This window comes from Pseudomonas sp. DCA-1, from assembly GCF_046523955.1.
GTDB classification, from domain to species: domain Bacteria; phylum Pseudomonadota; class Gammaproteobacteria; order Pseudomonadales; family Pseudomonadaceae; genus Aquipseudomonas; species Aquipseudomonas putida_Y.
This window is the reverse complement of the sequence record NZ_CP169881.1, coordinates 2042106-2157448: the sequence shown is the minus strand read 5'-3', so window position 1 is coordinate 2157448 and position 115343 is coordinate 2042106. Positions and strand designations below refer to the sequence as shown.

The following is a 115343-nucleotide window of genomic DNA, read 5'->3' as shown; positions in this document are numbered from 1 at the left end:
TGAGCCACGTCATCGATCTGTTCAGCGCTGATGATCAACGGCGGCAGGAAGCGCACCACCGCGCCATGCCGCCCGCCCAGCTCCAGAATCAACCCGCGCTTGAGGCATTCGCGCTGCACCGTGGCCGCCAGCTCATGGTTGGCCTGCGGGTACCCCAACGCATCCCGTTCGCCCTGCGGCGCGACCAGTTCGACCCCAAGCATCAAGCCACGCCCGCGTACATCACCCAACTGCGGATAGTCACGTTGCAATTGCTGCAGGTGCTGGCGCAGGCGCAGGCCCATGGCTTCGGCATGCTCGGCCAGGCGATGCTCGACCAGATAGTTGATCACCGCAGAGCCGGCCGCCATGGCCATCTGGTTGCCACGGAAGGTACCGGCATGCGCACCCGGCTTCCAGGTGTCCAGCCAGTCGCGATAGACCACTACCGCCAGCGGCAGGCTGCCACCGATGGCTTTGGACAAGGTGACCACATCGGGCACGATACCGGCGTGCTCGAAGGCAAACATGCGCCCGGTACGGGCAAAGCCGCTCTGGATCTCGTCAACGATCAACGCCACGCCCGCCTGCTCGGTAATGCGCCGCACGCCCTTGAGCCATTCGATGTCGGCCGGAATGACCCCGCCCTCACCCTGCACCACTTCGAGGATCACGGCAGCGGGCAGCGGCACACCGCTTTCCGGGTCGAGCAGCAGGTTTTCCAGGTAATGCAGGTTGGCCTTGACCCCGGCTTCACCGCCCAGGCCGAACGGGCAGCGGTAGTCGTAGGGGTACGGCATGAACTGCACACCGCTGCTCAGCAACGCCCCCAGTGGCTGCTTGGGGCCAAGGCTGCCCATCAGACTCAGCGCGCCCTGGCTCATGCCATGGTAGGCGCCATGAAAGGCCAGCACGGTGCTGCGCCCGGTTGCGCCACGCACCAGTTTGAGCGCCGCTTCAACGGCGTCGGTACCGGTCGGGCCGCAGAACTGCACCTTGGCCTCGCGACGCAGCGCCTCGGGCAGGATGCCGAACAGGTCCTGGACGAAGCGGTCCTTGACCGGTGTGGTCAGGTCGAGTGTATGCAGCGGCAGTTCGTCAGCCAGCACGCGCTGGATTGCCTCGACTACTACCGGGTGATTATGCCCCAGCGCCAAAGTGCCAGCGCCAGCCAGGCAGTCGATGAACTGGCGGCCTTCAACGTCTTCGACATGAATGCCCCGGGCGCGCTTTAGCGCCAGCGGGATGCGCCGCGGGTAGCTGCGGGCGTTGGACTCTTGCTGTTGCTGGCGTTGTAGCAAAGGCGAATCGGTGAATTCGTACAAAGGTTGCGGCACGCTGGCCGGAACAACCCGGGCAAGGCTGGAAGCGGTGGACATGGGTGAATCCTCGCAAGCAAGCGGATGGGCGGTTATCGCTTTGGAAACGCTTGAGTGCGGGGAGGATTTAGCGGTTGTTACTGGATTTTATTTCTGTCTGTGCCCAGGACGCGCCGGTACCTGCAAGAAGACCCGCAAGCCGTCACTACGGCTGTCAAAGCGCAGGCTGCCGGCACACCGCTGCACGATCGCCTGCACAATCGCCAGCCCCAATCCGCAACCACCACTCTGCCCATTGCGCCAGAAGCGCTCGGTCAGGTGCTCCAGGTCCGCTTCGGCAATCCCTGGCCCGTGGTCGCGCACCATGAAGCCCACCTGGCCGTCGGCCATCTGCACCTCCAGCTCCACCGCCTTATCGCCACCATGTCGCAGGGCGTTGTCCAGCAGGTTGCGCAGCGCTGCCACTGCCAACGGAGCGGGCATGCCCAGGTAGATCTGCGTGGCTTCTTCAGGCAAACGCAGCACGATACGGCGGTTGTCACCCCCTCCGGCGTCCTGCACCGCCTGATGGGCCACCTGCTCGGCACTGCACTGCACGCCGTCCTCGAATGACAGGCTGCCTTCCACCCGCGCCAGCATCAGCAACTGCTCCAGCGTGCGGTGCATGCGGTCGGTGCCCTGCTCGGCATGCTCCAGCGCCTGCTCGCGCACCGCACCGTCGGTCATGCGTGCCACCTGCAGGTGGGTCTTGATCGCGGTCAGCGGGCTGCGCAGTTCATGCGCGGCATCATCGGTCAGGCGCCGCTCACGCTCGAGGGTCTGAGCAATGCGCCGGAACAGCTGGTTCTGGGTTTCCAGCAACGGCTGCAACTCGCTGGGCATGCCCGCCACCTGCAGCGGTTCGACACTGTCTGCACGCCGGCGGCGCAAGGCATCACGCATGCGGTTGAGCGGCTCCAGGCCCTTGCCAAGGCCGATCCACAACAGCCCCAGGCTGCCGAGCAGGGCCATCAGTACCGGCGCCGATGCCGCCAGCAGAATCGACTGGTTCAGCGCCTCGCGCTCCATGTGCCGGTCGGCCGTGGTGATGCGCACATCGCCGTGGTTGTAGGTGAAGGTGCGCCAAAGCGCATCGTCGATGGTCTGGTCACGGAACCCACTGCGCTCGTCGTCCATGGCGCCATCGTGCTTGTGGTTGCTGGCAAGGATCTCGCCACGCAGCGAGGTGACCTGGCAGGCCATGCCATCCGGTACGCTGAACTGGTCGGCGGAAATATGCGCCTCCCCGCCCTTGGCGGTCAGCGGCTGCGGCAACTGGTCGATCAGCCCGGCGACCATACGCGCCGACGCCACCAGGCGCTGGTCGAGGGAAAACATCATCTGCTGGCGCAGGTCTCGCAGCATCCACGCGGCGGCCAGTGCCCAGATGATCACGAAGGCACTGCCGAGGATCAGGCTCAGGCGTACCCGCAGGCTCATGATGCAGCCTCTTGCGGTGCCTGCGCCGGACCCAGCCGGTAGCCCAGGCCACGCACGGTCTCGACAATGCCGTTACCCAGCTTGCGGCGCAGGTGGTGGATGTGCACGTTCAGGGCGTTGCTCTCGACTTCGTCGCTGAAGCCGTACACGCAGTCTTTCAGTTGCTCGCTGGACAGCACTCGCCCGGGGTTCTGCAGCAGCGCCTGAAGCAGGGCCTGCTCGCGGCGGGACAGGTCGACATGCTGGCCGGCCAGGGTCGCCTCGCAGCTGCTCGGGTCATAGCGCAGCGGGCCGTGCTCGATTACGTTCACCGCCCGCCCGGCCACCCGCCGCAGCAAGGTATGCAGGCGTGCGGCCAGCTCGCGCAGATCGAAGGGCTTGAGCAGGTAATCGTCGGCACCGGCCTGCAAGCCATCGACACGATCGGTGACGGCATCGCGGGCGGTGAGCACCAGTACCGGCAGGGTCTCGCCTTTTTCGCGGAGGCGGCGCAGCAGCTTGAGGCCGTCTTCGTCGGGCAGGCCGAGGTCGAGGATCATCACGTCGAACTGCGCGGCCTGCAGCATTGCCCGCGCATCGGCGGCGTTGCCCACACGGTCCACGGTCAGGCCCTGGGCGGTGAGACCGGCGCAGATGCCGGCGGCGATCAGGTCGTCGTCCTCGCAGAGCAGAACGTGCATGGTGGGGCTCCCGGTGTGGTGTGGCTGGTATTGCACCTTGGGCGGATTAAGGGGGGATTATGGACCTTTTGGGGAGGGTTGGGGGAGATCGAGCGCCGTGCGGGTCGCCACCCTTTCCCTCGCAGCCTCAACCCCAATTCCCGAGCTTCTCGAACACAACAGAAACGAAGTCGCCCTTTCCTACAACTGACCCAGAAACCTCTGATCCGAATCCATGATGGGATTTCCCCCTGCACGCGCTGTCAGGGAGACACCTCATGTACCTGGATTACCTCGTGCCCTCCTGGCACGAGATCGAGTCACGTGTCATCGCCATGGTGGGCTACCCAAGCGGTGGCCAGTTCCGCACCGGCCTCAATGAAGAAGTCGCCTCACTGGGCCTCAACCTGCGCCGGATCGAAGCTGTCCGCACAGCCTTCTACCACGCCGAATGGCAGGCGGCGAACATGCTACGCCAGCGCTTCGCCGACCTCGACATCAACAGCATCATCGACGAACTGCTGAGGGTCGTGCAGCAGATGGCGATGATCGTCATCGGCAGCACCGTTACCGGCGGCCTGCTTGGCGCGGGGGTTGGCGCATTCACTGGCGGCGCCGGAACCATTCCGTTCGCTGGCGCAGGCGCGGCCATGGGCCTCAAGGTCAGCGGCTGGATCCTCGGTGCGCTGGGGCTGGCCTCCATTGCCGAGTTCTTCGTCGAGGGCTTGCCGCATATCGGCGAGTACTACGTCGATGGCATCCGCTTCGCCTGGGAAGGTACCTGCGGCAATGAAGGCACCGGCCCGTTCTGCCGGGACGACCCCTATGCGATATCCCGGGCCACGCATCAGATTGCCCAAGGCCATGTGGAAGTCGTGGTGCTGTTGTTGGGGCAATCGTGTCGTACCTCACCCGCGGGCGCGGCGGGTAGGAGAGCTGACAAGATCAGTCGAAGAACAAGCCAAAGATGGCCGTGCATCAGGCTTTTTAAATGTCAGACTGCACAAATGCTAACAAGATAAGGAGCGCGACAATGGACGAATTTTTCTCCCTCTTCATAGAAGAAATGGGCGAGCCGATTTTCAGGCAGGAGGTGCCACCTTCTAGCATCGAGCGCTACAGCGGTAAATTGCCGAAGAAACTGTTGGAATACTGGACCGAGCACGGATGGTGCGGATATGGTGATGGAATATTCTGGACGGTCAATCCGCAAGACTACGAGGGCGTAGCCGCCTCATTCATAGAAGGCACTGCGCTCGAAGGGCGAGATACCTACCATGTCATCGCTCGGGGCGCCTTTGGTGATCTCTATCTGTACGGAGAAAATTCCGGGTTTTCATTAGACATCGTAGCCCACACTTCACAATACTGCAGCAGAGTGAATGAACTTGATGCAGGCAACATGGACAAGGAGGTGCAAGGCTTCTTTCTATTGGTCGAGCGGGAGTCCAACGACTTTGGCGATTTATTCGAGCCTGCATATAACAAGTTAGGCAAACTCGATCATGATGAGATGTATGGTTTCGTTCCAGCCTTGGCATTCGGTGGCCCCTGCGATCTTGCCCACCTAGAAAAAGTCAAAGCTGTCGAGCACTTAGTACTACTTGCACAGATCTCCACCCTCGAACCCTATAGCTTTTCTGACTTCTAAACACAGTATTGGCTGTGAAAAGCGGCGGATGAGATGCACGGCTTCGTCCGGCGTTGATACTGGATGCGTCTGCCAGCCTGGCCATTCCTGCATGCTCCAGCGCTTGCTCGCGCACCGCACCGTCGGTCAGCCGCCGCTCACGCTCAAGGGTCTGGGCAATGCGCCGGAACAGCTGGTTCTGGGTTTCCAGCAACGTCTGCAACTCGCTGGGCATGCCCGCCACCTGCAGCGGTTCGAGACTGTCCGCACGCCTGCTGCGCAACGCATCACGCACGCAGTTGAGCGGCTCCAGGCCCTTGCCAAGGCCGATCCACAACAGCCCCAGGCTGCCGAGCAGGGCCATTAGTACCGGCGCCGATGCCGCCAGCAGAATCGACTGGTTCAGCGCCTCGCGCTCCATGTGCCGATCGGCCGTGGTGATGCGCACATCGCCGTGGTTGTAGGTGAAGGTGCGCCAAAGCGCATCGTCGATGGTCTGGTCACGGAACCCGCTGCGCTCGTCGTCCATGGCACCATCGTGCTTGTGGTTGCTGGCGAGGATCTCGCCACGCAGCGAGCTGACCTGACAGGCCATGCCATCTGCGGCGCAGGTGGTGGATGTGCACGTTCAGGGCGTTGCTCTCGACTTCGTCGCTGAAACCGTACACGCAGTCTTTCAGTTGCTCGCTGGACAGCACTCGCCCGGGTTCTGCAGCAGCGCCTGGAGCAGGGCCTGCTCACGGCGGGACCCAATTCCCGAGCTTCTCGAACACAACAGAAACGAAGTTGCCCTTTCCTACAACTGACCCAGAAACCTCTGATCCGAATCCATGATGGGATTTCCCCCTGCACACGTTGTCAGGGAGACACCTCATGTACCTGGATTACCTCGTGCCCTCATGGCACGAGATCGAGTCACGTGTCATCGCCATGGTGGGCTACCAAAGCGGTGGCCAGTTCCGCACCAGCCTCAATGAAGAGGTCGCCTCACTGGGCCTCAACCTGCGCCGGATAGAAGCTGTCCGCACAGCCTTCTACCAGGCTGAATGGCAGGCGGCGCACATGCTACGCCAGCGCTTCGCCGACCTCGACATCAACAGCATCGTCGACGAACTGCTGAGGGTTGTGCAGCAGATGGCGATGATCGTCATCGGCAGCACCGTTACCGGCGGCCTGCTTGGAGCGGGGGTTGGCGCATTCACTGGCGGCGCCGGAACCATTCCGTTTGCCGGCGCGGGCGCGGCCATAGGCCTCAAAGTCAGCGGCTGGATCCTCGGTGCGCTGGGGCTGGCTTCCATTGCCGAGTTCTTCGTCGAGGGCTTGCCGCGTATCGGCGAGTACTACGTCGATGGCATCCGCTTCGCCTGGGAAGGCACCTGCGGCAATGAAGGTACCGGCCCGTTCTGGGTCAACTCCAGCATTGGTGCTCAATGGCGAAATAGACTAGCCAGCATCAAAGAGGCCGCGGAAAAATCGCCGAAATTCGGCACCCACTCGACTTACATGAATGTAAGACTTCATAAGTGCTAACAATAAGAGGCATCGCAAATGGATGAGGTATTCTCCATATTCCTTGACAATATAGGCGCGCCTTTTTCCCGTCGAGAGGTGCCCCCATCCAGCATTGATCGCTATAAAGGAAAACTTCCAGAGTTGTTACTTGCATACTGGAAAGAGCATGGATGGTGTGGTTTTGGCGAAGGTATATTCTGGCTGGTTAATCCACAGGACTATGAGGGCGTTGTCTCATCCTGGACCGAGGACACCCTCCTTGAAAACCGGGACACTTACCACTTGATTGCCAAAAGCGCTTTCGGCGACCTGTATCTTTGGGGAGAGAACAGTGGCTTTTCAGTAAAAATCACAAGTCTTCTGTCCCGTTACACAGGTGAAAACTGCACACTCACTGAAACGGAAGCAACCAGAGAGGTCCAAAGCTTCTTTCTATCAAGAAAAAAAGAACACAACGACTTTGAAAGCCTTTTTGAGCCCGCGAAGAAAAAGCTGGGCATCTTGAAAGAAGATGAGATATATGCATTTGTTCCTGCATTGATGCTGGGAGGGCGCCCCGACCTCAAAAACCTAGAAAAACTTAAAGCAATAGAGCATTTGATTTTGCTGTCTCAAATCACCAAACTCGAACCCTACAGCTTCTCTGACTTCTGAGCACACAAAAGGACCTAAACGAATGGATGTCATCTTCAGCATTTTCCTGGAAACCTTCGGCGAACCCATCGGCCAGCAACCCGTACCACCTGCCGCTGTCGATCATTACCAAGGCAAACTCCCCAATCGCCTCCTTGAATACTGGCAAGACCACGGCTGGTGCGGCTACGGCGGCGGCTTGTTCTGGCTTGTAAATCCTCAGGAATACCAGGGTGTAGTGGCCTCTTGGTTGGCAGGTACGCACTTCGAAGCATGCGACACTTATCACCTCATCGCCCGCAGCGCTTTTGGCGACCTGTACCTATGGGGTGAGAAAACCGGTTCGGTGCTGACCATCGCGGCCTACCATTCCCGTTACCTCGATGGCGCTCACAGCTCAGGCGACGAAGAACGGGACAACAAGATCCACGGTTTGCTCATGTGGCTGATGACCGAGTGCGTCTACTTCGACGACCTGTTCGAACCTGCCAGGGAACGGCTCGGCACCCTGGGCTCAGACGAAATGTATGGCTTTGTCCCCGCCTTGATGCTGGGAGGCCCAGACAGCCTTGAGCGTCTTGAAAAGCTGAAGGCAGTGGAGCATCTGGTGCTGCTTTCCCAACTGAGCGAACTCGAACCCTATGAACTCACTGGCGAAGAAGATGAATAGCCTTTGACGAACGCATTCAAGGGCGCACCGCATCCGGCCTATCGACATCCTGCAACACACCGGCATCCTGCACCTCTAGCCTGACGCAAACCGCCGGGTTGGCCTTGACCACCGAACGCGCCCCTTCATCACCCTTCAGCCGGGCAAGCGCCGGCCAGAAATCACGCCCGAACAACACCGGATGGCCCTGTCGTCCGGCATGACAAGGCAGGACTATCGTTGACCCACTGGCCTCGCGTGCAAGCAAATCCAGGGTCGCGGACGCCACCCAGGGCATATCACCCAACAGAATCGCTACTGCCTGCGCCTCGCTGTCAGCCAGCGAAGCGGCCCCGGCCGCCAGGCTATGGCCCATGCCCAATGTGAAATCCGGACTGGAGACCACCCTGCACCGCGCTGGCAACCCCAGGTCCACACCTCGCTCCCCTTCACGCAACACCACCCGCACATCATCGAACACTGCGCAGGCGCTCTCTACGCTGTGCACCAGCAAGCTTCGACCGTCAGCCAGCAGCGAACGGCGCTTGTCAGAGCCAAAACGCACACTGCTGCCTGCCGCCAATACCAACGCAACCACGCTCACAGCGCCGCCCGCTCGATGCCGTTGCGCGCACGAAGGATATCGGCCAGTACCGCCAGGGCGATCTCGGCCGGGGTCTTGCTGCCCAGGTTCAGGCCAATCGGCGCATGGATGCGCGCCAGCTCGTCGTAGCCCAGGCCACCAATTCGCTGCAGGCGTTCGCGACGCTTGTCGGAGGTGGCCTTGGAGCCCATCACGCCGATGTAGAACGCTTCGGTACGCACGGCTTCAAGCATGGCCAGGTCATCGATTTTTGGATCATGGGTCAATGCCACCACTGCCGTATCGGCATGGCATCCGCCGTTGGCGATGAATTCCGACGGTAGCTCGCGGCGTACCTCTATGCCATTCAGCACGACGCCGTCGAGCACTTCATCACGCGGCTCGCAAAGGATGACCTCAAAACCCAGCCCCCTGCCAAATTCGGCACAAAAATGCGCCACGCTGGAATAGCCGGCCAGCAGCAGCCGCTGGGCGGCGCCGACACGCAAGCGCACCTGGGCATTTTCCCGTTCGACCCGTGGCCCCTGACTATGGTCATCGAGCAGCTGGCGGGTACCCGTTGGCAGGCTCACCTCACGCAGTACCCGGCGCTGGCCCAGCAGCGCACGTTCCAGCTCACGCAGATGCGCCTGCACCTCGCATTCAACCGGCAGGTTCTCCACCAGTACTTCCAGCACACCGCCACACGGCAGGCGCACGCGCGAACGCGGGTCGCTGCCGTCGCCATAACGCACGATGGCAACCGGCTCCGGAAACTCACCCAGGGCCACACGCTCGAGAAAGTCGTCTTCGACGCAGCCACCGGACAGCGAGCCCAGCCACTGGCCGCTGGCGTTCACCGCCAGCAGCGAACCCGGTGCACGCGGCGCCGAGCCGTAGGTGGCGAGCACCGTGCACAACCATACGCGCTGGCCGTTGCAGGACCACTGCAAAGCCTGACGGACCACCTGTAGATCGAGATGCTGCACGCTTTACTCCGCCTTCAGCTCGGCGAGCTGCTGTACGTTCAGGTCACCGGGCAATCCACCCCAGGCCTGGCGCAGGTAGTTGACCATATCCGTCACCTGTTGGTCATCCAGCTTGTCGGCAAAGCCCGGCATCGGCTGCATGCGCTCGAAGCCGGTGAACTGCTGTTCACGGATGCCCTCGAGGATCACCTTGACCAGATTGCGCGAATCGGCCTGGCGCAGCACGGTGTTGCCGCGCATGGCCACGGCGATGTGCGGTTTGCCCTCGCCGTCGACCCCATGGCAGCCGGCGCAGACGTTCAGGTACTGCTGGTGGCCCCGCTTGGCACTGTCGCTCATCTGCTCCAGGGCAACAGTCTCGATAGCCTTGGCCGGCGGCGGCTGGTCGCCCAGCAGGTAGGTGGCCATGGCCGCAAGGTCTGCATCTTCCAGGTGCTGGGTGCTGTGGTGCACCACCGGGTACATCTCGTTGAACATGCTGCCCTGGGCGCTGATGCCGTGCTTGAGGAAGGTGGTCAGGTCCGGCTGGGTCCAGCCGCGCTCGGCCAGGTCCTGGGCCAACAGGCTTGGCGCCAGGTAGCCACCCAACAGGCCGCCGCTCAGGCGCTGGTCCTGCTGCAGCGCACCGATCGGGTTGCGCGGGGTATGGCATTCGCCACAATGGCCCATGACCTCGACCATGTACTGGCCGCGCTGCCAGGCCGGGCTTTTGCCCTCGGTCGGCTGCAGTTGCACGCTCTTGCCATACAGCATGTTCCAGCCGCTGAGGCCCATGCGCACGTTGAACGGGAAGCGCAGCGCGGTCTGCGGTGCCGGGCGGTTGATCGGCGGTATGGTCATCAGGTAGGCGAGGATCGCGTCCGAATCTTCACGCTTGATCAGGTGGTACGAGGTGTAAGGCATCGCAGGATAGAGGTTGGCGCCGTCCTTGCGCTTGCCCTCGGTGACTGCTGCGAAGAACTCGTCGGCGCTGTAGTTGCCGATGCCGTACTGTTTGTCCGGGGTGATATTGCTGCCATAAATGGTGCCGAACGGCGAATGGATAGGCAGGCCACCCGCATACGGCGCGCCGCCTTCAGCAGTATGGCAGGCCATGCAGTCGGCCGCGCGGGCCAGGTATTCACCGCGCTTGACCTGCGCATCATCGGCCGCCAGGGCAAACGAACTGGCAGCCAGCCCGAGGACCAACGCCGAAGCGCTACGTACGAAGCCCATGTTCAACCCTCCTTGACCAGGCCGAGATCATTGAGCACCTTGCGGGTGGCATCGTAGTAACGCACGTAGCCTGTGCAGCGGCAGATGTGGTGACCGAGGCTGGCCTCGATGCGGTCTTGCACCTCGCTCTTCTTCAGCGGCTGGCGCTGGGCCGTTTCCACCAGCACGGTAGCGGCGTTGACGAAGCCTGGGGCGCAGTAGCTGCACTGGAAGGCGAACAGGTCGACGAACTTCTGCTGGATCGGGTTGAGCGTCAGGTTGCCGGCCTCGTCTTTTTTGGCATGGCCTTCGATGGTGCGAACCTTCTTGCCTTCGAAGTAATGGGCGCCGGTGATGCAGGTGCGCACTTCCTCGCTGGTGCCGTCGGGGTTGTCGACGATCACCACGCAGGCGTGGCAGATGCCCTGGCCGCAGCCCAGGCGCGAACCGGTGAGGTTCTGGTGTTCGTGCAGGTAGTCGATCATCGCCAGGTCCGCAGGGACCTCGACCGGCCCGACCGGTTGGCCATTGAGCGTCAGTTGCAGTGGACGGTTAGCCATTGAGGGCCTCCTTGATACGGGCTGGGGTGATGGGGAGATCGCGCACGCGCTTGCCGATGGCATGCGCGACGGCATTGCCGATGGCACCGACGACCGGGATCATCACCACTTCGGCGATGCCCTTGGACGGGTCGGTCGGTGACAGCGGCGGGAGGATTTCGCTGGTCTGCTGCCACACCGCCACATCGCGCGCATGCGGCAGGCGGTAGCGGTTGAAGTTCCAGTCGCCCTCCCCGGGCCCACCCTCGTACAACGGCATTTCTTCGGTCAGTGCATGGCCAATGCCCATGGCGATCCCGCCTTCAAGCTGGCCCTTGACCAGTTCCGGCACCAGCACACGGCCACACTCGACCCAACTGTGGTGGTTGAGCACCTGCGTCTCCAAGGTGCCTTTGTTGACCTTGACCTCGACGATGGTCGCCACCGGACTATAGTAGGTGACCATGGCATTGTTCAGCTGGGTGTCGGGGTAGGCCGCATTCTGCCGGTCGAGCAGGTGGTAGCCATGGCTGTTCATCTGCGCCTTCTTGGCATTCACCGCCCCATCGCCGTATTTCACCGCCACCGCGTCGAGCGGTAAACGCTCGCGCACGCCGTCGATGACGAAGTCGGCCTCGGCCCAGCTCCAGCGGTTGAAACCGTGCACACTGGCGCCGGTGACCAAGCCCATGTCGTGGGCCTTCTGTGCGAGCTGGGCGAACGGAATCGGCTGCAGACCGTTACCAGTCAGCTCTCCGTTGACCCACACCGCATTTTCGCGGCGCACCACCAGTGGGTTGGCCTGGCCGCCATATGGGCCCTGGCTCCAGATCGCCATGGCCGCCGGCCACAGGCCATGGTTGAACAGCACACGCGCCGCTTCGCGGGTGGCATGGCTGAAGTAGAAGGCCGAGTTGGTCGCCGACGAGGGCGACGCCAGCTTGCCGACCCAGCGCGGGTTGCGCAGCGCGGCGTCCTGCTCAGGCTGGCTGATCAGGTACGGGTTGCCGCTGGTGCTCAGTTGCAGCTCAGGCCATTCGGTGACTGCCGTCGTTACCTCGTCGGCCGAGCGGCCGAGGAAATCGCTGACCACCAAAGCCTGGGAGGTGGACATGCCGGTACCCAGCTCGGTGCCGATGTGGCGCAGGCTGATACGCCCGTCGCGGCTGAATTCGATGCTGGCCATCGGTGCTTCGGAGCCCGTGCCGAAGTCCTTCTGGCAAATGGCAAAGCCCACCCCATACCAGTGGTCCTGATCCTGCGCGTCCATCTGCCGCTTGCGTGCGTCGCGGTCGCGCCACCATTCATGCACAGCGGCCTTGTCGAGGATCTCGTAAAGCCGCAGCGCGCCCGCCGGCACCGCGCCCTGGGTGTTCTTCATGCCCGATTTCAGCGCGTTGGCGCGGCGCAGGTCGATGGCATCGACCCCCAGGCGGCCGGCGATCTCATCCACCATCATCTCGGTGGCTGCCATGCTCTGCAGGGTGCCATAACCGCGCATGGAGCCGGCCTCGACACCGCGGGAATAGTAGGCAGTAACCGACAGGTCGTTCTGCGGCATGTAGTAGATCGACTGCGCTGCAGTGGCGCCTACGGCTGCCACCGACGGGCTGTAGTTGATGCGCCCGCCGCCGTCGCAGCTCATGTCGGCGCGGAAGATCTTGAAGCTGTTGTCCTTCTTGTCCACCGCCAGCTGGTAGCGGATATCGAAGGCATGGCGCTTGATGCCGCTCTGGAACTGCTCGTAGCGGTCGTTGGCCAGGCGGATCGGCACGCCGGCGCCGTACAGCGCGGCCACCGCGGCATAGAAGACGAAGATATTGTTGTCTTTTGAGCCATAGCCCACGGTGTAGCCCGGGTGCATGTTCAGCGTGTTCAGGGCGAAGCGCGACGGCTTGATCATGTGCACGCATTCCTGCGCCACTTCGAACGGGCACTGGGTGGCGACCACGAAGTGCAGCGTGCCCGTGGCCGGGTCGTACCAGCCGTTGCCGTTGTCCGGCTCCAGCGCGGCAGGTTCGATGGACGGCGTCTTGTAGCGCTCGTCGAACACCAGCCAGTCCTCGGGCGGGTTGTCCAGCTGCTCGGCCATGCGCTTGGCGTAGAACAACCCCTGCTCGGTCAGGTCGCCGTGCTGGTTGGGCTGCTTCGACCACACCGGCTTGCGGTTGAGGATGGTGGGGAACAGCATGGAGTTCTTCAGGCTGGAGAACTCATCGTCGTCGAACGGCGTGGCGCCGCCCACCCGCACGAAGCGGAAGCTGCCATAAGGGTCGCGCTGGTACAGCGGCGCCTGGGCACCGTAACGGATCGCCTGCTGATTGAACTGCAGCTTGCGCTTGGCCTGGCGGAAGCGCTCGAAGTCGTGCCAGATCAGGATCGCCACCGGGTGGCCGATGAACATCGGCACCTTGCCGGGCGGCAGCAGCGGGTCGGGCGAATGGGCCTCGGGCCAGGCAATGCCGTCCTGTTCGAGGTCGGCGGCAGTGACGATGCGGTCCGGCTGCAGGTCGGTGCCGAGCAGGCTGAGGTCATGCCCGGCATAGATACGATCAACCGTGGTGGCCTTGAGCAGCAGCGCATGGCCCTGCTGCGCGGGCCACCCGGGCATGTCCTTGGCGCGGATGTCGCGGGCGAACACCTTGTCGCCGCAGACCTTGGACAAGGCATCGTTACGGAAACGCGCCTTGCCATCATGGTTCATCCACTTCTGCGGCGAAGTGGTGACGCGCTCCTCCATCAGCGCGGCGAATGCCTGGCTGCCTAATGGCGCCATGGTCACACCGACACCAGCGATCAGGCCGCCTTGCAAAAAAGCGCGCCGGGAAATATCACGGTTGGACATGTTGGATCCTCTGGGCAGCAGGGGGTCTGCCCTGTTTTTGATTCTAGTACTGGCGGGAAAGCTGACTCGTGCGTCAACTTTACAGCAATTGGGTGGGCATAGGCAAAGTCAAGCCGACAATATGTCGCGGTGTGTCTGGGGTGACGGGCGGGATTGGGGGGGGCTGGTAGGTGTTCGCCTGGGGGGGGGCAGCGCCTGGGGTTTTCAGCGCCTGGGGGATCGAGCGCCGCCCGCGCGGCGCATCGCGAGCTGCGCTCGCTCCTACGTTTGTTTTTGGCCAGTAACGCCTGTTACAGGCGCGCGCGACCGCTTTGTTTGTACGACGCGATATCGCGCCATGCGCCAAGGCGTACGCGCGCAAATTTCACAGAAATAACTGGCCCGAAACAAACGTAGGAGCGAGCGCAGCTCGCGATGCGCCGCGCGGGCGGCGCTCGATCCCCCAGGCGCTGAAAATGCCGCGACGAACCCCTGTAAGCCCTTATGCTCTCCCAGCCCAAAAACCAGCGTTAACCTTCATTTAATCAACCCCAGCCAGCATGGCCCCATTCCCCGATTTGCCAAGGCGAAGACATGCGCGTTCTCCTGCTCTTCCTCACACTACTACTGGCCGGCCCGTTGCAAGCCAACCCGTTCGACGTGAAACCAGACTTCCTGCCGGTTGACCAAGCCTTCGTGCTCACCCACGACCGCCAGGCCGACGGCCAGATGCGCCTGTACTTCCAGATCAAGCAGGGGTACTACCTGTACCAGAAGCGCCTGAAGTTCGACGGCCTGCCTGCAGAGCAACACCCGCAGCTGCCGCCAGCGCTCAACCACCATGACGAGTTCTTCGGTGACAGCGCGGTGTACCGCGACCAGCTCGAACTGCTGCTGCCGGCCACTGCCCAGGGCCAATTGCGCCTGGGCTGGCAGGGCTGCGCCGACGCCGGCCTGTGCTACCCCCCGCAAACCACGCTGATCGACCTGGGCGGCAGTGTGGCGCCAGCCGCCGAGCAAGCCAGCGACCAGGCCTTGGCCAGTAACCTTCAGCAAGGCCACCTGGCCTGGAGCCTGCTGGCGTTCTTCGGCCTTGGACTCCTGCTGGCCTTCACCCCCTGCTCGCTGCCGATGCTGCCGATCCTTGCCGGGCTGGTGCTGGGCAATGGCGCCAGTGCCCGGCGCGGCTGGCTGCTGGCGGGGGTGTATGTGCTGAGCATGGCGCTGGTGTACGCCGCCCTGGGTGTGGTTGCCGCGCTGCTGGGCGCCAGCCTTCAGGCCTGGCTGCAGCAACCCTGGCTGCTGGGCAGCCTGGCGGGCCTGTTCGTGTTGCTGGCGCTGCCGATGTTCGGTGCCTTTGAACTGCAATTACCCGCCGTCGTGCGCGACCGCCTGGACCGCGCCGGGCAAGGTACCCGTGGCGGCAACCTGTATGGCGCGGCGTTGCTGGGCGCGTTGTCTGGCCTGCTGCTCGGTCCGTGCATGACCGCACCACTGGCCGGCGCACTGCTGTACATCGCCCAGAGCGGCGACGTGCTGCAAGGGGCCCTGGTGCTGTTCAGCCTCGGCCTGGGCATGGGCGTGCCGATGCTGTTGCTGGTAACCCTGGGCAACCGTTATCTGCCGCGCCCAGGTGCATGGATGAACCGGGTCAAGGGTGTGTTCGGCTTCGTGTTCCTGGCCATGGCGCTGTACACCGTGCGCAGCCTGCTGCCCGCTACCTTGCTGCTGGCACTGAGCGGCGCCTGGCTGATCGCCCTGGCCTGGGCCGCCTGGCCGGGCCTGCAGCGCCTGCCGGCGTTGCGCGCCGTACCGCTGTTGGGCGCCCTGTGGGGCGGCCTGTTGCTGGTCGGTGCGGCAGCCGGCGGCGACGACCTCTGGCAGCCGCTACGCCCGTTCACCGGGGGGGACAGCACAGCGGCCGCTGGCCTGCATGCCGAAGACAGTTTCGTCACCGTCAGCCGCCCCGAAGACCTGCAACGTGAGCTGGATGCGGCCAAAGCCCGCGGCCAGTGGGTGATGCTCGACTACTATGCCGACTGGTGCGTGTCGTGCAAGGTCATGGAAAAACAGGTGTTCGCCCGCAGCGACGTGCAGGCCGGCCTGGCCAACGTGCACCTGCTGCGCCTGGACGTGACCGCCGACAGCCCGGCCAGCAAGGCCCTGCTGCAGCGCTACCAGGTACCCGGCCCGCCTAGCATCATCTGGATCGGCCCGGAAGGCGAAGAACGACGCGCGCGGCGCATCACCGGTGAAGTTGATGCAGCAGCGTTCCAGCAACACTGGGCCCAGACCAGGAGCCAAGGCTGATGCTGACCATAACACTCGGGCCCCTGACCATGGCCCTCAACCACCTGCTGATGCTCACCGCCCTGGTGATTGCCAGCATTGTCGGCTGGTGGGTTGCCCGACGTGGCGGCGAGAGCCCGGAATCGGCGCTGTTCAACCTGTTCCTGATCGGCCTGCTGTGTGCCCGCGCCGGCTTCGTGCTGGCCTACTGGCCGATGTATCAGGACGACCCGCTGCAAATCATCGACATTCGCGATGGCGGCTTCCTGTTCTGGTCGGGCCTTGTCGGCATCGTGCTCGGAGCCCTATGGCAGGGCTGGCGCCATCCTGGCCTGCGTCGCCCGCTAGGCTGGGCGCTGTTCAGCGGCGCACTGTTCTGGGGCCTGGCCAGCCTCGGCGGCCACCTGTACAGCAAAGGCACCGAGCTGCCCGACCTGAGCCTGCGCAACGCCAGCGGCCAGGCCGTGGCATTGCACAGCTACCGCGGCAAGCCGCTGGTCATCAACATCTGGGCCACCTGGTGCCCACCGTGTCGGCGTGAGATGCCCGTGCTGCAACAGGCACAAAGCGCTTACCCGCACGTGACCTTCCTGTTCGTCAATCAGGGAGAGACCCCGGAAAACGTCAGCACCTTCCTCGCCACCACCGGCCTGAGCCTGACACACGTGCTGTTCGACGGCACCGGCCTGCTGGCCCAGCGCGTCGGCTCCATGGCCTTGCCCACCACCCTGTTCTACGACGCCAACGGGCGTCTGGTCGGCAGCCACCTGGGCGAACTGTCCCGGGCCAGCCTGCGCCACGCCCTGGAACCTTTCGACCGGGCCATTGCGCCCGCCCCTGCCGCACAAGGAAACTGACATGCGATTGACTGCACTGCTGCCCCTGTCCCTGGCCCTGCTGGCCTCCCCTGCCCTGCAGGCCGAAGAACTGCCCAAGGCGGTTCAGCAACTGCAAGCCAAGGGCGCCGTGATCAAGGGCAGCTTCGATGCGCCCAACGGCCTGCGCGGTTATGCCGCCGAGTACCAGAACAACGCCCTGGCCCTGTACCTGACCGCCGACGGCAAGCACGTGCTGGTCGGCAGCCTGTTCGACGAACAGGGCAAGGACCTGAGCGCCGAGCCGCTGCAAAAGCTGGTATACGCGCCGATGAGCAAGGAAATCTGGGCGAAAATGGAAAAGACCGCGTGGATCGCCGACGGCAAGGCCGATGCGCCGCGCAAGGTGTACCTGTTCAGCGACCCGAACTGCCCGTACTGCAACATGTTCTGGGAACAGGCGCGGCCCTGGGTGGAGTCGGGCAAGGTGCAGTTGCGCCATATCATGGTCGGCATCATCCGCGAAGACAGCCCGGGCAAGTCGGCGGCGCTGCTGGCGGCGAAAGACCCGGCCAAGGCACTGCAGCAGCATGAAAAGGCCGGCAAGGCCAGCACGCTGAAGGCGCTGGAACAGGTGCCAGAGGCTGTGCAACAGAAGCTGGCGGCGAACATGGCGTTGATGGAAGAGATGGGGTTGCAGGCGACCCCAGCCATTTTCTATCAGGATGAGCAAGGCAACCTGCAAAGCCAGCAAGGGGCACCACGGCCGGAGATGCTTGGGAAGATTCTGGGCAAGCGCTGACTGTAAGATCGTCGGGGAGAGTGTCTGAACGTGTACGGACCTATTCGCGGTTGAATCCTCAACCACAGACTCATCGATACAGGCATCCCGACCAAACCCGCGGTTGCTCCTACAACTGCGGGCCATTCATCGCTTTGCGTATTCCTTGACTAATGCGTTGGAGCTCATCCTCGGAGTCTGATCCCGACGACGAGTCGAACGAAGATAACCTGCTTCGTTGAGCCGCGCGAAATTTTCTGGCGGCATCAATATCTCGTATAAGTTGCTCCCTCGCACCATCATGCTTTGACTGGGGAGGAAGTTTTATATCTGGCCTTTTTACCAAAAGTTCATAGGATTGGCCAACACCCGGCCCGACGGTACCCTTTTGCGAGGCAGCGAGCAATTTTTCAGGATCACTCAGCGAAACCTCCATCTTAGAAAAGGCCGCCCTGGTCATACTGTAAACATGTTTATTGACCCTTGAAAGTGCCGCCGCACTACGCAGGTCTAGATAACTGATGACTTTAGAGAATATATCAGGCTCATTTATGGAATTGATTGTAATGACCGACTTGGGAATTATGATACTGACCGGCTTCGGTATCAAAACAGGGCTTATCCTGCGCATCATCCGGCCGCTGGGGTCCACATTATTGACAGGATCGCAACTGCAATAACAGTACGCATTTACCCCTCCCTTTCCAAACGGGCTCAGCCTATCAGGCGAGGTGAACCGCATCAAAGTGGGATTGAATGATCGATAGCCATTGCCTAGTGCATAGCAACCCGAAACCAGAGTGAAAGCTTCGCCATTGAAGCCTAGTAACGTAAGCGTTGACGGTAATTTCGGATCGTGGCCGTATACAGAGTATGCGTGCTGTTCCCCTTTATCAGTTTCCTGCACTGACAGCACCGAGGCCTTGCCGTCTGTCGAGAACAGATGGTATGCCTCACCACCATCGACTCGTTGCTCGGCCAAGGGCATATCAGGCGTCCGAAAAACGGAGCGAAGCTGGTTCCCCTGCATCATCGAAACAAGGGACCTCCCCTGATAGAAGAAAGACGAGTTTGATGAACTTTCCATGCTGGTAGCTCCATATCTCCGGAGTAAATAGGATACGCGGTTACCCATATTGAATCCCTCGCAAAGATAGGGGGAACTGGTAAAAATGGTAGGTAAACCGTGAATGACTTTCAATTTTCCTGAGATCGGGCAGCAGTTCGTCACCTGGCGCTCGAAAAAGGCCGCCTGATGAGCCTGCCGATTACGCTCTAGAACCCAGTCGTAGTGGCCTGACAACCAAAATCCACATGCTCTGCGACGCCAACGTGACACCGCTGCGCTTCCTCCTCTCTGGCGGAAAAACCAGTGACTGCCGGCATGGTCTCACTGGCTTGTTCTATGCGGTGATCGCGACGTCTCTTCTCACATAGTCTTAGTACCGTGACCATTGAAAGGGGCGCCAAGCGCCCCTGCCCATCACAGCCCCTCCAGCTCCGCCATCAGGTCACTGAGCCGGTCGACCTTGTCATCATCCAGCGCACTGCCCTGCAGCCCCTGTACATACTCGGCCAACGCCTCCACCGTGCTGCACTCGAACATCGCCCGCAGCGGCACGTTCAGCTGTAGCTGCTTCTGCACCCGCGAAGCGATCTGCGTGGCCAGTAATGAATGGCCGCCCAGCTCGAAGAAGTTGTCGCACACCCCCACCCGCTCGGCTTTGAGCACATCGGCCCAGATGCCCGCCAACACATCCTCCAGGTCGTTACGTGGCGCCTGATAGGCCTGGCTATGCTGCACGCCGATGTCGATGGCTGGCAGGGCCTTGCGGTCGAGCTTGCCGTTGGCGTTGTGCGGCATGCTGTCGAACCAGCCCCAATGCAACGGCACCATGTACTCCGGCAACTCGGCACGCAGTCGTTGCTTGACCTGCTCCAGCAACGCAGCATCGGCACTGACGCCCTGGTGCGCCACCAGGTAGCCGACCAGATGCTTGCCGTTCACGCCCTCCTGCACCGCCACAGCGGCATCGCGAATTTCCGCCTGCTCATGCAGCCGGGCCTCGATTTCGCCCAGTTCGATGCGATAGCCGCGAATCTTCACCTGGTGGTCGATGCGCCCGACATATTCCAGCACGCCGTCCGGGCGTTGCCGCGCCAGGTCACCGGTACGGTACAGGCGCTCTCCCGGTGCCCCGTAAGGGTGAGGAATGAACGCCAGTGCCGTGCGCACCGGGTCACCGACGTAGCCACGGCCTACACCCGTACCCGCCACGCACAGTTCGCCCACCGCCCCCAGCGGCACCAGCTTCTGTTCCTCGCCGAACAGGTACAGGCGGTTGTTGTCCGTTGGCGTACCGATGGGCAGGTAGCTGCCTTGGGTCGAGGCGGAATCGACGCGGAAGAACGCCACGTCATCCGAGCACTCCGCCGGGCCATAGGCATTGACCAGGCCGATCTGCGGGTAGCGCTGCAGCCACTGCGCCGCCAGCTCCGGTGACATGGCCTCGCCGGTCGGCAGCATCCAGCGTAGGCCGTCGAGGGCCTGGTGGTCGCTGGCCAGCATGCCCTGGATCAGGGACGGCACGCTCTCCAGCACGGTGATGCCGGTGGCCTGCACGTGCGCCAGCAGGCCTTGCGGGTCGTGGGCGATGGCATTTGGCACGATCTCTACCTTGGCGCCGAACAGCGGCGCAGCCAGGAACTGCCAGACCGAGATGTCGAAGCTTTGCGAGGCGGTCTGGGCGATCACGTCCTGCTCGCTCAGCGCCAGGTAAGGCACCTTGCTCAGCTGATTGTTGAGCATGCCGCGCTGCTCGACCATCACCCCTTTCGGCAGACCGGTCGAGCCTGAGGTGTAGATCACGTAGGCGAGGTTGTCCGGGCCACTGTGGATACCCGGGTTGTGGCTTGCGATCGGGTTGGCCTGGACGTCTTCCCAGACCAGCAGTTGCGGCCGCAGCGCAGCCTCCAGCTCACCGAGCAACTGCCGTCCCTGCTCGGCGCAGGCCGCGCTGCACACCAACACTGGCGTGCGGCTGAGCTGGATGATGCTTTGCAGGCGCGCCGCCGGCAGGCCCGGGTCCAGCGGCAGGTAGCCGGCGCCGGCCTTGAAGCTGCCGACAATCATGCCCAGCAGCGGCAACCCACGTTCGGCAAGCAGTGCCACTGGCTGGTCCACGCAGACTCCGGCAGCCACCAACGCATGGCCCAGGCGGTTGGCCGCCAGGTTCAGCCTGGCGTAGTCATAGGATGCCTCCAGGCAGCGGGCCACGGTACGCTGTGGATGCGCCACGACCTGCGCTTCGAACTGCGCGATGTAGCTCTGTTCAAGTGGATAAACCCGCTCGGTCCGGTTGCAGTCCTCCAGCAGGAAGCCTTGCTCCTGGGCGCTCGACAGCGGTAGCTCGCTCACCTCCCCTTCAAAGCCTTGTACCAGCGCCAGCAGCAGGCGCTTGAATTCGGCCAGCAGGCGCTCGACGGTCGGGTAGTCGAAGTAGCGCTGGTCAAACGACAGGTGCAGGCCCAGGTCATCACCCGGGTAACACACCGCCGTCAGCGGGAAGTTGGTGTGGGTACGGCCCGAGTCGGAGCTGGCGTTCAGGTGCTGGGCGTGATCGAGCACGGCGGTTTCAACCGGCGCATTCTCGAACACGAACAGGCTGTCGAACAGCGGCTGGCCCTTGGGCAACTCGCTGCACGCCTGGATCGCCACCAGCGGCAGGTATTCGTACTCGCGCAGTTCCATGTTGCTTTGCAGCAGGCCCTGCAGCCACTGGCGTACGCTGCAACGCTCACCCGCCGCGGGCAACTGCACGCGCAGGGCCACGCTGTTGATGAACAGGCCGACGGTGCGCTGCATCTGCGGCATGCTCACCGGGCGCCCGGCCACGGTTACGCCAAAGGCCACGTCGCGGTCGCCGCTGTAGCGCGACAGCACCAGGGCCCAGGCCGCCTGGGCGAAAGTGTTGACGGTGAGCTGATGGGCCTGGGCCAGCTCGCGCAGACGCACGCCATCATTCACCTCAAGGCGGGTATAACAATCGCCGACGACCATGCCGCTACCGGCGTGGTCATGGCGCAGCGGGCGGTCGCTCGGGATGGCTGTGGCACGTTCGAAGCCGGCCAGGTTGGCCTGCCACCAGGCGCGTGCGTCGTCCAGGCCCTGGCGCTGCAGCCAACCGATGTAATCGCGGTAACGCGGCGGCACCGGCAGTTGGGCCTGACGGCCTTCGCCAAGGGCCTGGTAGACTTCGAAGAAATCGTTCATCAACAGCGAGCGGCACCAGGCATCGATAAGGATGTGGTGGTTGCTCATCATGAACCAGTAGCGTTCATCGGCCACGCGCACCAGGCGCAGGTGGAACGGTGCCTCGCTGAGCAAGGCAAAGCCGGCCTCGCGCTCCTGCTTGTGCAGGGCCTGCAGGCGCTGCTCCTGGGCATCGTCGGCAAGGCCGCGCCAGTCCTGGTAGTCCACCGCCAGGTTGCCCGGCTTGTGGATGATCTGCAGCATCGCCTCGCCGCTGTTCCAGCTGAACGAGGCGCGCAACGCTTCGTGGCGCGCCACCACGGCCTGCCAGGCCTGGGCGAAACGCTCGGGGTCGAGCGCGCTGTTGATGCGGTAGCGGTCCTGCATGTAGTACAGGCCAGTGCCCGGCTCCAGCAGGGTGTGCAACAGCATGCCTTCCTGCATCGGCGTCAGCGGGTAAACGTCCTCGATCTGCGCGGCCGGGACCGGCAATGCGTCGATCTGCTCCTGAGTCAGGTGCGCCAGCGGGAAGTCCGATGGGGTGAAGCTGCCATTGCCATCGGCCAGACAATGCGCGACCAGCGCCAGCAGCTCCTGACGATAGCCCTCAGCCAGACCCGCGATAGTCTTCTGGTCGTAGCGCTCGGCGCTGAAGGTCCAGCGCAGTTGCAGAGCACCGCCATACACTTGGCCATCGACGCTCAACCAGTTGGGCAACGGCGCATCGAGATCATGCGCCAACCCGGCCGGGGCTTCCAGGGGCTGGAACAAGGCCGCACTGTCGAACTGCTGGTCGAACTGGCCCAGGTAGTTGAAGGTGATGCGCGCCTGCGGCAAGGCCGCCATCTGCTCGCGCCCGGCGGCATCCGCCAGGTAGCGCAGTACGCCGTAGCCCAGGCCCTTGTGCGGTACATGGCGCAGTTGTTCCTTGATGCGCTTGATCGAACCGGCCCGCGCCGCGTCGTCTTCACCTGGCAGCGGACGCAGGCTCAGTGGGTAGGCATTGGTGAACCAGCCGACGCTGCGGGTCAGGTCCATGTCTTCGAACAACCCGTCACGGCCATGGCCTTCGAGCTGCACCAGCACTTCTTCATCGCCGCTCCAGCGGCACAAGGCCCGCGCCAGTGCGGTCAACAGCAGGTCGTTGACCTGGGTGTGGTAAGCCGCCGGGGCCAGTTGCAACAGCTGTCGGGTCTGCTCCACGTCCAGGCCGATGGCCAGGGTTTGAGCGTCGCGATGCAAATTGCCGCCCTGCGGATGGTCGCACGGCAATTCGCGACGCACACCGCCCAGCTGGCCTTGCCACCAGGCCAGTTCGTCACGCAGCGAATCGCTGCCGGCGTAGCTGACCAGGCGCGCCGCCCAGTCGCCGACGGCGTGGGTCTTGGCCGGCAGAGTCTGGCCACGGTACAGCGCCTGCAGGTCTTCCAGCAGCACCCGCCAGGACACACCATCAACCACCAGGTGATGGATCGCCAGCAACAACCGCTGGGTGCCCTGCCCGTCACGCACCAGCAAGGCGCGCAGCAGCGGCCCCTGTTGCAGGTCCAGGCTGCGCTGCACGTCGGTGTAGAGTGCCTGACAATCATTGAAATCGGCGACAGTGGCGCTCCACAGCAGTTGCTCGGCGCCAGGCTGCGCGTACTGCGCCTGCCAGCGGCCCTGGGCGTCGCTGAAGCGCAGGCGCAGGCTGTCATGGTGCTGCACCAGCGCAGCCAATGCCTGTTCAAGGGTGGCCTCAACCAAGGGTTGGCGCACCTCCAGCAGCACGGCCTGGTTCCAGTGTTGCGGCTGTGGCACGTCACTGTCAAAGAACCAGTGCTGGATCGGCGTCAGCCCGGCCTGGCCCTGGCGCAGGCCCTGCTCGACCGTGCTCGCGGCTTCGCTGAGCTGAACCACAGTTGCCAGGGTCTGGATGGTCTGATGCTGGAACAGGTCGCGTGGGGTGAATTGCAAGCCGGCCTGCCGGGCGCGGCTGACCACCTGGATCGACAGGATAGAGTCGCCGCCCAGTTCGAAGAAGTTGTCCTGCACCCCAACCTGGGCAATGTTCAGCACGTCGCGCCAGATCTGCGCCAATTGTGCTTCCACCGCGCTGCCAGGGGCCTGGTACTGCTGCCGCGCCTGCTCAAGATCCGGCAACGGTAGCGCACGGCGGTCGAGTTTGCCGTTGCCCATAAGCGGCAGGCTGTCGAGCAGCACCAGGTGCGCAGGCACCATGTAATCGGGCAGGTGCTGGCGGGCATCGGCTTTCACTGCTTCGCGCAGCAGGTTTTGCGCCTCGCTACCGGCGGTGGCCTGCCTGCACACCAAGTAGCCCACCAACTGCTTGCCGCCCGGCAAATCCAGCGCCTGCACGACGGCCTCGTCGACATCGTCGTGGGCCTGAAGGCGGCTCTCGATTTCGCCCAGCTCGATGCGGAAGCCGCGGATCTTTACCTGCTGATCAGCACGGCCGAGATACTCCACCAGGCCATCAGTACCCAGACGTACCAGGTCGCCGGTACGGTACAGGCGCCCGCCTTCGGCACTGAACGGGTCGGCGACAAAGCGCTCGGCAGTGAGGCCTGGACGGTCATGGTAACCCTGCGCCAGGCCGGCACCGCCGACATACAGCTCGCCAATGCCGCCTTGCGGCAACAAAGCCAGATCCTCGTCGAGGATGTAGGCCGTACGGCTACCGATGACGCGGCCGATCGGTACGCTGCCAAGGTCTGCTGGCAAGGCCTCTGGCGCCTGGCAAGCCAGCGGCATGACCACGGTTTCGGTCGGGCCGTAGGCATTGAAGAACAGCTGTGGCACGAAGGCCTGGCGGATGCGTTGCAGGTGCTCGCCGGTCAGCGCTTCGCCGCCGGTGATCACCAAGCGCACCGGCAACTGTTCGCCCTGCCCACCCAGGTACTGGGCCAGTTGGCTGCCGTAGCTAGGGGTGAAACCGAGGATGCTCACCTTCTGCTCACGCACCAGTTGGCAGATTTCCTCGGCACCCCACTGCCCTTGGGCGCGCAGCACCACACGGGCGCCACACAGCAGCGGCGCCCACAGGCGCTCGCTGGCAGCGTCGAAATTGATCGAATAGAAATGCAGTTCGCAGTCATCGCTGCGCATGCCGAATGCGGCGATCACCGCCTGGCAGTGCATGGCGAACTCGCCATGGCTGACCACCACGCCCTTGGGTTTGCCGGTGGAGCCTGAGGTGTAGATCAGGTAAGCCTGGTGCTGCGGCAGGCTGAGGTTGTCCAGCGGCGCATCGCTGTAGGCCGCCAGGCTGGCGGCATCGTCTTCCAGGCTCCAGCTGGCCACGCCTTCAGGCAGCTCGCCCACGGCTTGCAGCAACGCGCGCTGACTCAGCAGCAAGCCGATGCGGCTGTCTTCGATCATGTAGCGCAGGCGGTCGAGCGGGTACTCGGGGTCGAGCGGTACATAAGCGCCGCCGGCCTTGAGGATGGCCAGCAGGCCAACCACCATTTCCAGCGATCGCTCCAGGGCCAGGCCCACGCGCACCTGCGGGCCGACACCACGCTCGCGCAGGGCGCGGGCCAGGCGGTTGGCCTGTTGGTCGAGTTCGGCATAGGTCATGTGCTGGCCGGCAAAGGTCAACGCACCAGCCTGTGGCGTACGCGCGGCCTGGGCGGCGAACAGGCCGTGCAAGGTCTGGTCGAGGTCGAAATCGTGCTCGCCCTGCAACTGGCCCACCAGCACCTGCTGCTCGGCGCTGCTCAGCATCGGCAGCTCGCACAGGCGCTGTTGCGGGTTGTCCAGCAGGCCGACCAGCAGTTGCTGCCAATGCTCGGCCATGCGCGCGATGCGCGGCTCGTCGAACAGGTCGCGGCTGTAGGTCAGGCAGCAACCCAGACGACCGTCGAGGTCGGTCACCTCCAGGTACAGGTCGAACTTGGTGGCGCTGGCGTCATTGACCAGGTAATCCACCTGCATGCCGGCCAAGCTGCGGCTTTGCTGGAAAGCCCAGCGCTGCACGTTGCACATCACCTGGAACAGTGGGTTGTAGGCGCTGCTGCGCGGCGGCTGCAAGGCCTCCACCAACTGGTCGAACGGCAGGTCCTGGTGCGACTGGCCTTCGATGGCGGCCTGACGCATCTGCTCCAACAACTGAGCGGCGGTCATCTGCCCGTCCAGCTCGCAGCGCAGCACCTGGGTATTGAGGAAGGCGCCGATCAGCCCTTCGCTTTCCGGGCGGATGCGGTTGGCTACCGGCGCGCCGATGCGCAGGTCGCGCTGGCCGCTGTAGCGGTGCAGCAAGGCGGCCAGGGTGGCGGTCATGGTCATGAACAGGGTCAGGCCGCGCTGGCTGTTGAAAGCATGCACGCGGGCGACCAGGGCCGGGTCGAGGTCGAAGCGGTACAGCTCGCCACGGTGGCTTTGCACAGCCGGCCGCGGGCGGTCGGCGGGCAAGGCCAATACCGGGTGTTCATCGCCCAGGCGAGCCTTCCAGTAGGCCAACTGGCGCGCGCCCTCGCCGCTTTCCAGCCATTGCCGTTGCCACACGCTGTAGTCCAGGTACTGCACCGGCAGCGGCGCCAGTGGCGATTCGCGGTCATCGACAAAGGCTTCGTACAGCTCGCCCAGCTCGCGGGCGAAGATGTCCATGGCCCAGCCTTCGGTGACGATGTGGTGCAGCGTCAGCACGAAGAAGTGCTCGCGCTCGTCGGCCTTGGCCAGACAGGCGCGCAGCAGCGGACCACGCTCCAGGTCGAATGGCTGGTGCGCCTGGTCGTCGGCCAGTTGTTGCAAACGTTGCTGGCGGGCATCGACTGACAACGCACTGAAGTCTTGCCAGTCGAGATGCAGGCCGCTGTCTTCGGCCACGCACTGGTACGGCACCCCGTCGATGCTGGGGAACGTGGTGCGCAAGGTTTCGTGGCGCACGATCAGCGCCTGCAGCGCACGCTCGAAAGCGTCTATATGCAGGGTGCCGCGCAGGCGTGCCATGCCGCCGACGTTGTACGCCGGGCTATCCGGCTCCATCTGCCAGAGGAACCACATTCGCTGCTGCGAGTACGACAGCGGCACCGCCTGACGGCGGTCGACACGGGCGATTGCACCTTGCAGATTGCGCTCGCCGGCCGCGCGCAAGTGGGCGATCTCGGCACAGAAGGCGCCCAATTCGCTGGCTTCGAACAGGGCCTTGAGCGGCAGCTCGACATCGCAGGCCTGGCGGGTGCGCGAAACGATCTGAGTCGCCAGCAACGAGTGACCACCGAGGGCGAAGAAGTCGTCCTGCAGGCCAATGCGCGGCAAATTCAACACGTCGCGCCAGATGGCCGCGACCTGTTGTTGCAGCTCGGTTCGTGGCTCGACATGCTCACGCTGCTGCCACACTGGAGCAGGCAGTGCCTTGCGGTCGACCTTGCCGCTGGGGCCCAGGGGCATCTGTGCCAAAGGGATGAGTTGCGCCGGCACCATGTAGGCTGGCAATTGCTCAGCCAGCACGGCCAGCACCTCGGCAGGCTGGGCGCTGCCACTGTAATAGCCGACCAGTTGCGCGCCAACGGCGTCCTTGTGTATCAGCACCAGCGCCTGTTCCACACCCGCCTGTGCCAGCAGGCAGGCCTGAACTTCCTCTGGCTCGACGCGAAAACCACGCACCTTTACCTGCTGGTCGAGGCGGCCAAGGTATTCCAGGGCCTCCAGCTGAACCTGCCAGCGGGCGCGATCGCCACTGCGGTACAGACGCTGACCATTGCCGTCGGCCTGGGGTACGAAGCGCTCGGCAGTGAGGCCGGGGCGGCCCAGGTAACCCCGGGCCAGGCCCGCGCCACCGAGGTACAGTTCGCCCGGCACACCGGGGGCGCTCAGTTCCAGCTCATCGTCCAGCACGCGGCACAGCACATTGCCCAGCGGGCGGCCGATGGGCGAGCGCTCACCGTCCGCCACCTGGCAGTGCCAGTGGGTGACGTTGATGGCGGTTTCGGTCGGGCCGTACCGGTTGTGCAACTGCACCTGCGGCAGCACCTGCAGCACGCGGTCACGCAGCGTGGCGGACAACGCTTCGCCACCCGAGAACACCCGGCGCAAGCTACTGCAGGCACCTGCCTGCGGCTCCTGGACGAACACCTGCAACAGCGGCGGTACAAAGTGCAGCGTGGTCACCCCATGGGCCTGCACCAGGGCAGCGATACGCTGTGGGTCGCGGTGTTCACCAGGGCCAGCGAGCACCAGCTTGCAGCCGGTGACCAACGGCCAGAAGCATTCCCACACCGAGACGTCGAAACTGATCGGCGCCTTCTGCATCAGCACGTCGCTGTCATTCAGCACATAGGTCGCCTGCATCCACTGCAGGCGCTCGGCCAGCGCCGCATGGGTATTGCCTACGCCCTTGGGCTGCCCGGTGGAGCCGGAGGTATAGATAACGTAGGCCAGGTTGTCGCCGTGCAGGTGCAGGCCGGGGGCATGGCTGGGCCAGCTGTCCAGGTGCAACTGGTCGAGGGCAATGGCGCTGACACCGTCGACCTGCGGCAGCTTGCCCAGCAGGCTGCTGTGGCTCAGTAGCAAACGGGCGTCGCAGTCGGCCAGCATGTAGGCCAGGCGTTCGGCAGGGTAATCGACATCCAGCGGCACGTAGGCACCGCCAGCCTTGAGAATGGCTAGCAGGCCAACCAGCAATTGCGGCGAGCGCTCGATGGCAATGGCCACACAGGTATCGGGGCCGACGCCTTTGTCACGCAGGTAGTGCGCCAGCCGGTTGGCTTGCTGGTGCAGCCCGGCGTAATCCAGGCTGCCGCCGTCCCAGATCAGGGCGGTGCGTTGCGGCGTCAGGCGTGCCTGCTCATTGAGTTGTTCGACCAACAGGTGCTGCGCTGCGGCGGCCTCTGCCTGGCCCCAACCCAGCAGCTGCGCACGGCCGTGCTCATCCAGCAATTGCACCTCTCCCAGCGCCTGCTGCGGCGCGGCACACGCCTGTTCCAGCAGGACCAGCAGGTGATGGGCCAGACGTTCGACGGTGCTGGCTTCGAACAGCTCCGCGGCGTAGTCGAGGGCCAGGCTCAGGCGGCCCAGATGGTCTTCCTCACTGTGCAACTGCAAGTCGAACTTGGCTTCACGGCTGTGCCACGGCAGCTCTTCGGCCAACAGCCCCGGCAGACGCCGCAGGGCTGACAGGTCGCGTTGCTGGTGGTTGAACATGACCTGGAACAGACCTTGCTCACGGGCCTCTGGCAAGGCTTCGACCAACTGCTCGAATGGCAGGTCCTGGTTGGCCTGGGCTTCCAGGGTGGCTTGACGGACCTGGGCCAGCAACTGTGCGAACGACAGACGGCCATCGAATTGCGCGCGCAGCACCTGGGTATTGATGAAAAAACCGACCAAGCCCTGAGTTTCCATACGCGGGCGGTTGGCATTGGGCACACCGACGCGGATATCGGGCTGGCCGCTGTAGCGGTGCAGCAGCGCCTGCCAACCTGCCAGCAGGACCATGAACAGGCTGGCCTGCTGCTCGCGGGCAAGGCCCTTGAGCGCTTCAGTAAGCATGGCCGGCACCTTGAGGCTGAAACGGGCGGCGCGATGGTCGCGCTGGCTGGCACGTGGATGATCGGTGCACAGGTCGAGCACCGGCAGTTCATCGCCCAGGCGCGCCTGCCAATACTGCAGCTGCCGCTCGGCTTCGCCTTCAGCCAGCCATTGCCGCTGCCAACTGCCGTAGTCGGCGTAACCCAGGGGCAGCGGCGCCAGGTTGGCCTCCAGGCCCTGGCAGTGGGCGGCATACAGTTTGGCGAACTCATCGAGGAGGATGTTCAGCGACCAGCCATCAGCGACGATGTGGTGCAAAGTCACCCACAGTTGATGGTCTTCATCGTCCAGCCGCGCCAGGGTCACCCGCAGCAACGGGCCCTGGGAGAGGTCGAACGGCTGGCGGGCCTCGGTTTCACGCTGCGCGGCAACCTGCTCGGGCGAGTGCCCTTCAAGGTCCAGGCGGTGCAGGCTGAACGGTTGTTGCGGCAGGATACGCTGCAGCGCCTGGCCATTCTCTTCGCTGAACACGGTACGCAGCGATTCATGGCGCGCCACCAGTGCCTGGAAGGCCACTTTTAGAGCGTCGACATCCAGCTCGCCGCGCAGGTGCAAGCCGGCGGGAATGTTGTAGGCCGCTGATTGCGGATCCAACTGCCAAAGCAGCCACAAGCGGTTTTGCGCCAGCGACTGGGGCAACGCCTGGGCGCGCTCCAGCGTGGTGATGGCTGCGGTGCCTGCGGCGCCATCGGCGATGACCTGTGCCACGGCCTTGCTGTAGTCGGCCAGTACCGGCGCCTCGAACAGCATGCGCAGGCTCAGGTCGATACCCAACTCATCGGCCAGGCGCGCTGTCGCCTGGGTGGCGGCGATGGAGTTACCGCCCAGCAGCAGGAAGTGGTCGCCAGCCGACACCGCCTCTACCTTGAGGATCTCGCGCCACACACCCGCGATGCGTGCTTGCAGCTCATCGCCAGCGGTTGCACCGGCACCGGCTTCGCTTGCCTCAGGGAAACGGGCATAGCAGTCCAGGCTGCCATCGTCCATGCGCAGGCGACAGGCAGCGCGTTGCAACTTGCCGCTGGAGGTCTTCGGCAGCGCGCCGGGGTTCAGCAACAGGACCACGGCGGGGGCCTGCCGGCAGGCATCGGCGATGACCTGCCGGAGGGTCTTGATCAGGTCCTGGGGCTTGAGTGCCTTTTGCACGTTGCGGCTGACCTCCACCGCGACACCGATGCCCTCCTCGCCTTGATGCTCGACGGCGAACACCGCCACCCGGCCTTTACGCAGCACCTGCACTTCACGTTCGAGGGTTTTCTCCAGGTCTTGCGGGTAAAGGTTCTGCCCACGCACGATCAGCATGTCTTTCAGGCGCCCGGTGACGAATACCTCGCCTTCACGCATGAAGCCCAGGTCGCCGGTACGCAGCCAGGTCTGGCCATCCATTTCGACGAAGGTGCGAGCGCTGGCTTCTGGGTTGCGCCAGTAGCCCAGGGCGATGCTCGGGCCGCCTGCCCAAATTTCCCCCACCTGGTTGTCGCCCAGCACTTGCAGTTGTTGCGGCTCGACGATGCGTATCGCGTGCCCCGGCTGCGGGAAGCCGCAACTCATCAGCACGCTGCCAGTGCCGGGTTCGGCGCGGTTGGCGGCGAAGGCTTTGGCATCCAGCTCAAGCGCGGGGATACCCTGTCCACGGCGGCTGCCGCTGACGAACAAGGTGGCTTCGGCCAGGCCATAACTGGCGAAGAAGCTGTGCGGGTCGAAACCGCAGGCCTGGAACTTGTCGGCAAAGGTGGCCAGGCTGTCCTGGCGGATTGGCTCGGAGCCCGAATAGGCTACGCGCCAGCGGCTCAGGTCGAGCCCGGCCAGCGAAGCCTCGCTCACCCGCTCGCTGCACAGGCGGTAGGCAAAGTCGGGCCCGCCGCTGATGGTGCCACCGTAGTCGCTGATGGCCTGCAACCAACGCAGCGGCCGGGCCAGGAAGAACCCTGGCGACATCAGCACGCAGGGCACACCGCTGAAGATCGGCTGCAACAGGCCGCCGATCAGCCCCATGTCGTGGTATAGCGGCAACCAGCTGACGATCACGTCGTCGGGATTGAGGTCGATGCCGAAGCCTTGGCGGATCAGTTGCTCGTTGGCCACCAGGTTGCCATGGCTGACCTGCACGCCCTTGGGCAGCGCGGTGGAACCGGAGGTGTACTGCAGGAAGGCGATGTCCTCGCCCTTGAGTGCGGGCTCACGCCAGGTCGCGGCCAGCGCCGGGTCCAGGCCGTCCACGGCCAGCAACTCGGGCGTGTCGTCTGCCGCAAGCACCTCCAGGCCTTGCAGGTGGTCGTGCAGCGCCGCCACGGTCAGCAGCAGGCGCGGCCCGGCGTCGGCGATGATCGACAGCAAACGCTCCTGATGATGCTGGCGCGCGGACTCCGGCGGGTAAGCCGGCACCGCGATCACGCCTGCGTACAGGCAACCGAAGAACGCCGCCACGTAATCCGGCCCGCTGGGGAACAGCAACACGGCACGGTCACCGAAGCTGGCGCGCGCCTGCAAGGCAGCGGCGATGGTGCGCGCACGCTGGTCGAGGTCCCGGTAGCTGAGCACGGCCTGCTCGCCGGGGGCGTCGGAGAGAAAGCGCAGAGCAATCCTGTCCGGGGTCTGCGCGGCGCGTTGCGCCAGGGCCTGGACCAGCGAGAGCGGGAGTTCGAAGGCGTCCGTCATGGGGTGTTCCTGCCAGTGTCTGTTAGGGCGTGCCGACTGCGCCGCGAACAGCGGCGGGCAGCGAGCGGCGACCGGGGATGTACACAGGGGAACGGATGGACGGGGGCAGAAATTAGCGGGGGCGAGGGTGTGGGGCTGCGTGAAGGCTGGAGGCATACCTGGGGGCATGCCCCCTTGGGACAGCAACACGCAATAATAATTTAGTTTCGCATTTGACAATCATTATCATTCTACATAATTTGTCGCACGTCGTAGGAAGCTTCCCAGCTTTGGGTGCCTCCTTTCCTCTCTGTGACAAGGTGATTTCCATGGCGGAACAACTATCCACAAGTAAGTGCGATTCACCATTACTGCAGGCCTTCGTCGACAACCGCAACATCCTGGTCAAGATCGCTGCCCGCATCACTGGCTGCCGCTCCCGCGCCGAGGATGTGGTGCAGGACGCCTTCTTCCGGCTCGGTGCTGCCCCGCAGATCACCTCGTCATTCAAGGCGCAGCTGAGCTACCTGTTCCAGATCGTGCGCAACCTTGCGATCGACCACTACCGCAAGCAGACAATGGAGCTGAAGTACTCCGGCAGTGAGGAGGAAGGCCTGAATGTGGTTATCCAGAATGCCTCGCCCGAAGCCACCCATATCAACCTTGCCGCACTGGACGACATTGCCCAGGCGCTGAACGAGCTGCCGCAACGTACCCGCTATGCGTTCGAGATGTACCGCCTGCATGGCGTACCGCAGAAGGACATTGCGAAGGAACTGGGGGTGTCACCGACCCTGGTCAACTTCATGATTCGCGATGCATTGGTGCATTGCCGCAAGACCGCCAACCGGCAAGCCTGAGTTACTCTTCGACAACATCTACGATGCCATCGGGCGGGAATCAAGGCCTGCGCGTGCTGACTGTGATGCGGTAGGGGTCGAAGATCCGCGCCAGCTCACCACTGTCACGCAGGCCACGCAGCAGGGCAGCGAACGACTGCTCGTCAATAGGCGCCTCTGGGCGCAGCAAGGCGTAGTGGTGATAGACCTGGTCAATGCGCTGCGAAGGCACCAGTTGAGCCCTGCTCGCCGGGTTGCGTGCCAGGAAATCGCTGAGGTAGGAGCGCGTGACCAGGGCGATATCGGCGCGGCCGGCCTGCACCATCAGCAGGTTGCTGTCGTGGGAATAGGTCAGGGTCGCGTTGTATGTCTTGCGCAGGTAATTCGGGTCAGCGTTGAAGCCGGCGAACGCGTAGTGGTAGCCGTTGAACAATGCCAGGCGTTTACCGCGCAGGTCATCGAAGTAATGTGGATCATTGCCATTTGCCTGACGGGCAACGAACACTTCGGCATCTTCCAGGCCCATGTCCACGGCCTGATGAGCAATTTGCTCCCAGCCCCATTGTGGGTTCTCGAAAATTGCCATGTCGGTGCGGCCCTGCTGGAAGTCACCGAAGCGCCGCTGGATAGACGTAGGCACAAGAACGAAGTGATAGTGCTGCTGCGCCCGGTTGAGTGCATTGACCAACTGCGGCAGCAAACCGGTATCGGCGCCTTGCTCGGGGCGCACCGTGTAAGGCGGGAAATGGGCCGCGCCAATCTTCACTTCGACCGCTTCGCCAGCCCATACCGGTGCCGCCAACCAGAACACGGCCAGCAGCATCAGGGTGGACAAGGCCTTGAGGCCGGGCACTGGAGTCAAGACGGACACTCATCACGGTTTATGCCTGTATGCGCCTAAGCTAGGCGTTTTCCAGGGGCGGCACAACTACTGGCGTCTGCTCTTTGTGCCAAAGCAGGCGGCAAAATGCCATAGGATGCCGTATGCCCAGACATTGGCTACGCTCTAGCAGGATCTGCAAGGGAGCCTGGTATGGGCCATTGGTTGGTGATCGACCTGGAAGCCACCACCGACGATGGTGGGTGGCCGGTCACAGAGATGGAAGTCATTGAAATTGGCGCAAGCCTGGTTACCCGCGAAGGCCGCGAGGTCGACCATTTCCAGCGTTTTGTAAAGCCACGGCGGCGGCCGCAGCTTACCCCGTTCTGCCGTGAGCTGACCCACATCAGCCAGGCCGACGTGGACAACGCCGCGCCGTTTCGCGAGGTGTGGGCAAGCTTCGAGCGCTGGCTGGGGCACCACCGCGGGCAGCTTCAGGCCTGGGTCAGCTGGGGCGACTACGACCGCCAGCAATTGCACCAGGAGTGGCAGCAGCACAGCCTCGACAGCCTGCTGCGCACATTGCCGCACATCAACCTCAAGCAACGCTTTGCCAAGGCCCGCCATCTGCAGCGCCCCACCGGCCTGAACGGCGCCCTGCAACTGGCCGGCATGCACTTTTGCGGGCAACAGCACAGGGCCCTGGAAGATGCGCGCAACACGGCGCGGCTATTACCGTTGACCCTGCCCGCCAACAGCCCCTGAAAGCAGATGACGAGGCCTGTGGGCTTGGGCATACTGGCCAGCCCTTTTTCATCACCTCTTTTCAGGAGTCGCCCATGTTCCAGGTCAACGAGTACTTCAACGGCACCGTCAAGTCGATCGCATTCTCGGGCGAAGAAGGCCCGGCCACTGTCGGCGTCATGGCTCCGGGCGAATACGAATTCGGCACTGCCAAGCGCGAGATCATGCATGTGGTATCGGGCGCGCTGACCGTGAAACTGCCAGGTAGCGACAACTGGGAAACCTTCAAGGCAGGCGACAAGTTCAATGTTGCCGCCGACAGCAAGTTCCAGCTGAAAGTGGCGGTGGATACGGCCTACCTGTGCGAGTACCGCGACTAAGCGTCGGCCTGTGCCGGCCTCTTCGCGAGTGAACCCGCTCCCTCAGGCGTATCACCGTCCTCGGACCCTGTGACCATCCTGTGGGAGCGGGTTTACCCGCGAAGAATCCAGCACTAATCCTTCAGGAAATCAGCAACACGTTCAGCCGCCGCCTGCAAATGCTGCTCATGGCTGAACCCCGAAGCCTTCAACGGCTTCAGGTCATGGTCCCCCGCCACTAGCCAGCTCACCTCGATCGCCGGCGACAACGCATACCCCGCCACCGCCTCGCGGTTACCCAGCGCATCCCGCTCGCCCTGCACGATCAACGTCGGTGTCTTCAACTCGGCCAGGTGCTCTACCCGTGGCTTCTCGGGTTTACCCACCGCATAGAATGGATAACCCAGGCACACCAGCGCATCCGCGCCCAGTTCGTCGGCCAGCAGGCTCGCCATGCGCCCCCCCATGGACTTGCCACCCACGGCCAGCTTGCCCGCGACCAAAGGTCGCACTTGCCGGTACACCTCGCGCCAGCATTCAAGCAACACCTTCTGCGGGTTAGGCGGCCGCTTGCCACCGGTAACCCTGCGCTCGGCCATGTACGGGAACTCGAAGCGCACTACCGCTACCCCAAGAGCCGCAAGCCTTTGCGCCATTTCGTCCATGAACCCGCTGTCCATCGGCGCGCCCGCGCCATGGGCCAGGATCAGGCACCCCTTGTAGCCCTCTTTACCTTCAACCGGCGGAGGATCGCAGCGCAAGCCTGGGACATTTGCGACCTTCGCCCATTGATCCCCGTCAATACCGGCACTTTGCCCATTAATCATGCTTGCCTCGCTGTAAAGCCTGCCAAATAACCGTGGATGGGAACCCATACATGAACACAACCAGCAGTACCGCCTATAACTACAAGGTGGTCCGCCAATTCGCCATCATGACGGTGGTGTGGGGAATCGTCGGGATGGGGCTCGGCGTCTTCATCGCCGCCCAGCTCGCCTGGCCGTCCCTCAACTTCGACCTCCCCTGGACCAGCTTCGGCCGCCTGCGCCCCCTGCATACCAATGCGGTGATCTTCGCGTTCGGCGGCTGCGCACTGTTCGCCACCTCCTATTATTCGGTGCAACGCACCTGCCAGACCACCCTGTTCGCACCGGGCCTGGCCGCGTTCACGTTCTGGGGCTGGCAACTGGTTATCCTGCTGGCGGCCATCAGCCTGCCGCTGGGCTACACCAGCTCCAAGGAATACGCCGAACTGGAATGGCCGATCGACATTCTGATCACCATCGTCTGGGTGGGCTACGCCATCGTGTTCTTTGGCACGCTGATGAAGCGCAACACCAAACACATCTACGTCGGCAACTGGTTCTTCGGCGCCTTCATCCTGACCGTGGCGCTGCTGCACATCGTCAACAACCTGGAGCTGCCGGTCAGCCTGACCAAATCCTACTCGGTCTACGCTGGCGCCACCGATGCCATGGTGCAGTGGTGGTACGGCCATAACGCGGTGGGCTTCTTCCTGACCGCAGGCTTCCTGGGGATGATGTACTACTACGTGCCCAAGCAGGCCGAACGGCCAGTGTATTCGTATCGCTTGTCGATCGTGCACTTCTGGGCGCTGATCACCCTGTACATCTGGGCCGGCCCTCACCACCTGCATTACACCGCCCTGCCCGACTGGGCGCAGTCGCTGGGCATGGTGATGTCGCTGATCCTGCTGGCACCCAGCTGGGGCGGCATGATCAACGGCATGATGACCCTGTCGGGCGCCTGGCACAAACTGCGCAGCGATCCGATCCTGCGCTTCCTGGTGGTGTCGCTGGCGTTCTACGGCATGTCCACCTTCGAAGGGCCAATGATGGCCATCAAGACGGTCAACGCCCTGTCCCACTACACCGACTGGACCATCGGCCACGTCCACGCCGGCGCTCTCGGCTGGGTAGCGATGATCTCGATCGGCGCGCTATACCACACCATCCCCAAAGTGTTCGGCAAAGAACGCATGTACAGCCTCGGCCTGATCAATGCGCACTTCTGGCTGGCCACCATCGGTACCGTACTGTACATCGCCTCGATGTGGGTCAACGGCATCGCCCAGGGCCTGATGTGGCGCGCGGTCAACAGCGACGGCACGCTGACCTACTCGTTCGTGGAAACTTTGGTGGCCAGCCACCCAGGCTTTGTCGTGCGCTTCGTCGGCGGCGCGATCTTCCTCAGCGGCATGTTCCTGATGGCCTGGAACACCTGGCGCACCGTGCGTTCGCCAGCGCTTGACGTCGCCCCTGCGAACGCCCAGTTGGCTTGAGGAGAAACGCCTGATGAAACATGAAGTCATCGAGAAAAACGTCGGCCTGATGGCCCTGCTGATGGTATTTGCCGTCAGCATCGGCGGCCTGACCCAGATCGTCCCGCTGTTCTTCCAGGACGTCACCAACAAACCGGTGGAGGGCATGAAGCCCTATACCGCGCTGCAACTGGAAGGCCGCGATGTCTACATCCGCGAAGGCTGCGTGGGCTGCCACTCGCAGATGATCCGCCCGTTCCGCGCCGAAACCGAGCGTTACGGCCACTACTCGGTGGCCGGTGAAAGCGTGTGGGACCACCCGTTCCTGTGGGGTTCCAAGCGCACCGGGCCGGACCTGGCCCGGGTCGGTGGCCGCTACTCGGACGACTGGCACCGTGCGCACCTGTACAACCCGCGCAACGTGGTGCCGGAGTCGAAGATGCCATCCTACCCGTGGCTGGTTGCCCAGCAGGTCGACAACAGCCACACCGACGTCAAGATGCGCACCCTGCGCACCCTGGGCGTGCCGTACACCGACGACGACATTGCCGGCGCCCGCGAAGCGGTCAAGGGCAAGACCGAGATGGATGCGCTGGTCGCCTACCTGCAGGTGCTCGGCACCGCGATCAAGAACAAGAGGTGAGTGCGATGGAAATGGACATCGGCATGATCCGCGGGTTGGGCACCCTGGTGGTGATGATTGCCTTCATCGGCCTCACCCTGTGGGTCTTCAACCGCCGCCGCGACCGTGATTTCGCCGAAGCGCGCCTGCTGCCCTTCGTCGACGACCGCCTGCCCCCTGCCGGGCAGGAGCCTGCTGCAAAAAGGAGTAACGGGCAATGACCACGTTCTGGAGTACGTACATCAGCGTACTGACCATCGGTAGCCTGATTGGCCTGACCTGGCTGCTGCTCGCCACGCGCAAGGGCCAGAGCAACAACACCACTGACGAGACCATGGGCCATAGCTTCGACGGCATCGAGGAGTACGACAACCCGCTGCCCAAGTGGTGGTTCTGGCTGTTCGTTGGCACCTTGGTGTTCTCGGTCGGCTATTTGATCCTCTACCCGGGCCTGGGCAACTGGAAAGGCATCCTGCCGGGCTATGAAAATGGCTGGACCGGCGCCAACGAATGGCAGAAGGAAATGGACAAGGCCGATGCCAGGTTCGGTCCGATCTTCGCCAAATACGCCGCCATGCCCGTGGAAGAAGTGGCAAAGGATCCGCAGGCGCTGAAAATGGGCAGTCGCCTGTTTGCCTCAAACTGCTCGGTGTGCCACGGTTCCGATGCCAAGGGCGCCTTTGGTTTCCCCAACCTCACCGACAGTGACTGGCGCTGGGGTGGCGATCCGGAAACCATCAAGACCACCATCATGGGCGGGCGCCATGGCGTGATGCCGGCCTGGGCCGAAGTGATCGGTGACCAGGGCGTGGCCGATGTGGCTGCATTCGTGGTCAGCAAACTCGATGGCCGCACATTGCCTGAGGGCGCGAAGGCCGACGTCGAGAACGGGCAGAAGATCTTTGCTGCCAACTGCGTGGCCTGCCACGGCCCGGAAGGCAAAGGTACACCCGCCATGGGCGCACCGAACCTGACCCACCCGCAGGCGTTCATCTACGGTTCGAGCTTTGCCCAGCTGCAGCAGACCATTCGTTATGGTCGTCAGGGGCAAATGCCGGCGCAGGCCGAGATCCAGGGCAATGACAAGGTGCACTTGCTGGCGGCTTATGTGTATAGCCTGTCGCGGGAGGGTTCGGCCGAGACTGTGACTGCACAGTGAGTTCGCCGAAAGGGATTTGGCGCCTGTTAGAGAAAGGGATTTGGCGCCTGTGAGATCGAGCGCCGCCCGCGCGGCGCATCGCGAGCTGCGCTCGCTCCTACGTTTGTTTCGGGCCAGTCCCTCCTGTGCCAGGCGCGCGCGACCGCCTGGCCCGTACCACGCGAAATCGCGACATGCGCCAAGGCGTTCGCGCGCAAATCCCACAGGAATGATTGGCCCGAAACAAACGTAGGAGCGAGCGCAGCTCGCGATGCGCCGCGCGGGCGGCGCTCGATCTCTGCCCCACCACAACACTCAACCCTTTCCCCCCCCGCCCCACCACAACACTCAACCCTTACACCCCCGCCCCACCACAACACTCAACCCTTTCCCCCCCGCCCCACCACAACACTCAACCCTTACATCCCCCCTCAGCCCGCTTCCCTTGCACCCCCACCGAACACAACTAAGCTTGTTGCCTCAATGGGCATCGCTGCGAAAGGAGCGATGCAGACGCGGTGCATGGCCTGTCGCCGCCCCAAAAAAAGCTTGACCGATCGATCAGAAAAAGGTGAAAAACGGTACACATTACAAATATTTATTTGTGTACAATCGCCAAGACCCGATCCCTGCGGGACATCAGTGAACGGGCCTGGACACGGGTCGGCGTACCAAAGTTGCGTTGCGGTAACCTTGCTGGTTATCAATACTGGCGCCGATTTTTCGACCAACAAGAACATCAAAACCGTGGAACCTTAGAATGAGCACAGCAATCAGTCCGACTGCTTATAACTATAAGGTCGTCCGCCAGTTCGCCATCATGACGGTGGTCTGGGGGATCCTTGGCATGGGCCTCGGCGTCTTCATCGCCTCGCAGCTGGTGTGGCCGCAGCTGAACCTGGACCTTCCCTGGACCAGCTTCGGCCGCCTGCGCCCGCTGCACACCAACCTGGTGATCTTCGCCTTCGGGGGCTGTGCGCTGTTCGGCACCAGCTACTACGTGGTGCAGCGCACCTGCCAGACCCGGCTGATCTCCGACAGCATGGCCGCCTTCACCTTCTGGGGTTGGCAAGCCGTCATCGTCGGCGCGCTGATCACCCTGCCGATGGGCTACACCACCACCAAGGAATACGCCGAGCTCGAGTGGCCGCTGGCGATCCTGCTGGCTATCGTCTGGGTTACCTACGGCCTGGTGTTCTTCGGCACCATCGTCAAGCGCAAGACCAAGCACATCTATGTCGGCAACTGGTTCTACGGCGCCTTCATCGTGGTGACCGCGATGCTGCACATCGTCAACCACATCTCGCTGCCGGTGAGCCTGTTCAAGTCGTACTCGGCCTACTCCGGCGCCACCGACGCGATGATCCAGTGGTGGTATGGCCACAACGCCGTGGGCTTCTTCCTCACCACCGGTTTCCTGGGGATGATGTACTACTTCGTGCCCAAGCAGGCCGAGCGGCCAATCTACTCGTATCGCTTGTCGATCGTGCACTTCTGGGCGCTGATCACCCTGTACATCTGGGCTGGCCCGCACCACCTGCACTACACCGCCCTGCCTGACTGGGCGCAGTCGCTGGGCATGGTGATGTCTATCATCCTGCTGGCGCCAAGCTGGGGCGGCATGATCAACGGCATGATGACCCTGTCGGGCGCCTGGCACAAACTGCGCACCGACCCGATCCTGCGCTTCCTGGTGGTGTCGCTGGCGTTCTACGGTATGTCCACCTTCGAAGGCCCGATGATGGCCATCAAGACCGTGAACTCACTGTCGCACTACACCGACTGGACCATTGGCCACGTCCACGCCGGCGCCCTCGGCTGGGTGGCAATGATCTCGATCGGCGCCGTGTACCACATGATCCCGAAACTCTACGGCCGCGAGCAGATGCACAGCATTGGCCTGATCAACGCGCACTTCTGGCTGGCCACCATCGGCACCGTGCTGTACATCGCCTCGATGTGGGTCAACGGCATTACCCAAGGCCTGATGTGGCGCGCCATCAACGATGACGGCACCCTCACCTACTCCTTCGTCGAAGCCCTGCAGGCCAGCCACCCTGGCTACATCGTCCGCGCCCTGGGCGGTGCGTTCTTCGCCAGCGGCATGCTGCTGATGGCCTACAACGTATTCCGTACCGTACGTGCCGCCAACCCGGCACAGGCTGAAGAGGCCGCCAAGATCGTCGTTGTGGGAGCGCACTGATGAAGCATGAAGCCGTCGAGAAGAACATAGGCCTGCTGGCCTTCTTCATGGTCATCGCCGTGAGCGTCGGTGGCCTGACCCAGATCGTCCCGCTGTTTTTCCAGGACGTCACCAACAAGCCGGTCGAGGGCATGAAGCCGCGCACCGCGCTGGAGCTGGAAGGCCGCGATATTTACATCCGCGAAGGCTGCGTGGGCTGCCACTCGCAGATGATCCGCCCGTTCCGTGCCGAAACCGAGCGTTACGGCCACTACTCGGTAGCCGGTGAGAGCGTGTGGGACCATCCGTTCCTGTGGGGTTCCAAGCGCACCGGGCCGGACCTGGCCCGCGTCGGTGGCCGCTACTCCGATGACTGGCACCGTGCGCACCTGTACAACCCGCGCAACGTGGTACCGGAATCGAAGATGCCGTCCTACCCGTGGCTGGTCGAGAACAAGCTCGACGGCAAAGACACCGCGAAGAAGATGGAAGTGCTGCGCACACTCGGCACCCCGTACACCGACGCCGACATTGCCGGCGCTCGTGACGCGGTCAAGGGCAAGACCGAAATGGACGCCATCGTCGCGTACCTGCAGGGTCTTGGCACCATCATCAAAAGCAAACGGTGACACTGATGGATATCGGGATGATTCGCGGCCTGGGCACCGTCGTGGTGATGGTGGCCTTCGTGGGCCTGGCGCTGTGGGTGTTCAACCCACGGCGTAAAAAGGACTTCGACGAAGCGACCCAACTGCCCTTCGCGGATGACCCCGAGGCCACCCGGCACGTCGAGCAAGCAAAAGCTTCTGGGAGCAAACAACAATGACAACCTTCTGGAGTCTGTACGTTACCGTCCTGACCCTGGGCACCATCTTCTCGTTGACCTGGCTGCTGCTGTCGACCCGCAAGGGCCAGCGCGAAGAGGTTACCGACGAAACCGTCGGGCATGCCTTCGATGGCATCGAGGAGTACGACAACCCGCTGCCGAAATGGTGGTTCTGGCTGTTCGTCGGCACCATCATCTTCGCCCTCGGCTACCTGGTGCTGTACCCGGGCCTGGGCAACTGGAAAGGCATCCTGCCGGGCTATTCGTACCTGGATAACGACAAGCAGACCGAGTTTTCCAACGGCCAGCCGGGCTGGACCGGCGTGCACGAGTGGGAAAAGGAAATGGCCAAGGCCGACGCCCGCTTCGGGCCGATCTTCGCCAAGTTCGCGGCCATGCCCATCGTGGATGTGGCCAAGGACCCGCAGGCATTGAAAATGGGCGCGCGGCTGTTCGCCTCCAACTGCTCGGTGTGCCACGGTTCCGACGCCAAGGGCGCCTTCGGCTTCCCCAACCTCACCGACAATGACTGGCGCTGGGGCGGCGAGCCGGAAACCATCAAGACCACCATCATGGGCGGGCGCCATGGCGTGATGCCGGCCTGGGCCGAAGTAATCGGTGACCAGGGCGTGGCCGATGTGGCTGCATTCGTGGTCAGCAAACTCGATGGCCGCACATTGCCTGAGGGCGCGAAAGCCGATGTCGAGAACGGGCAGAAGATCTTTGCTGCCAACTGCGTGGCCTGCCACGGGCCGGAAGGCAAAGGTACACCCGCCATGGGCGCACCGAACCTGACCCACCCGCAGGCGTTCATCTACGGTTCGAGCTTTGCCCAGCTGCAGCAGACCATTCGTTATGGCCGCCAGGGGCAGATGCCGGCCCAGGAACAGCTGCAGGGCAACGACAAGGTGCACTTGCTGGCGGCTTATGTTTACAGCCTGTCGCACCAGGCTGAACCGGCCAAGGCTGAGTAAGGCAGGCCTGGCCTCTTCGCGGGTAAACCCGCTCCTACACAGGATCCTTGTAGGAGCGGGTTTACCCGCGAAGAGGCCGGTACTGGCACAGCATTTCTCGCAGGCAAGTGACCTGGATCAATTGACACCCGCCATAACACGTTTCATACCACGAACCCAACGCGACTAAAGGTCGCAGTGCGATCCCATACCGCCCTCAGCGGCGTATCATGGACCGCAGAGCGCTAGCAGATTGCGCGAGACTGCGGCCCGCACGCACAGGCCGCGGCGTTTCTCCACTGCCGTGGGACTTGATGATGAGCAAGCAAATTCCGGTACATGATGTCACCCCGCCTGCCAGCAAAGGGAAGGATTCCGTCGACCTCTACGCTTCCCGGGAAAAGATCTACACCCGCGCCTTCACCGGCCTGTTCCGTCGCCTGCGCATGGTCGGGGGTGCCGCACTGTTCCTGCTGTACTTCGGCACCGTGTGGCTGAACTGGGGTGGTCACCAAGCTGTGTGGTGGAACCTGCCCGAACGCAAGTTCTACATCTTCGGCGCTACCATCTGGCCGCAAGACTTCATCCTGCTCTCGGGCATTCTCATCGTCGCCGCCTTCGGCCTGTTCTTCATCACGGTGTTCGCCGGCCGGGTGTGGTGCGGCTACACCTGCCCGCAAAGCGTGTGGACCTGGATTTTCATGTGGTGCGAAAAGGTCACCGAAGGTGACCGCAACCAGCGCATGAAGCTCGACAAAGCCCCCATGAGCGGCAACAAGTTCCTGCGCAAATTCGCCAAGCACAGCCTGTGGCTGCTGATCGGCTTTGTCACCGGCATGACCTTCGTCGGCTACTTCTCGCCGATCCGTGAACTGGTGATTGAATTCTTCACCGGCCAGGCCGATGGCTGGGCTTACTTCTGGGTCGGCTTTTTCACCCTCGCCACTTACGGCAACGCCGGCTGGCTGCGCGAACAGGTGTGCGTGTACATGTGCCCCTATGCACGCTTCCAGAGCGTGATGTTCGACAAGGACACGCTGATCGTGTCCTACGACCCACGCCGTGGCGAAACCCGCGGGCCACGAAAAAAGGACGCTGACTACAAGGCCCAAGGCCTGGGCGACTGCATCGACTGCACCATGTGCGTGCAGGTCTGCCCTACCGGCATCGATATCCGTGACGGCCTGCAGATCGAGTGCATTGGCTGCGCCGCCTGTATCGATGCCTGCGACAGCATCATGGACAAGATGAACTACCCCAAAGGCCTGATCAGCTACACCACCGAACACAACCTGTCCGGACAGAAGACCCACATGCTGCGCCCGCGCCTGATCGGCTATGCCGTGGTACTGCTGGTGATGATGATCGGGCTGGCGACGGCCTTCGCCACCCGTTCGCTGGTCGGCTTCGACGTCAGCAAAGACCGTGTGCTGTACCGCGAAAACGCCCAGGGCCGGATCGAGAACGTGTACAGCCTGAAGGTGATGAACAAGGACCAGCGCGATCACGTCTACGTGCTGGACGCGGCCGGCCTGCCGGACCTCAAGCTCGAAGGCCAACGCGAAATCCGCGTGGCAGCCGGTGATATCGTCAGCCTTCCCGTGCAGCTGTCGGTTGCCCCCGAGAAACTGCCATCGACCACCAACGAAATCACCTTCATCCTCAAGAGCGCCGACGACAGTGACGCCCAGGTTGAAGCCAAGAGCCGTTTCATCGGCCCACAGATCCGCTAAGAGAGATAACGCACAATGCCTGCCGCCACCGCCGCCAGCCCCTGGTACAAGCACCTCTGGCCCTGGATCATCATCGGCATCCTCACCACCTCGGTGTGCCTGAGCCTGACCATGGTCAGCATCGCTGTGCATAACCCGGACAACCTGGTGAACGACAACTACTACGAGGCCGGCAAAGGCATCAACCGCTCACTGGACCGTGAATTGCTGGCGCAGAAGCTAGGCTTGAAGGCCAGTGTGCACCTCGATGAGCTGACTGGCGAAGTGGACCTGCGTCTGACCGGTAACAGCGACCCGCAAAGCCTGGATCTGAACCTGATTTCGCCAACCCAGCCAGAGAAAGACCGCAAGGTGCTGCTAAGCCGGGTAGAAGCAGGGCGCTATGTGGGGCAGCTGGAAGACAAGGTCGACGGGCGCCGCTTTGTCGAACTGCTGGGTAGCGAAGGGGGCCAGGTGTGGCGCTTGTTCGAAGAGGAAAAAGTGGCGCATGGTGTGACCTTGCAGCTGGGTGATGAAGCACTGCAAGGCGCCGAACACCAATAGTCGTACCACTTCTCCCTGTGTAGGAGCGGGCTTGCCCGCGAATGCGATAGCTCAGGCAACGTTGTTTTCAGGCCTGACGCATTCGCGGGCAAGCCCGCTCCTACAGGTTTCGATTCAGGCCGGCCGATCTGTAAGGCAATGACGCAATGACCCAACCCACCCCCTGCTACCACTGCGCCCTGCCCGTCCCCGCCGGCAGCCGCTTCACCGCCGTGGTCCTCGGCCAGCCCCGGCAGTTCTGCTGCCCAGGTTGCCAGGCGGTGGCCGAGTCGATCGTCGCTGGAGGCCTGGAGCACTACTACCAGCACCGCAGTGACGCTAGCGCCAACCCCGAAGCCCTGCCCAGGCAGTTGCAGGACGAGCTGGCCCTTTACGACCGCAGTGACGTGCAACAAACCTTCGTCCGCCACCAGGGCGAGCTGGCCGAAACCACCCTGCTGGTCGAAGGCATCAGTTGCGCTGCCTGCGGGTGGCTGATCGAAAAGCACTTGCGCAACCTGCCCGGTGTCGCCGAAGCGCGCCTGAACCTGTCCAATCACCGCCTGTTGCTGAACTGGGATGACCAGCAGCTACCGCTGTCGCGCCTGCTCGCCGAGCTGCGACAGATCGGCTACGCCGCCCACCCCTATCAGCCCGACAAGGCCACCGAGCAGCTGGCCCGGGAAAACCGTAGCGCCTTGCGCCGCCTGGGCGTGGCCGGGCTGCTGTGGTTCCAGGCAATGATGGCAACCATGGCAACCTGGCCGGAGTTCAACATCGACCTGTCGCCCGAACTGCACACCATTCTGCGCTGGGTTGCGCTGTTCCTCACCATCCCCATCGTGTTCTATAGCTGCGCGCCATTCTTCAAAGGCGCGGCACGCGACCTGCGCACCCGCCACCTGACCATGGACGTTTCAGTGTCGCTGGCCATTGGCCTTGCCTTCAGCGCTGGCATCTGGACGGCCATCACCGGCAGCGGCGAGCTGTATTTCGACACCGTGGGCATGTTCGCCCTGTTTCTCCTCACCGGCCGCTACCTGGAACGCCGAGCCCGAGAACGCACGGCTGCGGCCACTGCGCAGCTGGTCAACCTGCTGCCGGCCTCGTGCCTGCGCCTGGACGCCTTCGGCCGCAGCGAGCGCATCCTCCTTGGCGAACTGCACTGCGGTGACACCGTGCAAGTCCTGCCAGGCGCGGTAATCCCGGCCGACGGGCGTATCGTAGAAGGCCGCTCCAGCGTCGACGAATCACTGCTAACCGGCGAATACCTGCCACAGCCCCGCCAAGTAGGCGAACGGGTCACCGGCGGCACGTTGAACGTCGAAAGCACCCTTAACGTGGAAGTCGAAGCCCTCGGTCACGATTCACGGTTATCGGCCATCGTCCGCCTGCTGGAGCGCGCCCAGACCGAAAAACCGCGCCTGGCGGAAATTGCCGACCGCGCCTCGCAGTGGTTCCTGCTGTTTTCGCTGCTGGCCGCCGTTGCCATCGGCCTGTGGTGGTGGCACCTGGACCCGACGCGGGCGTTCTGGATCGTGCTGGCGATGCTGGTGGCAACCTGCCCCTGTGCGCTGTCGCTGGCCACGCCAACTGCGCTTACGGCCGCCACCGGCACCTTGCACAAGCTCGGCCTGCTGGTGACCCGCGGCCATGTGCTGGAAGGCCTGAACCAGATCGACACGGTAATCTTCGACAAGACCGGCACACTGACCGAGGGCCGCCTGGCCTTGCGCAGCATTCGCCCGCTCGGCAGCCAGGCAGCCGACCGCTGCCTGGCCCTTGCCGCCGCGCTGGAAAACCGCTCCGAGCACCCCATCGCCCGCGCCTTCGGTCGTACCGCCACGCCTGCCGATGATGTGCAGACCATACCTGGCCTGGGCCTGGAAGGGCTGGTGGACGGGCAGCGCCTGCGCATTGGCCAGGCCACCTTCGTCTGCGCCTTGAGCGGCGCGCAGACCCCCGCCGTGCCGGAGCCGCGCGGCCAATGGCTGCTATTGGGCGACCGCCAGGGGCCATTGGCCTGGTTTGGCCTGGACGACCGTCTGCGCGACGATGCCCCGGCCCTGCTCGCTGCCTGCAAGGCACGTGGCTGGCGCACGCTGCTGCTGTCGGGCGACAGCTCGCCAATGGTTGCCGAAGTGGCCGCACAACTGGGCATCGACCAGGCCATTGGCGGCCTGCGGCCAGACGACAAGCTTGACCGGCTGAAAGCCCTGCAGGCACAGGGGCGCAAAGTGCTGATGCTCGGCGACGGTGTCAACGATGTGCCGGTGCTGGCCGCCGCCGACATCAGCATCGCGATGGGTAGCGCCACCGACCTTGCCAAGACCAGCGCCGATGCCGTACTGCTGTCCAACCGCCTGCAGGCGCTGGTGCAGGCCTTCGACCTGGCCCGTCGAACGCGGCGCAACATCCTCGAGAACCTGCTGTGGGCGACCCTGTATAATGGCCTGATGTTGCCGTTTGCCGCGCTCGGCTGGATCACGCCGGTGTGGGCCGCCATCGGCATGTCGGTCAGCTCGCTGATCGTGGTGCTCAATGCCCTGCGCCTGACCCGTATGCCCGTGGCCTCTGGCCCGCCGCCCCACGAAGCCCCTTTACCCGGGAGGAAGTCGCCATGCCCGCCCTCTATGTCATGATTCCGGCAGCCCTGCTGCTGGTCGGCGTGGCCGTGTACATCTTCTTCTGGGCGGTAGACAGCGGCCAGTACGACGACCTTGAAGGCCCCGCCCACAGCATCCTGTTCGACGATCAGGACCCGCGCCACCAGGCGGCCGTGAAGCCTGACGACGCCCCGGCCGACACCGACAAGGAACCACCACCCCGTGCCTGACCTGCTTCCGCTGCTGGGCTCGGCACTGGTCCTTGGCCTGCTGGGTGGCGGTCACTGCCTGGGCATGTGCGGTGGCCTGATGGGCGCACTGACCTTGGCCATCCCCCCCGAACAACGCGGCAAGCGCCTGCGCCTGTTGCTGGCGTATAACCTGGGGCGCATTTTCAGCTATGCCTGCGCCGGCCTGTTGCTGGGCCTGGCAGGCTGGGCCGTGGCCAGCAGCCCGGCAGCGCTGGCGCTGCGGGTGGCTGCGGCGCTGCTGCTGATTGCCATGGGCCTGTACCTGGCCGGCTGGTGGAGCGGGCTGACCCGTATCGAGGCACTTGGCCGCGGGTTGTGGCGGCATATCCAGCCGCTGGCGTCGCGCTTGCTGCCAGTGTCCAGCCTGCCTCGGGCGTTGCTGCTGGGCGCCTTGTGGGGCTGGCTGCCGTGCGGTTTGGTTTACAGCACCCTGCTGTGGGCGGCCAGCCAGGGCAACGCCGGGTACAGCGCGGTGTTGATGCTCGCGTTCGGGGTGGGCACCTGGCCGGTGTTGCTGGCAACCGGGCTGGCTGCCGAACGGGTAAACGCCCTGTTGCGGCGACGCAGCGTGCGCGTGGCGGGCGGTGTGCTGGTGATGCTATTCGGTGTCTGGACCCTGCCGGGCCCACACCAGCACTGGCTGATGGGGCATTGACGGGGGCTGCAAGGCAGCCCCAATGCCCTTGATACAAATCAACACAGTTTCCTACAGACGGCCATAGACTCCGGTGCACTGCTGCTCTTTCCGGGGACTACCCTCATGCTCGACGAACTACGTTGGGATACCGACCTGATCCGCCGCTACGATCTCGCCGGGCCACGCTACACCTCTTACCCAACCGCCGTGCAACTGCACAGCGAGGTGGGTTCGTTCGACCTGCTCAACGCCCTGCGCGAGAGCCGACGGGCCGTGCGCCCGCTGTCGCTGTACGTGCATGTGCCGTTCTGCGCCAACATCTGCTACTACTGCGCCTGCAACAAGGTCATCACCAAGGACCGCGCGCGCGCCGCGCCCTACCTGCAGCGCCTGGAGCAGGAAATCCAGTTGATCGCCTGCCACCTGGACCCTAAACAACGTGTTGAACAGCTGCATTTTGGCGGAGGCACACCAACCTTCCTCAGCCATGTGGAACTGCGCCAACTGATGGCCACCCTGCGCCAGCACTTCCACCTGCTGGACGACGATTCCGGCGACTACGGCATCGAGATCGACCCTCGCGAAGCCGACTGGTCGACCATGGGCCTGCTTCGCGAACTGGGCTTCAACCGCGTCAGCCTGGGTGTGCAGGACCTTGACCCGGCCGTACAGCGGGCGATCAACCGCCTGCAGAGCCTGGAGCAGACCCGCACCCTGATCGAGGCTGCCCGCACGCTACAGTTTCGCTCGGTCAACCTCGACCTGATCTACGGCCTGCCCAAGCAAACCCCGGAAGGCTTCGCCCGCACCGTCGAAGAGGTGATCCGCCTGCAGCCCGACCGCCTGTCGGTGTTCAACTATGCCCACCTTCCAGAGCGCTTCATGCCGCAACGGCGCATCGACAGCAACGACCTGCCCAGCGCCGCCGCCAAGTTGGAGATGCTGCACGCCACCATCGACCAACTGACCGCCGCCGGTTACCGCTACATCGGCATGGACCACTTCGCCCTGCCCGACGACGAACTGGCCATTGCCCAGGAAGAAGGCACCTTGCAGCGCAACTTCCAGGGCTACACCACCCACGGGCATTGCGACCTGATTGGCCTGGGCGTGTCGGCGATCAGCCAGATCGGCGACCTGTACTGCCAGAACAGCAGTGACCTCAGCACCTACCAGGACAGCCTGTCCAACGCCCAGCTGGCTACCCAGCGCGGCTTACTGTGCAACCACGACGACCGTATACGCCGGGCGGTGATCCAGCAGCTGATCTGCCATTTCGAGCTGGATTTCGAACCCATCGAACAGGCCTTCACCCTTGATTTTCGCGGTTACTTCAACGACCTCTGGCCCGAGCTGCTGACCTTGCAGCGCGACGGCCTGATCAGCCTGGACGACAAGGGTATTCGCATCCTGCCGGCCGGCCGGCTGCTGGCGCGCTCGGTATGCATGGTGTTCGACGCGTATCTGGCAATGCACAACCGCCAGCGTTTCTCGCGAGTGATCTGAAAAACAAGGCGTTCACCGCATGGACAAGCTTCCTTGTCAGGCACACTATGAGCACACAAGGACTCCCGGCAGGCCACCTGCCGGGGTTTCGCCAGCGCGCACCATCACCGCGCACACTGGCCTACACCCTGTGTCGTGAGTTACCCTTACGACTTATGTGTGCTTTCCCACAAGGATCGATTCAAATGTCCGAGCCAGTCAAACTGCGCCCACACAACCAGGCCCATTGCAAGGATTGCAGCCTGGCCCCCCTGTGCCTGCCTCTTTCGCTGAACCTGGAAGACATGGACGCACTGGATGAAATCGTCAAACGCGGGCGGCCGCTCAAGAAAGGCGAGTTTCTGTTCCGCCAGGGTGACAGTTTTGGCTCGGTCTACGCAGTACGTTCCGGGGCCCTGAAAACCTTCAGCCTCAGCGACAGCGGCGAAGAACAGATCACGGGCTTCCACCTGCCCAGCGAACTGGTCGGCCTGTCGGGCATGGATACCGAGGCCTACCCGGTATCGGCCCAGGCCCAGGAAACCACTTCGGTGTGTGAAATCCCCTTCGAGCGGCTTGACGAGCTTTCGGTGCAACTGCCGCAGCTGCGTCGCCAGCTGATGCGGGTAATGAGCCGCGAAATCCGCGACGACCAGCAAATGATGTTGCTGCTGTCGAAAAAGACCGCCGACGAGCGCATTGCCACCTTCCTGGTCAACCTGTCGGCGCGCTTCCGCGCCCGCGGCTATTCGGCCAATCAGTTCCGCCTGAGCATGTCGCGCAACGAAATCGGCAACTACCTTGGCCTGGCCGTAGAAACCGTGTCGCGGGTGTTCACCCGCTTCCAGCAGAACGGCCTGCTGCGCGCCGAGGGCAAGGAAGTGCACATTCTCGACCCGATCCAGCTGTGCGCGCTGGCCGGTGGTGCAATCGAGGCCTGAGGCCACGTTTAGCGGGTATACTTGGGCATTCGTTTTCCCAGGATACCCGCAACAATGCACAGCGACGCCTTCGACCTCAAAGCCCTGATCCGCCCGGTAGTGGACTTCCCCAAACCGGGTGTGATCTTCCGCGACATTACCCCGTTATTCCAGTCGCCACGCGGGCTGCGCTATGTGGCCGACCAGTTCATCGAGCGCTATGTCGAGGCTGAATTCAGCCACATCGGCGCCATGGACGCGCGGGGCTTCCTGATCGGCTCGATCATCGCCCACCAGCTGAACAAGCCGCTGATCCTGTTCCGCAAGCAGGGCAAGCTGCCGGCCGACGTGCTGAGCGAGGGTTACCAGACCGAGTACGGCGAGGCCTTCCTGGAAGTGCATGCCGACAGCCTGTGCGAAGGCGATTCAGTGTTGATCTTCGATGACTTGATAGCAACTGGCGGGACCCTGCTGGCGGCGGCCAACCTGGTGCGTCGTACCGGAGCGCAGGTGTTCGAGGCGGCGGCGATCATCGACCTGCCGGAACTGGACGGCTCGCGTCGGTTGCAGGCGGCCGGGGTGCCTACCTTCTGCCTGACCGAGTTTTCCCTCAGCGAGTACTGAGTGGGCTTTTGGGGCTGCTTTGCAGCCCCAATGAATCAGAGCGAAATGGGCCGGCGTCCTGCAAAGGCATGGGCCAGGGTACCGCCGTCCACCATCTCCAGCTCGCCGCCCAGGGGCACACCATGGGCAATCCGCGACGCTACCAGCCCTTTCTCGCTCAGTAACTGGGCAATGTAATGCGCCGTCGCTTCGCCTTCCACCGTCGGGTTGGTCGCCAGGATCACCTCGGTAAAGGTGCCCTGCTCTTCGATCCGCGCCATCAGCTGCGGAATACCGATCGCCTCAGGCCCCAGGCCATCCAGCGGCGACAGGTGCCCCTTGAGCACGAAGTAACGGCCACGGTAGCCCGTCTGCTCCACCGCATACACATCGGTCGGCCCCTCGACAACGCACAGCTGGGTGTCGTCACGGCGCGGGTCGGCACACTGTGGGCACAGCTCCTGCTCGGTCAGGGTGCGGCACTGACGGCAGTGGCCCACCCCATCCATGGCCTGGGTCAAGGCCTGAGCCAGGCGCAGCCCACCGCTGCGGTCGCGCTCGAGCAGTTGCAGGGCCATGCGCTGGGCGGTTTTCTGACCGACACCTGGCAAGATGCGCAGGCCGTCGATCAGTTGGCGGATGAGGGGGCTGAAGCTCATGGGAAAGGCCTGACAATTCAATAAGAGGCGGTTTATACCCAGCGAGGGCGGTGGCGTCAAATCAGGTCACCTTAAGTCTACGCGGCCTGCAGTTATATGAGCGCAATTGCCTTGCACAAAACTGGAAAGCCAGTGTGATCACTGTGGGAGATCACCCAGCCCTTCCGGGCTGCGCTGTCGCGCAGCAAACATGAGGTGTACGGCTTTAGATCCGCAGCGACGCTGACATTTTGAAAAAGAAAAGGCGGTTGGCCCGGTAGGGCCAGCCGCCTTTTGCTTTGTTAGGGTTCGTGTGCGCGGGACAGAGATCGTAGCCAGCACTGGTGTGTGTCCGCACACCCGCGTGGGAGAGTGATCCGCACGGTATCGGCGTGAAGTCCCTGTAGGCATCAGCTGATTCAGCTGTGACCACGTATGAGAGAGTGAACCCTTTCGCCACCGTGTGCCCCGCGCGCCCTTTATCCTGCGAGGATTCATCATGGCGCGCAAGCCTTCCAAGCAACGCTTTACCGTCGTCCATCCCGATTGCGCAGCGATCGATGTCGGTGGTCGAGAGCATTTCGTGGCGGTCGATCCCCGGCACGAAAATCCCGTCCAGTCGTTCACGTCCTTTACTGACGACCTGCTCAAGATGGCTAACTGGCTTGAAAGCCTGGGGATCAAGGTCGTTGCCATGGAATCCACGGGGGTTTATTGGATTCCAATTTACGAGATTCTCAGCGAGCGCGGTTTTGAGGTTTATCTCGTCAATGCCAGAGCAACTCGGCAAATCACGGGCCGTAAATCAGATGTGCTGGATTGCCAGTGGATTTGGCAGCTGATGACTCATGGACTGCTCAGAGGCGCATTCCGCCCCGATGATCTGACCTGCTGCGTCCGGTCATTGGTCAGGCAGCGTGCTTCCAAAGTGAAAGACCAGGCGCAGACGCTGAACCGGATGCAAAAGGCCATGAGCCAAATGAACATCCAGCTGGCCAATGTCATCAGTGATATTTCCGGCGTAACTGGCATGAAGATTTTGCGAGCCATCTGCGCAGGTGAACGGGACCCAGTGCAACTGGCTGAACTGACCGACCGCCGCATCAAGGCAGGCAAGGAGGCTGTCGCTCGGAGTCTTCATGGCAATTGGCGACGCGAGCATTTGCATGCGCTAACTCAGGAATTGGCTGCCTATGACTTCCTGGAGCAGCAAATTGCTGATTGTGACGACGCCATAAAAGCCGCGTTAGAGCAGTTGCCGGTGCTGCAAAACAAGCCAGAGCCATCCAATAAGCCTTTACGGAGCCCGCACCGAAACGGTGCCCAACAGACTGAACTGCATCAGACATTATGGAAAGTTCTTGGCGTGGACCTAACCGCAATTCCAACCATTGGGGTGGACACTGCATTAGTGCTGGCAGGGGAGATCGGTACAGATCTATCACGTTTCCCGTCCTCACAGCACTTCTGCTCTTGGTTGGGACTGGCTCCCCCTACTCGAATTTCCGGCGGTCATCGACTGGCAGGTGGTGGGCCAAAAATAGTCAATCGAGCAGCTCAAGCACTCAAGCAGGCTGCATCCAATGCCCGTAACGACAAGGGTTTCATTGGTGCATCGCACCGAGCCAGACTGACTCGAATGGATACCAGCTGCGCCATCAAGGCCACTGCGCATCAGTTGGCACGTCTGGTGTACAACCTTTTAACCAAGAAGCAGGCTTATGTTGAAAAAGGTCTTGAGGAGTTCGAAACCAGAAGCCAGGACCGGCAGGTCCGGGCTTTGCTCCGCAAAGCCCGGAAACTGGGGTATCAGCTGGTGGCCGCTTGAGTGCTTAGAAAACAGTGGGTTGTATTTTGTTTGATGAGAGGTGGTGGGCCAAAAATAGTCAATCGAGCAGCTCAAGCACTCAAGCAGGCTGCATCCAATGCCCGTAACGACAAGGGTTTCATTGGTGCATCGCACCGAGCCAGACTGACTCGAATGGATACCAGCTGCGCCATCAAGGCCACTGCGCATCAGTTGGCACGTCTGGTGTACAACCTTTTAACCAAGAAGCAGGCTTATGTTGAAAAAGGTCTTGAGGAGTTCGAAACCAGAAGCCAGGACCGGCAGGTCCGGGCTTTGCTCCGCAAAGCCCGGAAACTGGGGTATCAGCTGGTGGCCGCTTGAGTGCTTAGAAAACAGTGGGTTGTATTTTGTTTGATGAGAGTTGGCGGATGAGGGGGCTGAAGCTCATGGGAAAGGCCTGACAATTCAATAAGAGGCGGTTTATACCCAGCGAGGGCGGTGGCGTCAAATCAGGTCACCTTAAGTCTACGCGGCCTGCAGTTATATGAGCGCAATTGCCTTGCACAAAACTGGAAAGCCAGTGTGATCACTGTGGGAGATCACCCAGCCCTTCCGGGCTGCGCTGTCGCGCAGCAAACATGAGGTGTACGGCTTTAGATCCGCAGCGACGCTGACATTTTGAAAAAGAAAAGGCGGTTGGCCCGGTAGGGCCAGCCGCCTTTTGCTTTGTTAGGGTTCGTGTGCGCGGGACAGAGATCGTAGCCAGCACTGGTGTGTGTCCGCACACCCGCGTGGGAGAGTGATCCGCACGGTATCGGCGTGAAGTCCCTGTAGGCATCAGCTGATTCAGCTGTGACCACGTATGAGAGAGTGAACCCTTTCGCCACCGTGTGCCCCGCGCGCCCTTTATCCTGCGAGGATTCATCATGGCGCGCAAGCCTTCCAAGCAACGCTTTACCGTCGTCCATCCCGATTGCGCAGCGATCGATGTCGGTGGTCGAGAGCATTTCGTGGCGGTCGATCCCCGGCACGAAAATCCCGTCCAGTCGTTCACGTCCTTTACTGACGACCTGCTCAAGATGGCTAACTGGCTTGAAAGCCTGGGGATCAAGGTCGTTGCCATGGAATCCACGGGGGTTTATTGGATTCCAATTTACGAGATTCTCAGCGAGCGCGGTTTTGAGGTTTATCTCGTCAATGCCAGAGCAACTCGGCAAATCACGGGCCGTAAATCAGATGTGCTGGATTGCCAGTGGATTTGGCAGCTGATGACTCATGGACTGCTCAGAGGCGCATTCCGCCCCGATGATCTGACCTGCTGCGTCCGGTCATTGGTCAGGCAGCGTGCTTCCAAAGTGAAAGACCAGGCGCAGACGCTGAACCGGATGCAAAAGGCCATGAGCCAAATGAACATCCAGCTGGCCAATGTCATCAGTGATATTTCCGGCGTAACTGGCATGAAGATTTTGCGAGCCATCTGCGCAGGTGAACGGGACCCAGTGCAACTGGCTGAACTGACCGACCGCCGCATCAAGGCAGGCAAGGAGGCTGTCGCTCGGAGTCTTCATGGCAATTGGCGACGCGAGCATTTGCATGCGCTAACTCAGGAATTGGCTGCCTATGACTTCCTGGAGCAGCAAATTGCTGATTGTGACGACGCCATAAAAGCCGCGTTAGAGCAGTTGCCGGTGCTGCAAAACAAGCCAGAGCCATCCAATAAGCCTTTACGGAGCCCGCACCGAAACGGTGCCCAACAGACTGAACTGCATCAGACATTATGGAAAGTTCTTGGCGTGGACCTAACCGCAATTCCAACCATTGGGGTGGACACTGCATTAGTGCTGGCAGGGGAGATCGGTACAGATCTATCACGTTTCCCGTCCTCACAGCACTTCTGCTCTTGGTTGGGACTGGCTCCCCCTACTCGAATTTCCGGCGGTCATCGACTGGCAGGTGGTGGGCCAAAAATAGTCAATCGAGCAGCTCAAGCACTCAAGCAGGCTGCATCCAATGCCCGTAACGACAAGGGTTTCATTGGTGCATCGCACCGAGCCAGACTGACTCGAATGGATACCAGCTGCGCCATCAAGGCCACTGCGCATCAGTTGGCACGTCTGGTGTACAACCTTTTAACCAAGAAGCAGGCTTATGTTGAAAAAGGTCTTGAGGAGTTCGAAACCAGAAGCCAGGACCGGCAGGTCCGGGCTTTGCTCCGCAAAGCCCGGAAACTGGGGTATCAGCTGGTGGCCGCTTGAGTGCTTAGAAAACAGTGGGTTGTATTTTGTTTGATGAGAGCGGGCATGCCCGCGAAGCAGGCTGCACAGTGGATGGCACGGGCTTCGCCCGTGTTCGCGGGCATGCCCGCCCCCATAGTGATCGTGCAAAAATTTCAAAGTTCGAGCACAACAGTTGTACCCGACATAAAAAAGCAGACCGCGCCTGGGTTGAAATCTACGTAAAAAAAACGCCGCTGATATCAGCGGCGGTTTTGAGTATCGCAATGCCCTTAGAACGGCATCTTGAAGCCTGGCGGCAGCTGCATGCCGGCGGTCATGCCGCCCATCTTTTCCTGGCTGCTTTGCTCAACCTTGCGCACTGCGTCGTTCAGCGCAGCGGCAATGAGGTCTTCCAGTACTTCCTTGTCATCTTCATCAGTCGACATCAGGCTCTGGTCGATGCTGACGCGCTTGACGTCGTGACGACCGGTCATCACCACGCTCACCAGCCCGCCACCGGACTGACCGGTGACTTCGGCGTTGGCCAGTTCTTCCTGCATCTTCTGCATTTTTTCCTGCATCTGCTGGGCCTGCTTCATCAGGCCGGCCATGCCACCTTTCATCATGGGGTATACCTCGATTGGGTCATGTGATGCGGCCCGGCACCGGGCCGGCCGCATGGTTATCCGTTACTGGCCCTGGCTGACCAGGGCTTCTACAGGCTCAATAGTATCCTGCCGCACCTTGGCGCCGAACAACTTGATCATCTGCTGGATCAACGGATCCTGCTCGATCGAAGCAACTGCATCCTGCTGGCGCTCGGCACGCTTGCGCGCTGCGGCCTGAGCCGGGGTTTCCTGCTCGGGCAGGATCAGCTCGATCCGCAGGTTCAGCGTGCGCCCCAGGTGCTGGTTGAGCGCTTCGTTCAGGCGCCGCTGCTGGGTCGCGTTGAACAGTGCCCCCTGGCCCGGGTCCAGATGCAGCAGCCAGTCGTCGCCATCGGCGGCAATCAGTGTACAGTTTGCCGCGATGTTGCCTGTCATCCCTGACACAGGCAACTGTGGGAATAATTCCAGCCATTGCAAGGCCAGGCCGGTGGCCGGTTTGGCTGCCGGCAACGGTTCGGCAGCCGGTTTGGACACGTCTTCCTGAACATGTTCGGCCAACTCGTCCAGGTAGCTGAAACCTGCCGGATCGCTTTCGCCGCCGTAATAGTCTTCGTCCAACGGTGGCTCATCGTCCCGGTCCATCCCCACGGCAGCGTAGGCAGACGGGTCGAAAGGCGGCTCGTCGTGTGCCGGGGCGGCCTGTGGGGGCGCCACCGGGGCAACAGGCTCGGGCGCAGGTGCCGGTTCAGGCGCGGGTTCGGCCGCTAACGGCGCGGGTGCAACGGCAGGCTCTTCCCACGGCAGGTCGACCACTTCGGCAACAGGCTCAGGTACGGAGATGGCCTCGGCTTCGGCCTTCAGCTCAACATCTGCCTCGGCCTCCGGTTCATGATCAGCCGTCGCGGGTGCAGGCACCTCCAGCTGCGAGGCTTGCGCTACAGGCTCCGCCGGCACAGCCGCAACAGGCGATGAAAGCGCGACCGGCGCCGCGGCTGCCACCTGCCCTGCAGGATCAGCTGTGGCCTGGCTGATCCCCGTTGGCTTTAGCACCGGCTTCGGTGCGTCGTCCGTGTCTGCCGGGCGGAACGCCAGCATACGCAGCAGCACCATCTCGAAGCCACCGCGCGGGTCCGGTGCAAGGGGCAGGTCACGACGGCCAATCAGGCCCATCTGATAATAGAACTGCACATCCTCGGCCGGCAGCGCCGATGCCAGCGCCAATACCCGCTCGCGATCACCCTGGCCGTTGTCTACCGCTTCGGGCAGCGCTTGGGCAATGGCTACACGGTGCAGCACATTGAGCATTTCGGCCAGAACACCCGACCAGTCCGGCCCTTGCTCGGCCAGGTTACGCACGGCCTCCAGCAAAGCCCTGGCATCGCCTTCGAGCAGTGCCTGCAAGACGCCATACACCTGGCCATGGTCGAGGCTACCCAACATGGCACGCACATCGGCGGCCAGTACCTTGCCTTCACCAAAGGCGATGGCCTGGTCGGTCAGGCTCATGGCATCACGCATGGAGCCATCGGCCGCACGGCCCAGCAGCCACAGGGCATCTTCCTCGAACGGCACGTTCTCGGCGGCCAGTACGTGACTGAGGTGCTCCACCACCCGCTCCGGGCTCATGTTCTTCAACGAGAACTGCAGGCAGCGCGACAGGATGGTGGCCGGCAGCTTCTGCGGGTCGGTGGTGGCGAGGATGAACTTGACGTAGGGCGGCGGCTCTTCCAGCGTCTTGAGCAAGGCGTTGAACGAGTGGGTCGAGAGCATGTGCACTTCGTCGATCAGGTAGACCTTGAAGCGCCCACGGCTGGGGGCGTACTGCACGTTATCGAGCAGTTCGCGAGTGTCCTCTACCTTGGTACGGCTGGCGGCGTCGATCTCGATCAGGTCGACGAAACGGCCTTCGTCGATCTCACGGCACACCGAACAGGTGCCACAGGGCGTGGAGGTGATGCCGGTTTCACAGTTCAGGCACTTTGCGATAATACGGGCGATGGTCGTCTTGCCCACGCCGCGGGTACCGGTGAACAGGTAGGCATGGTGCAGGCGCTGGTTGTCCAAGGCATTGATCAAGGCCTTGAGCACATGGGTCTGGCCGACCATTTCGCGGAACGAGCGCGGACGCCATTTTCGTGCAAGAACCTGATAACTCATCGAAAAACCATCGTAGCCTGATCGAGCGGAAGATCGCTAATGCTAGCGGAGCGGGGGCAAAATTGCACCCTGCGCAACTCGTCTAAGCTTGGAATGGCGCATTGTCCAGGGAGGATTGCCTTTGCGAAGACTGCTGGCCCTTTTACTGCTGTGGTCTACAAACAGCCTGGCTGACCAGCCGGTGCTGCGCTTTTCCGTCGTCGAGAGCTGGAGCATGCCGCTGGTACGCATCGAAGGCGATCAGCCAGTGGAGGGATTGCTTTACGACCTGATGCAAGCCGTTGCCAGGCAAGTGGGCGCTAGCCCCAAGTACCACGTCATGGCACGCCTGCGCCTGGAGGAGGCCATGAGCAGCGGCGATATTGATGTGCGCTGCCACGTCAGTACCCAATGGCTCAACGACCGCCCAAGGGATTTTGTGTGGAGTATCCCGCTGTTTCATCAGCGCGACGTACTGGTTGGCCGCGCTGGCGACAGCACCCCGTTACCCCCGGAGCAACTGCCACCTCAGGCGATCGGCACGGTGCTTGGCTACACCTATCCAACCCTGCAACCGCTGCTGGACCAAGGCCAGCTGCGCCGTGAGGACAGCCGCAGCCAGTTGCTGGTGCTGCAAAAGCTGCAGGCAGGCCGGTATCGCCATGCGGTAAGCAACCAGTTGTCGTTGCAGTGGTTCAACCAAGGGTTGCCAGCGGAGCAGCAATTGCAGGCGCTGGCAGTGCTGGACGAACAGGATTTGGGGTGCATGGTGCGCAACGATCCGGCGATACCGACTCAAGGGCTATTGCGGGCGCTGGCAAGAATGAAGCAGTCGGGGGAGATCGAGCGGATTTTGCAGCGGCATGGAGGGACGGGCGAGCCGGAGAGTATGTCTGTGGCCCAGCCCGAAATACCCAGCAAAATGCCGGCACACAGCCAGCGCAACTAACGGCCCTGCTCATTTCGCGAACGCTTGCGCAAACACTGTGGGAGCAACTGTCTTGCTCAATTTCTAAAAGCTGGCGCGATCCCTGTGGGAGCGGGCTTGCCCGCGAACACCGGCATAGCCGGTGCCATCCACCGCGTTATATTCTTCGCGGGCATGCCCGCTCCCACAGCGTTGAGCGGCACACTCACAATCTCTATCACAAACTCAATGTCACCGGCCTTTACGTTCAAACGCCAAGCTGACAGCATCCGCCTGCCCCCAGGCAATCTGCATGGCCCGCAACCCATGCTCCAATAACTGCCTGGCTTCTTCGTCCTGAATGCGCTCAAGCGCCCGCCGGCTATCACTGTAGGCGAACATCAGGTAGTGGGAAACATTCATCAACGCGAACCCCATCGGGACGATGCCTTTGCTGATCGCGCGGGAAAGGGATTTGCCTTGGGGAAGATCGAAGACGTGGGGGGCATCGGGGACCCGTTTTTCATGAGTTCACGATACCGGGCTGAGAGCACCCTTTCGCTTCCACACTTAGGGTGACAGTTGTACGCGGGGTGGAAGACCAGGGGTATGGCAAACCTGGCAGGCCCGAAGGCCTCCCACGCACAACCGTCATATCGACAGCCACCAAACCACCCAGGCTTCCACACCCGATCGCTGAACTGACAGCGACCGCGAAAGCCTAGTGGGCGAGGTTGACCGGAACAATCAGACGGGAGTCGACGGAACACGTAGGATAATTCGCTATGCCTGCCTGACGCGTAGGAGCTTTCCTAGACTGCTATCAGACCTATTTTAAAAGCAGACACTCTGATCATGTGCTTACTGTAATCGGGATCCCTGTCTTCACAGCAAAGCCCGTAAATACGCACTCAAGAACAACCCCACACCAAACACAAAATGCGTGACCAGGCTCTTCAGGCAGTTCCGCGCAGGTGTCGGCGTTCTGGACGCAAAGAACCCTGCCCCCATGGCCGGCTGCATGAAGCACAGCGGCGCCACGACTGTACCCATACCCACAACTACCGCAGGTAAAACAGTAGGCGATCGCAACCAGCCCTCCCCCACGATCACAAGCAGCAGCATCGCGAAAAGCACGCCGGTGGCGTAGTGAATCACCCATCCCCACGCCAACTCATTTCGCACCGGTTCCGCTTTGGCAATCGCTTGGTGCGAAGCACGCCCACCTAGCAGGTGCCCCGCCCAACGCCCGACCATGGCAAAGTTCAGCGTTGCCACACCCAACCGCCTCAGCAGCAGCCCCCACAGGTCCATCACTACTGTGGCGCCGATGCCAATCGGCAACGCAGCTAAAAACATAGCAGTAAACGTCATTGAACAAGCCCTCGAAAGTTGACAGTCCTTACCCATGCCGCGCAGCATAGAAGTTGAAGTCAACTTCAAGTCAAGGGCCCGAAATGGACATTGCCGACGTCGCCAAACGCACAGGCGTACCTGCATCGACACTCCGCTACTACGAGAAGAAAGGCTTGCTCAAGTCCCTGGCCGAGCGCGGCCAGCGACGACAGTTTGCAGCCGATGTGGCGGACAGGCTGGCGCTGATCGCCCTGGGGCAGGCTGCGGGGTTTTCGTTGGATGAAGTCGGGGCGATGTTGGTGGACCTGCAGGTCGACCGGCAGATGCTGAATGCCAAGGCAGACGAACTTGACGCGCGGATCAGGCGCTTGCAGGCCATGAGCAAGGGGTTGCGCCATGCAGCTCAATGCCCTGAGAAAGATCATCTGGCATGCCCGAAATTTCAGCGGCTGATGAAGCTGTCGGCGGCGGGAGCACTGGGCGAAAAGCAGGAAAGAACGAAAGCGTTCGTTACAGATTGAGGTTTTCCGACCCCGGAAATGGAGGCGGCCCCACCAGCCACACCCCGGCACTCGATGTTCCCGCTATGGCTGCTCCCTTCCGGGCCTGACCAGGTTAACGGGTAATCAATGCGGGGGGACCGATGGGGCCACCACTACATGCCTCGCTGAGCAGCGAGTGGCGCCATTGTACCGGTCTTGCGAGCAGATACAACCTCCGGGGCGAGAAAAAGTCATCATTTCTCAATGACTTGTCAGAGTCGAGACGGCCTGGACGGGCCTCTCGCGGGTAAACCCTCCCCACAGGCACCGCTTGAATGTCGCAAGCAGCACCGTCCCTGTGGGAGCGGGCTTGCCCGCGAAGCAGGCGCCGCGATGGATGGCACCAGCTACGCCGGTGTTCGCGGGCACGCCCGCTCCCACAGGGCCGCGGATGCCTAGACCGCTATGCCCTGCTCAGCCAGGAAGGTAACGAAGGCATCTTCATCCAGCACCTTCACACCCAGCTCAGCAGCCTTGGCCAGCTTGGAGCCTGCCCCAGGCCCTGCCACCACGCAGTGGGTCTTGCCCGAAACGGAACCGGCTACCTTGGCCCCCAGGCTTTCCAATTTGTCCTTGGCAATGTCCCGGCTCATACGCTCTAGCGTCCCGGTCAAGACCCAAGTCTGCCCGGCCAGCGGCAAGCCTTCGGCTACCTTCTTCTCACAGCCCCAGTGCATGCCGAACGCCAGCAGCTGTGCCTCGATGTCCCGGGCCAGCTTCTGGTTCGCTTCATCCTTGAAGAACTCGCGCACCGCGTCAGCCTGCTTAGCCGCCAGGGCCTGGCGCAGGTCGATGCCGTCGGCGGCAATGATCTTGTCCAGGCTGTCGAGCCTGGCCACCAGCTTCTCGGCGCCGGTAGGGCCGACAGAGGCGATGTCGAGCTTGGCGATCATCCCGGCCAGGGTAGTGCTGGCAGCGAACTCGGCAGCCAGCTCGCCTTCGTCCTGCAACTGCATACCGCTGTCGAGCAGTTGCTGGATAACCTTCTGGTTGTGCTCGTCTTCAAAGAAGTTGTGGATCTCGTAGGCAACCTCCAGGCCGATGTCCGGCAGGTAGGTGAGCACCTGCGGCAGCGCCTGCTGCACGCGGGCCAGGCTACCCAGCGAGCGGGCCAGCACCTTGGCGGTCTCTTCGCCTACATCAGGAATGCCCAGGGCGTAGATGAAACGCGCCAGGCTCGGGCGTTTGCTTGCTTCAATGGCATCGAGCAACTTCCTGCTGGACACCTCGGCGAAGCCTTCAAGGCCGACGATCTGCTCGAACTGCAGCTTGTACAGGTCAGCCGGCGAGCCGATCAGGCCCTCATCCACCAACTGCTCGACGCTCTTCTCGCCCAGGCCGTCGATGTCCATAGCGCGGCGCGATACATAGTGAATGATCGCTTGCTTGAGCTGGGCGCCGCAGGCCAGGCGGCCGACACAGCGGTACACCGCGCCTTCGCTGGTGGTTTCCTTGCCTTTGCTGCGCTTTACCAGCCGGGTACGCTCGACCTGCGAGCCACAGACCGGGCATGCGCTTGGCACCTCTACCGGGCGGGCGTCTACCGGACGACGCTCAAGCACCACCTGCATCACCTGCGGGATCACATCACCGGCACGACGAATGATCACCGTATCGCCAATGCGCAGGCCCAGGCGGGCGATTTCGTCCATGTTGTGCAAGGTGGCGTTGGACACGGTCACACCGGCCACCTTGACCGGCTTCAGGCGCGCCACAGGCGTGACTGCACCCGTACGACCAACCTGGAACTCAACATCCAGCACCTCGGTCAGCTCTTCCATGGCCGGGAACTTGTGGGCAATCGCCCAGCGTGGCTCACGGGCGCGGAAGCCCAGCTCGCGTTGAGCGGCCAGGCTGTTGACCTTGAACACTACCCCGTCGATCTCATAAGGCAGGCTGTTACGCCGCTCGCCAATGTCACGGTAGTAGGCCAGGCACTCTTCGATGCCCGCAGCATGCTTGAGCTCGCGGCTGATCGGCAGGCCCCAGACCTTGAGTTGCTCGAGGATACCGATGTGGCTGTCGCCTATGCTCTCGGACACCTGGCCGACGCCATAACAGCAGAATTCCAGCGGGCGGCTGGCGGTAATTTTCGAATCCAGCTGGCGCAAGCTGCCAGCGGCAGCGTTGCGCGGGTTGGCGAAGGTCTTGCCACCGGCCTCGGCCTGGGCGGCATTGAGCCGGTCGAAGCCGGCCTTGCTCATGTACACCTCGCCGCGCACCTCCAGCACTGCCGGCCAGCCCTTACCCTGCAACTTGAGCGGGATGTTGCGCACAGTGCGTACGTTGGCACTGATGTCTTCGCCAGTGGTGCCGTCGCCACGGGTGGCACCCTGCACCAGCTGGCCGTCACGGTACAGCAGGCTCACGGCCAGGCCATCGAGTTTGGGTTCGCAGCTGTAGTCGACCGCGCCGGGCTGGTCGAGACCTTCTACCACACGGCGGCCGAACTCACGCAGGTCGGCTTCTTCGAAGGCATTGCCCAGGCTGAGCATGGGCACTTCGTGGCGCACTTGGCTGAACGCCGCCAAGGCAGCGCCGCCAACGCGCTGGGTGGGCGAGTCAGGGGTTACCAGGTGCGGGTGTTCGGCTTCCAGCGCCTTGAGCTCGTTGAACAGGCGGTCGTATTCAGCATCGGGCACGCTGGGCTCGTCGAGCACGTAGTAGCGATAGTTGTGCTGGTCGAGCTCGGCACGCAGTTCGAGGATACGGGATTCGGCGGTCATGGATTGTCTTCTCTTGCAAAGCAAAAGAGCAGCTTGGGGTGGTGCGTGGGGTTCTAGGGAGTCGTTGCCTGTGCCGGCCTCTTCGCGGGTAAACCCGCTCCTACAAAGGCATGTGGTGCCCTCGTAGGAGCGGGTTTACCCGCGAAGAAGCTGGCACAGGCAACGATGATGCCCGAACCGGCCAGCACGCCCTCAGGCTGCTCTTTCGTCTGGATCTGTCAGCGTTTCTGGGTCAGCGCGCGGCGCTCGAACTCGACGATACGCTGGCGATAGTGCTCGATGGTCTGGGCAGTCAGTACGCTGCGCTGGTCATCCTTGAGCTCACCGTTCAGTTCGTGGGCCAGCTTGCGTGCTGCGGCAACCATCACATCGAAGGCCTGCTTCGGATGACGCGGGCCCGGCAAACCGAGGAAGAAGCTCACAGCGCGGGTGCTGAAGTGGTCGATGTCGTCCAGGTCGAACACGCCAGGCTTGACTGCGTTGGCCATGGAGAACAGCACCTCGCCGTGACCGGCCATGCTCTCGTGACGGTGGAAGATGTCCATTTCGCCGAAGCGCAAGCCGCTTTCCAGGATGTTCTGCAGCAACGCCGGGCCCTTGAAGCCACCCTCGTCGCGGGAGATCACGCTGATGACCAGCACCTCTTCAGCGGGTGGCAACTCCTTGACGCTGCTGCTGGCAGGCGCTGCGCCGCTGCTACGGTTGTTGTCGGCGGCAAAGTCGTCATCGCTGTCAGCAAACAGGTCGGGCTCGCGTTGCTCGGCGCTCAGGTTCAGGTCACCCTGCTGCATATCGGCAGCCGCACTGGCACGCTTGCCGCGCTTACTGGCCTTGACCGGCTTGGGCTCACGCTCGCGATCACGCGAAGACGCGCTGAGCGAAGGCAGGTCGCTTTCGTCCAGCTCAGGCTCCTTGTGGGTATCGAGCACCCTCGGCGGGCCGAGCACCTCGGCACTGCCACCCTCTTCGTCCGGCAGGTTGGAATAACTACGATCCAGACGGAATTTCAACTTGCCTTTCCCGCCGCGCATGCGGCGCCAGCCGTCGAAAAGAATCCCGGCAATAACAATGATGCCGATAACGATCAGCCACTCGCGCAGACCGATTTCCATGTAATCCCGTGCCTCTATAAAAATATGCTTGAAAACAAAGGGTTCAAAGCCCTTTAACACGTGGCGCCAACTCTATGTTCTGACAGGCGTTTTACCCACGCAAAAAACGAGTGACATTAAGCTAGCACGACCAAAGACAACTTTACACCGTCTGTCGCACATGGCGGGGGCATTTCGCTACAGAATGTGCCCCTATCGTCGTACATCAAGCGTCGACCATGGCCATGGCCGCCTCCACATCAACCGCAACAAGGCGTGAACAACCCGGTTCATGCATGGTCACCCCCATCAATTGATCCGCCATCTCCATCGCAATCTTGTTATGGGTGATGTAGATGAACTGCACGCTTTCACTCATTTCCTTGACCAGACGCGCGTAGCGCCCGACGTTGGCATCGTCCAGCGGCGCATCGACCTCGTCGAGCATGCAGAACGGTGCGGGGTTCAACTTGAAGATGGCAAACACCAGCGCCAAAGCGGTCAGTGCCTTCTCGCCGCCGGACAGCAAATGGATGGTGCTGTTCTTCTTGCCCGGGGGGCGCGCCATGATCGTCACCCCTGTATCGAGTAGATCTTCGCCCGTCAGTTCCAGATAAGCGCTGCCACCACCGAAAACTTTTGGGAAAAGTGCCTGTAATCCGGCATTTATCTGATCAAAGGTATCCTTGAAGCGGTTGCGGGTCTCCTTGTCGATTTTGCGGATGACGTTTTCGAGGGTTTCCAGCGCTTCGACCAGGTCGGCGTCCTGGGCGTCCAGGTAACGTTTGCGCTCGGACTGCTGCTCGTATTCTTCGATGGCCGCCAGGTTGATCGCCCCCAGGCGCTGGATGCGCGCCTCAAGCTGCTCCAGCTCCTGTTCGGTACCCTGCTCGCTGGCCTCGGCTTCCAGGGTGGCGAGCACGCCTTGCAGGTCATAACCGTCGGCCAGCAACTGCTCTTGCAGGGTCTTGCGCCGCACATCCAGGCCCTGGCACTCCAGGCGCAGTTGCTCCAGTTGACCGCGCAGCAACTGGGCCTGCTGCTCGGCCTGGGTGCGGCGCTTTTCGGCATCGCGCAGTTCGCGGTCGGCTTCGTCCATGTGCAGGCGAGCCAGGCGCATTTCCTCGTCCACACTCATGCGCCGCTCCAGCAGTTCCTCCAGCTTCAGGCGCAGTTCTTCCTGCGGGGCTTCCCCCTCCTCCAGGTTCAGGCTCAGTTGCTCCTGGCGCTCGGTCAGGCGCGCAGCTTGCAGCTCCAGGCGCTCCAGCGCCTGGCGGGTAGAATCGTACTGGGCACGCAGCGACCCCAGGCGCACCGCCAGCTGGTGAGCGTGGTCCTTGTGCTGCCTAGCCTCCTGACGCACCCGATCGAGGCTTTCGCGCAGGGTATCGCGGCGGGCCATCAACTGTTCGCGCTGCTCGGTGTCCTGGGCCATGAGCTCCAGAGCCTCTTGTAGCAGCAGGCGTGCTTCGCCCAGTTGCTCGTGTTCCAGGGCGCGCTGTTCTTCCAGCTCGCCCAGCTCTTCGTGCAGGCGGCGGCGGCGCAGCTCGACCTGCTCGGCGCGCGCGCGGCTGGCCGAAAGACTGGCCTTCAGCTCGCCGTGCAGGCGGTTTTCATCCTGTGTGCGGCGGCGCAACTGTTCGCGCTGCTCCTCCAGGTCCAGTTGCTGCTCGCGCAGGGCCTGCAACTGTTGATCGAGCTGTTCCAGCGCCGCTTCCTGTTCCAGTTGCTCCTGGCCCAGGCGTTCGATTTCCTGGCCACGCGCCAGCACGCCGCCTTCGGCCTCGCCGCCCCGGCGCACCCGCAGGAAGTGCCGGCCGACCCAATAGCCATCGCGGCTGACCAGGCTCTGCCCTTCGCCGAGCGACCCGCGCTGCTCCAGTGCCTGGGCCAGGTCTTCCACAGGCCTGACCTGGCCCAGCCAGGGCGCCAGGTCGATACGGCCCTCGACCTTCTCCAGCAAGCTGCCGGGCAACGTCGCCCCCGCGCTGACGGCCAGCAGCAAGCGCAGTTCACCCTGCTCCAGGCCGGCAAAATCGAGGTCGTTGAAATCGTCCACCAGCACAGCCTGCAAATCGGCGCCAAGCACGGTCTCTACCGCCAGCTCCCAACCCGGCTCCACCCGCAAGCCTTCGGCCAGCCGCGGCTGTTGCTCCAGCCCTTGGCCGTGCAGCCATTGCGCAGCACCTGCGCCCGGCTCCAGGGCGGCCTGCTGCAAGGCTTCAAGCGAGGCCAGGCGCCCGCCCAGGCGCTGCAGGTCGCCCTGTGCCTGCTGTTGCGCCTGGGTGGCCTGCTGCAGTTGCTCGCGTGCGTTTTCCAGGCGCTCGATCACCTGCTCTTCGCAGAGCTGCAGTTCTTCCAGCAGCATTTCGCTGCTGGCCAGCTGCTCGGCCAGTTCGAGCATGGCAGCATCCTGGGGGTCGCTGCCCAGTTGTTCGCGCTCCTCGACCAACTTGCGCTGGCGCTCGGTCTGGCGCTCAAGGCTGGCTTCCAGCTGCTGCAATCGCGCCTGCTGCACTTCGGCCTGACGGCGCGGTTCGGCGGAACTGCTGTTGAAGCTGTCCCACTGCTCCTGCCAGCCGTGCATGCCCAGTTCGGCCTCTTCAAGCGCGGCAGCGGCTTCCTCGGCAGCCGCCAGGGTCATTTCCTGCTCGGGTTCAAGCATGGCCAGCTCTTCGCCCAGGGTCGCCAGCAAGGTGCGGTCGTGCCCCAGGTGCGATTCGGTTTCCAGACGTGTGCGCTCGGCTTCCTTGAAGTCGTCCTGCAACTGCCGCAGGCGCTGCTGGCCGTGCTGAATGCTCTGCTCGACCCGGGCGATGTCACCGGCAACCGAGTAGAAACGGCCCTGCACCTGATTGAAACGTTCGGACAGTTCGTGATGACCGTCGCGCAGGCGTTCGATGCTGGCATCGGCATTGCGCTGCTCGGCCACCAGCGCCTCGTGAGAAACGCCCTGATCGCCGATCACCGACTCGCGCTGGCGGACTTGTTCGTCCAGGCCTCGCCAGCGCAAGGCAGACAGGCGCGCTTTCATCTGGCGCTCCTGAGCCTTGTACTCACGGTACTTCTCGGCGGCCTGGGCCTGGCGATGCAGACGCTCCAGCTGGCGTTCGAGCTCTTCGCGCAGGTCGGTCAGGCGCGCCAGGTTTTCCTGAGTGCGACGGATGCGGTTCTCGGTTTCGCGGCGGCGCTCCTTGTATTTGGAAATGCCAGCCGCTTCCTCGATGAAGTTGCGCAGCTCCTCGGGCTTGGCCTCGATCAGCTTGGAGATCATGCCCTGCTCGATGATCGAGTAACTGCGCGGCCCCAGCCCCGTCCCGAGGAAGATATCGGTGATGTCACGCCGGCGGCATTTGGTGCCGTTGAGGTAATAGCTATTCTGCCCGTCGCGGGTAACCTTGCGGCGGATCGATATCTCGGCGTAGGCGGCATACTCGCCGACCAGAGTGGTTTCGCTGTTGTCGAACACCAGCTCGATACTGGCCTGGCTGACCGGCTTGCGGCCACTGGAGCCGTTGAAGATGACGTCGGTCATCGACTCGCCGCGCAGGTTCTTCGCCGAACTCTCGCCCATCACCCAACGCACCGCGTCGATGATATTGGACTTGCCGCAGCCGTTTGGGCCGACCACGGCCGCCATGTTGCTGGGGAAGTTGACCGTGGTCGGGTCGACGAACGACTTGAACCCGGCCAGGCGAATGCACTTCAGGCGCATCGGTCAGCCTCTGGCCAGTGCCGCCAGCACCAGTTCGCAGCTGCGCTGGCCATAGGCGGTGAGCACCTCACGAATGCGCGGCAGGTCGCGGGAGACCACGGCTTCGAGCAGGCGGGCGAACAGGTCGAGATAGTCGCTCATGTTGGCCTGGCGCTGGTCCAGCGACAGGTAATAGGCACGGCTCATGGCCGGCTGCAGGTTTTCCACGGTTTCCTGCAGGAACGGGTTGTCGGCGAACGGGTAGGCCGCACGCATGACCGCAAAACTGTCGGCGACGAAGGTCTTGATGTCGAGCTGGTCATGGGCACGCTGCAGCCGCTGCTGGATCTCCAGAAACGGGCGCAGGTCGGCTTCGGTGCGCCATTTTTGCGCAACCGCATTGCCCAGCAGGATGTAGAACTCGCCCATCAGCGAGCACAGGCTGCGAACGCTGCGCTCGTCCAGCACGGTCACATGGGCACCCCGGCGCGGCAGGATCGCCACCAGATGGCGGCGTTCGAGGATCAGCAGTGCCTCACGCACCGAGCCGCGGCTGACGTTGAGCGCCTGGGTAACCTTCTGCTCCTGGATACGTTCGCCTGGCGCCAGCTCGCCGCGAATGATGCGTTCGGCCAGGTAATCGGCAATCTGCTCGGAGAGGCTGTCCGGGGCCTTGAACGTCATGGTTTTCCTTCAAAATCATTGAACTGGGCACAAGGGGCGAATTGTAGCGTACTTGGGCGGTAGTCGCGCAGAGGGGCCAGGTGGTTTATTTGACCTGTCAGACAGCCACGCGCCCGGCGCGATCTATGCTTGGAATAGAGGCAGTGTGTTCGGCTGGGCATGGACATGTGCAATTTCTTGACCTTTGAGTCAGAAAAATATTGACCTGCTAGACAGGTCTTGCTTAGAGTCCGCCCAACAACAATAAAACCATTGCGAGGCCATCCCCGTGATCCAGTTTCTCGTCAACCAGGAGCTGCGTAGTGAGCACGCCCTGGACCCAAACATGACGGTGCTGCAGTACCTGCGCGAGCACCTGGGCAAAACCGGCACCAAGGAGGGCTGCGCCAGTGGAGACTGCGGTGCGTGCACCGTGGTGGTCGGCGAACTGAGCCAGGACGACCAAGGCAACGACAGCCTGCGCTACCGCAGCCTCAATTCGTGCCTGACCTTTGTGTCGTCGCTGCACGGCAAGCAACTGATCAGCGTCGAGGGTCTCAAACAACAGGGCCAACTGCACAGCGTTCAACAAGCGATGGCAGACTGCCACGGATCGCAATGCGGCTTCTGCACGCCCGGCTTCGTCATGTCACTGTTTGCCCTGCAAAAGAACAGCAGCGGCCCCGACCTGCACCAGGCCCAGGAAGCCCTGGCTGGCAACCTGTGCCGCTGCACCGGTTACCGGCCGATCCTCGACGCCGCCGAGCAGAGCTGCCGCCAGCCCTGCCGCGACCAGTTCGATAGCCAGCAGGCGCAAACCATCAGCCGCCTCAAGGCCATTGCCCCGACCCAGACCGGCGAGCTGAACAGCGGCGACAAGCGCTGCCTGGTGCCGCTGACCGTCTCCGACCTGGCCGACCTGTACAGCTCGCACCCTGAAGCGCGCCTGCTCGCGGGGGGGACCGACCTGGCGCTGGAAGTCACCCAGTTCCACAAGACCTTGCCCGTGATGATCTACGTCGGCCATGTGGCGGAGCTCAAGCGCATCGAGAAAACCGCCAGCCACCTGGAAATCGGCGCCGCCACGCCGCTGACTGACTGCTACACCGCGCTGAACGAAGAGTACCCTGACTTCGGGGCACTGCTTCACCGCTTCGCCTCGCTGCAGATCCGCAACCAGGGCACCCTCGGCGGCAACATCGGCAACGCCTCGCCGATCGGCGACTCGCCACCCTTGCTGATCGCGCTGGATGCACAGGTCGTCCTGCGCCAGGGCGAGCGCCAGCGGGTGATGCCACTGGAAGACTACTTCATCGATTACCGCATCACTGCCCGACAGGACAGCGAGTTCATCGAGAAGATCATTGTGCCGCGCGCCACCAGCGACTGGGCGTTCCGCGCCTATAAAGTGTCCAAACGCCTGGACGATGATATCTCCGCCGTGTGCGGGGCGTTCAACCTCAGCATCGAAGACGGCGTAGTCAGCGGTGTACGCATCGCCTTCGGCGGCATGGCGGCGATCCCCAAACGCGCCCGCGCCTGTGAGGCGGCGCTACGTGGCAAGCCATGGGACCAGGCTGCCATCGAGCGCGCCTGCCAGGCCCTGGCCGAAGACTTCACCCCGCTCAGCGACTTCCGCGCCAGCAAGGAATACCGCCTGCTGACCGCGCAGAACCTGCTGCGCAAGTATTTCATCGAACAGCAAACACCGCACATCGAAACCCGGGTGACCGCTTATGTCTAACCATCACGTAGCCAAAAGCCAGGCCGAGATGGCCGAACTGTTCAGCCAGGACCTGACCACCGGGGTGGGCCGTAGCGTCAAGCACGACAGCGCCGACAAGCATGTATCCGGCGAGGCTGTGTACATCGACGACCGCCTGGAATTCCCCAACCAGTTGCACGTCTATGCCCGCACCGCCGACCGCGCCCATGCGCGTATCCTGCGCATCGATACCACGCCGTGCTACGCCTTCGAGGGCGTGCGCATTGCCATCACCCACGAAGACATCCCCGGCCTGAAGGACATCGGCCCGGTGGTGGCCGGCGACCCGCTTCTGGCCATCGACAAGGTCGAGTTCTTCGGCCAGCCGGTGCTCGCTGTCGCTGCCCGCGATCTTGAAACCGCACGTAAAGCGGCCATGGCCGCCATCGTCGAGTACGAAGACCTGGAACCGGTGCTGGACGTGGTCGAGGCGCTGCACAGGAAGCACTTCGTGCTCGATAGCCACACCCACCAGCGCGGCGATTCGGCTGCCGCCCTGGCCAGCGCCCCGCACCGCATTCAGGGCACCCTGCACATCGGCGGCCAGGAGCACTTCTACCTGGAAACGCAGATTTCCTCGGTAATGCCTACCGAAGACGGCGGCATGATCGTCTACTGCTCCACGCAGAACCCCACCGAAGTGCAGAAACTGGTCGCCGAAGTGCTCGACGTGCCGATGAACAAGGTGGTGCTGGACATGCGCCGCATGGGTGGCGGTTTTGGCGGCAAGGAAACCCAGGCCGCCAGCCCGGCATGCCTGTGCGCGGTAGTTGCGCGCCTGACCGGCCAACCAACCAAGATGCGCCTGCCGCGGGTCGAAGACATGACCATGACCGGCAAGCGCCACCCGTTTTACGTCGAGTATGACGTGGGCTTCGACGACAACGGCCGGCTGCACGGCATCAATTTCGACCTGGCCGGCAACTGCGGCTATTCGCCCGACCTGTCCGGTTCGATCGTCGACCGCGCCATGTTCCACTCCGACAACGCTTACTACCTGGGCGATGCCACCGTCCACGGCCACCGCTGCAAGACCAACACCGCCTCCAACACCGCCTACCGCGGCTTTGGCGGCCCACAGGGCATGGTCGCCATCGAGCAGGTGATGGACCATATCGCCCGCCATCTGGGCCGTGACCCGCTGGCCGTGCGCAAGGCCAACTATTACGGCAAGACCGAACGCAACGTCACCCACTACTACCAGACCGTCGAGCACAACATGCTCGAAGAGATGACCGCCGAACTGGAAGCCAGCAGCGACTATGCAGAACGCCGCGAGTCGATCCGCCGCTTCAACGCCAACAGCCCGATCCTGAAGAAAGGCCTGGCACTGACACCAGTCAAGTTCGGCATTTCGTTCACCGCCACCTTCCTCAACCAGGCCGGTGCACTGATCCATATTTACACCGACGGCAGCATTCACCTGAACCACGGCGGCACCGAGATGGGCCAGGGCCTGAACACCAAGGTAGCCCAGGTGGTAGCGCAGATCTTCCAGGTGGACTTCAGCCGCATCCAGATCACCGCCACCAACACCGACAAGGTACCCAACACCTCGCCTACGGCTGCGTCCAGCGGCGCCGACCTTAACGGCAAGGCGGCGCAGAACGCGGCTGAAATCCTCAAGCGCCGCCTGACCGAGTTTGCCGCACGGCACTATCAGGTGACCGAGGAAGACGTCGAGTTCCGTAACGGCCATGTGCGCGTGCGCGACCAGATCGTCAGCTTCGAGCAACTGGTGCAGCAGGCTTACTTCGCTCAGGTGTCGCTGTCCAGCACCGGGTTCTACCGCACGCCGAAAATCTTCTACGACCGCAGCCAGGCACGCGGCCGGCCGTTCTACTACTTCGCCTTTGGCGCTGCCTGCGTGGAAGTGATCGTCGATACGCTGACCGGCGAATACAAGATGTTGCGCGCCGACATCCTGCACGACGTGGGCGATTCGCTGAACCCTGCGATCGACATCGGCCAGGTAGAGGGCGGTTTCATCCAGGGCATGGGCTGGCTGACTACCGAAGAGCTGGTGTGGAACGCCAAAGGCAAGCTGATGACCAACGGCCCGGCCAGCTACAAGATCCCGGCCGTGGCCGACATGCCACTGGACTTGCGGGTGAAACTGGTGGAGAACCGCAAAAACCCGGAAGACACCGTGTTCCACTCCAAGGCCGTGGGCGAGCCACCGTTCATGCTCGGCATCGCTGCCTGGTGTGCAATCAAGGATGCCGTGGCCAGCCTCGCCGACTACCGCGTGCAGCCGCAGGTGGATGCGCCAGCTACACCTGAGCGGGTGCTGTGGGGCTGCGAGCAGATGCGCAAGGCAGTGGCTGAAACACAGTCGCGCGAACTGGAACTGGAAACCATCACCCCCTGACAACGCAAGGCCCTGGCAGGTGCGGGTAAAACCGCTCCTACCAGGGTCGGCAGCATGGCTTAGAGAGGTTGCATCATGCACCAATGGATCAACGCCCTCGCCGACCACCAGTCACGTGGCGAAGCCTGCGTGCTGGTGACCATCATCGAGGAACGCGGCTCGACACCGCGCAATGCCGGCTCAAAGATGGTGGTCAGCGCCAGCGGCCTGTTCGACACCATCGGCGGTGGGCACCTCGAATACAAAGCCTTGCACATCGCCCGACAAATGCTCGAAGAGCAGCGCACCACCCCGCACCTGGAGCGCTTCAGCCTCGGCGCCAGCCTGGGCCAGTGTTGCGGCGGCGCCACCGTGCTGCTGTTCGAGCCGATGGCCGCTGTGCAGGCGCAGATCGCCGTGTTCGGCGCGGGCCATGTCGGCAGGGCTCTGGTACCCTTGCTCGCCGCGCTCCCCTGCCGGGTGCGCTGGATTGACTCGCGTGAACAGGAATTCCCCGAACTCATCCCCAAGGGGGTGACCAAGGTCGTCAGTGAGGAACCGGTCGACGAAGTCGCGGACCTGCCGCCCGGCAGCTACTGCATCGTCATGACCCACAACCACCAGCTCGACCTGGAACTGACCGCCGCCATTCTCAAGCGCAATGATTTCACCTGGTTCGGCCTGATCGGCTCGAAGACCAAACGGGTCAAGTTCGAGCACCGCCTGCGCGAGCGAGGTTTCGACGAGGCCGTCATGGCCCGCATGCGCTGCCCCATGGGCCTGACCGAGGTCAAGGGCAAGCTGCCCATCGAGATCGCCGTGTCTATCGCCGGTGAAATCATTGCCACTTACAACGCCTGCTTCGGCCAGCACGACGCTGCCGCCAATGCCGGCCCCATTGCCCAATTGCTGCCGCCCTCCCGCCGCAGCCAAGCCATTTGACGAGTGTGTTATGACCGTTACCCGCAAAGCCTACCGTGCCGCCATCCTGCACAGCATTGCCGACCCGGCCGAGGTGGGCCTGGAGGCTTCCCATGAATACTACGAAGACGGCCTGCTGGTGGTCGACGATGGCCGCATCAGCGCCGTTGGGCACGCCAGTGAACTGCTGCCGACGCTGGATGCCGGCATCCCGGTCGAGCACTACCAGGACGCGCTGATCACCCCGGGCTTCATCGATACCCACATCCACTTCCCGCAGACCGGCATGATCGGCTCGTACGGCGAGCAGTTGCTGGACTGGCTGAACACCTACACCTTCCCTTGCGAAAAGCAGTTCGCCGACAAAGACCACGCCGACCAGGTGGCGAAGATCTTCCTCAAAGAACTGCTGCGTAACGGCACCACCACTGCGCTGGTATTCGGCAGCGTGCACCCGGAGTCGGTGAATGCCCTGTTCGAAGAGGCTGAACGCCTGGACCTGCGCCTGATCGCCGGCAAGGTAATGATGGATCGCAACGCGCCGGACTACCTGACCGACACCGCCGAGTCCGGCTATGCCGAAAGCAAGGCACTGATCGAGCGCTGGCACGGCAAAGGCCGCCTGCACTATGCAGTGACTCCGCGCTTCGCCCCAACCAGCACGCCGGAGCAATTGACCCTGGCCGGCCAATTGCTCAAGGAGCACCCGGGCGTGTACATGCACACGCACCTGTCGGAAAACCTCAAGGAAATCGACTGGGTCAAGTCGCTGTTCCCCGAGCAGAAGGGTTATCTGGACGTCTACGATCACTTCGAGCTGCTGGGCGAGCGCTCGGTGTTTGCCCACGGCGTGCACCTGTGCGACGAAGAGTGCCAGCGCCTGGCCGAAACCGGCTCGGCCGTGGCCTTCTGCCCCACCTCCAACCTGTTCCTCGGCAGCGGCCTGTTCAACCTGCCCCAGGCCGAGCGGTTCAAGGTCAACGTGGGCCTGGGTACCGACGTTGGCGCCGGCACCAGCTTCTCTCTGCTTAACACCCTGAACGAGGCATACAAGGTGATGCAGCTGCAAGGCGCGCGCCTGCACCCGTACAAATCGCTATACCTGGCCACCCTCGGCGGCGCTCGCGCGCTACGCCTGGAGGACCGTATCGGCAGCCTGCGCCCGGGCAACGATGCCGACTTCGTGGTGCTGGACTACAAGGCCACGCCACTGCTGGACTACCGCATCCAGCAGTCCAACAGCATCGAAGAAACCTTGTTCGTACTCACCACCCTGGGCGATGACCGTACCGTGCGTGAAACCTACGCCGCCGGGCGCTGCGTGCACCAGCGCTAAGGTTCTTTCGCCAGGCCTCGATACAGCGCGCCGCCGATTGCAGCACCGATCAGCGGCGCCACCCAGAACAGCCACAGCTGCTGCAGGGCCCAGCCACCGACGAACAAGGCCGGCCCCGTGCTACGCGCGGGGTTGACCGAAGTATTGGTGATCGGGATCGAGATCAGGTGGATCAGGGTAAGGGCCAGACCGATGGCGATGGGTGCAAAACCTGCCGGTGCGCGAGAGTCGGTCGCACCCATGATCACCACCAGGAACATGGCGGTCATCACCACTTCACTGACAAAGCCCGCACCCAGCGTATAGCCACCGGGCGAGTGGTCGGCGTAGCCGTTTGAAGCCAACCCAGAAGACAACTCGAACCCGGCCTTGCCGCTGGCGATGAGGTAGATCACCCCGGCCGCCAGGATGGCACCGATCACCTGGGCGATCACATAAGGCAGCAGCTCTTTGGCAGGGAAGCGCCCGCCTACCACCAGCCCGAACGACACGGCAGGGTTTAGATGGCAGCCCGAGATATGGCCGATGGCGAAGGCCATGGTCAGTACGGTGAGGCCGAAGGCGAAGGCGACACCGAGCACACCGATGCCGAGAGGGGAACTGGCTGCGAGTACCGCACTGCCACAGCCACCAAGGACCAGCCAGAAGGTGCCGATCAGTTCGGCCCCCATGCGTTTACCCAGGGACATGCTCATGAATCCGTTCCTCAAGAAGTTGAACGCAACGAATGCGCAAGCCCAACTGCTTGATGAAGGTTTGCTCACAAGAATTTAGCAGACCTTTGGGTTATGGCCAGTAGTGGCTGGGGGCTGCCGTGCAGCCCCTCGATCACACCAGCAAACGATCAACCCTTGACGGAAACCTTGGGCTTTTTCAACAGATGCGAGAACACCGCATGCAAATCGTCCGAGGCGCTCTCCTCGTCCAGGTTCAGCTTGCTGTCGATGTGGTCCATGTGATGCATCATCAGGCTCACGGCCTGCTCGGCATCGCGCGCCTCGATGGCATCGATAAGCTGCATGTGCTCATCGTAAGAGCAGTGCGAGCGGTTGCCGCTTTCGTACTGGGCAATGATCAGCGAAGTCTGCGAGACCAGGCTGCGCTGGAAACTCACCAGCGGTGCATTGCCCGCCGCTTCGGCCAGCTTGAGGTGGAACTCACCGGAAAGGCGGATGCCGGCACCCCGGTCACCGCGCGAGAAGCTGTCGCGCTCCTCACGCACCATCTGCCGCAGCTCGTTGAGCTGGTCGAGGGTAGCATGCTGCACCGCCAGCTCGGTGATGGCGCGTTCGACCATGCGCCGCGAGAAGAACACCTGGCGCGCCTCTTCCACGGTCGGGCTGGCCACCACCGCGCCGCGGTTCGGCCGCAGCAGCACCACGCTTTCGTGGGCCAGGCGCGACAAGGCGCGGCGGATGATGGTGCGGCTGACGCCAAAGATCTCGCCCAGCGCTTCCTCGCTCAACTTGGTGCCCGGAGCCAGACGCTGCTCGAGGATGGCCTCGAAAATATGCGCGTAGACGATGTCGTCCTGGGTACCGCTGCGGCCGGCCTTGCCGACTCGTGCAGGTTTTTTCAGAGGTTGCAGCTGTTCGTTCATGGGCTCTCGAGGCACGAAGAGAAAGTATGGCGCCATTGTACACAGGCTGAGGCGATTCCGCAGGGGGCGTTTTACCTATATAGCCGTTGTACGACGCATTGCGCATACAAAACATAAAACATTATTTGCATTATTTGTACACAAAAGCATAATCCATCGAGCAACTTCTTGACCCTTGAGTCAACAAAACGGTCAGACGTCTGCCTTCCCTCGCGGAGCCGCCAAGTGCATTGCGCAGGAAACTGGCTCCATAACAACAAGAAAGACTTGAGGAGTACCCGCTGTGGAAAGCCGCAAATCCGAAGCCCCTACGCTGGATCTCGCCCCACCGCTCGAAACGAGCTGGCTGGAGCGGATTTTCAAACTCAAGCAACACGGCAGCACCGTCAGAACCGAAATGATCGCCGGGGTGACCACCTTCATCACCATGGCCTACATCATCTTCGTCAACCCCAACATCATGGCCGACGCCGGCATCGACCATGGTGCCGCTTTTGTCGCCACCTGCATCGCCGCCGCGCTGGGCTGCCTGCTGATGGGCCTGTACGCCAACTGGCCGGTAGGCCTGGCGCCAGGCATGGGGCTCAATGCCTTCTTTACCTACACCGTTGTCGGCACCATGGGCTACAACTGGGAAACGGCGCTGGGGGCGGTATTCGTCTCGGGCGTGCTGTTCATGTTCCTGACCTTGTCGAAAGTGCGCGAATGGCTGCTCAACAGCATCCCGGTCAGCCTGCGCCATGCCATGGGGGCCGGCGTCGGATTGTTTCTCGGGCTGATCGGCCTGAAGACCGCAGGCATCATCGTCGACAGCCCTGCCACCCTGATCAAGCTGGGCTCGCTGCATGAACCGGGGCCGCTGTTGGCAGCCGTGTGCTTCCTGCTGATCGCCATCCTCAGCTACAAGCGGGTCTTCGGCGCGATCCTGATCAGCATCATCGGTGTCACCGTCGCCGGCTGGGGCCTGGGCCTGGTCAAGTTTGGCGGGGTGATGTCGATGCCGCCGAGCCTGGCGCCCACCTGGATGGCCATGGACGTGGCTGGCGTGTTCAACGTCAGCATGATCAGCGTGGTGCTGGCGTTCCTCTTCGTGCACATGTTCGACACTGCCGGCACGCTGATGGGCGTCGCGCAACGAGCCAACCTGGTGGCGCCGGACGGGCGTATCGAGAACCTGTCGAAGGCGTTGAAGGCTGACAGTGCCTCGAGTGTGTTCGGCGCGGTGGTAGGTGTACCGCCGGTGACCAGCTATGTGGAGAGTGCTGCGGGGGTTGCCGCAGGTGGCCGAACCGGCCTGACGGCTGTGGTGGTAGGCCTGCTGTTCATCGCCGCGATGTTCTTCGCGCCGCTGGCCGGGATGATTCCTGCCTACGCGACAGCCGGTGCACTGATCTACGTTGCAATGCTGATGATGGGTAGCATGGCGCATATCCATTGGGATGAGGCCACCGACAGCATTCCGGCGATCGTCACGGTGATCATGATGCCGCTTACGTTCTCGGTCGCCGATGGTATTGCCCTGGGCTTCATCAGCTATGTGGCATTGAAGGCGGGTACCGGCAAGTACAAGGAAATCTCGGCCAGCCTGTGGGTGCTGTGCGCGATCTTCATTGCCAAGTTCGTGTTCCTCTGAGCACCGGTAGCCTGGCTCGATATCGCGTCGTACAAACAAGGCGGTCGCGCGCGCCTGCCACAGGCGTTACTGGCCCGAAACAAACGTAGGAGCGAGCAAAGCTCGCGATGCGCCGCGCGGGCGGCGCTCGATTTCTGCCACCCCCTAAAACCCACGGCAAACACACCCGGCCATTGCGCAACGTCATGCCAGGCGGTGTGGCCTTGAAGGTATGGCGGTAGAGGTACGTCGCCTGGGAGATCGAGCGCCGTTTGTATGGCGGTAGAGGTGCGTCGCCTGGGAGATCGAGCGCCGCCCGCGCGGCGCATCGCGAGCTGCGCTCGCTCCTACGTTTGTTTCGGGCCAATCATTCCTGTGGGATTTGCGCGCGTACGCCTTGGCGCATGGCTCGATATCGCGTCGTACAAACAAGGCGGTCGCGCGCGCCTGTCACAGGCGTTACTGGCCAGAAACAAACGTAGGAGCGAGCGCAGCTCGCGATGCGCCGCGCGGGCGGCGCTCGATTTCTGCCACCCCCTGAAACCCACGGCAAACACACCCGGCCATTGCGCAACGTCATGCCGGGCGGTGTGGCCTTGAACGTATGGCGGTAGAGGTACGTCGCCTGGGAGATCGAGCGCCGCCTGTATGGCGGTAGAGGTGCGTCGCCTGGGAGACCGAGCGCCGCCCGCGCGGCGCATCGCGAGCTGCGCTCGCTCCTACGTTTGTTTCGGGCCAATCATTCCTGTGGGATTTGCGCGCGAACGCCTTGGCGCATGGCTCGATATCGCGCCGTACAAACAAGGCGGTCGCGCGCGCCTGCCACAGGCGTTACTGGCCAGAAACAAACGTAGGAGCGAGCGCAGCTCGCGATGCGCCGCGCGGGCGGCGCTCGATTTCTGCCACCCCCTGAAACCCACGGCAAACACACCCGGCCATTACGCAACGTCATGCCGGGCGGTGTGGCCTTGAAGGTATGGCGGTAGAGGTACGTCGCCTGGGAGATCGAGCGCCCCCACATCACACACCACTTTCCTGCAGACGAAAAAAAGCCCGCCAGTGTGAGAGCGGGCCAAAGGACCTACGAAGATTCTTCTAGCGACCAACTAGCTTCCACGATAGGTCGAATAGCTGTACGGCGAAATCAGCAGCGGCACATGGTAGTGCTCCTGCGACTCGTCGATGCCAAAACGCAGCACAACAACATCCAGAAACGCCTGGGCCGGCAGTTGCACGCCACGGGCGCGGTAGTAATCACCAGCGCTGAACTGCAGCTGGTAAACACCCGTACGGTAATCTTCCCCCTGCAACAGCGGCGCGTCGACGCGGCCATCGCTGTTGGTCAGGGCGGTGTTCACCAGCTCCAGCTGCTGGCCTTCGACGCGATACAGCTCGACCTTGATCGAGCTACCCGGGCAGCCATGCGCGGCATCCAGTACGTGTGTGGTCAAACGTCCCATTGCGTGTCGCCTCTTGTTCAATCTGTGGGCAAAAAATACTCAGCCATCGCACCAGCATAGCGCCTGCGGCAGGCGGGAATGACGTTATTAAGACATTCCGCCTCAAGATTGTACACAATTTTTTATCCCCCTCCGTCACAGCCTCCATTTGCTGCCCATAAACGACCCATCGGTCGCAAATACACGCACCATAACGATGCCAACTTCATTAGCTGACCAAACAGGCAGGTTTCTTGCACTGTATTTCCAGGTCGCTGTCAGGCGACAAAAGGGAAGAAATGCGGAAAAACAGGCTTACAAAAGATTTCAGAAGTTGTATACAATCAGCCCATCCGGTGGTGCGACATACCGACGCGGCCCGCCCACCCCCCGCACTAACGCACAAGAAGGAAGACTGCAGTGAGCGCTGATTACCCTCGCGACCTGATCGGTTACGGCAACAACCCTCCTCACCCGCAATGGCCGGGTAACGCCCGCATTGCGCTGTCTTTCGTCCTCAATTACGAAGAAGGTGGCGAGCGCAACATCCTGCACGGTGACAAGGAATCCGAAGCCTTCCTGTCCGAGATGGTCGCTGCCCAGCCACTGCAGGGCCAGCGCAACATGAGCATGGAGTCGCTGTATGAATACGGCAGCCGTGCCGGTGTATGGCGCCTGCTGAAGCTGTTCAAGGACAGCGGCGTACCACTCACCATCTTCGCCGTGGCCATGGCCGCCCAGCGCCACCCCGACGTGATCCGCGCCATGGTCGAAGCCGGCCACGAGATCTGCAGCCACGGCTACCGCTGGATCGACTACCAGAACATGGACGAGGCCCAAGAGCGCGAGCACATGCTCGAAGCCATCCGTATCCTCACCGAACTCACTGGCGAGCGCCCGCTGGGCTGGTACACCGGCCGTACCGGCCCGAACACCCGCCGCCTGGTGATGGAGGAAGGTGGTTTCCTCTATGACAGCGACACCTACGACGACGACCTGCCCTACTGGGAGCCAAACAACCCCACTGGCAAGCCGCACCTGGTGATCCCCTACACCCTGGACACCAACGACATGCGCTTCACCCAGGTACAGGGCTTCAACTGCGGCGAGCAGTTCTTCCAGTACCTGAAAGACGCCTTTGATGTGCTGTACGCCGAAGGCGCCGAAGCACCGAAAATGCTTTCCATCGGCCTGCACTGCCGCCTGGTCGGCCGCCCGGCACGCCTGGCAGCACTCAAGCGCTTCGTCGATTACGCAAAAAGTCATGACCAGGTCTGGTTCGCCCGTCGCGTGGATATCGCCCGCCACTGGCACACCACCCACCCGTACAAGAAAGAGAACGCCTGATGACCGCCTTCAATACCCTCAAACCATCCGCCCTGGACCGTGACGCCTTCGTCAAGGCCTTCGCCGATATCTACGAGCACTCGCCGTGGGTTGCCGAAAAAGCCTATGACCTGGGCCAACTGGGCGAGCTGGACGAGATCGAGGCACTGCACCAGCGCATGAGCGACATCCTGCTCAGCGCCAACCACGCCGACCAGCTGGCGCTGATCAACGCTCACCCGGACCTGGCCGGCAAGGCAGCCATCCAGGGCGAGCTGACAGAATCGAGCACCAACGAACAGGCCGGCGCCGGCATTCACCAGTGCACCGCCGAGGAGTTCGCCCGCTTCACCGAGCTGAACGATGCCTACAAAGCCAAGTTCCAGTTCCCGTTCATCATGGCGGTGAAGGGCAGCAACCGGCACCAGATTCTCGCCGCCTTTGAAAAGCGCATCCACAACGATGCCAATGCCGAATTCAAGGAAGCCCTGACGCAGATCAACCAGATCGCCCTGTTCCGCCTGCTGCAGCTGTAAGCAACAGCCGAACCTTATTCAGAAAACGAACAATAGAAGAGATAACCGCATGCGCACCCTGATGATCGAGCCCTTGACCAAAGAAGCCTTCGCCCAGTTCGGAGACGTGATCGAAACCGACGGCAGCGACCACTTCATGATCAACAACGGCTCGACCATGCGCTTTCACAAGCTCGCCACGGTCGAAACCGCCGAGCCTGAAGACAAGGCGATCATCAGCATCTTCCGCGCCGACGCGCAGGACATGCCGCTGACCGTGCGCATGCTGGAACGCCATCCGCTGGGCAGCCAGGCTTTCATCCCGCTGCTCGGCAACCCCTTTCTGATCGTGGTCGCGCCGGTTGGCGATGCACCTGTATCAGGCTTGGTCCGAGCCTTCCGCAGTAATGGCAGGCAGGGCGTTAATTACCATCGCGGCGTCTGGCACCACCCGGTGCTGACGATCGAAAAGCGGGATGATTTCCTGGTGGTTGATCGCAGTGGTTCTGGCAACAACTGCGATGAGCATTACTTCACCGAGGAACAGATGCTGATCCTCAATCCCCACCAATAAGAAAAGGTCAGTCATCTTCTCGGTGACTGGCAGAGGTACATACTGTGGAAGCACACCTTCACGAATGGCTGAACCTGAGCATTCGCTGGGTTCACATGATCACCGGCGTCGCCTGGATCGGTGCATCGTTCTACTTCGTCTGGCTGGAGAACCACCTGAACCGAAGCAACCCGCGCGATGGGTTGTCGGGTGATCTCTGGGCGATTCACGGCGGTGGTATCTACCACCTGGAGAAATACAAGCTCGCCCCACCGAAAATGCCCGAGAACCTGCATTGGTTCAAATGGGAAGCCTACTTCACCTGGATGTCCGGTATCGCCCTGCTGTGCGTGGTGTTCTACTGGAACCCGGCCCTGTACCTGCTGGCGCCTGGCAGCACCCTGAGCGGTGCCGAAGGCGTGGCCATCGGTATCGGTTCGCTGATCGCTGGCTGGTTCATCTACGACTTCCTGTGCGACTCGCCCCTGGGCAAGAAGCCAGCGCTGCTCGGTGGTGTGCTGTTCGTGCTGATCATCGCGGCCTGCTGGGGCTTCAGCCTGGTGTTCAGCGGCCGTGGTGCATACCTGCACACCGGCGCGATCATCGGCACCATCATGGTCGGTAACGTGTTCCGCATCATCATGCCGGCCCAACGCCAGCTGGTGGCGGCGATCGAGAACAACCAGACGCCCGACCCGGTACTGCCGGCCAAGGGCCTGCTGCGCTCGCGTCACAACAACTACTTCACCCTGCCGGTGCTGTTCATCATGATCAGCAACCATTTCCCGAGCACCTACGGTAGCCAGTACAACTGGCTGATCCTGGCCGGTATCGCAGTAGCCGCGGTTCTGATCCGCCACTACTTCAACACCCGCCACGACAGCAACAAGTACGCCTGGACCCTGCCCGTCGGCGCTCTGGCGATGATCTGCCTGGCTTACGTTACCGGCCCGAAACCGATGGCCGTAAGCCCTGAGCAAGCAGCAGCGAAGATCGAGTACCAGCCGCTGCCGGCAACTGCGGTAGGCGGCAAGACCGCTGCCGAGCAGCGCGCCGAGGACGCTGCAAAGGCTGCCGAAGCACCCACCGCACCAGCACAAGCTCCCGCCCAGGCCGCTGCCCAGGCCGGTGGCGACTTCGACAAGATCCACAATGTCATCCAGGAACGCTGCACAGTGTGCCACTCGTCCAAGCCGACCAGCCCACTGTTCAGCGCCGCTCCTGCCGGCGTGATGTTCGACACTCCGCAGCAGATCCAGGCCCAGGCCGCGCGCATTCAGGCGCAAGCGGTTGCCAGCCAGATCATGCCGCTGGGCAACATCACCCAGATGACCACCGAAGAGCGCAAGCTCGTCGGTGAATGGATCGCCAAAGGCGCCCAGGTCAACTGACAGCACCTCGCCAGGCAACCCGCCCTCAGGGAATCACCATTCCCTGTAGGAGCGGGCTTGCCCGCGAAGAGGCCGGTAGCCCCGGCCTCAGGCTTCATGTGTAACGCAACAAGCAAGCATCGAGCGCGCAGGCATGAGGCCTGCCGCTTGGATCCGAGAATAAAAACAAAACTCGAGGTGCTGCATGTCCGAGTCACGCAAGGCGTATATCCCCATTGCGCCGCCGCGAGAACCCTTGCCCCTGTTCCAACTGTTCCTGGTTGGCCTGCAACACGTTCTGCTGATGTACGGTGGCGCGATCGCCGTGCCGTTGATCATCGGCCAGGCCGCCGGGTTGTCCCGTGAAGAAGTCGCTTTCCTGATCAACGCCGACCTGCTTGTCGCTGGCGTCGCTACCATCATCCAGTCGTTCGGTATCGGCCCGGTGGGCATCCGCATGCCGGTGATGATGGGTGCCAGTTTCGCCGCCGTCGGCAGCATGGTGGCCATGGCCGGCATGCCCGGCGTGGGCCTGCAGGGGATCTTCGGTGCGACCATCGCTGCCGGGTTCTTCGGCATGCTGATCGCGCCGTTCATGTCTAAGGTTGTCCGCTTCTTCCCACCGTTGGTCACTGGTACGGTGATCACCTCGATTGGCCTGTCGCTGTTCCCGGTGGCAGTCAACTGGGCCGGTGGCGGCCAGGACGCTCAAACGTTCGGCTCGCCGATCTACCTGCTGGTGGCCGGCCTGGTACTGGCCGTGATCCTGCTGATCAACCGCTTCATGCGCGGTTTCTGGGTCAATGTGTCGGTACTGGTGGGCATGGGCCTTGGCTACATCCTGGCCGGCTCCATCGGCATGGTCGACCTGTCGGGCCTGAATGAAGCACCGTGGTTGCAGGTGGTCACCCCGCTGCACTTCGGCATGCCGACCTTCAGCCTGGCGCCGATCCTGTCCATGTGCCTGGTAGTGGTGATCATCTTCGTCGAGTCCACCGGCATGTTCCTGGCCTTGGGCAAGGTGACTGATCGTGAAGTAACCCCTGGCATGCTGCGTCGCGGCCTGCTGTGCGATGCCGGTGCGTCGTTCATTGCAGGCTTCTTCAACACCTTCACCCACTCCTCGTTCGCCCAGAACATCGGCCTGGTGCAAATGACCGGGGTGCGCTGCCGCTATGTCACCATCGTGGCCGGTGCACTGCTGATCCTGCTCAGCCTGCTGCCCAAAGCGGCCTTCCTGATTGCCTCGATCCCGCCTGCGGTACTGGGCGGCGCGTCCATCGCCATGTTCGGCATGGTCACTGCCACCGGGATCAAGATTCTTCAGGAGGCGGACATCGGCGACCGCCGCAACCAGCTGCTGGTTGCCGTGAGCGTCGGCTTCGGGTTGATCCCCGTGGTGCGTCCGGAGTTCTTTGCCCAGATGCCACAGTGGATGGAACCCATCACCCACAGCGGTATCGCCATGGCCACGGTCAGTGCCCTGGTGTTGAACGTACTGTTCAACATCCTTGGCGGTGCCGACCGCGCAATGCACAACGACGTCTGTCACCAGCATTGAGCCAAGGGGGGCGGTGCATTGCCGCCCCTTATTCACCTCTGCAGTAACCGCTACGCCGTCGACCCGCCGGAATGGGTCGCCCGGGGCGCCTGCGCGCCAAAAAAACGCCAACAAAAACAATAAGTCCGGGAATCACAACATGAAGCGCATCACCACGTCCCTGTTATTGGGCAGCAGCCTGCTGGCCACCCTACCCTCGCACGCAGGCGAATGGCTGCAGTGGCACGGCGAAAGCCTGACCTACCTGTACGGCAAGGACTTCAAGGTCAACCCTGATATCCAGCAGACCATCACCTTCGAGCACGCCAACAAATGGAAGTACGGCGACACCTTCATGTTCGTCGACAAAATCTTCTACAACGGCAAGGCCGACCCCGGCAAAGGTGTGACCACCTACTACGGCGAGTTCAGCCCACGCCTGTCATTGGGCAAGATCTTCGACCGCAAGCTTGCCTTCGGTCCGATCAAGGATGTGCTGCTGGCCATGACCTACGAGCGCGGTGAAGGCGACAACGAGGCCTACCTGATCGGCCCCGGCTTCGACTTGAACATCCCCGGCTTCAACTATTTCACCCTCAATTTCTACGTGCGTAACACCGAAGGCAGCCGCCCCGGTGACAACGTCTGGCAAATTACCCCCGGCTGGTCGTACACCATCCCCGTGGGGCGGTCAGACATTCTGATCGACGGTTACATGGACTGGGTTACCGACAACGACCAGACCCGCCGTGGCACCTATCACGCCAACCTGCACTTCAACCCGCAGGTCAAATACGACCTGGGCAAGGCGCTGAACCTGGGCGCCAAGCAGCTCTACGTCGGCTTTGAATACAGCTACTGGAAAGACAAGTACGGCATTGACAGCCGCGGCAACCTGGAAAGTAACCAGAGCGTCGCCAGCGCGCTGGTCAAGGTCCACTTCTGATAAGCTGACCAAACGCACAGGTTTGATCCACTCTGCTCCAGGACGGAGCACTTGAGGCGCGGCGCGCAAGCCAGTAATCTGCGCGCCCCCTCGATCAGGGCAGAACGGATTCTGCCTGCGTTTACTGACCGCTCAGTCAATGAATTCGGGCGGTTGGCCAACGTGTTGCCAGCCTGAAAGACCCTTTTCATCCGTTCAGAACGAAGTCGAGCAGGAAGGTTTTGCCAACCCGGAAAAGTTGGCCCAACCCTTGCCAAACAGCTGTGGCCTATCGAAAAAAGCTGACTCAAAAGACAAAAAAAGCGCCGACACCGAGCGCTGACAACAGATCAATCAAGGGAGCGACACTCGCAATGCGTACTATCAAGAGCCTGATCCTCGCCGGCGGCCTGCTGGCCTGCGGCACCACCTTCGGCGGCGACCTGCTGCAATGGCAGAACAACAGCCTGACCTACCTGTGGGGCAAGAACTTCAAGGTCAACCCCGAGACCCAGCAAACATTCACCTTCGAGCACGCCGACGCGTGGAAGTACGGCGATAACTTCTTCTTCGTCGACAAGATCTTCTACCAAGGCAAGAAGGACGCCAGCAACGGCCCCAACACCTACTATGGCGAGTTCAGCCCACGCCTGTCGTTCGGCAAGATCTTCGATCAGAAACTGGAATTCGGCCCGGTCAAGGACGTGCTGCTGGCGATGACCTACGAGTTTGGCGAGGGTGACACCGAGTCTTACCTGATCGGCCCGGGCTTCGACCTGGCCATTCCGGGCTTCGACTACTTCCAGCTGAACTTCTACAACCGCACCACCGACGGCAGCCGCGCTGGCGACAACGTGTGGCAGATCACCCCGGTGTGGTCGTACACCATTCCGGTCGGCGATTCCGACGTGCTGATCGACGGCTTCATGGACTGGGTGGTGGACAACGACGAGAACCGCCGCGGCACCTACCAGGCCAACCTGCACTTCAACCCGCAGATCAAGTACGACCTGGGCAAAGCGCTGCACCTGGGCGAAAAGCAGCTGTATGTGGGTGTGGAGTACGACTACTGGAAGAACAAGTACGGCATCAAGGACAGCGATGCTTTCACTACCGACCAGAACACCATGAGCTTCCTGGTCAAGGTTCACTTCTGACCTGAGTTACCGGGGCCGCTTTGCGGCCCATTCGCGGGTAAACCCGCTCCTACAGGGGACGCGCCGGGTGCAAGGCAAACGCGGTACCTGGTAGGAGCGGGTTCACCCGCGAACCGGGGCAAAGCCCCGGCCAGGCGCCTCAATTGGCAGGTCTGAGCGCCCGCCACAACTTCCCCGCAGCACTGACCACCGCCAGCACCATGGCACCGGCCACAACCCCGACCCCAGCGTTGAGCAACGCCCCGGTAAGCGCCCCGCCACGCCCTTCGCTGAACGCCTCGATGGCATGATGCAGCGGCTCGATGCCATGCACCAGGATCCCACCGCCTACCAGGAACATCGCCGCAGTACCAATCACCGACAGGCTTTTCATCATGTACGGCGCCGCCCGCAGGATGCCGTTACCCACTGCCTGAGTCAGCCTGGAGGTTTTGCGGGCCATCCACAGCCCAAGGTCATCAAGCTTGACGATCCCGCCTACCAACCCATACACACCAATGGTCATCACCACCGCAATGCCCGACAGCACGATGATCTGCTGGGTCAGCGGCGAGTCAGCCACGATCCCCAAGGTAATGGCGATGATTTCCGCCGACAGAATGAAGTCGGTACGCACCGCCCCCTTGATCTTGGCTTTTTCAAAAGCCACCAGATCAACGCTGGCATCGGCAACGGCCTCCTTGCGCGCCGTGTGCTGTGCCTCATCCTCTTCCTTGCTGTGCAAAAACTTGTGCGCCAGCTTCTCGAAACCCTCGAAGCACAGGTACGCACCGCCCAGCATCAGCAGTGGCGTTACTGCCCACGGGATGAAGGCGCTGATCAGCAGGGCCGCCGGCACCAGAATGGCCTTGTTCAGCAGCGAGCCTTTGGCCACCGCCCACACCACCGGCAACTCGCGATCGGCGCGCACGCCGGTGACCTGCTGAGCATTCAGTGCCAGGTCGTCACCCAGCACACCCGCAGTCTTTTTCGCCGCGACTTTGGTCATTAGCGAGACGTCATCCAGCAGCGTGGCGATGTCGTCGATCAGTACCAGTAGACTGCTTCCTGCCATGTTTGCCTGTTTCCAGTGAAATGAATGTGCCGGAGTCTAGCCGAAAGTCGCTGCCTTGAGCGCCCGTCGAACCCGGTGCTACCATGCCCGATCACCTTAGAGGTGGCCAGACACGAGGAAGATCCCTGACCATGAGCACCATTCGCGAGCGCAACAAGGAATTGATCCTGCGCGCGGCCAGCGAGGAATTCGCCGACAAGGGCTTCGCCGCCACCAAGACCAGCGATATCGCGGCCAAGGCCGGCCTGCCCAAGCCGAACGTGTATTACTACTTCAAGTCCAAGGACAACCTTTACCGCGAGGTCCTGGAAAGCATCATCGCGCCGATCATGCAGGCATCCACGCCGTTCAATGCAGACGGCGACCCGAAGGAAGTGCTGAGTTCGTACATTCGTTCGAAGATTCGCATTTCGCGTGACCTGCCCCATGCGTCCAAAGTGTTCGCCAGCGAGATCATGCATGGCGCGCCGCACCTGTCAGCGAACCAGGTAGAGCAGTTGAACGAGCAGGCCCGACACAACATCGAGTGCATCCAGCGCTGGATCGACCGCGGGCAGATCGCCCATGTGGACGCGCACCACCTGATGTTCAGCATCTGGGCGGCGACCCAGACCTATGCGGACTTCGACTGGCAGATTTCTGCGGTGACCGGCAAGGCCAAGCTGGCCGACAGTGATTATGACGCGGCAGCCGAAACCATCATTCGTATGGTCTTGAAAGGTTGTGAGCCTGAGGCAGCCTGAACCATCCCGAAGGGCCATTCGCGGGCAAGCCCGCTCCCACAGGATCACCACATGCCTGAAGGTAGTGGGGTCACTGTGGGAGCGGGCTTGCCCGCGAATGGGCCAGAACAGGCAATAGAGATTTAGGCCGCTACCCCGGCATCTGCCCGCAACCCCACCTCCTCGATCGCACTGATCGCACACTGCTCGTCGATATCCGAGGTATCACCGCTGATCCCCACGGCACCCAGCACCTTGCCGTCCTGATCACGAATCAGCACCCCACCTGGCGCCGGCACCACCGGCCGCTCACCCATGCCGTTCAGCGCGGCAAAAAAAGCCGGCCGCTGCTGCGCATCCAGCGCCAGCAAGCGCGACCCCTTGCCCAGGGCAATCGCGCCCCAGGCTTTGCCAGTGGCCACCTCAGGACGAATCAGGCTGGCGCCATCCTCACGCTGCAGCGCCAGCAGGTGCCCGCCGGCATCCAGCACCGCCACGGTCAGTGGCGCGGCATTGATCTTGCGGCCCGCCACCAGCGCGGCATTTACCAGGCTGACAGCGACTTTCAGGTTCAGAACGTTCATGGAAAGGTCCTCTTCTTGTTGTGAGAAGCCCTGAGGGCAGTTGAAAACCGATCGAACAAATAGAACACAACGAGAGATATTTTTGTATACAATATTTTGAAACGATCGTATGCGATGGCGCAAACCCTCGTTTTCACGGGCGCTCTGACGAAAGCCAGCTTAGTCGATGAAAACCCATTGACCTGAGCCGCCAGGCGTGAATACACTCTGTCGCAAAGCAAGTTGTATACAATTACAAAATCGATGAGGCACAAACCATGAGCAAAATGAGAGCAATCGATGCAGCCGTTCTGGTCATGCGCCGTGAAGGTGTAGATACCGCGTTCGGCATCCCGGGGGCTGCCATCAACCCGTTGTATTCGGCCCTGAAGAAAGTCGGTGGCATCGATCACGTCCTCGCTCGTCACGTCGAAGGTGCCTCGCACATGGCCGAGGGCTACACCCGCGCCAACCCGGGCAACATCGGTGTGTGCATCGGCACGTCCGGCCCTGCCGGCACCGACATGGTCACCGGCCTGTACAGTGCCTCGGCCGACTCCATCCCGATTCTGTGCATCACTGGCCAGGCGCCACGTGCCCGCCTGCACAAGGAAGACTTCCAGGCTGTCGACATCACCAACATCGTCAAGCCGGTGACCAAGTGGGCGACCACCGTTCTGGAGCCAGGCCAGGTGCCTTACGCCTTCCAGAAGGCCTTCTACGAAATGCGTACCGGCCGCCCAGGCCCGGTGCTGATCGACCTGCCGTTCGACGTGCAGATGGCCGAAATCGAATTCGACATCGACGCCTACGAACCGCTGCCCGTGCACAAGCCGTCCGCCACTCGCGTACAGGCCGAAAAAGCCCTGGCCCTGCTCAATGACGCCGAGCGCCCACTGCTGGTAGCCGGTGGCGGCATCATCAACGCCGACGCCAGCGACAAGCTGGTCGAATTCGCCGAACTGACCGGCGTACCGGTAATCCCGACCCTGATGGGCTGGGGCACCATCCCGGACGACCACGCACAGATGGTTGGTATGGTCGGCCTGCAGACCTCGCACCGCTATGGCAACGCAACCCTGCTGAAGTCCGACCTGGTATTCGGTATCGGTAACCGCTGGGCCAACCGCCACACCGGTTCCGTCGATGTCTACACCGAAGGCCGCAAGTTCGTACACGTCGACATCGAACCGACCCAGATCGGCCGCGTGTTCACCCCGGACCTGGGCATTGTTTCCGATGCTGGCAAGGCACTGGACGTGTTCCTGGAAGTGGCCCGCGAGTGGAAAGCCGCCGGTAAGCTCAAGTGCCGCAAGGCCTGGCTGGAAGAGTGCCAGGAGCGCAAGTCGAGCCTGCAGCGCAAGACCCACTTCGACAACGTGCCGGTCAAGCCGCAGCGCGTCTACGAAGAAATGAACCAGGTATTCGGCAAGGACACCTGCTACGTCAGCACCATCGGTCTGTCGCAGATTGCCGGCGCACAGTTCCTGCATGTGTACAAGCCTCGCCACTGGATCAACTGCGGCCAGGCCGGCCCGCTGGGCTGGACCATCCCTGCCGCGCTGGGCGTGGTCAAAGCCGATCCCAAGCGCAAGGTTGTCGCGCTGTCGGGTGACTACGACTTCCAGTTCATGATCGAAGAACTGGCGGTAGGTGCGCAGTTCAACCTGCCGTACGTCCACGTACTGGTGAACAACGCCTACCTGGGCCTGATCCGCCAGGCGCAGCGTGGCTTCGACATGGATTACTGTGTACAACTGGCGTTCGAGAACATCAACTCGACCGACGCTGCCACCTACGGTGTCGATCACGTCGCTGTGGTCGAAGGCCTGGGTTGCAAGGCCATCCGTGTGTTCGAGCCAGCAGAAATCGCCCCTGCCCTGATCAAGGCACAGAAGATGGCCGAAGAGTTCCGCGTGCCGGTGGTGGTTGAAGTGATTCTCGAGCGTGTGACCAACATTTCCATGGGCACCGAGATCAACGCGGTCAACGAGTTCGAAGACCTGGCCCTGGTCGGCAACGACGCGCCAACCGCCATCTCGCTGCTGGACTGATCGCCTGACGCCCCCAGGCACGCCCTGGGGGCCTTCATCGCAAGGAGACAACTCATGCCTCGCTTCGCTGCCAACCTGTCCATGCTGTTCACCGAACAGGACTTCCTGGCCCGCTTCAAGGCTGCCGCCGATGCTGGTTTCAGCGGCGTCGAATACCTGTTCCCGTACGACTTCAGCGCTGCCGACATCAAGCAGCAGCTGGAGGCCAACGGCCTGACCCAGGTGCTGTTCAACCTGCCGGCCGGCGACTGGGCCAAAGGTGAGCGCGGTATCACCTGCCACCCCGACCGCATCGAAGAATTCCGCGCCGGTGTCGACAAAGCCATCGAATACGCCAAGGTCCTGGGCAACACCCAGGTCAACGCCCTGGCCGGCATCCGCCCACAAGGCCCGGACTGCGCCACCGTGCGCAAGACCTTTGTCGAGAACCTGCGCTACGCCGCTGACAAGCTCAAGGCCGCCGGGATCCGCCTGGTCATGGAAATGATCAACACCCGCGATATCCCCGGTTTCTACCTGAACACCACCCAACAGGCGCTGGAAATCCAGGCCGAGGTGGGCAGCGACAACCTGTTCCTGCAGTACGACATCTACCACATGCAGATCATGGAAGGTGACCTGGCTCGCACCATGGAAGCCAACCTGAAAGTGATCAACCACATCCAGCTGGCCGACAACCCAGGCCGCAACGAACCAGGTACCGGCGAGATCAACTACCGCTTCCTGTTCGAGCACCTGGACCGGATTGGCTACCAGGGCTGGGTGGGCGCGGAGTACAAGCCCAAGACCACTACCGAAGCGGGCCTGGGCTGGTTGAAAACCCATAACGCAATCTGAGGCTGATCTAGGTCCTGTGACACATGCCTGACCCTGTAGGAGCGGGTTTGCCCGCGAATGCGACGTTGGCTTCACTGCCGCTTTCGCGGGTAAACCCGCTCCCACAGAATTCTGTGTCCAACAACGGGCCTGTGCAGCCTGCTCCATCGAGATTCAACAACTACAACGAGGTAATCTCTCATGGCTAAAATCGGTTTCATCGGCACCGGCATCATGGGCAAGCCCATGGCCCAGAACCTGCAGAAGGCAGGTCACAGCCTGTTCATTTCCACCCACCACGATGCCGCGCCAGCCGACCTGATCGCTGCCGGTGCAGTGGCCCTGGCCAACCCGAAAGAGGTTGCCCAGGAAGCCGAATTCATCATCGTCATGGTCCCCGACACCCCGCAGGTCGAGAGCGTACTGTTCGGTGAAAACGGCGTGGCCGAAGGCGTCGGCCCGAACAAGGTGGTGATCGACATGAGCTCGATCTCGCCAACCGCTACCAAAGTGTTCGCCGAGAAAATCAAGGCAACCGGCGCTGCGTACCTGGACGCTCCTGTATCCGGTGGTGAAGTCGGTGCCAAGGCTGCGACCCTGAGCATCATGGTCGGTGGCTGCCCGAACGCCTTCGAGCGCACCCTGCCGCTGTTCGAAGCCATGGGCAAGAACATCACCCGCGTCGGTGGCAACGGTGACGGCCAGACCGCCAAGGTCGCCAACCAGATCATTGTCGCCCTGAACATCCAGGCCGTCAGCGAAGCATTGCTGTTCGCCGCCAAGAACGGTGCAGACCCGGCCAAGGTGCGTGAAGCACTGATGGGCGGCTTCGCCTCGTCGAAAATCCTCGAAGTGCACGCCGAGCGCATGATCAAGGGCACCTTCGACCCAGGCTTCCGCATCAACCTGCACCAGAAGGACCTGAACCTGGCCCTGCAAGGCGCCAAGGAGCTGGGCATCAACCTGCCCAATACCTCCAATGCCCAGCAAGTGTTCAACACCTGCCAGGCCCTGGGCGGCGGCAACTGGGACCACTCGGCGCTGATCAAAGGCCTGGAGCACATGGCCAACTTCTCGATCCGCGGCGATAAATAACGTGTAAGCCTTACCAGCCTCATCGCGAGCTACGCTCGCTCCTACTGGATCAGCACAAAGCCCGCAGGAGCGAGCGTAGCTCGCGATGAAGCAAACGCCGCCTGACCTGCGACCACAGATCAGCCAGCGATACCGAGCAACACCCGCCCCTGGTTCGGCCTGCACGGAGGCAGTTCCAGGGGCGTTTTTGATTCTGTAGAACAACAATAATTGGGAGCCTGCCATGTCGGTCGATCCGCAAAAACTTCTCCGCGAGCTGTTCGACACAGCCATCGCCGCCGCCCACCCCCGTCAAGTCCTCGAACCCTACCTGCCCGCCGATCGCAGCGGTCGGGTTATCGTCATCGGCGCCGGCAAGGCCGCAGCCGCCATGGCCGAAGTGGTCGAGAAAAGCTGGCAGGGCGAAGTCTCCGGCCTGGTCGTGACCCGTTACGGCCACGGCGCCAACTGCCAGAAGATCGAGGTGGTCGAAGCTGCCCACCCGGTCCCGGATGCTGCCGGCCTGGCTGTGGCCAAGCGCGTGCTGGAACTGGTCAGCAACCTCAACGAAGACGACCGCGTCATCTTCCTGCTGTCTGGCGGTGGCTCGGCGCTGCTGGCCCTGCCTGCCGAAGGCCTGACCTTGGCCGACAAGCAGCAGATCAACAAGGCGCTGCTGAAATCCGGTGCCACCATCGGCGAGATGAATTGCGTGCGCAAGCACCTCTCGGCGATCAAGGGCGGGCGCCTGGCCAAGGCCTGCTGGCCGGCCACGGTCTACACCTATGCCATTTCCGATGTACCGGGCGACCTCGCTACGGTAATCGCCTCCGGCCCCACAGTGGCCGACCCGAGCACCTCGGCCGACGCCCTGGCCATCCTCAAACGCTACAACATCGAAGCGCCCAAAGCGGTCATCGACTGGCTGAACAACCCGGCCTCGGAAACCGTCAAGGCCGACGACCCGGCCTTGGCCCGCAGCCACTTCCAGTTGATCGCCAAACCCCAGCAGTCGCTCGAAGCCGCCGCCGTCAAAGCCCGTCAGGCCGGTTTCAGCCCGCTGATCCTCGGCGACCTCGAAGGCGAATCGCGCGAAGTGGCCAAGGTGCATGCCGGTATCGCCCGACAAATCGTTCAGCACGGCCAGCCGCTCAAGGCGCCCTGCGTGATCCTGTCGGGTGGCGAAACCACCGTGACCGTACGCGGCAATGGCCGTGGCGGGCGCAACGCCGAGTTCCTGCTCAGCCTCACCGAAAGCCTGAAAGGCCTGCCGGGCGTATACGCCCTGGCCGGTGACACCGACGGCATCGATGGCTCGGAAGATAACGCCGGTGCCTTCATGACCCCTGCCAGCTACGACCGCGCCGAAGCGTTGGGCCTGTCGGCCAGCGACGAATTGGACAACAACAACGGCTACGGCTACTTCGCCGCGCTGGATGCGCTGATCGTCACCGAACCGACTCGCACCAACGTCAACGACTTCCGCGCCATCCTGATCCTCGAGACTGCCCAATCATGACGCCAGATAAAAAAGTAAAGATCCTCGCCACCCTTGGCCCTGCGATCAACGGCATCGACGATATCCGCCAGCTGGTCGAAGCCGGGGTGAACATCTTCCGCCTCAACTTCAGCCATGGCGAGCATGCCGACCACGCCCTGCGCTACCAGTGGATCCGCGAAGTCGAGCAGCAACTGAACTACCCGCTGGGTATCCTCATGGACCTGCAAGGGCCGAAGCTGCGCGTTGGCCGCTTTGCCGAAGGCAAAGTGCAGCTGCAACGCGGCCAGGCCCTGCGCCTGGACCTGGACAAGACCCCGGGCGACAGCCGCCGGGTCAACCTGCCGCACCCCGAAATCATCGCCGCCCTTGAGCCCGGCATGGACCTGCTGCTGGACGACGGCAAGCTGCGCCTGCGCGTTACCGCCAAGCACAGCGACGCCATCGACACCGAGGTGCTGAACGGTGGCGAGCTTTCCGACCGCAAGGGCGTCAACGTACCGCAAGCGGTGCTCGACCTCTCCCCGCTCACCGAAAAAGACCGCCGCGACCTGGCCTTTGGCCTGGAGCTGGGTGTGGACTGGGTAGCCCTGTCGTTCGTCCAGCGCCCTGAAGACATCGTTGAAGCGCGCCAGCTGATTGGCGACCGCGCCTACCTGATGGCCAAGATCGAGAAGCCATCGGCAGTCGAACAGCTGCAAGCCATCGCCGAACTGGCAGACGCGATCATGGTGGCCCGTGGTGACCTGGGCGTGGAAGTGCCGGCCGAAAGCGTGCCGCAGATCCAGAAGCGCATCATCGGCACCTGCCGCCAGCTGGGCAAGCCGGTTGTGGTGGCCACGCAGATGCTCGAGTCGATGCGTTTCTCGCCAGCGCCAACCCGTGCCGAAGTCACCGACGTGGCAAACGCTGTGGCCGAAGGTGCCGATGCAGTAATGCTGTCGGCCGAAACCGCCTCGGGTGACTACCCGCTCGAAGCCGTGCAGATGATGAGCAAGATCATCCGCCAGGTTGAGAACGGCCCGGACTACCAGGCCCAGCTCGACGTCGGCCGGCCAAAGGCCGAAGCGACCGTGTCGGATGCCATCAGCTGCGCCATCCGCCGTATCAGCGGCATCCTGCCGGTGGCAGTGCTGGTCAACTACAGCGAGTCGGGTGCATCGACCCTGCGCGCGGCACGTGAGCGGCCACGGGCACCGATCCTCAACCTGACGCCGAACCTGAACACCGCGCGCCGCCTCAGCGTGGCCTGGGGCGTGCATTCGGTGGTCAACGACCGCCTGCGTCAAGTCGACGAGGTGGTTTCCACCGCCCTGGAGATTGCCCAGGCGCAAGGCATGGCCAGCCGTGGCGACACGCTGCTGATCACGGCCGGTGTACCTTTCGGCAAGCCGGGATCGACTAATACGCTGCGGATCGAGACTTTGATCTGAGATTGCCGGGGGCGCGTTGCGCCCCTTTCGCGACACAAGGCCGCTTCCACAGGGCGGCGCTGGCACAAGGGAATGCGATCCCTGTGGAAGCGGCCTTGTATCGCGATTGGAGGGCAAAGCGCTCTCCGAATACTGCTCTACCCAACCGCGGAAAACCGAGGCCCAAAGAGGCCCACCGCTCCCCATCAACCTCACTGACTGCCCCATGTACACCAAAAATTTCGTCAACCCGTGCCCCGACTGGGCCACGGCGTTACTCAACGGCTTCAGCCAGGTGCTGCTGCTGCGCAACCCCCTGTGCGGCCTGTGCTGCCTGCTGGCCATCCTGCTGACCGCACCCAACCTGGTCGGCGGCGCGCTACTTGGTGCCTTGGCCGGCCTGCTCACCGCCCAGGCACGCGGCTATGACCGTGCCGACCGCCAAGCGGGGCTGTATTGCTACAACGGCGTGCTGATCGGCATCCTGATCAGCGCCGTGCTGCCCTGGTCAGCGATCCTGCCGCCACTGATCATCGCCGCCGGCGGCCTGTCCAGCATCATCACCCACCAGTGGCGCAAGCGCGGTGGCAAGTTGCTGATTGCCTACACCTCCCCTTTCGTATTGCTGGGCTGGGCCACATTGCTGGTCGCCAGCCCCTCGCCCAGCGGCTTCGTCGAAGCCGACCCGCTGTATGCGTTGGCCCGCGGCGTGGGCCAGATCTTCCTGCTCGACCAGCCCTTGGCCGGGTTGCTGATCATCGTCGGCATGTTCATCGCCAACCCCTATGCGGCGTTGTGGGCGGTGATCGGTTCGGCCATTGGTGGCGGCGTGGCCCTGCTCGCCGATCATGCACAGGCCGCATGGTTAGGCCTTTGCGGCTTCAACGCCGCGCTGGCAGCCTTGGCGTTTAGCCGCCAGGGCGAAAAACCATGGGTGACGTTGCTGGCAGTAGCCCTGGCCCTGCTGCTGCAACCGCTGTTCAAGCTGTTGCCGCTGCCTGCCCTGACCGCCCCCTTCGTTGCCGCCTGTTGGCTGATGCACTTGGGCAGCTACCTGGCACAACCCAGACAGCGCAACGCCAGCCGCTTGCACAGCTGAAACGCAACCCCTAGGCTCAGCCCATCGCTTTTGTGGAACGAGCCAATGAACAACCCAGCGAGTCTGCGCGAGCGGCTCTTCGTCATCGTTTTCCAGACCGACACCGTAGCCGGTCGCCGCTTCGACAAGATCCTGCTACTGATCATCCTGGCCAGCCTGGTCACGGTGATCCTCGACAGCATCGATGAGGTGCACCAGGGCTACGCCGGCCTGCTGGCCGGTATCGAGTGGGGCTTTACCGCGATCTTCCTGGCCGAATACATCACCCGCCTGTACTGCTCGCCCAAGCCGTTACGCTATGCCTTCAGTTTCTACGGCCTGGTCGATTTACTGGCGATCGTGCCGGGGATCCTCGCGCTGTACTACAGCGACGCCCAGTACCTGCTCATCATCCGGGTCATCCGGATGCTGCGGATCTTCCGTGTACTCAAGCTCAGCCCGTACCTCAAGCAGGCCCATTACCTGATGGAGGCGCTGCGCGGCAGCAAGCAGAAGATCATCGTGTTCCTGGTGACGGTATCGACGCTGGTGACCGTGTTCGGCACGCTGATGTACGTGATCGAAGGGCCTGAGCATGGTTTTACCAGCATCCCCAAAGGCATCTACTGGGCCATCGTTACCCTGACCACCGTGGGCTTTGGCGACATCGTGCCGAAGACCCCGCTGGGGCAGGTGCTGTCGTCGCTGGTGATGATCACCGGTTATTCGATCATTGCCGTGCCGACCGGTATCTTCACGGCAGAGCTGGCCAATGCCATGCGCGGGGAGCAGTTGCAGCATGATTGCCCGACCTGCCACAAGAAGACCCACGAGCATGGGGCGGCGTTCTGTTGTCGCTGTGGGAATGGGTTGTTTCCCAAGCAATGACGGTGCCTGTACAGGCCCTTTCGCGGGCGCGCCCGCTCCCACAGGATCACCACAGGCCCGAGCATTACACCGTACCTGTGGGAGCGGGCATGCCCGCGAAGAGGCCGGTACGGGCAGAAGCATAACCAAAGCATTTTTTGTTCTTTAACCCGTATAAAGCCACCCGCTATAGTCGCTGGCAATCTGCCCCAACACCCTTCAAGTACAAGGAAGCATCGTGAAAAAGCTCTTCACCGCCTCGCTGCTCGCCGCAGGCCTGGCCTTGGGTAACCTCGCCCAGGCCGCCCCCACCCTGCTCAACGTTTCCTACGACGTGATGCGCGACTTCTACAAGGACTACAACCCGGCCTTCCAGAAACACTGGGAAGCCGAGCACAACGAGAAGGTCAACGTGCAGATGTCCTTCGGCGGCTCGAGCAAGCAGGCGCGTGCGGTGATCGATGGCCTGCCGGCCGATGTCATCACCATGAACATGGCCACCGACATCAACGCCCTGGCAGACAAGGGCAAGCTGGTGCCCGACAACTGGGTAACCCGCCTGCCGAACAACAGCGCGCCATTCACCTCGGCCACGGTGTTCATCGTGCGCAAGGGCAACCCAAAAGCCCTGAAAGACTGGCCCGACCTGCTCAAGGACGGTGTGCAGGTGATCGTGCCCAACCCGAAAACCTCGGGTAATGGCCGCTATACCTACCTGTCGGCCTGGGGCTACGTACTCAAGCAAGGCGGCGATGAAAGCAAAGCCCGCGACTTCGTCGGCAAGCTGTTCAAGCAGGCACCCGTGCTGGACACCGGTGGCCGTGCCGCCACCACCACGTTCATGACCAACCAGATCGGTGACGTACTGGTCACCTTCGAGAACGAAGCCGAGATGATCGCCCGCGAGTTTGGCCGCGACCAGTTCGAAGTGGTCTACCCAAGCGTATCGGCCGAAGCCGAGCCTCCGGTGACGGTGGTCGACAAGGTGGTGGCCAGGAAGGGGACCCAGGCCGTGGCCGAGGAATACCTGAAGTACCTGTGGTCACCAGCAGCCCAGGAGATCGCCGCCAACAACTACCTGCGCCCGCGTGATGCAACGGTACTGGCCAAGTACACCGACCGCTTCCCGAAAGTGGACTTCCTGTCGGTGGAGAAAACCTTCGGTGACTGGCGTACCGTGCAGAAGACCCACTTCAATGATGGTGGGGTGTTTGACCAGATCTATACCGGTCAGTAACGCACAAGCAACATCAAACCCGGCGGAACACCAAGGCCTTCAGCCCCCCCGCCGGGTCAACGTCCGGAAACTCCGGCGGGTTTTCCAGACGCTCGACATAAGCCAGCGAAGGCGCCTGCGCTGCCATGCCTTCGATCAGAAACTCAGGCCCGATCCCCGGGTCGTTGACGCACGCCAGCACCGTCCCTCCCGCATTCAACAACTCCGGCAAACGCCGCAGGATCTTTGCGTAATCCTGGGTCAGCACAAAGCTGCCACGCTGGAAGGTAGGCGGGTCGATGATGATCAGGTCATAAGGCCCGTACTTGCGCACCTTGCCCCACGACTTGAACAGTTCATGCCCCAGGTACGCCACCCGTGATGCATCGTGGCCATTGAGGCGGTGATTGTCCCGGCCTCGCGACAGGGCCGATTTGGCCATGTCCAGGTTCACCACCTGCTCGGCACCACCGGCAATCGCTGCCACGGAAAAGCCGCAGGTATAGGCGAACAGGTTGAGCACGCGCTTGCCCGCCGCCTGCTCGCGCACCCAGCGGCGGCCATAGCGCATGTCGAGGAACAGGCCATTGTTTTGCCGCACGCCCAAGTCCAGCAGGTAGGTCAGGCCGTCCTCGATCACTTCGCGTTGCTGGCACGGCTCGCCCAGCAGCCACTGGCCCGGGCTGTCGGGCAGGTAGCGGTGCTGGATGATGACAGCCTGACCGGTCCACTGCGGGCGCTCGGCCAAGCTGCGCAGCATGGTTTCCAGTTCGGCCAGCTGGCCCTCGGCCGGCTCACGGAACAAGGCGACCGACAGCACGCCCTGCAGCCAGTCGACGGTGACCTGCTCCAGGCCCGGCCAGCAGCGGCCGCGACCGTGAAACAGGCGGCGGGTTTCCTGTGGGGCAGGGTCAAGGGCGGCAAGCAGGTGTTGCTCAAGGGTGTCGATGGGCGAGGTCATGGCGGATCGCAGGCTGGCAAAAAGCGGCATTCTACCTTGCGGGCCTCTTCGCGGGTAAACCCGCGCCTACAGGATGCCGCGCCGAGCGGAACCACCACCCCTGTTGCATGCCCGCCGCCGCCAGCAGGATCAACCCCACCCCCAGCCACTGCAGCGGCGCCAGGCGGTGCCCGAACGCCACCCAGTCCACCAGAATTGCCGCAATCGGGTAAATGAACGACAGCGCACCGGTCAACGCCGTGGGCAAACGCTGGATGGCGCTGTACAACAGCACATACATCAGGCCGGTGTGCACCATCCCCAGTGTCAACAAGCTGGCCAACGCCGGCATTTCAACCGGCAACCCGCCAAGCGTGACCCATGGCGCCAGCAGCAATACACCCGTGGTTACCTGAATCAGCGCTATCAGGTGCGGGGGCGTGCCACTCAGGCGCTTGATGATCAACGCCGCGATTGCATACAGGAATGCCGCCCCCAGCGCCAGGGCAACCCCCAGCAGATAGTCCTCGCCATTACTTTGCCCAGCGCCATGGGCACTGACGATGGCCAGCATGCCTAGGAACGCCACACTCAGCCAGGTCACCTTGGCCAAGGTGATCTTTTCGCCCAGAAACAGCGCCGCCAGCCCCACCAGAATGAATGGCTGCACGTTGTAAACCGCCGTGCCGATGGCAATCGACGCCCGCGCGTACGAGGCAAACAAAAGCAGCCAGTTGCCGACAATGGCCACCCCACTGGCAATCGCCAGCAAAAATGCCGTGCGGCTGATTACACCTGGGCGCAGAAAGCCAAACGCGGCGCAAATCGCCAGCAAGGTCACGGCACCGAACACGCAGCGCCAGAACACCACATCCAGCACCGGCTGGCCGGACACCAGCACGAACCAGCCAATGGTCCCGGAAATCAGCATGGCGGCGACCATCTCCAGCGAGCCACGGCGCAATGAACTGTCCATCTCAAACCTCCCTTTGATAATGGCAACAGTATGCAAAGGCTGCAGGCTGGCCATCCAGCGGATAACCAAGGCATTTTCGCCAACCTACCTTTACTATCAAGGCAGATAACACGAATTACCTGATGAGGTGAGCATGACCGATGCCATTGACCAATTATTGATCAACGCACTGATGGAGGACTCGCGCCGCTCGCTCAAGGCTCTGGCGCAGGTCAGCGGGCTGTCCGCACCTAGCGTCAGCGAGCGTTTGCGCCGGCTGGAAGAGCGTGGCGTGCTGCGCGGCTATACCGTGGAGGTCGACCCGCGCGCCTTTGGCTACCAGTTGCAGGCGATCGTGCGCATCCGTCCGCTGCCGGGGAAGCTGCAAGAAGTGGAGCGCCAGATCATTGCCATCCCTGAGTTCACCGAATGCGACAAGGTCATTGGCGAGGACTGCTTCATAGCCCGACTGCATGTGCGCTCGATGGAGCAGCTGGACACGCTGCTCGACCTCATGAATGTGCTGGCTGAGACCAATACCGCGATCATCAAGAAGACCCCGGTCAAGCGGCGGTTGCCGCCAATGGATTGATTGGCCCCTGTACTGGCCTCCTCGCAGGCGTGCCCGCGAAGAGGCCAGCACAGGAAAAGCTGACTATTTTTTGTACACAAAAACGTAACCATAGGTGCCATTTTTGTGTGCACTTTCTTCAGTGGCGCCCCAATTCGTTACACACTTTCCACCCGTTATTTTGACCAAATGATCAACTAATCAATCTTTCAAAAAATATAACTTGTACATTTGGTCAACTTATATTCTCTGTATTTCATTAACTTACCTTTGAACAAGATAAGTTCGAAATGATCACCTATTGAAACCTGCGCTTCCCTTGGCATGGAACTCGCTTTTGTGTGTTCGTGTTTTGTATACAACTTAAACAAAACATAGATACACAAGAATCCGCGACGCCGACCCAATGTCGGCCGCCGCGCCCACAACCCTGTGATGCCAACGCTGCACCGACGAGATGGCGAGCCCGTGCGCATGCCCGCTCATCGCAGTCCATGTGCATCAGGAGCCCGCCGGAATGAGTAGCAGCCTCGACCTTGCCCCTGAACAATCCGTCGCCAGCACACACCCGAGTTCCAAGCTTGCCGGTCACCAGCCGGACCTTGTTCTCAGCCCGCGCCTGCATAACCGCGACCTGGCGCCAACCCGGATGGAAGGCCGTCGCTGGGGCGGCTACAGCATCTTCGCGCTGTGGACAAACGATGTGCACAATATCGCCAACTATTCGTTCGCCATGGGCTTGTTCGCCCTCGGCCTGGGTGGCTGGCAAATTCTGTTGTCGCTGGCCATCGGCGCGGCACTGGTGTACTTCTTCATGAACCTGTCGGGTTACATGGGTCAAAAAACCGGGGTGCCGTTTCCAGTCATCAGCCGCATTGCCTTCGGCATCCACGGCGCGCAGATACCGGCGCTGATCCGTGCCGTCATCGCCATCGCCTGGTTCGGCATCCAGACCTACCTGGCATCGGTGGTGCTGCGGGTGCTGCTCACCGCCGTGTGGCCGCAACTGGCAGCCTACGACCACGACAGCATCCTCGGCCTGTCGAGCCTGGGCTGGGTGTGTTTCGTGTCGATCTGGCTGGTACAACTGGTGATCCTGGCCTACGGCATGGAGATGGTGCGCCGTTACGAGGCCTTTGCCGGGCCGGTGATCCTGCTGACCGTCGCCGCCCTGGCGGTGTTCATGTACTTCAAGGCCGACGCGCGCATTGCCTGGTCGGTGGCTACCCCGCTGACCGGCTACGAGATGTGGCGCAACATCTTTGCCGGCGGCGCACTGTGGCTGGCGATCTACGGCACCCTGGTGCTGAACTTCTGTGACTTCGCCCGCTCCTCGCCTTGCCGCAAGACCATCCGCGTCGGCAACTTCTGGGGCCTGCCGGTGAACATCCTGGTGTTCGCCGTGATCACCGTGGTGCTGTGCGGCGCGCAGTTCCAGATCAACGGCCACATCATCGACAGCCCGACGCAGATCGTCGCCGCCATACCCAGCACGCCATTCCTGGTGCTCGGCTGCCTGGCCTTCCTGATCGTCACCGTGGCGGTGAACATCATGGCCAACTTCGTCGCCCCGGCCTTCGTACTCAGCAACCTGGCGCCGCGCCACCTGAACTTCCGCCGTGCCGGGCTGATCAGTGCCACCCTGGCGGTGCTGATCCTGCCGTGGAACCTGTACAACAGCCCGCTGGTGATCGTGTACTTCCTGTCGGGCCTGGGCGCCCTGCTCGGCCCGCTGTACGGCGTGATCATGTCCGACTACTGGTTGCTGCGCAAAGGCTGCATCAACGTGCCAGAGCTGTATACCGAGCACCCGGCCGGTGCCTATCACTACAGCAAGGGCATCAACCTGCGCGCCGTGGCCGCCTTCGTGCCGGCCGCACTGCTGGCCATCGTGCTGGCCCTGGTGCCCAACTTCCAGGGTATCGCGCCGTTCTCCTGGCTGATCGGTGCCGGCATCGCCGCCGCCCTGTACCTGCTGATCGCGCCACGTAACCGCCACTACCACGACGTCAGCGGCGAGTGCATCGCCGTCGACCACAGCGGCCATTAATCAAGGAGGACTGCCCATGCGTATTCTGATCGCCAACGTCAACACCACCGAAGCCATTACCCACGCCATTGCCGAACAGGCCCGTGCGGTGGCCGCACCCGGTACCGAGATCGTCGGCCTCACGCCCTGGTTCGGCGCCGAATCGGTGGAGGGCAACTTCGAGAGCTACCTGGCGGCCATCGCGGTGATGGACCGGGTCCTGGCCTTTGAAGGGCCCTACGATGCCGTGATCCAGGCCGGTTATGGCGAACATGGCCGCGAAGGCCTGCAGGAACTGCTCAACGTGCCTGTGGTGGACATTACCGACGCCGCCGCCAGCACGGCAATGTACCTGGGCCACGCCTATTCCGTAGTAACCACGCTGGACCGCACCGTGCCACTGATCGAGGACCGCCTGAAGCTCTCGGGCCTGTATGACCGCTGTGCCTCGGTGCGAGCCAGCGGGCTGGCGGTGCTGGAACTGGAAGCCGACCCGCTGCGGGCCGTGGAGGCGATTGTCGGGCAGGCCGAACGCGCCGTGCGTGACGACAAGGCCGAGGTGATCTGCCTGGGTTGTGGCGGCATGGCCGGGCTGGACGAGCAGATTCGCCAACGCACCGGCGTGCCGGTGGTGGATGGTGTGAGCGCAGCGGTGACCATTGCCGAATCGCTGGTGCGTATGGGCTTGAGCACGTCCAAAGTGCGCACCTATGCGACGCCACGAGCGAAGAAAGTGGTGGGCTGGCCGATGCGCTTCGGCCGCTAGACATCCTTCGCCTGTACCGGCCTCTTCGCGGCTTTAGCCGCGAAGAGGCCGGCCCGCTTAACGCATCATCCTGGCCAAACGCTGCGCACTGCCACAGGCCAAGGTAAACCCCAACGCCCCATGCCCCAGGTTCAGCCACAGGTTGCGGTACACCGTCCCACTCATGATCGGCACCCCGGTCGGTGTCGCCGGCCGCATCCCCGCCCACTCCACCGCCTGGCCATAATCCGCCGCCCTTGGCAACGTCTCCAGCGCCAGCCGCCGCATGCTCTGCAAACGGCGCATGTCCACCGACTCATCGAACCCGACAATGTCCACCATCGCCGCTACCCGCAGCTGCTGCCCCAGGCGTGCATAGACGATCTTGCGCTCATAGTCGGTAAGGCTCACCTCAGGGGGCAGGTGCCCGGCGCTGATCGGCGCGGTCAGGCTGTAGCCCTTCAGCGGGTAAACCGGTATCTGCACTCCCGGTAATGCCAAGCCTGGGCCGCGATGCCCGGCACACAGCACCAACTGCTCCACGTCCAGTTGCTGATCGCCCAGTTGCAGTGCCACGACCTGGCCCTGGCGCTGAACCAATTGCGTCACTGGCCGGCCAAGCAGGAAACGGCACTGCCCCGACGCGCGCAACAGCGCCTCCAGCCGCAAGCAAAACAAGTGGCAATCGCCAACCTCTTCGCCTGCCGTGAACACACCGCCCACAAACGGTACGCCATCCAGGGCAGGCTCCAGCCCGCGCAGCTCGGCAGCCGCCAGCACCTGCTGACTGGTCGGGTCCGTCAACTGTTCCCGGCCTTGAGCAAAGGCCCGTTCACTGCGAAATGCCACCAGCTTGCCATTGCGCCGCCAGGCAAAATCCCCCAGGTTGTGCTCCTCGCGCCATTGCGCCAGAACGGCCTGACTGTAAAGCGCCAGCTCAAGTAATTGCCCGGCATTACGGCGATTGACGCTACGCCGGCAAGCCAGGGTGAATGCCAGCAGCCAGCGCCACTGGGCCGGGTCCATGCGCAAGCGCAACCGCAATGGCGACTCGCCCTGCAACAGCCAGCCCAGCGCCTGCCACGGCACTCCGGCATCAGCCAGCGGCGCCACGTAGCGATAAGACAATTGTCCGCCATTGGCAAAGCTGGTGGCCGACGCCAGGTTGTCGCGGGCCTCGATCAGATCAACCGATCGCCCCTCCCGAACCAGCGCGTAAGCCGTTGCCAGGCCCACCACTCCGCCACCGATTACCGTTACCCGCTGTTTCATCGCCCTTCCCTGTTCCGGCTTCCTTGCCAAACAGTACCAGCGGATCAGGTCGGGCAGCTATGCGCACCGTCATTCAGGCCCTGGCGCACATTACGGCTCAGCAGGCTGGCTTTGCCGTTTTGCCAGGTCAGGGTCAGTACATAGAGCGTGTCGAAGTCTTCGCCGCTCCAGTCCTCGGTGACCACCCGCTCCTCCCCCAAGGCCTTGCCGGCCACGGTGTTGATCAGTTCCGGCAGGTAGCCGTGGGACCAGGCAGTGTAGATGGTCGCATTGCGGTACTTGTCGCTCAGCAACTCATCGGCCAGTTCAGCAGTGTCGTTGGCGCCGTAGTCGATATTCACCGGCAAGCCGAGGCGGATGGCACTGGGGGTGATGGTCATCAATGGGCGGATGTAGCTGTAGCTTTCGTCCCGGCTGCCTTCCTCGACATGCCGTGTGGGGTTGGCGGCAAACACGTAGTCGGCCTTGCCGAAGCGCTCGGGCAGTACAGTGGCCAGGTCCAGCGCACGGTTGAGGCCTTGGCAGTTCAACTGCCCGAGCCCCTCGCCCGGCTTCTCGCCATGACGCAGAAATACCAGGGTCTGGGTGCCATCCACCGGTCGTGCCCGGCTTTCGACAGCCTCCAGCGCCAACGGTACGGCGATGGCTGTGAGCAACAGACTCAGCAGCAAGTGACGGCGACGGCGGAAGAATGTTGGCAACTTCATCAAGGCAGGCTCGTGTGGCAGAGAAAATCGGGTTTACCCGCCACATCACCCGGCCAATTGCAGGGCGCCCGTGTAGTGAATGCCATCCCTGGCAACGCGTCAGGGTCAGAGTGCCCCGAACCCGTTTGGTTCCTCCCTGGAGGTGGATGCCGTTCCCTAGGCAAGGCCTAGATTAGGGGCTGGGTGTTGCGCAATTGTGTAAGGTGCAAGAACCTCGGGTTGCAACGTGCCCACTCAATCATCCCGCGTGAGCACTTCCAGCAGTTCGATCTCGAAGGTCAGGTCCGAATTTGGCGGGATCGCCCCTACGCTGCGTTCGCCATAGCCCAGGTGCGCCGGTACCAGCAGCTTGCGCTTGCCGCCAACGCGCATGCCCATCAGGCCCTGGTCCCAGCCTTTGATTACCCTGCCAGTGCCGATCACGCACTGGAACGGCTTACCGCGCGACCATGACGAGTCGAACTCGCTGCCATCGGCCAGCCAGCCGGTGTACTGAGTGGTGATCAGGGCGCCTTTGACGGCGGCTTTGCCGTCACCCTCGACCAGGTCGATGATCTGCAGTTCTTGGCTCACGGGTACACTCCAACGCTGAAAAACAAAACCGCCCTTTTCTCAGGAATGCACCGGTTTGGCAAGTTCACGCAGAATTGTACGGAGGCATTCGCCAACGGAATGCCCCCGTACAGACATGGCGTTGAATCAGCTGTTCTGCTCGAACACCTCTTGGCCGGACAGCTCCTTGGTCTGATTGGCGAAGCAGTACCACGCGGGTTTCTCTTCGACGAAGATCTGCAGGTCGAAATCCCAGGCTTGGTCGCCATCGAGTAGGCCGACCGGCACGGCATGGAAGTCGTTGGCCTTGAGCCGGTAGTACAGGTGCGTACCACAGCGGCCACAGAAAGCACGCTGGGCCCAGTCGGACGAATCATAGACGCTCGGCGCACGCCCCTCGATCAGCGGAGGCTTGCTGCAGTGGACCACCAGCAGCGGGCCGCCGGTCCACTTGCGGCACATGCTGCAATGACAAGCGCTGATATGGGTATTGTCGACGGTGACCGTCAGCCGCGTGTCTCCGCACAGGCAGGTGCCGTGTTTTTCCAGGGCCATGGGTGGCTCCTTGAACGGAAAGATGGGCCTGCAATTATAGAAGCCCCCCAGGGCATCGCACGCCATGCTAGATGTACACATTGCCCCGCAGGTACAACGCCGCCCGCCCACTGATGATTACGCGGCCATTGCCCGGCACTTCGCACTGCAACTGCCCTTTGCGTGCCCCGCCCTGCTCGCAGCTCAGCACGTTCTTGCCCAGCCTTTGGGCCCATAACGGCGCCAGCGAGGTGTGTGCCGAACCGGTTACCGGGTCTTCATTCACACCAACCCGCGGGCCGAACCAGCGGGTGACGAAGTCAAAGCCACGCCCTGCCGCGGTCACGGCAATGCCACGGACGTCGAAGGCCGACAGTGCAACAAAGTCTGGTTTCAACGTATCGAGCAGCAAGGCGTCGTCGATCACCACCACATAATCGTCGCTACGGTACACCACCTGTGCCTGGCTCAAGCCCAGCGCCTGCAGCAGGCCCGCCGGCATGTCCACCGCTACGGGTTGCTTGGCCGGGAAGTCCATGGCCAGCAGGCCATCAGTGCCACGGCTGACGCGCAACTCGCCACTGCGGGTGTTGAAGCGCAGCACTTGCGCCTGCTCCCCTAGTTGCTCGAACAACACATAGGCCGAAGCCAAAGTAGCGTGGCCGCACAGGTCGACTTCCACGGCGGGGGTGAACCAACGCAAGTCGAACGTTTCGCCGTTGCGCACGAAGTAGGCAGTTTCTGACAGGTTGTTTTCTTCGGCAATGCGCTGCAGCACATCGTCCGGCAGCCAGCTTTCCAGCGGGATCACTGCGGCAGGGTTGCCACCGAACGGTTCAGTGGAAAAGGCATCGACCTGGAATATTTCGAGTTGCATGCACACACTCCTTGTTGCCCGGGCGCCGCCGGGCAGATATCTGGAAAAGGTTACGGGCGTACCGGGGTCAAAACTGGCTCACCGGCAAAGAACGCCTGCAGGTTGCGCAGCACCAAGGCCACCGTGTCGCGCGCGGCTTCTGGCGATTGGCCAGCCACGTGGGGTGTGAGCACGGTGTTGGGCAAGGCCTTGAGTGCATCGGGCACTGCCGGCTCGTCATCGAATACATCCAGCGCGGCGCCAGCCAGCTGGCCACGCTGCAATGCGTCAATCAGGGCTTGCGTGTCGACCACACTGGCACGGGCGATGTTCACCAGATAGCCCTCAGCCCCCAGAGCCTGAAGCACTTGGGCATCGACCAGATGCCGGGTGTTGGCACCACCGGGGGTGGCCACCACCAGGATGTCGACGGTTTCAGCCAACTGTCGGGGGCTGTCGTACCAGGTATAGGGCACACCCTGGCGTGGTGTGCGGCTGTGGTAGCTGACGCGCATGTCGAAGCCCAAGTGAGCCCGCTTGGCGATTGCCAGGCCCACTGCGCCAAGGCCGAGAATGCCCAGGCGTTTGCCACTCACCGAGGGGCTGATCACCCGGTTCCATTCACCGCGCCGCGTGCTGGCATCAGCACGAGGGATGTCGCGCAACAGCGCCAGCAGCAGGGCCAGGGTGTGGTCGGCGACGGCTGCGGCGTTGGCCCCGGCGCCATTGGTGACGGTTATGCCGCGGGCGTCGGCGGCGGCCAGGTCGACCTGCTCGTAGCCGGCGCCGATCACGCAGATGATCTGTAATCTGGGTAATGCGTCAATTTCGGCGGCGGATAGCCCCAGCGGACCACGGGTGAGCACCGCATCGATTTCTTCGGCGTGGCGATGAATGGCATCGGCGCGCAGTTGCGGCGAAGGGGCACGGATCAGGTGGTAACCGGCCTGCTCCAGCATGGGCAGGTAATCGTCGACGGTTTCCACCAGTACCAGGACTGTCTTGCGCATGCCACCTCCGGGTAAATTCGAGGCGTCATTATGCGGAGTCACCGACCGGTACAGTCAATGGAAATAACAAGGCAAAACTGTACTGTGCTGTTGCTGCGTTGCTGCGTTGCTGTTGCTGTTGCTGTTGCTGTTGCTGTTGATCTTGATCTTGATCTTGATCTTGATCTTGATCTTGATCTTGATCTTCGCGACTTCAGGAGGCCGAACGCAGGCCTTGCGGAGGCAGGTGACGGGCATGGATGCCCGTCAAGCGCTGAGGCCCCAGGATGGGGCCTTCGGCGCGGTCCTGCCGGGAGCAAGGCCGGAGTGAGGGGACCCCGGAGCGCAGCGCAGGGGCCGGATGATGGGAGCGCAGCGTTTTTTGGTTACTTTTTGTCGCGTTTGACAAAAAGTGACTCGCCGTAAGGGCGAAAAGGTGAGTCCGTGTCGCCATCGCGAATGGACTGTTCGCTGAGTCAAAACAGACGAGTTCGCTTCTTGCTTCTTGCTTCTTGCTTCTTGGATGTGGGCACTCACATCGGGTAGGTATTCATTCACGCAGGTGGCGCATAGTCACCTTTCCGCCCTTACGGCGGGTCACTTTTTGTCAAACGCGACAAAAAGTAACCAAAAAACGCTGGCTCCTATCATCCGGCCCCTACGCTACGCTCCGGGGTTCCCTCGCTACGGTCTTGCTCCCGGGAGGACCGCGCTGCAGGCCCCATCCTGGGGCCCAGCGCTTGACGGGCATCCATGCCCGTCACCTCCCTCCGCAAGCCCTGCGCTCGGCCTCCTGAAGTCGCAATCTGCGTCGCCTGAACTATCGCGCGCTTACAAGCAAAAGCAGAAGCAGAAGCAGAAGCAGAAGTAAATACAGAAACAGCGTTACTGTGCGAACGCCCGCCCTAACCCACCTGGTACACCGCTGCTGTCAGTTTCCTGCCAAGGCCCATTCGGGCTCAACGACCAGCTCCAGCCGTTATCGAACCGATAGTAGGTACGCTGCCGGTAGAAGGTATTGGGCTGCTTCTCCAACACATATACACCCAGCCTGGGATCCCAGTGGCTTGCCCCGCCAGGCGGTGGCGCAAAGCTGGCCGAGGTACGTGGCATGGGCTTGGGTATCGCTGCCGGCTTGCTCGGCTGAGTGGAAGGCTGCCCGCCCGGCAAGGGCTTGACCACCGGCCCCGACGGCGGCACACGCTCGATAGGTGGCGCGGGCTGCTCGTACGGCTCGTGCACCGTACACGCAGACAAACCCAAGGCCAGGGTAATCAGGGTCAGGCGGACGGTGCTATGCATGGCATTGCTCTCTTACTGGTCTGGAGTGTCGATGGTCAGGCGCTGGGTAGCCTGGGTGGCGCTAGGCAACGGAGCACCCCGGCCAATCCATTCACCCTGGGTAGGCTGACCCGCGCGCGAAACACGTGCAACCAGTTGGACTTCGGCAAATTGCGACAGTTTCATCTGCGGCATCATCGCATCAGCATCAGACAACTCCACTTCGATCGGCAACTGCGCCACGGTCACACGCTTGGCCGCCAGTGGCATCGGCGGGCCATTGCTGGCGCGAGCGAAGATAAACACCGTGTCGTCCGGCTTGACCTTGTCCTTCAAAGCATCCGCCAGCTCCACACGCACTTTCAGGCGAGCCGCCACAGGTGCAGGTTCGGTAGCCTGCGCTGGCGCGCCACCCAGGCGCTCGGCGGCGCGGTCGATACCGCCCTGCAGGGCAGCACGCGATGTATCACCTTCTGGCAACTGCGCCAGCAAGCGCTTCCAGTAGTCGATGGCTTCCTGATAACGCTCGCCTTCAAACGCAGCAATACCGCGCAGGCCCAGGCTGGTCACCTCGTTGGGGTCCGCCTTCAGCGCTTCGTCAGTCAGCGCCTGCAATTGCGGGCTCCACTGCTTGTTGGCGGCAAAGTACAGGGCCTGGGCCCACTGCCCCAGCAGCTCGGGCTGGCGCCCAGCCAGGGCCACGGCCCGTTCGAACGTACGCGCGGCATCGGCCGGGCGCTGCTCGGCCATGTAGGCCCGGCCGAGGAAATACATGGCCTCGGCCGAATCCGGCTGGGCCTGCACCACGCGCTCAAGGCGCGTGGTCATTTCTTCCATCGACTTGGGTGCCTCGGCAAATTCCTGGGTCAGCGCCACCTTGTCGGCCGCGCCAAAATGCAGGTACAGCCCCAGCGCCATCAGCGGTACCAGCACGGCCGCCAGCAGCGGCAGGGCCTTGCCCAAATGCCCCTGGCGCGGGGCCTCGGCGCCTTCGGTATCGGCCAGCAACTCGCGGGCAGCCTCGTCCCGGCCCTTGGCCATCTGCGCCTCATCGAGCACACCGGCGGCTTGCTGAGCCGCCAGTTCAGCAATGCGCTCCTGGTAAAGGGCCACGTTCAGGGCCGTGCGGTCTTCTTCCTGCTGGCGACGGCGGCCACGCAGGATCGGGAGCAGCAAAAAGCTGAGGGCAGCGAGCAGCAGCAGGCCCGCGCTAAGCCAGAATTCAATCATGGGTCTGTTCTTTTTCCAGCAGTTTGGCGAGACGCTCGCGTTCTTCGGCAGACAACTCATCGGCGCCTTGCGCGGCCGTGCCACGGCGCCGGCGTACGATCACCGCCAGCACCACGAAGCCACCGACCAGCAAGATCCCCGGGCCAAACCACAGCAGCCAGGTACGCCCGCTGAGCGCCGGCTTGTAACGCACGAAGTCGCCGTAGCGGTCGACCATGAAGTCGATGATCTGCTGGTTGCTCTGGCCTTCGCCGAGCATGCGGAAGATTTCCCGGCGCAGGTCGGCAGCAATCGGCGCGTTGGAGTCGGCAATATCCTGGTTCTGGCACTTGGGGCAGCGCAGTTCCTTGGTCAACTGTTGGTAACGCTCGCGCTCGGCCTCGTCGCGAAACTGGTAGGTGTCGATAGCCGCCTTGGCCACACCGGCCAGGCTCATGCCCAGCACTGCAGCTGCCAGCCAGCGCTTCATGGCTTGGCCTCGTCGATCAGGCCCTGGTACAACGGCGCCAGCTGTTCACGCCAGACCGTGGCATCAACGATGCCCACGTGCTTGTAGCGGATGATGCCCTTGGCGTCTATCAGGAAGGTTTCCGGCGCCCCATACACCCCAAGGTCCAGGCCCAGGCTGCCCTGCTCGTCACGAATATCCAGCTGGTAGGGGTTGTGGAACTCGGCCAACCACTTCTGCGCGGCGGCGTTGTCATCCTTGTAGTTGACGCCATGGATCACCACACCCTGCTGTGCCAGCTGGTTCAGGTACGGGTGCTCGACCTTGCACGACGGACACCAGGTGGCCCACACGTTGACCAGTGCCGGGCGGCCCTGCAAGTCAGCCTGAGTCAGGGTACGGTCCCCCTGTGTCGAAGCCAGGGAAAACGCCGGGAACGGTTTACCGATCATTGCCGAAGGCAGCTCGTCGGGCTTGAGGAAAAGCCCCTTGTAGAGGAACACCGCCACCAGCAGGAACACTGCAAGGGGCACTACCATGATCCAACGCTTCATGCAGCTGCTCCAGACACGCCCAGGACATCACGCACCCGGGTCTTGACCTTGACGCGGTAGCGCCGGTCGAGGGCCGCCAGCAACCCGCCCAGGCCGGTCAACAGACCGCCCAGCCAGATCCAGCGGACGTAAGGCTTAATATGTACGCGCACAGCCCAGGCGCCATTCTCCAGTGGCTCACCAAGCGCAACGTACAGGTCTCGGGTAAAGCCGGCGTCGATGCCCGCTTCGGTCATCATCGACTGTTGCACGGTGTACAGGCGCTTCTCCGGGTGCAGTGTGGTCACTTCACGACCCTCGCGGCTGACCACGACGGTGCCCTTGTCAGAGATGAAATTCGGCCCCTCGAAGTGCTTGGCGCCCTGGAACAGGAAGTGGTAGCCACCCAGTTCCACGCTTTCGCCCGGCGCCATGCGCAGGTCGCGTTCGGCGCTGTTGTTGCTGGACAGCACCACGCCCAGCGCGCACACCGCCAGGCCCAGGTGCGCCAGTTGCATGCCCCAGTAGCTGCGCCCCAGGCCCGGCAGGCCTTTGACCAGGCCCTTGTGGCGGGTCTTGTCGAAAATGTCACGCAGCCCGCCAAGTACTACCCAGGCAGCCAGGGCGAAGGCCGTCAGTGTCGGCCAATCGAAGTCGTCGACGATAAAGCCGGCAACCGGGGCAAGGATGGCACTGCCGATCAACACCGGGGTCATCATGCTGGCCAGCCATTTGCCCGGGGTGTCCTTCCAGCGCACCAC

94 protein-coding genes, 1 other RNA gene and 6 pseudogenes (2 of these 101 cut by a window edge) are annotated in these 115343 nt (G+C 62.5%); 58 read left to right on the top strand and 43 right to left on the bottom strand.

The window, feature by feature from the left end; genetic code table 11:
- The 3 genes from ACE4QZ_RS10305 to ACE4QZ_RS10295 form a co-directional block, all read right to left on the bottom strand.
- Nucleotides 1-1358: the 5' portion of an aspartate aminotransferase family protein gene (locus ACE4QZ_RS10305; RefSeq protein ID WP_021784831.1), read on the bottom strand. 34 nt of this gene lie to the left of the window's left edge; the window shows 1358 of its 1392 coding nt (coding positions 1-1358); its start codon is at nucleotides 1356-1358; its stop codon lies off the left edge, out of view.
- An 87-nt stretch (nucleotides 1359-1445) separates the two neighbouring features.
- On the bottom strand, nucleotides 1446-2777 hold the full coding sequence (locus tag ACE4QZ_RS10300; RefSeq protein ID WP_274119008.1) for an ATP-binding protein: 1332 nt from the start codon (nucleotides 2775-2777) through the stop codon (nucleotides 1446-1448).
- Nucleotides 2774-3457, bottom strand: coding sequence for a response regulator transcription factor (locus tag ACE4QZ_RS10295; RefSeq protein WP_020193358.1), 684 nt, complete (start codon nucleotides 3455-3457; stop codon nucleotides 2774-2776). The genes ACE4QZ_RS10300 and ACE4QZ_RS10295 overlap by 4 nt, the downstream gene beginning before the upstream one ends.
- Nucleotides 3458-3714: 257 nt before the next feature.
- Between ACE4QZ_RS10295 and ACE4QZ_RS10290 the strand changes: the two are divergent.
- Nucleotides 3715-4361: pseudogene (locus ACE4QZ_RS10290) on the top strand (DUF6861 domain-containing protein); the annotation flags it as partial.
- A gap of 108 nt (nucleotides 4362-4469) precedes the next feature.
- Nucleotides 4470-5087, top strand: coding sequence for a GAD-like domain-containing protein (locus ACE4QZ_RS10285; protein WP_103444708.1), 618 nt, complete (start codon nucleotides 4470-4472; stop codon nucleotides 5085-5087).
- Nucleotides 5088-5175: 88 nt separating this feature from the next.
- Here the strand turns inward: ACE4QZ_RS10285 and ACE4QZ_RS10280 are convergent.
- Both ACE4QZ_RS10280 and ACE4QZ_RS10275 read right to left on the bottom strand, forming a co-directional pair.
- Nucleotides 5176-5667, bottom strand: a pseudogene (locus ACE4QZ_RS10280) (two-component sensor histidine kinase); the annotation flags it as partial.
- Nucleotides 5567-5814 (bottom strand): annotated as a pseudogene (locus ACE4QZ_RS10275) (winged helix-turn-helix domain-containing protein); the annotation flags it as partial. The pseudogenes ACE4QZ_RS10280 and ACE4QZ_RS10275, both read right to left, overlap by 101 nt.
- A 125-nt stretch (nucleotides 5815-5939) precedes the next feature.
- Between ACE4QZ_RS10275 and ACE4QZ_RS10270 the strand changes: the two are divergent.
- From ACE4QZ_RS10270 to ACE4QZ_RS10255, 4 genes and pseudogenes are all read left to right on the top strand, one after another.
- Nucleotides 5940-6473, top strand: a pseudogene (locus ACE4QZ_RS10270) (DUF6861 domain-containing protein); the annotation flags it as partial.
- Nucleotides 6474-6485: 12 nt separating this feature from the next.
- Nucleotides 6486-6596: a hypothetical protein gene (locus ACE4QZ_RS10265; RefSeq protein ID WP_230065350.1), complete on the top strand. Its 111-nt coding sequence runs from the start codon at nucleotides 6486-6488 to the stop codon at nucleotides 6594-6596.
- 18 nt (nucleotides 6597-6614) lie between these two features.
- Complete coding sequence (locus ACE4QZ_RS10260; RefSeq protein WP_279935040.1) at nucleotides 6615-7232, top strand: GAD-like domain-containing protein; 618 nt, start codon at nucleotides 6615-6617, stop codon at nucleotides 7230-7232.
- Nucleotides 7233-7254: 22 nt separating this feature from the next.
- Entirely contained in the window at nucleotides 7255-7881 is a 627-nt protein-coding gene (locus tag ACE4QZ_RS10255) for a GAD-like domain-containing protein (RefSeq protein ID WP_003254259.1), read from the top strand.
- Between the two features lie 16 nt (nucleotides 7882-7897).
- On the opposite strand, the gene ACE4QZ_RS10250 is transcribed toward ACE4QZ_RS10255, so the two are convergent.
- Genes ACE4QZ_RS10250 through ACE4QZ_RS10230 form a run of 5 tightly spaced genes read right to left on the bottom strand, consistent with a single transcriptional unit; the run spans nucleotide 7898 to nucleotide 14010 of the window.
- Nucleotides 7898-8464, bottom strand: coding sequence for a nucleotidyltransferase family protein (locus ACE4QZ_RS10250; RefSeq protein ID WP_028698363.1), 567 nt, complete (start codon nucleotides 8462-8464; stop codon nucleotides 7898-7900).
- A complete protein-coding gene (locus ACE4QZ_RS10245) occupies nucleotides 8461-9432 on the bottom strand; it encodes an XdhC family protein (RefSeq protein ID WP_028698364.1) in 972 nt (323 codons plus the stop codon). The genes ACE4QZ_RS10250 and ACE4QZ_RS10245 overlap by 4 nt, the downstream gene beginning before the upstream one ends.
- 3 nt (nucleotides 9433-9435) lie before the next feature.
- Nucleotides 9436-10647 carry a cytochrome c gene (locus tag ACE4QZ_RS10240; RefSeq protein WP_028698365.1) on the bottom strand — a complete coding sequence of 404 codons (1212 nt, stop codon included), beginning with the start codon at nucleotides 10645-10647 and terminating at the stop codon, nucleotides 9436-9438.
- Nucleotides 10648-10649: 2 nt separating this feature from the next.
- Nucleotides 10650-11186, bottom strand: a complete 537-nt coding sequence (locus tag ACE4QZ_RS10235) for a (2Fe-2S)-binding protein (protein ID WP_084850713.1) — start codon at nucleotides 11184-11186, stop codon at nucleotides 10650-10652.
- Nucleotides 11179-14010 (bottom strand): xanthine dehydrogenase family protein molybdopterin-binding subunit, encoded by a 2832-nt coding sequence (locus ACE4QZ_RS10230; protein WP_053870492.1) that lies wholly within the window; start codon nucleotides 14008-14010, stop codon nucleotides 11179-11181. The genes ACE4QZ_RS10235 and ACE4QZ_RS10230 overlap by 8 nt, the downstream gene beginning before the upstream one ends.
- 573 nt (nucleotides 14011-14583) lie before the next feature.
- On the opposite strand from ACE4QZ_RS10230, the gene dsbD reads away from it, so the two are divergent.
- Genes dsbD through dsbG form a run of 3 tightly spaced genes read left to right on the top strand, consistent with a single transcriptional unit; the run spans nucleotide 14584 to nucleotide 17895 of the window.
- Entirely contained in the window at nucleotides 14584-16299 is a 1716-nt protein-coding gene (gene dsbD / locus ACE4QZ_RS10225; protein WP_103462263.1) for a protein-disulfide reductase DsbD, read from the top strand.
- A complete protein-coding gene (locus tag ACE4QZ_RS10220; RefSeq protein ID WP_103462262.1) occupies nucleotides 16299-17135 on the top strand; it encodes a TlpA disulfide reductase family protein in 837 nt (278 codons plus the stop codon). Before dsbD ends, ACE4QZ_RS10220 begins: the two co-directional genes overlap by 1 nt.
- A gap of 1 nt (nucleotide 17136) precedes the next feature.
- Entirely contained in the window at nucleotides 17137-17895 is a 759-nt protein-coding gene (gene dsbG, locus ACE4QZ_RS10215; RefSeq protein ID WP_021784462.1) for a thiol:disulfide interchange protein DsbG, read from the top strand.
- 109 nt (nucleotides 17896-18004) lie between these two features.
- Here the strand turns inward: dsbG and ACE4QZ_RS10210 are convergent, their stop codons facing one another.
- The gene (locus ACE4QZ_RS10210; protein WP_050439962.1) at nucleotides 18005-18961 is read right to left on the bottom strand and encodes an RHS repeat-associated core domain-containing protein; all 957 of its coding nucleotides are present in this window, start codon (nucleotides 18959-18961) and stop codon (nucleotides 18005-18007) included.
- A 161-nt stretch (nucleotides 18962-19122) separates the two neighbouring features.
- Here ACE4QZ_RS10210 and ACE4QZ_RS10205 point away from each other — a divergent pair.
- Nucleotides 19123-19251: pseudogene (locus tag ACE4QZ_RS10205) on the top strand (IS5/IS1182 family transposase); the annotation flags it as partial.
- Between the two features lie 106 nt (nucleotides 19252-19357).
- Here ACE4QZ_RS10205 and ACE4QZ_RS10200 read toward each other — a convergent pair.
- Nucleotides 19358-32311: a non-ribosomal peptide synthetase gene (locus ACE4QZ_RS10200; protein ID WP_279935035.1), complete on the bottom strand. Its 12954-nt coding sequence runs from the start codon at nucleotides 32309-32311 to the stop codon at nucleotides 19358-19360.
- 308 nt (nucleotides 32312-32619) lie between these two features.
- Between ACE4QZ_RS10200 and ACE4QZ_RS10195 the strand changes: the two genes are divergently transcribed.
- Entirely contained in the window at nucleotides 32620-33150 is a 531-nt protein-coding gene (locus ACE4QZ_RS10195) for an RNA polymerase factor sigma-70 (RefSeq protein WP_021784459.1), read from the top strand.
- 40 nt (nucleotides 33151-33190) lie between these two features.
- Here ACE4QZ_RS10195 and ACE4QZ_RS10190 read toward each other — a convergent pair whose 3' ends face one another.
- Nucleotides 33191-33991 (bottom strand): substrate-binding periplasmic protein, encoded by an 801-nt coding sequence (locus tag ACE4QZ_RS10190; RefSeq protein ID WP_028698348.1) that lies wholly within the window; start codon nucleotides 33989-33991, stop codon nucleotides 33191-33193.
- Between the two features lie 171 nt (nucleotides 33992-34162).
- Here ACE4QZ_RS10190 and ACE4QZ_RS10185 point away from each other — a divergent pair, with 171 nt between their 5' ends.
- Both ACE4QZ_RS10185 and ACE4QZ_RS10180 read left to right on the top strand, forming a co-directional pair.
- The gene (locus ACE4QZ_RS10185) at nucleotides 34163-34714 is read left to right on the top strand and encodes an exonuclease domain-containing protein (RefSeq protein ID WP_021784457.1); all 552 of its coding nucleotides are present in this window, start codon (nucleotides 34163-34165) and stop codon (nucleotides 34712-34714) included.
- Nucleotides 34715-34788: 74 nt separating this feature from the next.
- Nucleotides 34789-35073 carry a pyrimidine/purine nucleoside phosphorylase gene (locus tag ACE4QZ_RS10180; protein ID WP_021784456.1) on the top strand — a complete coding sequence of 95 codons (285 nt, stop codon included), beginning with the start codon at nucleotides 34789-34791 and terminating at the stop codon, nucleotides 35071-35073.
- Between the two features lie 113 nt (nucleotides 35074-35186).
- Here the strand turns inward: ACE4QZ_RS10180 and ACE4QZ_RS10175 are convergent, their stop codons facing one another.
- A complete protein-coding gene (locus tag ACE4QZ_RS10175; RefSeq protein WP_021784455.1) occupies nucleotides 35187-35879 on the bottom strand; it encodes an alpha/beta family hydrolase in 693 nt (230 codons plus the stop codon).
- 50 nt (nucleotides 35880-35929) lie between these two features.
- Here ACE4QZ_RS10175 and ccoN (ACE4QZ_RS10170) point away from each other — a divergent pair, with 50 nt between their 5' ends.
- From ccoN (ACE4QZ_RS10170) to ACE4QZ_RS10095, 16 genes are all read left to right on the top strand, one after another.
- The gene (gene ccoN / locus ACE4QZ_RS10170) at nucleotides 35930-37354 is read left to right on the top strand and encodes a cytochrome-c oxidase, cbb3-type subunit I (protein ID WP_003254280.1); all 1425 of its coding nucleotides are present in this window, start codon (nucleotides 35930-35932) and stop codon (nucleotides 37352-37354) included.
- Between the two features lie 13 nt (nucleotides 37355-37367).
- Complete coding sequence (gene ccoO / locus ACE4QZ_RS10165; protein ID WP_003254281.1) at nucleotides 37368-37976, top strand: cytochrome-c oxidase, cbb3-type subunit II; 609 nt, start codon at nucleotides 37368-37370, stop codon at nucleotides 37974-37976.
- Between the two features lie 5 nt (nucleotides 37977-37981).
- Nucleotides 37982-38176, top strand: a complete 195-nt coding sequence (locus ACE4QZ_RS10160) for a cbb3-type cytochrome oxidase subunit 3 (RefSeq protein ID WP_021784453.1) — start codon at nucleotides 37982-37984, stop codon at nucleotides 38174-38176.
- The gene (gene ccoP, locus ACE4QZ_RS10155) at nucleotides 38173-39114 is read left to right on the top strand and encodes a cytochrome-c oxidase, cbb3-type subunit III (protein ID WP_021784452.1); all 942 of its coding nucleotides are present in this window, start codon (nucleotides 38173-38175) and stop codon (nucleotides 39112-39114) included. The genes ACE4QZ_RS10160 and ccoP (ACE4QZ_RS10155) overlap by 4 nt, the downstream gene beginning before the upstream one ends.
- A 739-nt stretch (nucleotides 39115-39853) precedes the next feature.
- A complete protein-coding gene (ccoN, locus tag ACE4QZ_RS10150) occupies nucleotides 39854-41296 on the top strand; it encodes a cytochrome-c oxidase, cbb3-type subunit I (protein ID WP_003254284.1) in 1443 nt (480 codons plus the stop codon).
- Nucleotides 41296-41904, top strand: coding sequence for a cytochrome-c oxidase, cbb3-type subunit II (ccoO, locus tag ACE4QZ_RS10145; RefSeq protein ID WP_003254286.1), 609 nt, complete (start codon nucleotides 41296-41298; stop codon nucleotides 41902-41904). Before ccoN (ACE4QZ_RS10150) ends, ccoO (ACE4QZ_RS10145) begins: the two co-directional genes overlap by 1 nt.
- A gap of 5 nt (nucleotides 41905-41909) precedes the next feature.
- Nucleotides 41910-42101, top strand: coding sequence for a CcoQ/FixQ family Cbb3-type cytochrome c oxidase assembly chaperone (locus ACE4QZ_RS10140; protein ID WP_003254287.1), 192 nt, complete (start codon nucleotides 41910-41912; stop codon nucleotides 42099-42101).
- The gene (ccoP, locus tag ACE4QZ_RS10135) at nucleotides 42098-43075 is read left to right on the top strand and encodes a cytochrome-c oxidase, cbb3-type subunit III (RefSeq protein WP_021783044.1); all 978 of its coding nucleotides are present in this window, start codon (nucleotides 42098-42100) and stop codon (nucleotides 43073-43075) included. The genes ACE4QZ_RS10140 and ccoP (ACE4QZ_RS10135) overlap by 4 nt, the downstream gene beginning before the upstream one ends.
- Before the next feature lie 296 nt (nucleotides 43076-43371).
- On the top strand, nucleotides 43372-44787 hold the full coding sequence (gene ccoG, locus ACE4QZ_RS10130; RefSeq protein WP_028696987.1) for a cytochrome c oxidase accessory protein CcoG: 1416 nt from the start codon (nucleotides 43372-43374) through the stop codon (nucleotides 44785-44787).
- A gap of 15 nt (nucleotides 44788-44802) precedes the next feature.
- Complete coding sequence (locus ACE4QZ_RS10125; protein WP_021783042.1) at nucleotides 44803-45330, top strand: FixH family protein; 528 nt, start codon at nucleotides 44803-44805, stop codon at nucleotides 45328-45330.
- 146 nt (nucleotides 45331-45476) lie between these two features.
- Entirely contained in the window at nucleotides 45477-47951 is a 2475-nt protein-coding gene (locus ACE4QZ_RS10120) for a heavy metal translocating P-type ATPase (protein ID WP_410480436.1), read from the top strand.
- Nucleotides 47930-48145: a cbb3-type cytochrome oxidase assembly protein CcoS gene (ccoS, locus tag ACE4QZ_RS10115; protein ID WP_021783040.1), complete on the top strand. Its 216-nt coding sequence runs from the start codon at nucleotides 47930-47932 to the stop codon at nucleotides 48143-48145. Before ACE4QZ_RS10120 ends, ccoS begins: the two co-directional genes overlap by 22 nt.
- Entirely contained in the window at nucleotides 48138-48821 is a 684-nt protein-coding gene (locus tag ACE4QZ_RS10110; RefSeq protein WP_021783039.1) for a sulfite exporter TauE/SafE family protein, read from the top strand. The genes ccoS and ACE4QZ_RS10110 overlap by 8 nt, the downstream gene beginning before the upstream one ends.
- A 105-nt stretch (nucleotides 48822-48926) precedes the next feature.
- A complete protein-coding gene (gene hemN, locus ACE4QZ_RS10105; protein WP_028696985.1) occupies nucleotides 48927-50309 on the top strand; it encodes an oxygen-independent coproporphyrinogen III oxidase in 1383 nt (460 codons plus the stop codon).
- Nucleotides 50310-50494: 185 nt separating this feature from the next.
- Nucleotides 50495-51229 (top strand): Crp/Fnr family transcriptional regulator FnrA, encoded by a 735-nt coding sequence (gene fnrA / locus ACE4QZ_RS10100; protein ID WP_003254301.1) that lies wholly within the window; start codon nucleotides 50495-50497, stop codon nucleotides 51227-51229.
- Nucleotides 51230-51283: 54 nt separating this feature from the next.
- Nucleotides 51284-51832: an adenine phosphoribosyltransferase gene (locus ACE4QZ_RS10095; protein WP_009683910.1), complete on the top strand. Its 549-nt coding sequence runs from the start codon at nucleotides 51284-51286 to the stop codon at nucleotides 51830-51832.
- A 35-nt stretch (nucleotides 51833-51867) separates the two neighbouring features.
- On the opposite strand, the gene recR is transcribed toward ACE4QZ_RS10095, so the two are convergent.
- A complete protein-coding gene (gene recR / locus ACE4QZ_RS10090) occupies nucleotides 51868-52470 on the bottom strand; it encodes a recombination mediator RecR (protein ID WP_021783037.1) in 603 nt (200 codons plus the stop codon).
- A 478-nt stretch (nucleotides 52471-52948) separates the two neighbouring features.
- On the opposite strand from recR, the gene ACE4QZ_RS10085 reads away from it, so the two are divergent.
- From ACE4QZ_RS10085 to ACE4QZ_RS10075, 3 genes and pseudogenes are all read left to right on the top strand, one after another.
- Nucleotides 52949-54277, top strand: a complete 1329-nt coding sequence (locus ACE4QZ_RS10085; protein ID WP_230064507.1) for an IS110-like element ISPpu9 family transposase — start codon at nucleotides 52949-52951, stop codon at nucleotides 54275-54277.
- Between the two features lie 33 nt (nucleotides 54278-54310).
- Nucleotides 54311-54619: pseudogene (locus tag ACE4QZ_RS10080) on the top strand (IS110 family transposase); the annotation flags it as partial.
- 545 nt (nucleotides 54620-55164) lie between these two features.
- A complete protein-coding gene (locus tag ACE4QZ_RS10075; protein ID WP_230064507.1) occupies nucleotides 55165-56493 on the top strand; it encodes an IS110-like element ISPpu9 family transposase in 1329 nt (442 codons plus the stop codon).
- Nucleotides 56494-56744: 251 nt separating this feature from the next.
- Here ACE4QZ_RS10075 and ACE4QZ_RS10070 read toward each other — a convergent pair whose 3' ends face one another.
- Nucleotides 56745-57080, bottom strand: a complete 336-nt coding sequence (locus ACE4QZ_RS10070) for a YbaB/EbfC family nucleoid-associated protein (protein WP_003254305.1) — start codon at nucleotides 57078-57080, stop codon at nucleotides 56745-56747.
- A gap of 63 nt (nucleotides 57081-57143) precedes the next feature.
- Nucleotides 57144-59219 (bottom strand): DNA polymerase III subunit gamma/tau, encoded by a 2076-nt coding sequence (dnaX, locus tag ACE4QZ_RS10065; protein ID WP_410480435.1) that lies wholly within the window; start codon nucleotides 59217-59219, stop codon nucleotides 57144-57146.
- A gap of 121 nt (nucleotides 59220-59340) precedes the next feature.
- Between dnaX and ACE4QZ_RS10060 the strand changes: the two genes are divergently transcribed.
- Nucleotides 59341-60147 carry a substrate-binding periplasmic protein gene (locus tag ACE4QZ_RS10060; RefSeq protein WP_103462254.1) on the top strand — a complete coding sequence of 269 codons (807 nt, stop codon included), beginning with the start codon at nucleotides 59341-59343 and terminating at the stop codon, nucleotides 60145-60147.
- A 210-nt stretch (nucleotides 60148-60357) separates the two neighbouring features.
- On the opposite strand, the gene ACE4QZ_RS10055 is transcribed toward ACE4QZ_RS10060, so the two are convergent.
- Both ACE4QZ_RS10055 and ACE4QZ_RS10050 read right to left on the bottom strand, forming a co-directional pair.
- Nucleotides 60358-60528, bottom strand: coding sequence for a hypothetical protein (locus ACE4QZ_RS10055; RefSeq protein WP_223271203.1), 171 nt, complete (start codon nucleotides 60526-60528; stop codon nucleotides 60358-60360).
- A gap of 462 nt (nucleotides 60529-60990) precedes the next feature.
- Nucleotides 60991-61479: a DUF2938 domain-containing protein gene (locus ACE4QZ_RS10050; protein ID WP_021783032.1), complete on the bottom strand. Its 489-nt coding sequence runs from the start codon at nucleotides 61477-61479 to the stop codon at nucleotides 60991-60993.
- A gap of 83 nt (nucleotides 61480-61562) precedes the next feature.
- Here ACE4QZ_RS10050 and ACE4QZ_RS10045 point away from each other — a divergent pair, with 83 nt between their 5' ends.
- Nucleotides 61563-61982 carry a helix-turn-helix domain-containing protein gene (locus tag ACE4QZ_RS10045; RefSeq protein WP_103444718.1) on the top strand — a complete coding sequence of 140 codons (420 nt, stop codon included), beginning with the start codon at nucleotides 61563-61565 and terminating at the stop codon, nucleotides 61980-61982.
- Between the two features lie 28 nt (nucleotides 61983-62010).
- On the opposite strand, the gene ffs is transcribed toward ACE4QZ_RS10045, so the two are convergent.
- From ffs to ACE4QZ_RS10020, 5 genes are all read right to left on the bottom strand, one after another.
- An RNA gene (gene ffs, locus ACE4QZ_RS10040) (signal recognition particle sRNA small type) lies at nucleotides 62011-62107 on the bottom strand.
- Nucleotides 62108-62398: 291 nt separating this feature from the next.
- Nucleotides 62399-64729: an NAD-dependent DNA ligase LigA gene (gene ligA / locus ACE4QZ_RS10035; RefSeq protein ID WP_101196431.1), complete on the bottom strand. Its 2331-nt coding sequence runs from the start codon at nucleotides 64727-64729 to the stop codon at nucleotides 62399-62401.
- Nucleotides 64730-64947: 218 nt separating this feature from the next.
- Nucleotides 64948-65841: a cell division protein ZipA gene (gene zipA, locus ACE4QZ_RS10030; RefSeq protein ID WP_021783026.1), complete on the bottom strand. Its 894-nt coding sequence runs from the start codon at nucleotides 65839-65841 to the stop codon at nucleotides 64948-64950.
- A 205-nt stretch (nucleotides 65842-66046) separates the two neighbouring features.
- Nucleotides 66047-69535, bottom strand: coding sequence for a chromosome segregation protein SMC (gene smc / locus ACE4QZ_RS10025; protein ID WP_275966914.1), 3489 nt, complete (start codon nucleotides 69533-69535; stop codon nucleotides 66047-66049).
- A 3-nt stretch (nucleotides 69536-69538) separates the two neighbouring features.
- Entirely contained in the window at nucleotides 69539-70198 is a 660-nt protein-coding gene (locus ACE4QZ_RS10020; protein WP_021783024.1) for a GntR family transcriptional regulator, read from the bottom strand.
- Between the two features lie 268 nt (nucleotides 70199-70466).
- Here ACE4QZ_RS10020 and xdhA point away from each other — a divergent pair, with 268 nt between their 5' ends.
- The 4 genes from xdhA (at nucleotide 70467) to guaD (ending at nucleotide 76549) form a co-directional block, all read left to right on the top strand.
- Nucleotides 70467-71921, top strand: a complete 1455-nt coding sequence (gene xdhA / locus ACE4QZ_RS10015) for a xanthine dehydrogenase small subunit (protein ID WP_021783023.1) — start codon at nucleotides 70467-70469, stop codon at nucleotides 71919-71921.
- Complete coding sequence (xdhB, locus tag ACE4QZ_RS10010; RefSeq protein ID WP_410480434.1) at nucleotides 71914-74313, top strand: xanthine dehydrogenase molybdopterin binding subunit; 2400 nt, start codon at nucleotides 71914-71916, stop codon at nucleotides 74311-74313. The genes xdhA and xdhB overlap by 8 nt, the downstream gene beginning before the upstream one ends.
- 75 nt (nucleotides 74314-74388) lie before the next feature.
- Nucleotides 74389-75234, top strand: coding sequence for a xanthine dehydrogenase accessory protein XdhC (gene xdhC, locus ACE4QZ_RS10005; protein ID WP_021783021.1), 846 nt, complete (start codon nucleotides 74389-74391; stop codon nucleotides 75232-75234).
- A gap of 10 nt (nucleotides 75235-75244) precedes the next feature.
- Nucleotides 75245-76549, top strand: a complete 1305-nt coding sequence (gene guaD / locus ACE4QZ_RS10000) for a guanine deaminase (RefSeq protein ID WP_021783020.1) — start codon at nucleotides 75245-75247, stop codon at nucleotides 76547-76549.
- On the opposite strand, the gene aqpZ is transcribed toward guaD, so the two are convergent.
- Both aqpZ and ACE4QZ_RS09990 read right to left on the bottom strand, forming a co-directional pair.
- Nucleotides 76546-77244 (bottom strand): aquaporin Z, encoded by a 699-nt coding sequence (gene aqpZ / locus ACE4QZ_RS09995; RefSeq protein WP_021783019.1) that lies wholly within the window; start codon nucleotides 77242-77244, stop codon nucleotides 76546-76548. The genes guaD and aqpZ overlap by 4 nt on opposite strands.
- A 149-nt stretch (nucleotides 77245-77393) precedes the next feature.
- Complete coding sequence (locus tag ACE4QZ_RS09990) at nucleotides 77394-78149, bottom strand: GntR family transcriptional regulator (RefSeq protein WP_021783018.1); 756 nt, start codon at nucleotides 78147-78149, stop codon at nucleotides 77394-77396.
- 283 nt (nucleotides 78150-78432) lie between these two features.
- On the opposite strand from ACE4QZ_RS09990, the gene ACE4QZ_RS09985 reads away from it, so the two are divergent.
- Nucleotides 78433-79782 (top strand): NCS2 family permease, encoded by a 1350-nt coding sequence (locus ACE4QZ_RS09985; protein ID WP_021783017.1) that lies wholly within the window; start codon nucleotides 78433-78435, stop codon nucleotides 79780-79782.
- 1085 nt (nucleotides 79783-80867) lie between these two features.
- Here the strand turns inward: ACE4QZ_RS09985 and uraH are convergent.
- Complete coding sequence (gene uraH, locus ACE4QZ_RS09980) at nucleotides 80868-81221, bottom strand: hydroxyisourate hydrolase (protein ID WP_021783016.1); 354 nt, start codon at nucleotides 81219-81221, stop codon at nucleotides 80868-80870.
- Between the two features lie 399 nt (nucleotides 81222-81620).
- Here uraH and puuE point away from each other — a divergent pair, with 399 nt between their 5' ends.
- From puuE to ACE4QZ_RS09945, 7 genes are all read left to right on the top strand, one after another.
- Complete coding sequence (gene puuE / locus ACE4QZ_RS09975; RefSeq protein WP_021783015.1) at nucleotides 81621-82547, top strand: allantoinase PuuE; 927 nt, start codon at nucleotides 81621-81623, stop codon at nucleotides 82545-82547.
- Nucleotides 82547-83062, top strand: a complete 516-nt coding sequence (gene uraD, locus ACE4QZ_RS09970) for a 2-oxo-4-hydroxy-4-carboxy-5-ureidoimidazoline decarboxylase (RefSeq protein WP_103462239.1) — start codon at nucleotides 82547-82549, stop codon at nucleotides 83060-83062. Before puuE ends, uraD begins: the two co-directional genes overlap by 1 nt.
- Nucleotides 83063-83111: 49 nt before the next feature.
- Nucleotides 83112-83615 carry an ureidoglycolate lyase gene (locus ACE4QZ_RS09965; RefSeq protein ID WP_003254333.1) on the top strand — a complete coding sequence of 168 codons (504 nt, stop codon included), beginning with the start codon at nucleotides 83112-83114 and terminating at the stop codon, nucleotides 83613-83615.
- Nucleotides 83616-83659: 44 nt separating this feature from the next.
- Nucleotides 83660-84985 carry a urate hydroxylase PuuD gene (locus ACE4QZ_RS09960; protein WP_103462238.1) on the top strand — a complete coding sequence of 442 codons (1326 nt, stop codon included), beginning with the start codon at nucleotides 83660-83662 and terminating at the stop codon, nucleotides 84983-84985.
- Nucleotides 84986-85169: 184 nt separating this feature from the next.
- Nucleotides 85170-86525, top strand: coding sequence for a nucleobase:cation symporter-2 family protein (locus ACE4QZ_RS09955; RefSeq protein ID WP_021783012.1), 1356 nt, complete (start codon nucleotides 85170-85172; stop codon nucleotides 86523-86525).
- Between the two features lie 139 nt (nucleotides 86526-86664).
- Nucleotides 86665-87450 carry an outer membrane protein OmpK gene (locus ACE4QZ_RS09950; protein ID WP_021783011.1) on the top strand — a complete coding sequence of 262 codons (786 nt, stop codon included), beginning with the start codon at nucleotides 86665-86667 and terminating at the stop codon, nucleotides 87448-87450.
- A 353-nt stretch (nucleotides 87451-87803) separates the two neighbouring features.
- Entirely contained in the window at nucleotides 87804-88586 is a 783-nt protein-coding gene (locus ACE4QZ_RS09945; RefSeq protein WP_021783010.1) for an outer membrane protein OmpK, read from the top strand.
- Between the two features lie 139 nt (nucleotides 88587-88725).
- Here ACE4QZ_RS09945 and ACE4QZ_RS09940 read toward each other — a convergent pair whose 3' ends face one another.
- Nucleotides 88726-89640 (bottom strand): DUF808 domain-containing protein, encoded by a 915-nt coding sequence (locus ACE4QZ_RS09940; RefSeq protein WP_103462237.1) that lies wholly within the window; start codon nucleotides 89638-89640, stop codon nucleotides 88726-88728.
- 131 nt (nucleotides 89641-89771) lie between these two features.
- On the opposite strand from ACE4QZ_RS09940, the gene ACE4QZ_RS09935 reads away from it, so the two are divergent.
- Nucleotides 89772-90383, top strand: coding sequence for a TetR/AcrR family transcriptional regulator (locus tag ACE4QZ_RS09935; protein WP_021783008.1), 612 nt, complete (start codon nucleotides 89772-89774; stop codon nucleotides 90381-90383).
- A gap of 122 nt (nucleotides 90384-90505) precedes the next feature.
- Here the strand turns inward: ACE4QZ_RS09935 and ACE4QZ_RS09930 are convergent, their stop codons facing one another.
- A complete protein-coding gene (locus ACE4QZ_RS09930) occupies nucleotides 90506-90946 on the bottom strand; it encodes a GlcG/HbpS family heme-binding protein (protein WP_010955037.1) in 441 nt (146 codons plus the stop codon).
- 257 nt (nucleotides 90947-91203) lie between these two features.
- On the opposite strand from ACE4QZ_RS09930, the gene gcl reads away from it, so the two are divergent.
- From gcl to ACE4QZ_RS09890, 8 genes are all read left to right on the top strand, one after another.
- Nucleotides 91204-92979, top strand: a complete 1776-nt coding sequence (gcl, locus tag ACE4QZ_RS09925) for a glyoxylate carboligase (protein WP_010955038.1) — start codon at nucleotides 91204-91206, stop codon at nucleotides 92977-92979.
- A 54-nt stretch (nucleotides 92980-93033) separates the two neighbouring features.
- The gene (gene hyi, locus ACE4QZ_RS09920) at nucleotides 93034-93816 is read left to right on the top strand and encodes a hydroxypyruvate isomerase (protein WP_103444721.1); all 783 of its coding nucleotides are present in this window, start codon (nucleotides 93034-93036) and stop codon (nucleotides 93814-93816) included.
- Nucleotides 93817-93996: 180 nt separating this feature from the next.
- Nucleotides 93997-94890, top strand: a complete 894-nt coding sequence (locus tag ACE4QZ_RS09915) for a 2-hydroxy-3-oxopropionate reductase (protein WP_103462236.1) — start codon at nucleotides 93997-93999, stop codon at nucleotides 94888-94890.
- A 223-nt stretch (nucleotides 94891-95113) separates the two neighbouring features.
- Nucleotides 95114-96388: a glycerate kinase gene (locus tag ACE4QZ_RS09910; protein WP_021783004.1), complete on the top strand. Its 1275-nt coding sequence runs from the start codon at nucleotides 95114-95116 to the stop codon at nucleotides 96386-96388.
- Nucleotides 96385-97800, top strand: coding sequence for a pyruvate kinase (gene pyk / locus ACE4QZ_RS09905; protein ID WP_103462235.1), 1416 nt, complete (start codon nucleotides 96385-96387; stop codon nucleotides 97798-97800). Before ACE4QZ_RS09910 ends, pyk begins: the two co-directional genes overlap by 4 nt.
- 205 nt (nucleotides 97801-98005) lie before the next feature.
- Entirely contained in the window at nucleotides 98006-98878 is an 873-nt protein-coding gene (locus ACE4QZ_RS09900) for an urea transporter (protein ID WP_103462234.1), read from the top strand.
- A gap of 45 nt (nucleotides 98879-98923) precedes the next feature.
- Nucleotides 98924-99745: an ion transporter gene (locus ACE4QZ_RS09895; protein ID WP_103462233.1), complete on the top strand. Its 822-nt coding sequence runs from the start codon at nucleotides 98924-98926 to the stop codon at nucleotides 99743-99745.
- A 217-nt stretch (nucleotides 99746-99962) separates the two neighbouring features.
- Nucleotides 99963-100961, top strand: coding sequence for a sulfate ABC transporter substrate-binding protein (locus ACE4QZ_RS09890; protein ID WP_103444723.1), 999 nt, complete (start codon nucleotides 99963-99965; stop codon nucleotides 100959-100961).
- Nucleotides 100962-100974: 13 nt separating this feature from the next.
- On the opposite strand, the gene ACE4QZ_RS09885 is transcribed toward ACE4QZ_RS09890, so the two are convergent.
- Together ACE4QZ_RS09885 and ACE4QZ_RS09880 are read right to left on the bottom strand one after the other, a co-directional pair.
- The gene (locus tag ACE4QZ_RS09885) at nucleotides 100975-101901 is read right to left on the bottom strand and encodes a class I SAM-dependent methyltransferase (RefSeq protein WP_374755432.1); all 927 of its coding nucleotides are present in this window, start codon (nucleotides 101899-101901) and stop codon (nucleotides 100975-100977) included.
- 31 nt (nucleotides 101902-101932) lie between these two features.
- Nucleotides 101933-102856, bottom strand: coding sequence for a DMT family transporter (locus ACE4QZ_RS09880; protein ID WP_103462232.1), 924 nt, complete (start codon nucleotides 102854-102856; stop codon nucleotides 101933-101935).
- Between the two features lie 133 nt (nucleotides 102857-102989).
- Between ACE4QZ_RS09880 and ACE4QZ_RS09875 the strand changes: the two genes are divergently transcribed.
- From ACE4QZ_RS09875 to ACE4QZ_RS09865, 3 genes are all read left to right on the top strand, one after another.
- Nucleotides 102990-103427, top strand: coding sequence for an Lrp/AsnC family transcriptional regulator (locus tag ACE4QZ_RS09875; protein WP_064493259.1), 438 nt, complete (start codon nucleotides 102990-102992; stop codon nucleotides 103425-103427).
- Nucleotides 103428-103923: 496 nt separating this feature from the next.
- The gene (locus tag ACE4QZ_RS09870) at nucleotides 103924-105456 is read left to right on the top strand and encodes an NCS1 family nucleobase:cation symporter-1 (RefSeq protein WP_103462231.1); all 1533 of its coding nucleotides are present in this window, start codon (nucleotides 103924-103926) and stop codon (nucleotides 105454-105456) included.
- A gap of 16 nt (nucleotides 105457-105472) precedes the next feature.
- Nucleotides 105473-106201, top strand: a complete 729-nt coding sequence (locus ACE4QZ_RS09865; RefSeq protein ID WP_014590181.1) for an aspartate/glutamate racemase family protein — start codon at nucleotides 105473-105475, stop codon at nucleotides 106199-106201.
- Between the two features lie 57 nt (nucleotides 106202-106258).
- Here the strand turns inward: ACE4QZ_RS09865 and ACE4QZ_RS09860 are convergent, their stop codons facing one another.
- The 12 genes from ACE4QZ_RS09860 to ACE4QZ_RS09805 form a co-directional block, all read right to left on the bottom strand.
- Entirely contained in the window at nucleotides 106259-107452 is a 1194-nt protein-coding gene (locus ACE4QZ_RS09860; protein ID WP_103462230.1) for a D-amino acid dehydrogenase, read from the bottom strand.
- Nucleotides 107453-107496: 44 nt separating this feature from the next.
- Complete coding sequence (locus tag ACE4QZ_RS09855) at nucleotides 107497-108159, bottom strand: histidine phosphatase family protein (protein ID WP_103462229.1); 663 nt, start codon at nucleotides 108157-108159, stop codon at nucleotides 107497-107499.
- 234 nt (nucleotides 108160-108393) lie between these two features.
- A complete protein-coding gene (locus ACE4QZ_RS09850) occupies nucleotides 108394-108732 on the bottom strand; it encodes an FKBP-type peptidyl-prolyl cis-trans isomerase (RefSeq protein ID WP_003254365.1) in 339 nt (112 codons plus the stop codon).
- A gap of 126 nt (nucleotides 108733-108858) precedes the next feature.
- A complete protein-coding gene (locus ACE4QZ_RS09845; protein WP_004577113.1) occupies nucleotides 108859-109266 on the bottom strand; it encodes a GFA family protein in 408 nt (135 codons plus the stop codon).
- A gap of 67 nt (nucleotides 109267-109333) precedes the next feature.
- Nucleotides 109334-110122: a PhzF family phenazine biosynthesis protein gene (locus ACE4QZ_RS09840; RefSeq protein ID WP_103462228.1), complete on the bottom strand. Its 789-nt coding sequence runs from the start codon at nucleotides 110120-110122 to the stop codon at nucleotides 109334-109336.
- 50 nt (nucleotides 110123-110172) lie between these two features.
- A complete protein-coding gene (locus ACE4QZ_RS09835; RefSeq protein ID WP_103462227.1) occupies nucleotides 110173-111111 on the bottom strand; it encodes a 2-hydroxyacid dehydrogenase in 939 nt (312 codons plus the stop codon).
- 54 nt (nucleotides 111112-111165) lie between these two features.
- On the bottom strand, nucleotides 111166-111348 hold the full coding sequence (locus ACE4QZ_RS09830; protein ID WP_410480433.1) for a hypothetical protein: 183 nt from the start codon (nucleotides 111346-111348) through the stop codon (nucleotides 111166-111168).
- A gap of 627 nt (nucleotides 111349-111975) precedes the next feature.
- Nucleotides 111976-112392, bottom strand: a complete 417-nt coding sequence (locus ACE4QZ_RS09825; RefSeq protein WP_021785213.1) for a hypothetical protein — start codon at nucleotides 112390-112392, stop codon at nucleotides 111976-111978.
- A 12-nt stretch (nucleotides 112393-112404) separates the two neighbouring features.
- Complete coding sequence (gene ccmI, locus ACE4QZ_RS09820; protein WP_103462225.1) at nucleotides 112405-113601, bottom strand: c-type cytochrome biogenesis protein CcmI; 1197 nt, start codon at nucleotides 113599-113601, stop codon at nucleotides 112405-112407.
- Nucleotides 113594-114070: a cytochrome c-type biogenesis protein gene (locus ACE4QZ_RS09815; RefSeq protein ID WP_103462224.1), complete on the bottom strand. Its 477-nt coding sequence runs from the start codon at nucleotides 114068-114070 to the stop codon at nucleotides 113594-113596. The genes ccmI and ACE4QZ_RS09815 overlap by 8 nt, the downstream gene beginning before the upstream one ends.
- On the bottom strand, nucleotides 114067-114603 hold the full coding sequence (locus tag ACE4QZ_RS09810) for a DsbE family thiol:disulfide interchange protein (protein WP_014590171.1): 537 nt from the start codon (nucleotides 114601-114603) through the stop codon (nucleotides 114067-114069). Before ACE4QZ_RS09810 ends, ACE4QZ_RS09815 begins: the two co-directional genes overlap by 4 nt.
- Nucleotides 114600-115343 carry the 3' end of a heme lyase CcmF/NrfE family subunit gene (locus ACE4QZ_RS09805; RefSeq protein ID WP_103462223.1) on the bottom strand. It continues 1245 nt past the right edge of the window, so only the last 744 of its 1989 coding nucleotides appear in the window; the start codon falls outside the window, past its right edge — the gene reads right to left on this strand; its stop codon occupies nucleotides 114600-114602. Before ACE4QZ_RS09805 ends, ACE4QZ_RS09810 begins: the two co-directional genes overlap by 4 nt.

Bases quoted from the DNA above. Each gene is read 5' to 3' on its own strand.
- ACE4QZ_RS09900 (WP_103462234.1), top strand. From the start codon at position 98,006: ATGTACACCAAAAATTTCGTCAACCCGTGCCCCGACTGGGCCACGGCG.
- ACE4QZ_RS09955 (WP_021783012.1), top strand. From the start codon at position 85,170: ATGTCCGAGTCACGCAAGGCGTATATCCCCATTGCGCCGCCGCGAGAA.
- ccoP (WP_021784452.1), top strand. From the start codon at position 38,173: ATGACCACGTTCTGGAGTACGTACATCAGCGTACTGACCATCGGTAGC.
- ACE4QZ_RS09865 (WP_014590181.1), top strand. From the start codon at position 105,473: ATGCGTATTCTGATCGCCAACGTCAACACCACCGAAGCCATTACCCAC.
- ACE4QZ_RS10160 (WP_021784453.1), top strand. From the start codon at position 37,982: ATGGAAATGGACATCGGCATGATCCGCGGGTTGGGCACCCTGGTGGTG.
- ccoO (WP_003254286.1), top strand. From the start codon at position 41,296: ATGAAGCATGAAGCCGTCGAGAAGAACATAGGCCTGCTGGCCTTCTTC.
- aqpZ (WP_021783019.1), bottom strand. From the start codon at position 77,244: ATGAGCATGTCCCTGGGTAAACGCATGGGGGCCGAACTGATCGGCACC.
- ccoO (WP_003254281.1), top strand. From the start codon at position 37,368: ATGAAACATGAAGTCATCGAGAAAAACGTCGGCCTGATGGCCCTGCTG.
- hemN (WP_028696985.1), top strand. From the start codon at position 48,927: ATGCTCGACGAACTACGTTGGGATACCGACCTGATCCGCCGCTACGAT.
- ACE4QZ_RS09935 (WP_021783008.1), top strand. From the start codon at position 89,772: ATGAGCACCATTCGCGAGCGCAACAAGGAATTGATCCTGCGCGCGGCC.
- ACE4QZ_RS10175 (WP_021784455.1), bottom strand. From the start codon at position 35,879: ATGATTAATGGGCAAAGTGCCGGTATTGACGGGGATCAATGGGCGAAG.
- ACE4QZ_RS09940 (WP_103462237.1), bottom strand. From the start codon at position 89,640: ATGGCAGGAAGCAGTCTACTGGTACTGATCGACGACATCGCCACGCTG.
- ccoP (WP_021783044.1), top strand. From the start codon at position 42,098: ATGACAACCTTCTGGAGTCTGTACGTTACCGTCCTGACCCTGGGCACC.
- ACE4QZ_RS10070 (WP_003254305.1), bottom strand. From the start codon at position 57,080: ATGATGAAAGGTGGCATGGCCGGCCTGATGAAGCAGGCCCAGCAGATG.
- ACE4QZ_RS10045 (WP_103444718.1), top strand. From the start codon at position 61,563: ATGGACATTGCCGACGTCGCCAAACGCACAGGCGTACCTGCATCGACA.
- ACE4QZ_RS09815 (WP_103462224.1), bottom strand. From the start codon at position 114,070: ATGAAGCGCTGGCTGGCAGCTGCAGTGCTGGGCATGAGCCTGGCCGGT.
- ACE4QZ_RS10200 (WP_279935035.1), bottom strand. From the start codon at position 32,311: ATGACGGACGCCTTCGAACTCCCGCTCTCGCTGGTCCAGGCCCTGGCG.
- ACE4QZ_RS10230 (WP_053870492.1), bottom strand. From the start codon at position 14,010: ATGTCCAACCGTGATATTTCCCGGCGCGCTTTTTTGCAAGGCGGCCTG.
- ACE4QZ_RS09860 (WP_103462230.1), bottom strand. From the start codon at position 107,452: ATGAAACAGCGGGTAACGGTAATCGGTGGCGGAGTGGTGGGCCTGGCA.
- smc (WP_275966914.1), bottom strand. From the start codon at position 69,535: ATGCGCCTGAAGTGCATTCGCCTGGCCGGGTTCAAGTCGTTCGTCGAC.
- dnaX (WP_410480435.1), bottom strand. From the start codon at position 59,219: ATGAGTTATCAGGTTCTTGCACGAAAATGGCGTCCGCGCTCGTTCCGC.
- ACE4QZ_RS10255 (WP_003254259.1), top strand. From the start codon at position 7,255: ATGGATGTCATCTTCAGCATTTTCCTGGAAACCTTCGGCGAACCCATC.
- hyi (WP_103444721.1), top strand. From the start codon at position 93,034: ATGCCTCGCTTCGCTGCCAACCTGTCCATGCTGTTCACCGAACAGGAC.
- ACE4QZ_RS10220 (WP_103462262.1), top strand. From the start codon at position 16,299: ATGCTGACCATAACACTCGGGCCCCTGACCATGGCCCTCAACCACCTG.
- ccoN (WP_003254280.1), top strand. From the start codon at position 35,930: ATGAACACAACCAGCAGTACCGCCTATAACTACAAGGTGGTCCGCCAA.
- ACE4QZ_RS10055 (WP_223271203.1), bottom strand. From the start codon at position 60,528: ATGAATGTTTCCCACTACCTGATGTTCGCCTACAGTGATAGCCGGCGG.
- ACE4QZ_RS09835 (WP_103462227.1), bottom strand. From the start codon at position 111,111: ATGCGCAAGACAGTCCTGGTACTGGTGGAAACCGTCGACGATTACCTG.
- ACE4QZ_RS10295 (WP_020193358.1), bottom strand. From the start codon at position 3,457: ATGCACGTTCTGCTCTGCGAGGACGACGACCTGATCGCCGCCGGCATC.
- ACE4QZ_RS10300 (WP_274119008.1), bottom strand. From the start codon at position 2,777: ATGAGCCTGCGGGTACGCCTGAGCCTGATCCTCGGCAGTGCCTTCGTG.
- ACE4QZ_RS10285 (WP_103444708.1), top strand. From the start codon at position 4,470: ATGGACGAATTTTTCTCCCTCTTCATAGAAGAAATGGGCGAGCCGATT.
- ACE4QZ_RS09880 (WP_103462232.1), bottom strand. From the start codon at position 102,856: ATGGACAGTTCATTGCGCCGTGGCTCGCTGGAGATGGTCGCCGCCATG.
- xdhC (WP_021783021.1), top strand. From the start codon at position 74,389: ATGCACCAATGGATCAACGCCCTCGCCGACCACCAGTCACGTGGCGAA.
- dsbG (WP_021784462.1), top strand. From the start codon at position 17,137: ATGCGATTGACTGCACTGCTGCCCCTGTCCCTGGCCCTGCTGGCCTCC.
- ccoN (WP_003254284.1), top strand. From the start codon at position 39,854: ATGAGCACAGCAATCAGTCCGACTGCTTATAACTATAAGGTCGTCCGC.
- ACE4QZ_RS09990 (WP_021783018.1), bottom strand. From the start codon at position 78,149: ATGAACGAACAGCTGCAACCTCTGAAAAAACCTGCACGAGTCGGCAAG.
- ACE4QZ_RS09945 (WP_021783010.1), top strand. From the start codon at position 87,804: ATGCGTACTATCAAGAGCCTGATCCTCGCCGGCGGCCTGCTGGCCTGC.
- ACE4QZ_RS09875 (WP_064493259.1), top strand. From the start codon at position 102,990: ATGACCGATGCCATTGACCAATTATTGATCAACGCACTGATGGAGGAC.
- ACE4QZ_RS09830 (WP_410480433.1), bottom strand. From the start codon at position 111,348: ATGCCCGTCACCTGCCTCCGCAAGGCCTGCGTTCGGCCTCCTGAAGTC.
- ACE4QZ_RS09915 (WP_103462236.1), top strand. From the start codon at position 93,997: ATGGCTAAAATCGGTTTCATCGGCACCGGCATCATGGGCAAGCCCATG.
- ACE4QZ_RS10195 (WP_021784459.1), top strand. From the start codon at position 32,620: ATGGCGGAACAACTATCCACAAGTAAGTGCGATTCACCATTACTGCAG.
- uraD (WP_103462239.1), top strand. From the start codon at position 82,547: ATGACCGCCTTCAATACCCTCAAACCATCCGCCCTGGACCGTGACGCC.
- ACE4QZ_RS10020 (WP_021783024.1), bottom strand. From the start codon at position 70,198: ATGACGTTCAAGGCCCCGGACAGCCTCTCCGAGCAGATTGCCGATTAC.
- ACE4QZ_RS10095 (WP_009683910.1), top strand. From the start codon at position 51,284: ATGCACAGCGACGCCTTCGACCTCAAAGCCCTGATCCGCCCGGTAGTG.
- ACE4QZ_RS10085 (WP_230064507.1), top strand. From the start codon at position 52,949: ATGGCGCGCAAGCCTTCCAAGCAACGCTTTACCGTCGTCCATCCCGAT.
- ACE4QZ_RS10140 (WP_003254287.1), top strand. From the start codon at position 41,910: ATGGATATCGGGATGATTCGCGGCCTGGGCACCGTCGTGGTGATGGTG.
- dsbD (WP_103462263.1), top strand. From the start codon at position 14,584: ATGCGCGTTCTCCTGCTCTTCCTCACACTACTACTGGCCGGCCCGTTG.
- recR (WP_021783037.1), bottom strand. From the start codon at position 52,470: ATGAGCTTCAGCCCCCTCATCCGCCAACTGATCGACGGCCTGCGCATC.
- uraH (WP_021783016.1), bottom strand. From the start codon at position 81,221: ATGGGACGTTTGACCACACACGTACTGGATGCCGCGCATGGCTGCCCG.
- ACE4QZ_RS10210 (WP_050439962.1), bottom strand. From the start codon at position 18,961: ATGGAAAGTTCATCAAACTCGTCTTTCTTCTATCAGGGGAGGTCCCTT.
- ACE4QZ_RS09965 (WP_003254333.1), top strand. From the start codon at position 83,112: ATGCGCACCCTGATGATCGAGCCCTTGACCAAAGAAGCCTTCGCCCAG.
- ACE4QZ_RS10235 (WP_084850713.1), bottom strand. From the start codon at position 11,186: ATGGCTAACCGTCCACTGCAACTGACGCTCAATGGCCAACCGGTCGGG.
- ACE4QZ_RS10125 (WP_021783042.1), top strand. From the start codon at position 44,803: ATGCCTGCCGCCACCGCCGCCAGCCCCTGGTACAAGCACCTCTGGCCC.
- fnrA (WP_003254301.1), top strand. From the start codon at position 50,495: ATGTCCGAGCCAGTCAAACTGCGCCCACACAACCAGGCCCATTGCAAG.
- ccoG (WP_028696987.1), top strand. From the start codon at position 43,372: ATGAGCAAGCAAATTCCGGTACATGATGTCACCCCGCCTGCCAGCAAA.
- ACE4QZ_RS09810 (WP_014590171.1), bottom strand. From the start codon at position 114,603: ATGAAGCGTTGGATCATGGTAGTGCCCCTTGCAGTGTTCCTGCTGGTG.
- ACE4QZ_RS09870 (WP_103462231.1), top strand. From the start codon at position 103,924: ATGAGTAGCAGCCTCGACCTTGCCCCTGAACAATCCGTCGCCAGCACA.
- ACE4QZ_RS10185 (WP_021784457.1), top strand. From the start codon at position 34,163: ATGGGCCATTGGTTGGTGATCGACCTGGAAGCCACCACCGACGATGGT.
- ACE4QZ_RS09895 (WP_103462233.1), top strand. From the start codon at position 98,924: ATGAACAACCCAGCGAGTCTGCGCGAGCGGCTCTTCGTCATCGTTTTC.
- ACE4QZ_RS09845 (WP_004577113.1), bottom strand. From the start codon at position 109,266: ATGGCCCTGGAAAAACACGGCACCTGCCTGTGCGGAGACACGCGGCTG.
- xdhB (WP_410480434.1), top strand. From the start codon at position 71,914: ATGTCTAACCATCACGTAGCCAAAAGCCAGGCCGAGATGGCCGAACTG.
- ACE4QZ_RS09825 (WP_021785213.1), bottom strand. From the start codon at position 112,392: ATGCATAGCACCGTCCGCCTGACCCTGATTACCCTGGCCTTGGGTTTG.
- ccoS (WP_021783040.1), top strand. From the start codon at position 47,930: ATGCCCGCCCTCTATGTCATGATTCCGGCAGCCCTGCTGCTGGTCGGC.
- ACE4QZ_RS10050 (WP_021783032.1), bottom strand. From the start codon at position 61,479: ATGACGTTTACTGCTATGTTTTTAGCTGCGTTGCCGATTGGCATCGGC.
- ACE4QZ_RS10260 (WP_279935040.1), top strand. From the start codon at position 6,615: ATGGATGAGGTATTCTCCATATTCCTTGACAATATAGGCGCGCCTTTT.
- gcl (WP_010955038.1), top strand. From the start codon at position 91,204: ATGAGCAAAATGAGAGCAATCGATGCAGCCGTTCTGGTCATGCGCCGT.
- guaD (WP_021783020.1), top strand. From the start codon at position 75,245: ATGACCGTTACCCGCAAAGCCTACCGTGCCGCCATCCTGCACAGCATT.
- ACE4QZ_RS10240 (WP_028698365.1), bottom strand. From the start codon at position 10,647: ATGGGCTTCGTACGTAGCGCTTCGGCGTTGGTCCTCGGGCTGGCTGCC.
- ACE4QZ_RS09840 (WP_103462228.1), bottom strand. From the start codon at position 110,122: ATGCAACTCGAAATATTCCAGGTCGATGCCTTTTCCACTGAACCGTTC.
- zipA (WP_021783026.1), bottom strand. From the start codon at position 65,841: ATGGAAATCGGTCTGCGCGAGTGGCTGATCGTTATCGGCATCATTGTT.
- ccmI (WP_103462225.1), bottom strand. From the start codon at position 113,601: ATGATTGAATTCTGGCTTAGCGCGGGCCTGCTGCTGCTCGCTGCCCTC.
- ligA (WP_101196431.1), bottom strand. From the start codon at position 64,729: ATGACCGCCGAATCCCGTATCCTCGAACTGCGTGCCGAGCTCGACCAG.
- ACE4QZ_RS10120 (WP_410480436.1), top strand. From the start codon at position 45,477: ATGACCCAACCCACCCCCTGCTACCACTGCGCCCTGCCCGTCCCCGCC.
- ACE4QZ_RS09910 (WP_021783004.1), top strand. From the start codon at position 95,114: ATGTCGGTCGATCCGCAAAAACTTCTCCGCGAGCTGTTCGACACAGCC.
- ACE4QZ_RS09950 (WP_021783011.1), top strand. From the start codon at position 86,665: ATGAAGCGCATCACCACGTCCCTGTTATTGGGCAGCAGCCTGCTGGCC.
- ACE4QZ_RS10180 (WP_021784456.1), top strand. From the start codon at position 34,789: ATGTTCCAGGTCAACGAGTACTTCAACGGCACCGTCAAGTCGATCGCA.
- ACE4QZ_RS09855 (WP_103462229.1), bottom strand. From the start codon at position 108,159: ATGAAGTTGCCAACATTCTTCCGCCGTCGCCGTCACTTGCTGCTGAGT.
- pyk (WP_103462235.1), top strand. From the start codon at position 96,385: ATGACGCCAGATAAAAAAGTAAAGATCCTCGCCACCCTTGGCCCTGCG.
- ACE4QZ_RS09930 (WP_010955037.1), bottom strand. From the start codon at position 90,946: ATGAACGTTCTGAACCTGAAAGTCGCTGTCAGCCTGGTAAATGCCGCG.
- ACE4QZ_RS09885 (WP_374755432.1), bottom strand. From the start codon at position 101,901: ATGACCTCGCCCATCGACACCCTTGAGCAACACCTGCTTGCCGCCCTT.
- ACE4QZ_RS10075 (WP_230064507.1), top strand. From the start codon at position 55,165: ATGGCGCGCAAGCCTTCCAAGCAACGCTTTACCGTCGTCCATCCCGAT.